Origin of the sequence: Pseudomonas sp. UBA5706 (assembly GCF_002419965.1) — a bacterium.
In the GTDB taxonomy this organism is placed as follows: Bacteria; Pseudomonadota; Gammaproteobacteria; order Pseudomonadales; family Pseudomonadaceae; genus Aquipseudomonas.
The window spans coordinates 1-115,343 of the sequence record NZ_DIHC01000043.1; the positions used below are offsets into that span (position 1 = coordinate 1).

At 58.4% G+C, this 115,343-nt stretch carries 101 protein-coding genes and 4 pseudogenes (1 of these 105 running past the window's edge); 59 read left to right on the forward strand and 46 right to left on the reverse strand.

The genetic code is table 11. From position 1 onward, the window contains the following. Positions 1-127: 127 nt before the first annotated feature. Together B3I26_RS20810 and B3I26_RS20815 are read right to left on the reverse strand one after the other, a co-directional pair. Complete coding sequence (locus B3I26_RS20810) at positions 128-1,348, reverse strand: CaiB/BaiF CoA transferase family protein (protein WP_296260409.1); 1,221 nt, start codon at positions 1,346-1,348, stop codon at positions 128-130. 10 nt (positions 1,349-1,358) lie between these two features. Continuing rightward, on the reverse strand, positions 1,359-2,540 hold the full coding sequence (locus B3I26_RS20815) for an acyl-CoA dehydrogenase (protein ID WP_296260410.1): 1,182 nt from the start codon (positions 2,538-2,540) through the stop codon (positions 1,359-1,361). A gap of 172 nt (positions 2,541-2,712) precedes the next feature. Here B3I26_RS20815 and B3I26_RS20820 point away from each other — a divergent pair, with 172 nt between their 5' ends. The 10 genes from B3I26_RS20820 (at position 2,713) to B3I26_RS20865 (ending at position 12,621) form a co-directional block, all read left to right on the forward strand. After that, positions 2,713-3,609 (forward strand): LysR family transcriptional regulator, encoded by an 897-nt coding sequence (locus B3I26_RS20820; RefSeq protein ID WP_296260411.1) that lies wholly within the window; start codon positions 2,713-2,715, stop codon positions 3,607-3,609. A gap of 437 nt (positions 3,610-4,046) precedes the next feature. Continuing rightward, positions 4,047-5,168 carry a Re/Si-specific NAD(P)(+) transhydrogenase subunit alpha gene (locus B3I26_RS20825; protein WP_296260413.1) on the forward strand — a complete coding sequence of 374 codons (1,122 nt, stop codon included), beginning with the start codon at positions 4,047-4,049 and terminating at the stop codon, positions 5,166-5,168. A gap of 10 nt (positions 5,169-5,178) precedes the next feature. Then, complete coding sequence (locus B3I26_RS20830; protein ID WP_120128378.1) at positions 5,179-5,502, forward strand: NAD(P) transhydrogenase subunit alpha; 324 nt, start codon at positions 5,179-5,181, stop codon at positions 5,500-5,502. Next, positions 5,502-6,947: an NAD(P)(+) transhydrogenase (Re/Si-specific) subunit beta gene (locus B3I26_RS20835; RefSeq protein ID WP_296260418.1), complete on the forward strand. Its 1,446-nt coding sequence runs from the start codon at positions 5,502-5,504 to the stop codon at positions 6,945-6,947. Before B3I26_RS20830 ends, B3I26_RS20835 begins: the two co-directional genes overlap by 1 nt. Before the next feature lie 187 nt (positions 6,948-7,134). Continuing rightward, positions 7,135-8,628 carry an acetyl-CoA hydrolase/transferase family protein gene (locus B3I26_RS20840; RefSeq protein WP_296260420.1) on the forward strand — a complete coding sequence of 498 codons (1,494 nt, stop codon included), beginning with the start codon at positions 7,135-7,137 and terminating at the stop codon, positions 8,626-8,628. A 319-nt stretch (positions 8,629-8,947) separates the two neighbouring features. Continuing rightward, positions 8,948-9,163, forward strand: coding sequence for a DUF1127 domain-containing protein (locus tag B3I26_RS20845; protein WP_110951788.1), 216 nt, complete (start codon positions 8,948-8,950; stop codon positions 9,161-9,163). Between the two features lie 413 nt (positions 9,164-9,576). Continuing rightward, complete coding sequence (locus tag B3I26_RS20850; RefSeq protein ID WP_296260424.1) at positions 9,577-9,894, forward strand: DUF2388 domain-containing protein; 318 nt, start codon at positions 9,577-9,579, stop codon at positions 9,892-9,894. Positions 9,895-9,999: 105 nt separating this feature from the next. After that, the gene (locus tag B3I26_RS20855; RefSeq protein WP_296260425.1) at positions 10,000-10,305 is read left to right on the forward strand and encodes a DUF2388 domain-containing protein; all 306 of its coding nucleotides are present in this window, start codon (positions 10,000-10,002) and stop codon (positions 10,303-10,305) included. Between the two features lie 37 nt (positions 10,306-10,342). Continuing rightward, complete coding sequence (locus B3I26_RS20860) at positions 10,343-10,663, forward strand: DUF2388 domain-containing protein (RefSeq protein WP_296260426.1); 321 nt, start codon at positions 10,343-10,345, stop codon at positions 10,661-10,663. Next, the gene (locus tag B3I26_RS20865; RefSeq protein ID WP_296260427.1) at positions 10,660-12,621 is read left to right on the forward strand and encodes a DUF4105 domain-containing protein; all 1,962 of its coding nucleotides are present in this window, start codon (positions 10,660-10,662) and stop codon (positions 12,619-12,621) included. Before B3I26_RS20860 ends, B3I26_RS20865 begins: the two co-directional genes overlap by 4 nt. Positions 12,622-12,881: 260 nt before the next feature. Here B3I26_RS20865 and B3I26_RS20870 read toward each other — a convergent pair whose 3' ends face one another. Further along, complete coding sequence (locus B3I26_RS20870) at positions 12,882-13,283, reverse strand: GFA family protein (protein WP_296260428.1); 402 nt, start codon at positions 13,281-13,283, stop codon at positions 12,882-12,884. A 322-nt stretch (positions 13,284-13,605) separates the two neighbouring features. On the opposite strand from B3I26_RS20870, the gene B3I26_RS20875 reads away from it, so the two are divergent. From B3I26_RS20875 to B3I26_RS20915, 9 genes are all read left to right on the forward strand, one after another. Then, positions 13,606-14,913 (forward strand): CitMHS family transporter, encoded by a 1,308-nt coding sequence (locus B3I26_RS20875; protein WP_296260429.1) that lies wholly within the window; start codon positions 13,606-13,608, stop codon positions 14,911-14,913. 66 nt (positions 14,914-14,979) lie between these two features. Then, positions 14,980-15,747 carry a TerC family protein gene (locus B3I26_RS20880; protein WP_296260430.1) on the forward strand — a complete coding sequence of 256 codons (768 nt, stop codon included), beginning with the start codon at positions 14,980-14,982 and terminating at the stop codon, positions 15,745-15,747. 317 nt (positions 15,748-16,064) lie between these two features. Then, the gene (locus B3I26_RS20885) at positions 16,065-17,708 is read left to right on the forward strand and encodes a Na/Pi cotransporter family protein (RefSeq protein ID WP_296260431.1); all 1,644 of its coding nucleotides are present in this window, start codon (positions 16,065-16,067) and stop codon (positions 17,706-17,708) included. Positions 17,709-17,774: 66 nt separating this feature from the next. Then, the gene (locus B3I26_RS20890) at positions 17,775-19,157 is read left to right on the forward strand and encodes a M16 family metallopeptidase (RefSeq protein ID WP_296260433.1); all 1,383 of its coding nucleotides are present in this window, start codon (positions 17,775-17,777) and stop codon (positions 19,155-19,157) included. Positions 19,158-19,457: 300 nt separating this feature from the next. Beyond that, complete coding sequence (locus tag B3I26_RS20895) at positions 19,458-20,633, forward strand: DUF5924 family protein (protein ID WP_296260434.1); 1,176 nt, start codon at positions 19,458-19,460, stop codon at positions 20,631-20,633. Positions 20,634-20,643: 10 nt separating this feature from the next. Then, positions 20,644-21,813, forward strand: coding sequence for an ABC transporter permease (locus B3I26_RS20900; protein ID WP_296260435.1), 1,170 nt, complete (start codon positions 20,644-20,646; stop codon positions 21,811-21,813). Next, on the forward strand, positions 21,810-22,616 hold the full coding sequence (locus B3I26_RS20905; RefSeq protein WP_296260436.1) for an ABC transporter ATP-binding protein: 807 nt from the start codon (positions 21,810-21,812) through the stop codon (positions 22,614-22,616). The genes B3I26_RS20900 and B3I26_RS20905 overlap by 4 nt, the downstream gene beginning before the upstream one ends. Continuing rightward, a complete protein-coding gene (locus B3I26_RS20910) occupies positions 22,616-23,554 on the forward strand; it encodes an MlaD family protein (protein ID WP_296260939.1) in 939 nt (312 codons plus the stop codon). The genes B3I26_RS20905 and B3I26_RS20910 overlap by 1 nt, the downstream gene beginning before the upstream one ends. Beyond that, positions 23,551-24,189 (forward strand): ABC-type transport auxiliary lipoprotein family protein, encoded by a 639-nt coding sequence (locus tag B3I26_RS20915; RefSeq protein ID WP_296260438.1) that lies wholly within the window; start codon positions 23,551-23,553, stop codon positions 24,187-24,189. Before B3I26_RS20910 ends, B3I26_RS20915 begins: the two co-directional genes overlap by 4 nt. On the opposite strand, the gene B3I26_RS20920 is transcribed toward B3I26_RS20915, so the two are convergent. The 6 genes from B3I26_RS20920 to B3I26_RS20945 form a co-directional block, all read right to left on the reverse strand. After that, complete coding sequence (locus B3I26_RS20920) at positions 24,162-25,400, reverse strand: nucleoside recognition domain-containing protein (RefSeq protein ID WP_296260440.1); 1,239 nt, start codon at positions 25,398-25,400, stop codon at positions 24,162-24,164. The two genes, B3I26_RS20915 and B3I26_RS20920, sit on opposite strands and share 28 nt — an antisense overlap. A 289-nt stretch (positions 25,401-25,689) precedes the next feature. After that, positions 25,690-27,021, reverse strand: a complete 1,332-nt coding sequence (gltP, locus tag B3I26_RS20925; protein ID WP_296260442.1) for a glutamate/aspartate:proton symporter GltP — start codon at positions 27,019-27,021, stop codon at positions 25,690-25,692. Positions 27,022-27,701: 680 nt separating this feature from the next. After that, positions 27,702-28,169, reverse strand: coding sequence for an inhibitor of vertebrate lysozyme family protein (locus B3I26_RS20930; protein ID WP_296260443.1), 468 nt, complete (start codon positions 28,167-28,169; stop codon positions 27,702-27,704). 5 nt (positions 28,170-28,174) lie between these two features. Beyond that, on the reverse strand, positions 28,175-28,339 hold the full coding sequence (locus tag B3I26_RS20935) for a DUF1328 domain-containing protein (RefSeq protein ID WP_002555679.1): 165 nt from the start codon (positions 28,337-28,339) through the stop codon (positions 28,175-28,177). Between the two features lie 94 nt (positions 28,340-28,433). Then, on the reverse strand, positions 28,434-28,721 hold the full coding sequence (locus B3I26_RS20940) for a hypothetical protein (protein ID WP_296260489.1): 288 nt from the start codon (positions 28,719-28,721) through the stop codon (positions 28,434-28,436). A 310-nt stretch (positions 28,722-29,031) separates the two neighbouring features. Then, a complete protein-coding gene (locus B3I26_RS20945) occupies positions 29,032-29,886 on the reverse strand; it encodes a BON domain-containing protein (protein ID WP_296260490.1) in 855 nt (284 codons plus the stop codon). 259 nt (positions 29,887-30,145) lie between these two features. Here B3I26_RS20945 and algB point away from each other — a divergent pair, with 259 nt between their 5' ends. From algB to B3I26_RS20955, 3 genes and pseudogenes are all read left to right on the forward strand, one after another. Continuing rightward, the gene (algB, locus tag B3I26_RS20950; protein WP_296260492.1) at positions 30,146-31,492 is read left to right on the forward strand and encodes a sigma-54-dependent response regulator transcription factor AlgB; all 1,347 of its coding nucleotides are present in this window, start codon (positions 30,146-30,148) and stop codon (positions 31,490-31,492) included. Positions 31,493-31,607: 115 nt separating this feature from the next. After that, a pseudogene (locus tag B3I26_RS28960) lies at positions 31,608-31,922 on the forward strand (KinB sensor domain-containing domain); the annotation flags it as partial. Then, positions 31,914-33,290, forward strand: a pseudogene (locus tag B3I26_RS20955) (sensor histidine kinase); the annotation flags it as partial. The pseudogenes B3I26_RS28960 and B3I26_RS20955, both read left to right, overlap by 9 nt. Before the next feature lie 115 nt (positions 33,291-33,405). On the opposite strand, the gene B3I26_RS20960 reads toward B3I26_RS20955, so the two are convergent. From B3I26_RS20960 to B3I26_RS20980, 5 genes are all read right to left on the reverse strand, one after another. Then, the gene (locus B3I26_RS20960) at positions 33,406-35,031 is read right to left on the reverse strand and encodes an EAL domain-containing protein (RefSeq protein WP_296260496.1); all 1,626 of its coding nucleotides are present in this window, start codon (positions 35,029-35,031) and stop codon (positions 33,406-33,408) included. 82 nt (positions 35,032-35,113) lie between these two features. Beyond that, a complete protein-coding gene (locus B3I26_RS20965) occupies positions 35,114-35,890 on the reverse strand; it encodes an N-acetylmuramoyl-L-alanine amidase (protein WP_296260497.1) in 777 nt (258 codons plus the stop codon). Positions 35,891-35,989: 99 nt separating this feature from the next. Beyond that, positions 35,990-38,140: a GGDEF domain-containing protein gene (locus B3I26_RS20970; protein WP_296260498.1), complete on the reverse strand. Its 2,151-nt coding sequence runs from the start codon at positions 38,138-38,140 to the stop codon at positions 35,990-35,992. Continuing rightward, positions 38,137-39,018, reverse strand: coding sequence for an endonuclease/exonuclease/phosphatase family protein (locus B3I26_RS20975; protein ID WP_409521946.1), 882 nt, complete (start codon positions 39,016-39,018; stop codon positions 38,137-38,139). Before B3I26_RS20975 ends, B3I26_RS20970 begins: the two co-directional genes overlap by 4 nt. A 6-nt stretch (positions 39,019-39,024) precedes the next feature. Continuing rightward, entirely contained in the window at positions 39,025-39,666 is a 642-nt protein-coding gene (locus tag B3I26_RS20980; protein ID WP_296260501.1) for a thiol:disulfide interchange protein DsbA/DsbL, read from the reverse strand. A gap of 422 nt (positions 39,667-40,088) precedes the next feature. Between B3I26_RS20980 and yihA the strand changes: the two genes are divergently transcribed. After that, a complete protein-coding gene (gene yihA / locus B3I26_RS20985) occupies positions 40,089-40,724 on the forward strand; it encodes a ribosome biogenesis GTP-binding protein YihA/YsxC (protein ID WP_296260503.1) in 636 nt (211 codons plus the stop codon). A 395-nt stretch (positions 40,725-41,119) separates the two neighbouring features. Here yihA and polA read toward each other — a convergent pair whose 3' ends face one another. After that, positions 41,120-43,885, reverse strand: a complete 2,766-nt coding sequence (polA, locus tag B3I26_RS20990; protein WP_296260505.1) for a DNA polymerase I — start codon at positions 43,883-43,885, stop codon at positions 41,120-41,122. Between the two features lie 74 nt (positions 43,886-43,959). Between polA and B3I26_RS20995 the strand changes: the two genes are divergently transcribed. After that, the gene (locus B3I26_RS20995; RefSeq protein ID WP_296260506.1) at positions 43,960-44,250 is read left to right on the forward strand and encodes a DUF2782 domain-containing protein; all 291 of its coding nucleotides are present in this window, start codon (positions 43,960-43,962) and stop codon (positions 44,248-44,250) included. A 34-nt stretch (positions 44,251-44,284) separates the two neighbouring features. Further along, positions 44,285-45,235, forward strand: a complete 951-nt coding sequence (locus B3I26_RS21000; protein ID WP_296260507.1) for a homoserine kinase — start codon at positions 44,285-44,287, stop codon at positions 45,233-45,235. A 105-nt stretch (positions 45,236-45,340) separates the two neighbouring features. On the opposite strand, the gene B3I26_RS21005 is transcribed toward B3I26_RS21000, so the two are convergent. Beyond that, positions 45,341-46,264: a zinc ABC transporter substrate-binding protein gene (locus B3I26_RS21005; RefSeq protein ID WP_296260509.1), complete on the reverse strand. Its 924-nt coding sequence runs from the start codon at positions 46,262-46,264 to the stop codon at positions 45,341-45,343. 66 nt (positions 46,265-46,330) lie between these two features. On the opposite strand from B3I26_RS21005, the gene B3I26_RS21010 reads away from it, so the two are divergent. The 4 genes from B3I26_RS21010 (at position 46,331) to B3I26_RS21025 (ending at position 49,268) form a co-directional block, all read left to right on the forward strand. After that, a complete protein-coding gene (locus tag B3I26_RS21010) occupies positions 46,331-46,813 on the forward strand; it encodes a Fur family transcriptional regulator (RefSeq protein ID WP_296260511.1) in 483 nt (160 codons plus the stop codon). After that, on the forward strand, positions 46,813-47,622 hold the full coding sequence (gene znuC, locus B3I26_RS21015; protein ID WP_296260513.1) for a zinc ABC transporter ATP-binding protein ZnuC: 810 nt from the start codon (positions 46,813-46,815) through the stop codon (positions 47,620-47,622). The genes B3I26_RS21010 and znuC overlap by 1 nt, the downstream gene beginning before the upstream one ends. Then, positions 47,615-48,397 (forward strand): zinc ABC transporter permease subunit ZnuB, encoded by a 783-nt coding sequence (gene znuB / locus B3I26_RS21020; protein WP_296260514.1) that lies wholly within the window; start codon positions 47,615-47,617, stop codon positions 48,395-48,397. Before znuC ends, znuB begins: the two co-directional genes overlap by 8 nt. A 157-nt stretch (positions 48,398-48,554) precedes the next feature. After that, entirely contained in the window at positions 48,555-49,268 is a 714-nt protein-coding gene (locus B3I26_RS21025) for a PA5502 family lipoprotein (RefSeq protein WP_296260515.1), read from the forward strand. 170 nt (positions 49,269-49,438) lie between these two features. Here the strand turns inward: B3I26_RS21025 and katE are convergent, their stop codons facing one another. Then, positions 49,439-51,760, reverse strand: a complete 2,322-nt coding sequence (gene katE, locus B3I26_RS21030; protein ID WP_313482093.1) for a catalase HPII — start codon at positions 51,758-51,760, stop codon at positions 49,439-49,441. Positions 51,761-52,003: 243 nt separating this feature from the next. Here katE and B3I26_RS21035 point away from each other — a divergent pair, with 243 nt between their 5' ends. From B3I26_RS21035 to B3I26_RS21045, 3 genes are all read left to right on the forward strand, one after another. Then, a complete protein-coding gene (locus B3I26_RS21035; RefSeq protein WP_296260517.1) occupies positions 52,004-53,011 on the forward strand; it encodes a methionine ABC transporter ATP-binding protein in 1,008 nt (335 codons plus the stop codon). Beyond that, entirely contained in the window at positions 53,011-53,685 is a 675-nt protein-coding gene (locus tag B3I26_RS21040; RefSeq protein WP_296260519.1) for a methionine ABC transporter permease, read from the forward strand. Before B3I26_RS21035 ends, B3I26_RS21040 begins: the two co-directional genes overlap by 1 nt. A 79-nt stretch (positions 53,686-53,764) precedes the next feature. After that, a complete protein-coding gene (locus B3I26_RS21045; RefSeq protein ID WP_296260522.1) occupies positions 53,765-54,538 on the forward strand; it encodes a MetQ/NlpA family ABC transporter substrate-binding protein in 774 nt (257 codons plus the stop codon). Between the two features lie 55 nt (positions 54,539-54,593). On the opposite strand, the gene B3I26_RS21050 is transcribed toward B3I26_RS21045, so the two are convergent. Then, positions 54,594-55,226 carry an SCO family protein gene (locus tag B3I26_RS21050; RefSeq protein ID WP_296260942.1) on the reverse strand — a complete coding sequence of 211 codons (633 nt, stop codon included), beginning with the start codon at positions 55,224-55,226 and terminating at the stop codon, positions 54,594-54,596. A gap of 290 nt (positions 55,227-55,516) precedes the next feature. Here B3I26_RS21050 and B3I26_RS21055 point away from each other — a divergent pair, with 290 nt between their 5' ends. Continuing rightward, the gene (locus B3I26_RS21055) at positions 55,517-56,167 is read left to right on the forward strand and encodes a hypothetical protein (protein WP_296260524.1); all 651 of its coding nucleotides are present in this window, start codon (positions 55,517-55,519) and stop codon (positions 56,165-56,167) included. Positions 56,168-56,268: 101 nt separating this feature from the next. Here the strand turns inward: B3I26_RS21055 and B3I26_RS21060 are convergent, their stop codons facing one another. The 5 genes and pseudogenes from B3I26_RS21060 to B3I26_RS21080 form a co-directional block, all read right to left on the reverse strand. After that, positions 56,269-58,569, reverse strand: a complete 2,301-nt coding sequence (locus B3I26_RS21060) for a hypothetical protein (RefSeq protein WP_296260525.1) — start codon at positions 58,567-58,569, stop codon at positions 56,269-56,271. Between the two features lie 34 nt (positions 58,570-58,603). After that, complete coding sequence (locus B3I26_RS21065) at positions 58,604-60,445, reverse strand: ATP-binding protein (RefSeq protein ID WP_296260526.1); 1,842 nt, start codon at positions 60,443-60,445, stop codon at positions 58,604-58,606. A 530-nt stretch (positions 60,446-60,975) separates the two neighbouring features. Next, a complete protein-coding gene (locus B3I26_RS21070; protein WP_296260527.1) occupies positions 60,976-62,505 on the reverse strand; it encodes a SulP family inorganic anion transporter in 1,530 nt (509 codons plus the stop codon). 138 nt (positions 62,506-62,643) lie between these two features. Beyond that, positions 62,644-63,378 carry a carbonic anhydrase gene (locus B3I26_RS21075; protein WP_296260530.1) on the reverse strand — a complete coding sequence of 245 codons (735 nt, stop codon included), beginning with the start codon at positions 63,376-63,378 and terminating at the stop codon, positions 62,644-62,646. Positions 63,379-63,706: 328 nt separating this feature from the next. Continuing rightward, positions 63,707-64,765: pseudogene (locus B3I26_RS21080) on the reverse strand (PA0069 family radical SAM protein). Between the two features lie 193 nt (positions 64,766-64,958). Between B3I26_RS21080 and B3I26_RS21085 the strand changes: the two are divergent. Beyond that, positions 64,959-65,633: a dual specificity protein phosphatase family protein gene (locus tag B3I26_RS21085; RefSeq protein ID WP_296260532.1), complete on the forward strand. Its 675-nt coding sequence runs from the start codon at positions 64,959-64,961 to the stop codon at positions 65,631-65,633. Positions 65,634-65,770: 137 nt separating this feature from the next. Here B3I26_RS21085 and B3I26_RS21090 read toward each other — a convergent pair whose 3' ends face one another. Both B3I26_RS21090 and prlC read right to left on the reverse strand, forming a co-directional pair. Continuing rightward, positions 65,771-66,058, reverse strand: coding sequence for a YheV family putative zinc ribbon protein (locus B3I26_RS21090; protein WP_296260534.1), 288 nt, complete (start codon positions 66,056-66,058; stop codon positions 65,771-65,773). Next, on the reverse strand, positions 66,055-68,106 hold the full coding sequence (gene prlC / locus B3I26_RS21095) for an oligopeptidase A (protein WP_296260535.1): 2,052 nt from the start codon (positions 68,104-68,106) through the stop codon (positions 66,055-66,057). The genes B3I26_RS21090 and prlC overlap by 4 nt, the downstream gene beginning before the upstream one ends. Before the next feature lie 90 nt (positions 68,107-68,196). On the opposite strand from prlC, the gene B3I26_RS21100 reads away from it, so the two are divergent. After that, on the forward strand, positions 68,197-68,745 hold the full coding sequence (locus B3I26_RS21100) for a gamma carbonic anhydrase family protein (protein WP_296260537.1): 549 nt from the start codon (positions 68,197-68,199) through the stop codon (positions 68,743-68,745). Between the two features lie 33 nt (positions 68,746-68,778). Next, positions 68,779-69,429 (forward strand): HAD family hydrolase, encoded by a 651-nt coding sequence (locus B3I26_RS21105; protein WP_296260539.1) that lies wholly within the window; start codon positions 68,779-68,781, stop codon positions 69,427-69,429. 103 nt (positions 69,430-69,532) lie between these two features. On the opposite strand, the gene B3I26_RS21110 is transcribed toward B3I26_RS21105, so the two are convergent. Further along, complete coding sequence (locus B3I26_RS21110) at positions 69,533-70,597, reverse strand: aminopeptidase (RefSeq protein ID WP_296260540.1); 1,065 nt, start codon at positions 70,595-70,597, stop codon at positions 69,533-69,535. Between the two features lie 106 nt (positions 70,598-70,703). Here B3I26_RS21110 and B3I26_RS21115 point away from each other — a divergent pair, with 106 nt between their 5' ends. Further along, entirely contained in the window at positions 70,704-71,120 is a 417-nt protein-coding gene (locus tag B3I26_RS21115) for a hypothetical protein (RefSeq protein WP_296260541.1), read from the forward strand. 204 nt (positions 71,121-71,324) lie between these two features. Here B3I26_RS21115 and B3I26_RS21120 read toward each other — a convergent pair whose 3' ends face one another. Next, entirely contained in the window at positions 71,325-71,558 is a 234-nt protein-coding gene (locus B3I26_RS21120) for a DUF1161 domain-containing protein (RefSeq protein ID WP_296260542.1), read from the reverse strand. Between the two features lie 134 nt (positions 71,559-71,692). Continuing rightward, the gene (locus B3I26_RS21125; protein WP_296260543.1) at positions 71,693-72,124 is read right to left on the reverse strand and encodes an OsmC family protein; all 432 of its coding nucleotides are present in this window, start codon (positions 72,122-72,124) and stop codon (positions 71,693-71,695) included. 289 nt (positions 72,125-72,413) lie between these two features. Here B3I26_RS21125 and B3I26_RS21130 point away from each other — a divergent pair, with 289 nt between their 5' ends. Next, positions 72,414-73,415: an LLM class flavin-dependent oxidoreductase gene (locus tag B3I26_RS21130; protein ID WP_296260545.1), complete on the forward strand. Its 1,002-nt coding sequence runs from the start codon at positions 72,414-72,416 to the stop codon at positions 73,413-73,415. Positions 73,416-73,619: 204 nt separating this feature from the next. On the opposite strand, the gene B3I26_RS21135 is transcribed toward B3I26_RS21130, so the two are convergent. Both B3I26_RS21135 and B3I26_RS21140 read right to left on the reverse strand, forming a co-directional pair. Then, positions 73,620-73,844, reverse strand: coding sequence for a DUF1161 domain-containing protein (locus B3I26_RS21135; protein WP_296260546.1), 225 nt, complete (start codon positions 73,842-73,844; stop codon positions 73,620-73,622). A 142-nt stretch (positions 73,845-73,986) separates the two neighbouring features. Continuing rightward, the gene (locus B3I26_RS21140; protein WP_296260549.1) at positions 73,987-74,202 is read right to left on the reverse strand and encodes a dodecin; all 216 of its coding nucleotides are present in this window, start codon (positions 74,200-74,202) and stop codon (positions 73,987-73,989) included. 178 nt (positions 74,203-74,380) lie between these two features. Between B3I26_RS21140 and B3I26_RS21145 the strand changes: the two genes are divergently transcribed. Next, on the forward strand, positions 74,381-74,707 hold the full coding sequence (locus B3I26_RS21145; RefSeq protein WP_296260551.1) for a DUF883 family protein: 327 nt from the start codon (positions 74,381-74,383) through the stop codon (positions 74,705-74,707). Here the strand turns inward: B3I26_RS21145 and B3I26_RS21150 are convergent, their stop codons facing one another. Continuing rightward, positions 74,708-75,607, reverse strand: coding sequence for a LysR family transcriptional regulator (locus B3I26_RS21150; RefSeq protein ID WP_296260553.1), 900 nt, complete (start codon positions 75,605-75,607; stop codon positions 74,708-74,710). Between the two features lie 125 nt (positions 75,608-75,732). Between B3I26_RS21150 and trpB the strand changes: the two genes are divergently transcribed. The 3 genes from trpB (at position 75,733) to B3I26_RS21165 (ending at position 78,401) form a co-directional block, all read left to right on the forward strand. Continuing rightward, positions 75,733-76,953, forward strand: a complete 1,221-nt coding sequence (gene trpB, locus B3I26_RS21155; protein ID WP_296260555.1) for a tryptophan synthase subunit beta — start codon at positions 75,733-75,735, stop codon at positions 76,951-76,953. Beyond that, on the forward strand, positions 76,953-77,765 hold the full coding sequence (gene trpA / locus B3I26_RS21160; protein ID WP_296260557.1) for a tryptophan synthase subunit alpha: 813 nt from the start codon (positions 76,953-76,955) through the stop codon (positions 77,763-77,765). Before trpB ends, trpA begins: the two co-directional genes overlap by 1 nt. A gap of 126 nt (positions 77,766-77,891) precedes the next feature. Further along, positions 77,892-78,401: an anti-virulence regulator CigR family protein gene (locus B3I26_RS21165; RefSeq protein ID WP_296260558.1), complete on the forward strand. Its 510-nt coding sequence runs from the start codon at positions 77,892-77,894 to the stop codon at positions 78,399-78,401. Positions 78,402-79,890: 1,489 nt separating this feature from the next. On the opposite strand, the gene B3I26_RS21170 is transcribed toward B3I26_RS21165, so the two are convergent. Further along, on the reverse strand, positions 79,891-80,841 hold the full coding sequence (locus B3I26_RS21170) for a choline sulfate utilization transcriptional regulator (RefSeq protein ID WP_296260560.1): 951 nt from the start codon (positions 80,839-80,841) through the stop codon (positions 79,891-79,893). 114 nt (positions 80,842-80,955) lie between these two features. Here B3I26_RS21170 and betC point away from each other — a divergent pair, with 114 nt between their 5' ends. Together betC and choX are read left to right on the forward strand one after the other, a co-directional pair. Beyond that, on the forward strand, positions 80,956-82,461 hold the full coding sequence (gene betC / locus B3I26_RS21175; RefSeq protein ID WP_296260561.1) for a choline-sulfatase: 1,506 nt from the start codon (positions 80,956-80,958) through the stop codon (positions 82,459-82,461). 37 nt (positions 82,462-82,498) lie between these two features. Beyond that, complete coding sequence (gene choX, locus B3I26_RS21180; RefSeq protein ID WP_296260563.1) at positions 82,499-83,425, forward strand: choline ABC transporter substrate-binding protein; 927 nt, start codon at positions 82,499-82,501, stop codon at positions 83,423-83,425. Between the two features lie 66 nt (positions 83,426-83,491). On the opposite strand, the gene aroE is transcribed toward choX, so the two are convergent. Both aroE and hemF read right to left on the reverse strand, forming a co-directional pair. Then, the gene (gene aroE / locus B3I26_RS21185; protein WP_296260564.1) at positions 83,492-84,319 is read right to left on the reverse strand and encodes a shikimate dehydrogenase; all 828 of its coding nucleotides are present in this window, start codon (positions 84,317-84,319) and stop codon (positions 83,492-83,494) included. Further along, positions 84,319-85,239, reverse strand: coding sequence for an oxygen-dependent coproporphyrinogen oxidase (gene hemF / locus B3I26_RS21190; protein ID WP_296260565.1), 921 nt, complete (start codon positions 85,237-85,239; stop codon positions 84,319-84,321). The genes aroE and hemF overlap by 1 nt, the downstream gene beginning before the upstream one ends. Positions 85,240-85,465: 226 nt before the next feature. Between hemF and B3I26_RS21195 the strand changes: the two genes are divergently transcribed. Further along, positions 85,466-86,443 carry an NADPH:quinone reductase gene (locus B3I26_RS21195; protein WP_296260566.1) on the forward strand — a complete coding sequence of 326 codons (978 nt, stop codon included), beginning with the start codon at positions 85,466-85,468 and terminating at the stop codon, positions 86,441-86,443. Positions 86,444-86,723: 280 nt separating this feature from the next. Here the strand turns inward: B3I26_RS21195 and B3I26_RS21200 are convergent. The 4 genes and pseudogenes from B3I26_RS21200 to B3I26_RS21215 form a co-directional block, all read right to left on the reverse strand. After that, positions 86,724-86,807 (reverse strand): annotated as a pseudogene (locus B3I26_RS21200) (tRNA threonylcarbamoyladenosine biosynthesis protein RimN); the annotation flags it as partial. Positions 86,808-87,149: 342 nt separating this feature from the next. Continuing rightward, on the reverse strand, positions 87,150-87,707 hold the full coding sequence (locus tag B3I26_RS21205; RefSeq protein WP_296260567.1) for an L-threonylcarbamoyladenylate synthase: 558 nt from the start codon (positions 87,705-87,707) through the stop codon (positions 87,150-87,152). A gap of 39 nt (positions 87,708-87,746) precedes the next feature. Further along, positions 87,747-88,859, reverse strand: coding sequence for a DNA-processing protein DprA (dprA, locus tag B3I26_RS21210; protein ID WP_296260569.1), 1,113 nt, complete (start codon positions 88,857-88,859; stop codon positions 87,747-87,749). A gap of 124 nt (positions 88,860-88,983) precedes the next feature. Continuing rightward, on the reverse strand, positions 88,984-90,009 hold the full coding sequence (locus tag B3I26_RS21215; protein WP_296260570.1) for a LysM peptidoglycan-binding domain-containing protein: 1,026 nt from the start codon (positions 90,007-90,009) through the stop codon (positions 88,984-88,986). A gap of 296 nt (positions 90,010-90,305) precedes the next feature. On the opposite strand from B3I26_RS21215, the gene def reads away from it, so the two are divergent. The 5 genes from def (at position 90,306) to B3I26_RS21240 (ending at position 94,986) form a co-directional block, all read left to right on the forward strand. Beyond that, positions 90,306-90,812: a peptide deformylase gene (gene def, locus B3I26_RS21220; RefSeq protein WP_296260571.1), complete on the forward strand. Its 507-nt coding sequence runs from the start codon at positions 90,306-90,308 to the stop codon at positions 90,810-90,812. 59 nt (positions 90,813-90,871) lie between these two features. Then, the gene (fmt, locus tag B3I26_RS21225) at positions 90,872-91,831 is read left to right on the forward strand and encodes a methionyl-tRNA formyltransferase (protein ID WP_296260573.1); all 960 of its coding nucleotides are present in this window, start codon (positions 90,872-90,874) and stop codon (positions 91,829-91,831) included. Then, complete coding sequence (gene rsmB, locus B3I26_RS21230) at positions 91,828-93,147, forward strand: 16S rRNA (cytosine(967)-C(5))-methyltransferase RsmB (protein ID WP_296260575.1); 1,320 nt, start codon at positions 91,828-91,830, stop codon at positions 93,145-93,147. The genes fmt and rsmB overlap by 4 nt, the downstream gene beginning before the upstream one ends. Positions 93,148-93,279: 132 nt before the next feature. Further along, entirely contained in the window at positions 93,280-94,653 is a 1,374-nt protein-coding gene (trkA, locus tag B3I26_RS21235) for a Trk system potassium transporter TrkA (RefSeq protein WP_296260577.1), read from the forward strand. A 33-nt stretch (positions 94,654-94,686) separates the two neighbouring features. Continuing rightward, a complete protein-coding gene (locus B3I26_RS21240; protein WP_296260943.1) occupies positions 94,687-94,986 on the forward strand; it encodes a tetratricopeptide repeat protein in 300 nt (99 codons plus the stop codon). Positions 94,987-95,026: 40 nt separating this feature from the next. Here the strand turns inward: B3I26_RS21240 and B3I26_RS21245 are convergent, their stop codons facing one another. Next, the gene (locus B3I26_RS21245) at positions 95,027-95,914 is read right to left on the reverse strand and encodes a lysophospholipid acyltransferase (protein ID WP_296260579.1); all 888 of its coding nucleotides are present in this window, start codon (positions 95,912-95,914) and stop codon (positions 95,027-95,029) included. 78 nt (positions 95,915-95,992) lie between these two features. Continuing rightward, positions 95,993-96,544 (reverse strand): DNA-3-methyladenine glycosylase I, encoded by a 552-nt coding sequence (locus tag B3I26_RS21250; protein ID WP_296260580.1) that lies wholly within the window; start codon positions 96,542-96,544, stop codon positions 95,993-95,995. Positions 96,545-96,625: 81 nt separating this feature from the next. On the opposite strand from B3I26_RS21250, the gene glyQ reads away from it, so the two are divergent. Genes glyQ through B3I26_RS21270 form a run of 4 tightly spaced genes read left to right on the forward strand, consistent with a single transcriptional unit; the run spans position 96,626 to position 101,020 of the window. After that, positions 96,626-97,573 carry a glycine--tRNA ligase subunit alpha gene (glyQ, locus tag B3I26_RS21255; protein ID WP_296260582.1) on the forward strand — a complete coding sequence of 316 codons (948 nt, stop codon included), beginning with the start codon at positions 96,626-96,628 and terminating at the stop codon, positions 97,571-97,573. Then, the gene (glyS, locus tag B3I26_RS21260; protein ID WP_296260583.1) at positions 97,570-99,624 is read left to right on the forward strand and encodes a glycine--tRNA ligase subunit beta; all 2,055 of its coding nucleotides are present in this window, start codon (positions 97,570-97,572) and stop codon (positions 99,622-99,624) included. The genes glyQ and glyS overlap by 4 nt, the downstream gene beginning before the upstream one ends. Positions 99,625-99,640: 16 nt before the next feature. Continuing rightward, positions 99,641-100,192, forward strand: a complete 552-nt coding sequence (gene gmhB, locus B3I26_RS21265; RefSeq protein ID WP_296260585.1) for a D-glycero-beta-D-manno-heptose 1,7-bisphosphate 7-phosphatase — start codon at positions 99,641-99,643, stop codon at positions 100,190-100,192. Between the two features lie 57 nt (positions 100,193-100,249). Beyond that, positions 100,250-101,020 (forward strand): lysophospholipid acyltransferase family protein, encoded by a 771-nt coding sequence (locus B3I26_RS21270; RefSeq protein ID WP_296260588.1) that lies wholly within the window; start codon positions 100,250-100,252, stop codon positions 101,018-101,020. A gap of 185 nt (positions 101,021-101,205) precedes the next feature. Here the strand turns inward: B3I26_RS21270 and B3I26_RS21275 are convergent, their stop codons facing one another. Next, a complete protein-coding gene (locus tag B3I26_RS21275; RefSeq protein WP_296260590.1) occupies positions 101,206-102,393 on the reverse strand; it encodes an MFS transporter in 1,188 nt (395 codons plus the stop codon). Between the two features lie 71 nt (positions 102,394-102,464). Then, on the reverse strand, positions 102,465-105,107 hold the full coding sequence (locus tag B3I26_RS21280) for an MGH1-like glycoside hydrolase domain-containing protein (RefSeq protein ID WP_296260592.1): 2,643 nt from the start codon (positions 105,105-105,107) through the stop codon (positions 102,465-102,467). A gap of 267 nt (positions 105,108-105,374) precedes the next feature. Between B3I26_RS21280 and B3I26_RS21285 the strand changes: the two genes are divergently transcribed. After that, positions 105,375-106,490 (forward strand): acyltransferase family protein, encoded by a 1,116-nt coding sequence (locus B3I26_RS21285; RefSeq protein ID WP_296260593.1) that lies wholly within the window; start codon positions 105,375-105,377, stop codon positions 106,488-106,490. A gap of 262 nt (positions 106,491-106,752) precedes the next feature. Here B3I26_RS21285 and gyrB read toward each other — a convergent pair whose 3' ends face one another. From gyrB to dnaA, 4 genes are read right to left on the reverse strand one after another with little or no spacing between them, the layout of a single operon-like run. After that, complete coding sequence (gyrB, locus tag B3I26_RS21290; RefSeq protein WP_296260594.1) at positions 106,753-109,170, reverse strand: DNA topoisomerase (ATP-hydrolyzing) subunit B; 2,418 nt, start codon at positions 109,168-109,170, stop codon at positions 106,753-106,755. Positions 109,171-109,174: 4 nt separating this feature from the next. Beyond that, positions 109,175-110,278, reverse strand: coding sequence for a DNA replication/repair protein RecF (gene recF / locus B3I26_RS21295; RefSeq protein ID WP_296260595.1), 1,104 nt, complete (start codon positions 110,276-110,278; stop codon positions 109,175-109,177). A gap of 14 nt (positions 110,279-110,292) precedes the next feature. Next, positions 110,293-111,396: a DNA polymerase III subunit beta gene (gene dnaN / locus B3I26_RS21300; RefSeq protein ID WP_296260596.1), complete on the reverse strand. Its 1,104-nt coding sequence runs from the start codon at positions 111,394-111,396 to the stop codon at positions 110,293-110,295. A 35-nt stretch (positions 111,397-111,431) separates the two neighbouring features. Then, a complete protein-coding gene (gene dnaA, locus B3I26_RS21305) occupies positions 111,432-112,967 on the reverse strand; it encodes a chromosomal replication initiator protein DnaA (RefSeq protein WP_296260597.1) in 1,536 nt (511 codons plus the stop codon). A gap of 587 nt (positions 112,968-113,554) precedes the next feature. Here dnaA and rpmH point away from each other — a divergent pair. The 4 genes in view from rpmH to yidC are tightly spaced (at most 16 nt apart) and all read left to right on the forward strand, a layout consistent with a single transcriptional unit that may run on beyond the window. Beyond that, positions 113,555-113,689 (forward strand): 50S ribosomal protein L34, encoded by a 135-nt coding sequence (gene rpmH, locus B3I26_RS21310; protein ID WP_002551315.1) that lies wholly within the window; start codon positions 113,555-113,557, stop codon positions 113,687-113,689. 16 nt (positions 113,690-113,705) lie between these two features. Beyond that, positions 113,706-114,107 (forward strand): ribonuclease P protein component, encoded by a 402-nt coding sequence (rnpA, locus tag B3I26_RS21315; protein ID WP_296260600.1) that lies wholly within the window; start codon positions 113,706-113,708, stop codon positions 114,105-114,107. Then, a complete protein-coding gene (yidD, locus tag B3I26_RS21320; protein WP_296260602.1) occupies positions 114,100-114,345 on the forward strand; it encodes a membrane protein insertion efficiency factor YidD in 246 nt (81 codons plus the stop codon). The genes rnpA and yidD overlap by 8 nt, the downstream gene beginning before the upstream one ends. A 2-nt stretch (positions 114,346-114,347) precedes the next feature. Then, a protein-coding gene (gene yidC / locus B3I26_RS21325) for a membrane protein insertase YidC (protein ID WP_296260603.1) crosses the window boundary here: on the forward strand, positions 114,348-115,343 show its 5' portion. Its footprint extends 684 nt past the window's final position; 996 of the gene's 1,680 nt are visible here — the first part of the coding sequence; it begins with the start codon at positions 114,348-114,350; the stop codon falls past the right edge of the window.

Here is a 115,343-nt window from a genome sequence, read left to right on the forward strand (position 1 = left end):
ACACATCCAGAGGGGCGTCAACACCTAATTTTAATTTTCGATGGAAAACTTAAAACTTCAGGGAATTCAAACGGTTCCTTCTGTTTATATAGACAGTCGACAAGCACCTTCCATATAGCGAAGGCGGCTATATCACCCCGGTCTCGCGAAGCGTCATGACGGCCTGTTCAGACAGCCCCAAGACACCCGACAACACCTCCAACGTATGCTCACCCAGCAGAGGGGGTGCTCGTCGATATTCAACGGGCGTCTCTGACAACCGTATCGGGCTTGCAACCTGCGGCACCGTCCCTCCCAACGCGTGCGGCAAATCGAGCCTGAGCCCACGCGCCTGCACCTGAGGATCTGCAAACACCTGCGCCACATCATTGATCGGGCCGCAGGGAACGCCAGCACGCTCCAACGCTGAAACCCATTCGGCTGTGGTTTTAAACACAGTGGCCTGCCGGATGAGCGGGATCAGCTCCACCCGATATGCTACACGTTGCTTATTGGTAGCAAAACGCGGGTCGTCCGCCCACTGAGGTTGTCCCGCAACTTCCGCGAACTTGCGGAACTGACTGTCATTGCCCACGGTGAGGATGAAGTCACCGTCGGCTGTAGGAAAGTCCTGGTACGGCACGATGTTGGGATGAGCGTTACCCAATCGCCGCGGCGGCGTTCCGGTCGTCAGATAGTTCATCGCCTGGTTTGCCAGGCAGGCAACCTGCACGTCGAGCAACGCCATATCGATGTGCTGGCCATCACCCCCCTGATCACGATGGGCCAGGGCCGCCAAAATTGCAGACGTCGAGTACAGTCCGGTCAGAATGTCGGTCAGCGCTACACCTACCTTCACCGGTCCGGCACCGTCCTCACCTTCAGGGCGCCCGGTCAGGCTCATTAGCCCGCCAAGTGCTTGAATCATGAAGTCATAACCCGCGCGCCTCGCATAGGGGCCGGTTTGACCGAAGCCGGTGATAGAGCAGTAGATCAGTCTCGGATTCTCGGCATGCAACGACTCGTAATCCAGACCATAGGCTTTAAGCCCACCGACCTTGAAGTTTTCGATCACGATATCGGACTTCGCTGCCAGCTCGCGCACCAGCTTCTGACCTTCGGCACGCGTAAAGTCGATGGTGACCGACTGCTTGTTGCGATTCGCAGACAGGTAATAGGCGGCTTCAGAGGTATTCTCGCCGCGAGGGTCCCTCAGGAAAGGAGGCCCCCAAGCACGGGTGTCGTCGCCATTGCCTGGGCGCTCAATCTTGATCACGTCGGCACCAAGGTCCGCGAGAATCTGCCCGGCCCATGGCCCGGCCAGCACTCGAGAGAGGTCCAGCACACGCAAATGCGATAACGCGCCCATGACCAGCTCCTTAATAGAAAGCCTGGATGCCGGTCTGCGCACGCCCGAGGATCAATGCATGTACGTCGTGGGTCCCTTCATAGGTATTCACCACTTCCAGGTTGACCAGATGACGGGCAATTCCGAACTCGTCGGAGATGCCGTTGCCGCCGAGCATGTCCCGGGCCATCCGCGCAATGTCCAGGGACTTGCCGCAGGAATTGCGCTTCATAATCGAAGTGATTTCCACGGCGGCCGTGCCTTCATCCTTCATGCGCCCAAGACGCAAGCAGCCTTGCAGCGCGAGCGTGATTTCAGCTTGCATGTCGGCAAGCTTCTTCTGAATCAGCTGATTGGCTGCTAACGGACGACCGAACTGCTGACGATCCAGCGTGTACTGACGCGCGGTGTGCCAGCAGAACTCCGCAGCACCCAGCGCTCCCCAGGAGATGCCGTAGCGTGCGGAGTTCAGGCAGGTAAAGGGGCCTTTAAGACCGCGCACATCGGGGAAGATGTTCTCTTCAGGCACGAATACGTTGTCCATCACGATCTCACCGGTTATCGACGCACGCAAACCAACCTTGCCGTGAATCGCAGGAGCACTCAGACCCTGCCAGCCTTTCTCCAGCACGAAGCCGCGGATATCACCTGCATCGTCTTTACCCCAGACGACGAATACGTCAGCAATAGGACTGTTGGTGATCCACATTTTGCTTCCGGTCAGGCGATACCCGCCGTCGACTTTCCTGGCGCGGGTGATCATGGCGCCCGGATCGGAGCCGTGGTTAGGCTCGGTAAGACCGAAGCAGCCGATCCATTCGCCAGATGCCAGCTTGGGCAGATACTTCTGTTTCTGCGCCTCGGTACCAAATTCGTTGATCGGCACCATCACCAGCGAAGACTGCACACTCATCATCGAGCGGTAGCCAGAGTCGATACGCTCGACTTCACGGGCGATCAGGCCGTAACACACGTAGTTCAGGCCGCTGCCGCCGTATTGCTCCGGGATGGTCGCGCCCAGCAGGCCGACTTCACCCATCTCACGGAAAATCGCCGGATCGGTGTGCTCATGACGGAACGCTTCCAGGACGCGGGGCGCGAGTTTGTCCTGGGCGAACTGCTCGGCGCTATCACGAACCATGCGCTCCTCTTCGGTGAGCTGCTGATCCAGTAGCAGTGGATCGATCCAGTTAAAGCTTGCCTTGGGACCCATGATCTTCTCCTCGCGAAATGGTATCCCGGACCAAGCCAGGAAAGTCGTGGACTGATCCTAGGCGTGGCTGGGCAACAGGACAAACGAGGATTTCGCATAGCATTGTGCTAATTTCTCACTCCGAAACAGGAGACTGGCCCGTATTAATGGCTGACGAGTGAGGTTCATGTACATGCGCCGCAAGATTCCGAGCACCGCCGCATTGGTTAGCTTCGAGGCGGCTGCCCGTCACGAAAGTTTTACCAAGGCTGCCGAAGAACTCTCGCTCACCCAGAGCGCAATCTGCCGACAGATTGGCAGCCTTGAGGAGTTCCTCAACGTCGAACTTTTCCGACGCTCGCGCCGGGGAGTGAAATTGACCGAGGCCGGGCTTTCCTACAGTCGCCGCGTTGCCACACAGCTCGACGCTGTGGAGCGGGACACACTGTCGGTGATGGGCCATCAGGGCGCAAACGTGATTGAGCTCGCCGTGGTTCCAACCTTTGGCACCCAGTGGCTATTGCCTCGCTTGAAAGACTTTCAGCAGCTAAACCCTGGCGTGACCATCAACCTGACTAACCGCACGCGGCCTTTCCTGTTTGCAGATACCGAGTTCGACGCCGCCATCTACTTTGGAGATGCCGATTGGTCAGGTACGCAGTCCCATCGATTGATGAGCGAAAACCCCATGCCGGTTTGCAGTCCCGTTTTGCTGGGCGATAAGGACCATTTGAGCGCTCGCGAATTGTCCGAAATGCCCTTGTTGCAGCAAACGACAAGACCCTACGCATGGCGTCAATGGTTCAGCGCAATGGACATGAGCGTTGCGCGCGACATGACTGGTCCGCGATATGAATTATTTTCCATGCTCTCCCAAGCGGCCATGCACGACATGGGCGTAGCGTTGATCCCGCCCTTTTTGATACAGCGCGAACTCGCCGAAAGGCGTCTGATCGTGGCTAATTCCCAGGCGCTATCGAGCGTGAAAGCCTACTACCTGATGATTCCTGAACGAAAAGTAGAGTCGGCGTCCTTGAAAGCCTTTCGAGACTGGCTTGTACAGCAGGCTGAGAGCTATGCCCTGCCGTGATCTACGGAATGTCAGTGCAACACCCGATCGTGTAGTTATATATTTATTTTGACTACATATATCCAGATATGTCGCATTTAAGCAACACACCTGTTGTTAATCAAAAACAGGCTAAAGGCTGCGCGCACCGTGGCTTTCAGCATGATTGACCTCTGGACTTACGCTGAACAGCAAAAAAACTGAAAACTTATAAAATATCGATGAACGCCTTTAACCATAAGGCTCTCAGCGAATTGTTGCGTCAAACGGTCACAGGGTGACTTGTAGTTAATTACACGTCGCGTTACAGAATTCCTTGAAGCCCCCCTATTCCGCCTGCAAAATGCCGCGCCCCTGCCTTTTCTGGTGGGGACGTGGTGATCGCTGCCCCAGACGTACCATCCGCAGTGCGCTGGCCTACTTTTTAAAGATAAGAAGATCACGCAGGAGATTTTGACGTGCACATTGGTGTCCCTCTAGAAACCCAGTCCGGTGAAACTCGGGTTGCTGCAACTCCGGAAACCATCAAGAAACTCATTGGCCAAGGTCATAAGGTCACCGTCCAGACAGGCGCCGGCATTAGCGCGAGTGTCACGGACAGTGCCTATGAAGCAGCAGGTGCTTCGATCGGCAGCGCCGCCGACGCCTTCAGCGCCGAGCTGATCCTAAAGGTCGTCGCACCCAGTGACAGCGAGTTGGCTCTGCTCAAGAGCGGGACCGTTGTCATCGGGATGCTCAACCCGTTCAACAACGAGATCATCGCCAAGATGGCCGAGCGGGGCATCACCGCGTTCGCCCTCGAAGCAGCTCCGCGGACTTCCCGCGCGCAAAGTCTCGATGTGCTTTCTTCGCAAGCCAACATTGCCGGTTACAAATCGGTATTGCTGGCCGCGCATCACTATCCGCGCTTCATGCCGATGCTGATGACCGCCGCCGGTACGGTGAAGGCTGCACGGGTGCTGATCCTCGGGGCGGGCGTTGCCGGCCTGCAGGCCATCGCCACGGCCAAGCGCCTTGGTGCAGTGATCGAGGCGTCCGATGTACGCCCTGCAGTGAAGGAACAGATCGAGTCGCTGGGCGCCAAGTTCGTCGACGTGCCTTACGAGACTGACGAAGAGCGCGAAGCAGCTGTCGGCGTCGGCGGTTATGCGCGCCCGATGCCCGCCAGCTGGATGCAGCGTCAGGCGGTCGCGGTCCACGAGCGTGCCAAACAAGCTGACATCGTAATCACCACCGCGTTGATTCCCGGCCGTAAAGCGCCCGTGCTATTGAGCGCTGAAACCGTCTCGCAAATGAAACCGGGCTCGGTGGTCATCGACCTCGCGGCGGCACAGGGCGGCAACTGCCCGCTGACCGTGGCCGATCAAGTGGTTATCGAGCATGGCGTGACCATTGTCGGCCATACCAACCTACCCGCTATGGTGGCTGCCGACGCATCGGCGCTGTATGCACGCAACCTGCTGGACTTCATGAAGCTGATCTTCACCAAGGAAGGCCAGTTCGAGATCAACCTCGAAGACGACATCGTCGCCGCGTGCCTGATGTGCCGCGACGGCCAGACAGTCCGCAAGAACGGCTGAGGATAAAACAATGGAAGACATGCTGATTTCTCACGGCGTCTACAACCTGATCATCTTCGTGCTGGCGATTTACGTCGGCTACCACGTGGTCTGGAACGTTACTCCTGCGCTGCACACACCGCTGATGGCCGTGACCAACGCCATCTCGGCCATCGTTATTGTCGGCGCCATGCTAGCTGCCGCACTGACCGTGACTCCACTGGGCAAAACCATGGGCACCCTGGCCGTGGCACTGGCGGCAGTCAACGTGTTCGGGGGCTTCCTTGTCACCCGTCGCATGTTGGAAATGTTCAAGAAAAAGGCTCCGAAAGCCAAAGCTGAGGATGCCAAGTAATGAGCATGAATCTCGTCACTCTGTTGTACCTCGTCTCGGCGATCTGCTTCATCCAGGCACTCAAAGGCCTGTCGCATCCGACAACGTCCCGTCGAGGCAACCTGTTCGGTATGCTCGGCATGGGCCTGGCTGTGCTGACCACCATCGGCCTGGTGTTCAAGCTGGCGGCGCTATCCACCGACGGCGCCAGCGCGGGCATCGGCTACATCATCGTGGGCCTGCTGGTCGGCGGCACAGCCGGTTCGATCATGGCCAAGCGCGTGGAAATGACCAAGATGCCGGAACTGGTCGCATTTATGCATAGCATGATCGGTCTGGCCGCAGTGTTCATCGCCATTGCCGCAGTGGTCGAGCCTCAGTCACTGGGCATCGTTCAGCACCTGGGCGATTCGATCCCGACCGGTAACCGTCTGGAGCTGTTTCTGGGTGCTGCGATCGGCGCGATCACCTTCTCAGGCTCGGTCATCGCTTTCGGCAAACTGTCTGGAAAGTACAAATTCCGTCTGTTTCAGGGCGCTCCCGTACAGTTCGCCGGACAGCACAAGCTCAACCTGATCCTGGGTCTGGCGACGCTGTTCTTCGGCGCAACTTTCATGCTCACCGGCAGCCTGTTCGCGTTCAGCGTCATGCTGATCCTGGCGTTCGTCATCGGCGTACTGCTGATCATCCCTATTGGCGGCGCTGATATGCCGGTCGTGGTATCGATGCTCAACAGTTATTCGGGGTGGGCGGCAGCCGGTATCGGCTTTTCGCTCAACAACTCGATGCTGATCATCGCAGGCTCCCTGGTGGGTTCGTCTGGTGCGATCCTCTCCTACATCATGTGCAAGGCCATGAACCGCTCGTTCTTCAACGTGATCGGCGGCGGTTTCGGCAGCGCGCCAGATGTGGACGCAACCGGCGGCGCTAAAGAAGCTCGTCCCGTGAAGTCCGGCTCGGCCGATGATGCGACCTTCCTCTTGACCAACGCCGACACCGTGATCATCGTTCCGGGCTACGGCCTTGCAGTCGCGCGGGCGCAGCATGCGCTTAAAGAGTTGACCGAGAAGCTGACCCACGCCGGTGTGACCGTGAAGTATGCGATCCATCCGGTTGCCGGCCGGATGCCTGGCCATATGAACGTTCTACTGGCCGAGGCGGAGGTGCCTTACGACCAGGTGTTCGAGATGGAAGACATCAACTCCGAGTTCGGCCAGGCCGATGTAGTGCTGGTGCTCGGCGCCAATGACGTGGTCAACCCGGCGGCGAAGAACGATCCGAAGTCGCCCATCGCTGGCATGCCGATCCTCGAGGCCTTCAAGGCCAAGACTATCATCGTCAACAAGCGCTCAATGGCCAGTGGTTACGCTGGCCTGGACAACGAGTTGTTCTACCTGGACAAGACCATGATGGTGTTCGGCGACGCCAAGAAAGTCATCGAAGACATGGTTAAAGCGGTGGACTGAAGACTTTCGTCAGCAGATTAAAAAACCCTCGGCGCGTGTATCGGTCGGGGGTTTTTACTTTTGGGGTAAAAGTGATTTGCCGTGAAACCGTCTAATTAGCGCTCGCGAATGCGACCTTGGTCGCGGGACGAAAAAAATTCAAGCCTCTAAACTTGGGCGCTTGCATCTTCGTCTCGAGATAAAAAACATGCACCGTGAACGTATTCGCCTGCCTTCTTTAATGAGCAAGGTAATGAGCGCGGCCGATGCCGCTACGCTGATCAAGAACGGCATGACCGTCGGTATGAGCGGGTTCACCCGCGCCGGCGAGGCGAAGGCCGTACCGAGGGCATTGGCAGAGCTTGCGAAGGTCACTCCATTGAAGATAAGCCTGATGACCGGCGCCAGCCTGGGCAACGACCTCGACAAGCAGTTGACGGAAGCCGGTGTGTTATCCCGCCGTATGCCGTTTCAGGTCGACAGCACCCTGCGCAAGGCCATCAATGACGGGTCTGTGATGTTCATCGATCAGCATCTGTCCGATACCGTAGAGCAGTTGCGTAACCATCAGATCAAGTCGGTAGACATCGCGGTAATCGAATGCGTGGCGATTACTGAAGAAGGGCACCTGGTGCTGAGCACTTCGGTTGGTAACTCGGCGAGCTTTGCGATCCTTGCCGAAAAAGTGATCGTCGAGATCAACACAGCGCAGTCCCTTGAGCTTGAGGGGTTGCACGACATCTATATTCCAACCTACCGCCCTACGCGTATGCCCATACCGGTGCTCAGGGCAGACAGCCGAATCGGCGGCCACGCGGTTAAAATCGATCCTGCGAAAATCGTCGGCATCGTATTCAGCGATCAGACCGACTCACCTTCAACTGTACTGCCCGCTGATACCGACACACAGGCGATCGCCGGGCATCTGGTGGAGTTTTTCAAAAGCGAGGTGCGCCAGAACCGCCTTACCAACCACCTGATGCCCCTGCAGGCAGGCGTCGGTACCATCGCCAATGCAGTAATGATGGGCCTTATCGATTCGCCATTCCATGGCATGGCCATGTATTCCGAAGTGCTGCAGGATTCCACTTTCGACCTGTTCGAAGCCGGCAAGCTGGATTTTGCCTCGGGTAGCTCGATCACCCTGTCCGAACGCAAGCACGCCGCGGTCTTCAACAACCTGGAGCAATACAAACCCAGACTGCTACTGCGCCCTCAAGAGATATCCAATCATCCTGAGGTGGTAAGACGCCTGGGCATCATCGGGATCAACACAGCGTTGGAATTTGACCTTTATGGCAACGTCAACTCCACCCACGTTTGCGGAACCCGGATGATGAACGGGATTGGAGGCTCTGGAGATTTCGCCAGGAACGCGCACCTCGCGATTTTCGTCACCAAATCGATTGCCAAAGGAGGCGCCATCTCCAGCGTCGTGCCCATGGTCAGTCACGTGGATCACACCGAGCACGATGTCGATATCCTCGTGACCGAACAGGGACTGGCCGATCTGCGCGGCCTGGCACCCCGCGAGCGCGCCCGCGTGATCATCGACAACTGTGTTCATCCGGCTTATCGCGAGGCGTTGAACGACTATTTCAGAAGGGCCTGTGCCTTGGGTGGTCATACGCCTCACGTGCTGCGGGACGCGCTGAGTTGGCACCTTAATCTGGAGGAAACTGGGCGTATGCTGGCAGTGTGACAAAACAGTTCGCCGCTGGGGACGGACTTGCGGCTGCACTTTTCAATCGCTGCCGTCATTACCGACGAAAACTGTGCTGCTGTACCGGTTAAATCAGGCCATGAAAATGCTCTTTTCACCATTTCACCACACAAAACGCACTGAATTGGTGCTTACCGGTACAGTTGCCCTATTTGGGAACAAAACAGTGGGCGCTTACAATTAACTGGAGCAGCGCAATACAAGTGAACTGTGTCTGGAGCGACGCGGGGAACGAGAGGAAGATTGGCACCAATCAAGTCACTCTCTAATCCCGCCACAAGCGGAAGGAAGAAGCATCATGGAACGCACAGTCAGTTCCGAACTGTTCTACGAAGAAACCGCAAAATCCGCTAAAGCCTCGTTGCCGCTGCGTATGTTCGCCAATCTGATGCTGTGGCAGCGTCGTCTGTCCAGTCGCCATCAGCTGGCCCGTCTGGATGCTCGTCTGCTGGCTGATGCCGGTATCAGCGAATCCCAGCGTTACGAAGAGCTGAGCAAGCCGTTCTGGCGCTAAATTAGCGTCTGCTGGTTCAGGCCACGCGCCGCTCGCCAGCAACCCGAATTGTTCAACCAAAACCCGTCGCAGGCAACTGTGGACGGGTTTTGCCGTTTTAGCAGTTGTGAATTCTTATCGAGCGATAGCACAAGAAGCAGTCAGGCCGGCCCCGACACGTCCTCACATTCAGAGCGTGACCCAAGAGATAACCCACGCGCTATCGGCACAGTTTGCTTATATTAAATCAACACCAGTACAGTCAGACCGCCCAGGCTGATAGTCGCTAAAACAAGCTTAATGGCAATCCTCACTGCTAGTCCGTAGCAGGTGGTTGCGTTAGTCTTGCCACTATCTTTGTTCACCGCTTGCGAGAAAGCTCAGCAACTCGCCAGTTTGCGCATGCAGTTTCAGTTTCCCTGTGGAGTTCATACATGTCTCGTCTTAGCCTATTGGGCGTAGCCGCTCTTCTGATTGCAGCCACTGGTGCCCAAGCTTCCAGCTTCGTTGTCACCACCGATACCGTGGTTCGCGCATTGGACGCTTCGTCCAACGCCACGTCGAAAATCTCCTCCTCCTTCCATGATGACAAGATCGTACTGGCCGCCCGCGACGACGCTGCCAGCTTTGTCGCCAGCCAGGGCGATATTCGAGGCTCCCGTCTGGAAGGCGCCTTCCAGCACATTCGCGAAATCAGTCCAGGCCTAAGCGCTACGGATGCCCAGTTGGCTCAGGCGATTCTGGCGATCTGATTCAGCAGCGCTGACAGGTTTGATCGCTTGCCCCCGACACCTTCACTGGTTCTGGTCGGGGCATTGCGCTAGCCTTGGGATTCGTTTCGCTGATACCGAAGACTCATGCGTTCATCGTCTCGCCTGTTGATTGCAGCGATTGCCAGCCTGGCAAGCCTCATCCAGGCTCAAGCATCCGACACAACCACACAAAGCCTGATCAAAAGCGGGTACGCCACCAGTCAGGTGACGACCGGGCCTTTCGACAACAAACTGATACTTGCCGCCCAGGATGATGCTGCAGCGTTCATTGCCACTGATGGCCAACTGCGAGGAGCACAGCTGGAGTCGGCCTTGATATACCTACGTCAAACCTCTCCAAAACTTCATGCAAGCGACCTTGAACTGGCGCAAGCAATCCTCGTCCAATAAGCACTTTTTTTGCATCCCTGTATTTTGGAGACGTTACATGCGTACCCCGCTGATCGCTGCCGCCCTCGGCCTGCTGTTGCTGACCGATGTCGCGCACGCGCAAACCCTCAAAGCCACCAGTAACATCGTTGTCCGTGCGCTGGGCCGCAGCGTCGATTTCACCTCTGACACGACGTCTTCGGTCCGTAACTGGAAGATGGTTGTCGAAGCTCAGGATGACGCCGCTAGTTACGTCGCCAGCAATGGCAATATTCACGGTGCGCGTCTGGACGCCGCCTTCGTTACCTTGCGCGAGCGACTGCCCGAAGCCCGCGACGCCACTGATCAGGATCTGGCCGAAGCCATTCTCGCTCTGTGAGACGTCTGGCCGCCTGGCTGCTGGCGTCGGCGCTTTCGCTGATCTGCTCAAGCGCCTTCGCCGATCTGAGCCTGTCGCTGTACACCGACGGGCTCAACCCTGCGCAGCGGCAGGCCAGCCAGACCTTGCTTGACGAGGCCATGGCGCACTTGCCGCCCATGTTCGTTAGCAAGCTCGACCGCAACGTTGAAGTCCACTGGACCGACGATATGCCCTCCAACGCCTACGGGCGTGCGGATGGGCCTTATCGTCTAGACCTGAATCAACGCCTGTTGGCGGGTCTGACCGACGGCAGTGCAGCCACCACTCGAACCAATCGCCCCCATGGCACTGTGCGCGAGGAGATGATCGCCACTGTCCTGCACGAACTCACGCACATTTATGATCACGCGCAGTTGTGGTCGCCGGAAGATCGCAAGCTGATCATTGCTTGTGCGCGTCAGGGCAAAAGCGTAGGCAAGATCGGGCTGCGCGACAGCTGTCGGGGTCAGACGCAGCGGCGTTTCACCTTGAGCGATGATCCGCGACTGCTGGATCTCGCAGGCTGGCCGCAATACGTTGGTCGGCGAGGGGAGCGCGAGGAGCGTAACGGCCAGGTTGCACGCAGCCCGGATATGTACGAAATCAGCACTCCGCTGGAATTCGTTGCCGTGAACATGGAGTATTTCCTACTCGATCCGGCTTACGCCTGTCGCCGTCCTGCGCTGTATGACTACTACAAAAAGCTGTTTGACTGGGCGCCTGCCGACAAAACTGAATGCCCGACTTTCTACCCCTACCTCAATGCCGGCAACGATTTCGCCCGCGAGCCGTTGGGCAAACTCGACCCGGAGCGCGTGTATGAAGTCGATTATCTGCTGGCCGAAGCCAATCAGAATCTGGTGAGTCGTTGGGGCCACAGCATGCTGCGGCTGGTGATCTGCAAACCGGGAAGGCCGCGGGGGCCGGACTGTCGTCTGGATCTGGATCAGCACCTCGTGCTGTCCTATCGCGCCTTCGTCAACGATTTGCAACTGTCCAGCTGGGCCGGTTTGACCGGGGGCTATCCGTCCCGTCTGTTCGTGCTGCCTTTGGGTCAGGTCATCGACGAGTACACCAAGACCGAACTGCGCAGCCTGGCGTCTGTGCCGCTGAAGCTGTCGCGCGAGCAGATTGACGGACTGGTCCGGCATGCCGCCGAAATGCACTGGGCGTACGACGGCGACTACTGGTTCCTGTCCAATAACTGCGCAGTGGAAAATCTGAAACTGCTGCGCAGCGGCACCAACGATCCGCGCCTTGTCGGTCTGGACAGCATCATGCCCAACGGCTTGCTGGAGGTGCTAAAGGGCAGGGGACTGGCGGACACCAGCGTGCTGGAAGACCCGAAGAAAGCCTTACGGTTGGGCTATCGCTTTGACTCATATCGTGATCGCTATCAGGCAATGTTCGAAGTGCTGCGCAAGACTACCGATGTGAAGCAGACGACGGTGGAAGACTGGCTGTCGTTGCCTGCAAAGGATCGGCAACCGTATTTTGCCGAAGCGGATCTGCGTACCAGCGCAGCGATGTTGCTGCTGGAACAGGCAGGGCTGCGCCGTCAGTTGCTGCTGGCGCAGGATGAGGTCAAGCAGCGCTATCTCAGCGCGGTGGAGAAAAAGGACAACCGCGTGTCCCAGGCCACCGGCACGCTGCAGGACATTCTGGCGAACAGCGGCTTCCTCAGTCGCCCGGCGGAATTGTTAGGCAGCGGGGGATATGGCCTGCCGCAGGAGGGCGAGTGGGAACGCCTGGAAGCCGAGAGCAGCCAGCGGCAGAAACAGCTGCAACGGCTCAGCGGTGCTCTGGACACTGAGGTGAGGGCTCTGCTGGACCCTGACCGCGCTGCAGAAATTGCCGCCACCGAAGACAACCTCAAGCAGGTCGGAGAGCATTTACGCGCGCTGCACAAGGCAGCAGGTGGGCTTGAGTTGCCTTGACGATTGCCGGAAGGGGTTACTCGAAAGGCGACGAAGGTAAAGTGCATGCCAGCCTCTTCGCGACCGTCGTAACCTGCGGTGGCTCCCACAGGGTCGGTGGGGTTGTCGCAACTCCTGCTCGCACGAGTGACTTGCTGTCCTGCATGAGCCGAAAGCCAGCGTCCGGCAAGGGTATGTGGGAGCGAGCTAGCTCGCGAAGGCAGCGGGCGGGGCGACAGAGATGTAGTGCATATGCAGTCCCTGGCGCGTCCCGCTCAAGCTTAAGTGGCCTCGCCCGGCTCGGCGGGCAAATGCTCGTCCAGGTGCAGCCATGGCAAACGGCTGGCGGTCCAGACGTGTCGCTCTGCCGGGGCCTGTTCGGGATGGTCAAGGGTGGCAATGGTGACGTCCATCGTTTCCGGGCTGTTGCGAGTGAACAAGGCAACCTGCGCCCCACAGTTGTTGCAGAAATAGCGCACGCACGTGGGGCTGGAGTCGTACGCCGCAGGACTGCCCGCGGTCCATTGGAAAACGTCTATCGGCACAGTAATCCAGGTCACGGCGATCCCACCTGAAGTGCGCCGGCAGATTGAGCAATGGCAATGAGCGACGTCATGCAAGGGCGCATCGAGCTGGTAACGCAGGTTGCCGCAATGGCAGCCGCCGGTGTGCATCTCACTCATGGTCATTCTCCGGTTCGTGTTTAACGTCTGACTGTCTCATCGCGCTTTTACTTCATCTTTCCCACATCGATCATCGGGCAGAAACGAAAGCTGGCTGAAAGCTAAGACCTTTAGCATCCCTCCACCGCCGGCGACAGACCGGCCAAGCCAGGACAAAACTTTTCGAAGTTCCGGCCCATCTACAACAACAATTCGGTGATTCTGATGCGCACTTTTGCTTTGCTGCACCCCTCGTTCGCCCCCCGACTCCATGCGCGGCTCTCCTCGAGCTGATTGCTTCGCATCGTTCGTTCTCACGTCGCGTTACGCCTGGAGTATTTCTATGTTGACCTTCCTCGGCTTCGCCATGGTCGTCGCCTTCATGTACCTGATCATGAGCAAACGCCTCTCGGCCCTGATTGCCTTGATCATCGTGCCGATCGTCTTTGCCCTGTTCGGTGGTTTCGCTTCAGCCATCGGCCCCATGATGCTCGCCGGCATCACCAAGCTCGCGCCCACCGGCGTGATGCTGATGTTCGCCATTCTCTATTTCGCGCTGATGATCGACTCCGGCCTGTTCGACCCGGCTGTGCGCAAGATCCTCAAGCTGGTCAAAGGCGATCCGGTGAAAGTATCGGTCGGCACCGCTGTGCTGGCGCTGGTGGTCTCGCTGGACGGCGACGGCGCCACGACCTACATGATCTGCGTCGCCGCCATGCTGCCGCTGTACAGCCGCTTGGGCATGAGCCCGCGCATCATGGCCGGCTTGATCATTCTGGCCGGCGGGGTGATGAACATGACCCCGTGGGGCGGCCCGACGGCTCGCGCCGCTAGCGCATTGCACGTCGATCCGTCGGACATCTTCGTGCCTATGATTCCGGCAATGCTCGCCGGTGTAATCGCGATAATGGTGATCGCCTACTGCTATGGCAAACGCGAACGGGCGCGCCTGGGCGAGCTTCACCTGCCGGGTGACGAGCTCGATCACAGCGAGATCAGCGTTTCGCAATTCCCCGAAGCGCGCCGTCCCAGGCTGATCTGGTTCAACGCTGTACTAACGCTGGCGCTGATGGTTGCGCTGATCATGGGCCTGCTGCCGCTACCCGTGCTGTTCATGATCGCCTTCAGTATCGCCATGATCGTCAACTATCCGTGCCTGCAAGCGCAGAAGGATCGGGTCGCCGCGCATGCCGGCAGCGTGCTGGCCGTAGTCGGCCTGATCTTCGCCGCAGGCATTTTCACCGGTATCCTGTCTGGCACCGGCATGGTCGACGCGATGTCCAAGAGCCTGCTGGCGGTGATTCCTGATGCGATGGGGCCCTATCTTGCGGTCATTACCGCGCTTGTCAGCATGCCGTTTACGTTCTTCATGTCCAACGACGCGTTCTACTATGGCGTCCTGCCGGTGCTGTCCGAAGCTGCCTCGCATTACGGCATCAGCCCGGTGGAAATGGCACGTGCCTCGATCGTTGGCCAGCCCGTCCACTTGCTCAGCCCGCTGGTTCCATCGACCTATCTGTTGGTAGCCCTGGCGGGTATCGAATTCGGCGATCATCAGCGTTTTACCCTCAAGTGGGCCGTGCTGGTCTGCGTATGCATCCTGATCGCCGCACTGCTGATGGGGATATTCCCCGCGTACAGCAGTCTATAAGGCACATAATTTCCTCGCCGCCGTGCAATCGGCAGCGAGGATCAGACAAGCTCAAAGGAAAACCTAATGGAATGGCTGACTAACCCCGAGATCTGGGTTGCTTTCTTCACCCTGACCGCACTTGAAATCGTCCTGGGCATCGACAACATCATCATGATCTCGATCCTGGTCAGCCGCATGCCCAAGGCGATGCAGCCGCGCACGCGGATTTTCGGTCTGGCACTGGCGATGGTTACGCGTATCCTGCTTCTGCTGTCGATCACCTGGGTCATGCGCCTGACCGACGACCTCTTCGTCGTGTTGGGGCAAGGCATTTCCGGTCGCGACCTTATCCTGCTCTTCGGTGGCCTGTTCCTGCTGTGGAAAAGCTCCCAGGAGATCTATCACGGCATGGAAGGCGAAGAGGAGCAGATCGACGAGCCCAAGGGCAAGGGCGGCCTGTTCCTGTACACCATCATTCAGATCGCCATCATCGACATCGTATTCTCGCTGGATTCGGTGATCACAGCGGTCGGCATGGTCTCCCACGTGCCGGTGATGGTAGCCGCGATCATCGTGGCGGTGCTGATCATGATGCTCTGCTCCGGCGTGATCAGCGATTTCATCGACAAACACCCTTCGTTGAAAATGCTGGCGTTATCCTTCCTGATCGTCGTTGGCACGGTGCTGATCGCCGAATCCTTCGACGTGCATGTGCCCAAGGGCTACGTATACTTCGCCATGGCGTTCTCGCTGGCGGTCGAGGCGATCAATATCAAGATGCGCACAGCGATAGCCAAGAAGAAGGCCGCGAAAGCCCCTGTGAAACTTCGCGAGGACGTTGCGGGTCAATAACCACCGATGCGTAGCGCAGCTAAGAGGGGGGCCTTGTGGATGCCCCGTTTTTATTTGCCGACCAACGCAGGCTGATAGCGCGTAGTACAGGCACCGCCATGACAGGTCAAACGCTTGATTCATGACAGATTTGTTTCAAGAAATAATCGTCTGTGCCATGCTGGCCATACGGCTTCAAGCCGACTAAAAGCTTTAGCTGAGTGTGCTTGCTGCAACGCTGCCAGGCACCTTCACTCACTACATGCTGCACTTTCAATTTTTGCCCAATGGGCGTTGGCCACTCTGGCCCGCCAGGCAATTAACAGGGGGCTTTCCGTATGCTGACCCTGCTCGATTTGCTTTCCGCCGTCGCGCTGTTGATCTGGGGTACGCACATCGTTCGGACGGGCATTCTGCGTGTCTACGGCTCGCAATTGCGGCGCGTACTCAGTCAAAACATGTCCAAACGTCCTCTGGCCTTTGTCGCCGGAATTCTCGTCACCGCCGTGGTGCAAAGCAGTAATGCAACCGCAATGCTGGTGACTTCCTTCGTGGGTCAGAGCCTGATGGGGCTGACGCCTGCCCTGGCGATCATGCTCGGTGCCGACGTCGGTACCGCAGTGATGTCGCGCATCCTGACGTTCGACCTGTCGTGGCTCTCGCCGCTGCTGATCTTCCTGGGCGTGATTTTCTTTCTCTCGCGCAAACAGACGCGCATCGGCCAGCTTGGCCGCGTCGGAATCGGCCTGGGGTTGATCATTCTGGCGCTGCAACTGATCGTCACTGCAGCAGCCCCAATCACCCAGGCGGCGGGGGTGAAGGTGCTGTTCGCTTCGCTGACCGGCGACATCTTGCTCGACGCCTTGGTCGGGGCCATGTTCGCGCTGATCTCCTACTCAAGTCTTGCTGCCGTCCTGCTGACCGCGACCCTTGCGGGAGCGGAAATCATCAGCTTGCCAGTGGCGATCGGTCTGGTGATCGGCGCCAACATCGGCAGTGGCCTGCTGGCGTTCCTCAGCACCAGCATGCAGAACGTCGCAGGCCGCCAGGTGGCCCTCGGCAGCCTGCTGTACAAACTGATCGGCCTGTTGCTGATCATCCCGGTGCTCACGCCGTTGGTGCATTGGATGGAAACCCTGGAAGTCAGCCCGTCGAGTCTGGTGATCAGCTTCCACGTGATCTACAACTCCTTGCGCTGCCTGATCATGCTGCCCACCGTTGGGCCGATGGGTCGGCTATGCGCATCGCTACTGCCACAAGCCGCCGAGATCAACGGCCAGACCAAACCCCGCCATCTGGACCTGACGGCGCTGGCCACGCCCAGTCTTGCACTGGCCAATGCCGTGCGCGAAACCCTGCGCATGGGGGATCTGATCGATAGCATGCTCAATGCGATGCAGGAAGTGCTGCGCGGCAATCAGACTGCCGTGACGCAGGAAGTCCGCCGCCTGAACGATGACGTCGAGGTGCTGTACAACGCCATTAAGCTTTATCTGGCGCAGATGCCACGTGAAGATCTCAGCGATCAAGACAACCGTCGCTGGGCCGAAATCATTGAGCTGGCGATCAACCTGGAACTGGCCAGCGGGCTGATCGAGCGCATGCTGCGCAAGGTCCAGCAACAGAAGACTTCGCAGCGCCGGTCTTTTTCCGATGTCGGTCTGGAAGAACTCTCCGGGCTGCACACGCAACTGATGGCCAACCTGCGCCTGGGCCTGTCGGTGTTCCTCAGTGGCGACCCGGAAAGCGCGCGGCAACTGCTGCGTGAGAAGCGTCGTTTCCGGGCGCAGGAGCGACGCCTGGCACACGCCCATGTCAGCAGGCTGCAACGTAAAATCGTGCAGAGTATCGAGACCAGTTCCCTGCACCTTGAGTTGATTGCGGACATGAAGCGACTCAATTCGCTGTTTTGCAGCAGTGCCTACGCCGTGCTTGAAACCACCGACACCGGCGCATTGTCCAGCGAAAGCCAAGCGGAATAATCGGGGGAACGCCAAGGCCCGGTGGCAGTCTGTTACACATACCGGCCCGCAAGGAAGCCCGTTTTTATGCGTTGCCTGCTGTTCGCTTTTCTATTCCTCACGTCCCTTTCATCCATGGCTATCGACCGTTTTCAGGTAGAAGGCTATGTCTTGCCTAACGGTTTGCAGCTATTGCTAAAACCGGCTGAAAAGGGCCATGTGTCGATTCGCCTGATAGTGGGTATCGGTTTCGACGACTTCCCGTGCGCCGACAAAGAACTGCCGCACCTGTTGGAGCATCTGTTGTTCAGTGGCATCGACGATTCCGGCGAAGGTGGGCTGGAGCAGCAGATGCAGGTACTGGGTGGGGAATGGAACGCCTTCACCAGCAACGCTGACACCACATTCGTGATCGAGGCACCGGCGCAGAACCAGCGCAAGGTGCTGGACCTGCTGCGCAGTATGCTTACTCATACCCAGATCACTCAGGCCAGTCTGGATACCGTGAAACGTATTGTGGAGCGCGAAGACGGCGGCCATTATTCACACCTGCAGCGCTGGATGGACAAGCGCGACCTGGGGCATAGCGCCAGCAACCAATTGGCGATCGAGCTGGGACTTAAATGTACGGAGCGCCCGGAAGTCGAGCACCTGACGCTGGCACAGATCGAGAACATCCATGACAACTGGTACGCGTCCAACAACATGACGCTGATCATCGTCGGCGACCTGGACAAGCTGCTCCCAGCCTATCTTGAGCGTACGTTTGGCCAGCTCAACGCCGTCGAGCCGACCGAGCACCCGCCGCTGGCCTCCATGACTCAAAAAGCCGACCCCGAGCGCACGCTGATTCGCGGCGCACTGGGTGATGGAGCGAAGCTGCACTTGTTGTTTCCCGAGCCGGACATGGGCGAGCAGCATGACGAGACGTGGGATCTGGTGAAGGCATACCTTGACTGGGCGTTGTACAGCGAACTGCGTCTGGACAAAGGTTATTCCTATGGCCCGTGGGCCGACCGCGAAGCTTTCGGTGATACCGGCTTTCTCAGTTTGAATGCCGATCTGGATCGCGATCAGGTCGATGCAGCAGTGACATCGGTACGTTCAATGCTGGATCGATTGCGCAAGCAAGGCATGGACCCGGCAACCTTCGCCCGGCTGCAACAAGCTACGGTCGCCAAACAGGCATGGGCGACGCAAGGCAACAGCGCGCTGGCCGATTACTACTGGGGGGCCTTGAACGATTACGAAGACGGCCGTTTCGAAGACCCTGCCAAGCGCACACGTGCTGTGAGCCTGGACTTGGCTAACCGCGCCATGCGGCAGATGCTGGCCCAGCCCGGGTATCTACGGGTTGAAGAGCCGTTGCTCAGCTATGACGAGTTGTATGAGATCGGTTTGGCGTTGGCCGCGCTGGTGATATTGCTGATCGTCTGGCGCTGGCGAGTGCACAAAAAAAGATCAATCTGATGACGGGCGTTTTTGATGGCTGCCCGGAGGGCGTAGGCGCCTTGTTTGCAAGCGATCCGCTGCGTAGCAGCGGGAGCATACGATCGTATGTGATCAGATACACCGCCTGTGTAGGGTTTACTGCCGGTTCCCGGCAAATCGTCAGCAAGCCGAGCGCCTACACCTTCGGCAGAATCAAAAAGACCTTTATTACAAGGGCGCCCATCCCGGCGACCTTTGGCAAAATCAAGAGCAAGCCGCATCTCTCGAGCATTGGTATGCTCCCAAGGATTTTCCACCTCAGTCGAAGTGAACGCCGAAATGCCGGACCTTAACGCCATCATGCACAGCTCCCTGGTACAGCGCGTACTGGAGTTCATCAAGCGTTACCCGGGGCTGATTGCGTTCTTCGGTTTTTGCTCCGGCATCGGCAGCTTCATTCTGGTGGACCGCCAGGCCAAGCTCGCGACCTGGATCGCGGTGATCATGCTGATCAGCTGGGTCTGGCTGATGGTGGAAAACAGCGCCGTCGCGCTCTTCGCCAGGGTGTTCAAACGCGAGATTCCTCAACCCCTGCTGCGTTACGCCACGCAGATGATCCATCAGGAAAGTCTGTTCTTCGTGCTGCCGTTCTTTTTCGTCACCACCACCTGGAACAGTGGACAGCTTGCGTTTACCGGCTTATTGGGCGCGGCGGGGCTGGTATCGATCACCGATCCTCTGTACTACAAATGGCTGGCACCGCGCCGCTGGCTGTTCCTGGCGCTGCACACCCTGACCCTGTTCGCGGCATTGCTCACCGCGTTGCCGATCATCCTGCACCTCACCACCGCCGAAAGTTACAAGCTGGCGCTGATTACCGCGATGGTGCTGTCCATTCCGAGCATGGCCTCAAGCTTCCCCGTCAACAACTGGAAACGCGGCCTGGGACTGATGGTTCTAACCCTGGCCATCGGCGGCGCCGGCTGGCAGCTGCGCTCCTGGGTGCCGCCGGCGACGCTGTGGCTAACGGAAGTGGCAGTCAGCACGCGCTTCGACAATCAGAACCGAACCCCCGGCGAAAGCATTCAGGAGGTCGGCGTCAATCAACTGCGCAGCAGTGGCCTGTACGCCTACACCTCGATCAATGCCCCTCGGGGTCTGGATGAACGGATCTACCATGTTTGGCGCCATAACGGCCAAGAGGTCGACCGAATCGCGCTGGACATCCACGGTGGGCGCAAGGAAGGCTATAGGGCGTGGACCCATAAGCAGAATTTTCCGCCGGATGTGTTGGGTAAGTGGCAGGTGAGGGTGCTGACGGAGGATGGCCAGATGATTGGCGTATTGCGCTTCCGGGTGACCGACACCGACCAACCCGCAGTGACGCGCAAAAAAATCACTCCGACTGGGCTCAAGCCCGGTGCGGACGCGCTGGCGCCAGAGGGTTCCGGCGCAGACAAGGCTGATGACAATGCGCCTGCGGCCAGTGCGGCCGATCCAGCCAAAACCCACTAAGCCCGCCGCCATGACCCCATCGACTCCACTAGCTACTCCTACTGCCAAGGCACCCGGCAGCGTTTCGCTGGACACTTCGACCACCCCCACACAGCTGTGGATTGCCGGAGACTGGACACTGGCGCACTACCATGACCTCAAGCGCCAGACCGATGAACTGAGCGATGGCTTCGGCTTAGCAACGCAGGTCGACATGAGTCAGTTAGGCGCACTGGATACAGCCGGTGCGTCACTGCTGGTAGAGCTGCTTGGTGTACAGCGCCTGCGCCTGCTTGCCGTGCAGGCGCCCAATCTTCCCGAGTCCAGCCGTGCGCTGATGCAGACCATTCAGAGCGCGCTGATCGATTACTGCCAACCGCTGAAAGATCCGGAAGTCGCCGTTGGCACTCAGTTGCTGGCTCGCATCGGTTGTGCAGTGGAAGTGATCTGGAACGACACCCTGCAATTGTTGGGCTTTATCGGGTTGATCCTGCAGACTTTTGTCACCACGATGCTGCGCCCCAAGCGCTGGCGGACCACCTCGGTCATTGCGCACATCGAGCAGATAGGCCTGGATGCTGCGCCCATCGTCGCGCTGCTGACATTCATGGTGGGTGCGGTCGTAGCCTTTCTCGGGGCCACGGTGCTCAAGGCGTTTGGCGCGACAATCTTCACGGTTGATTTGATTGGCTTTGCCTTTTTGCGCGAATTCGCCGTGCTGCTCACTTCGATTCTTCTGGCAGGCCGCACCGCCAGCGCATTCACCGCACAGATCGGCTCGATGAAGGCCAATGAAGAGCTCGATGCCCTGCGCACCTTGGGGCTTAGTCCTACAGAGATGTTGGTTTTGCCTCGCGTGCTGGCGTTGCTCATCTCCCTGCCAATGCTGACCTTCCTGGCGATGATCTGCGGCATCGTTGGCGGCGGCATGGTATGCGCGCTGTCCTTGGGCATCTCACCTGCTATGTTCCTTTCTCTGATGCAGGCCGACATCGGCGTGCAGCATTTTCTGGTGGGGATCGTCAAAGCACCGATCTTCGCTTTCTTTATCGCGGCGATTGGTTGCCTGGAAGGCTTCAAGGTGCAGGGCAGCGCCGAATCGGTGGGTGCTCACACGACGTCGAGCGTGGTGCAGTCGATTTTCGTGGTCATCGTGCTGGATGCGCTGGCGGCGCTGTTTTTCATGGAGATGGGCTGGTGACCCGACGTTACGTTCAACCCAGCGAGACGGTGATCCAAGTGCGCGGCCTGTGCAATCGCTTTGGCGCGCAAGTGGTCCACGACAACCTCGATGTGGATCTGTATCGCGGGGAAATCCTCGCGGTGGTGGGCGGCTCGGGCAGCGGCAAGTCGGTGTTATTGCGCAGCATCGTCGGCCTGCAGCGTCCCAAGCAAGGCACTGTTCAGGTCCTGGGGCAGGATTTGCTGAATCTCTCGGATGAAAAGCGCTCACAGGTTGAACGTCGTTTCGGTGTGCTGTTTCAGAAAGGCGCCTTGTTTTCATCGCTGACCATCACTGAAAACGTCGCGTTACCGCTGATCGAGCATGCAGGTCTTAGTCGACAAGACGCTGAGCATCTGGCCGGAATAAAAATGGCCCTGGCGGGCTTGCCGCTGTCGGCAGCGCATAAATATCCGTCGGAGCTGTCCGGCGGGATGATCAAGCGCGCCGCGCTGGCCCGGGCCTTGGCGCTGGATCCGGATATTCTGTTCCTCGACGAGCCCACTGCCGGGCTCGATCCAATTGGCGCGGGCGCCTTCGACCAATTGATCCTGACCTTGCGCGACGCGCTCGGCCTGAGCGTATTTATGGTCACCCACGACCTGGACACGCTGTATACCATCACCGACCGAGTCGCGGTGCTGGCTCAGAAACGTGTGCTGGTGGCTGACAGCATCGACAAGGTGGCCGCTTACAAGGACCCCTGGATCCACGAGTATTTTCATGGCCCGCGCGGTCGCTCGGCCTACGCAGCGGCCACCCACCCACACGAGGTCTCATGATGGAAACCCGCGCCCACCACGTTTTGATCGGCCTGTTCACGGTGATCGTGGTCGCCTCCGCGCTGCTGTTCGGCCTGTGGCTGGCCAAATCCAGCGTCGATACCGCCTTCAAGGATTACCAGGTGGTGTTCAACGAAGCGGTGACCGGCCTGTCCCGTGGCAGCCCGGTGCAATACAGCGGGATCAAGGTCGGCGATGTAGTCAACCTGCGCCTCGACCCGCAAGACCCTCGCCGCGTGCTGGCACAAATCCGGGTTGCCGGAGAAACCCCGATCAAACGCGACACCTTCGCCAAGCTGGCCCTGGCGGGCATCACCGGCACATCGATCATTCAGCTCAGCGGCGGCACGCCGCAAAGCGAAGCGCTGAAGACCCAGGATGGCAGCCTGCCAGTCATCATCGCCTCACCCTCGCCGATCTCGCGCTTGCTCAACGACAGCAACGACTTGCTGACCGGGATCAACAGCCTGCTGCACAACACCAATGAGCTGTTTTCCTCAGGCAATGTGAAGGCCCTCACCGAAATCCTTGATCACCTTGAGCAAACCACAGGGGCGATTGCCGATCAGCGCGACGACATCCGTCAGGCGTTGAAACAGATGACAGTATTGAGCAAACAGGCAGGCGCCACCCTTGAACAGACCTCGGCGCTGATGCGCAACGCTAACCAACTTCTGACCACTGACGGCAGGCAGACCATCGCCAGTGCGCAACAGGCCATGAAGTCCCTGGAGCAGAGCAGCATGACCATTAATACGCTGCTCAAGGACAATCGCGATTCGGTAAACGGTGGGCTTCAGGGCCTGGGTGAATTAGGTCCGGCCATTCGCGAGCTGCGCGAAACCCTGGCCTCGCTCAAGAACATCTCGCGTAGTCTGAACGCTAACCCCAGCGGCTACCTGCTTGGTAGCGAGAAGCACAAGGAATTCGAGCCATGAGGCTTGCCAATCACTCTCTTATCCGGCTGTTAACGGCAAGCGCGCTGCTGTCGCTGGGCGCCTGTTCGATTCTGCCGAAGCAGGCGCCATCGGATGTCTATCGCCTGCCGACTGCGGCAAGCAGTAGCCAGGCCGCACCACCGGTCTGCTGGTCATTGCGTGTAACGAGGCCCAAGTCCAGCGAAGCCCTGGACAGTCCGCGCATCGCGGTGATCCCTCAGGGCGATGCGATCAGCAGCTATAAAGGCGCGCGCTGGAGCGATCCGGCGCCAGCCCTGTTACGTAATCGCCTGACCGACGCGTTTTATCGCGACGGTCGGGTGCAGTCGATCAGCACTGACGACAGCAACCTGCAAGCGGACTTCGAACTGGGAGGAGAGCTGCAGGCGTTCCAGAGTGAATATCGCGGCCAGACCATCGAGGTGGTGATTCGACTGGATGCACGGCTGGCCGATCATCGTCAGCGCATCGTCGCCAGCCACCGTTTTGAAATACACCAGCCAGTGGTCGATAAGCAGGTATCAGCGGTGGTGGCGGGCTTCGGACAGGCCAGCGATACGCTGACCGCCCAAGTGCTGCAATGGACCGTCGACCAAGGCCAGAGGCATTACGCCGCCGAGCCGAAGAACCAATAGCAGACCGCGATCGCCGCGATCACCCCGCAAAACTCTGCCAGCAGCGCACAGCCCACCGCATGGCGCGCGCGCTGGATGCCAACAGCGCCAAAGTACACCGCCAGCACATAAAAGGTGGTCTCGGTGCTGCCTTGTACGGTTGCGGCTACCAATGCCGGGAAACTGTCCACGCCCTGGGTTTTCATGGTTTCAATCAGCATCGCCCGCGCCGCACTGCCGGAGAACGGTTTGACCAGCGCCGTAGGTAGTGCATCGACGAAACGGGTGTCCAGCCCCATCCATTGGACAGCGTGACGGATGCCTTCCAGGATCAGATCCAACGCCCCGGACGCCCGCAACACGCCTACCGCACAGAGCATCGCCACCAGATATGGCAGCAGATTCTTCGCTACGTCGAAGCCCTCTTTGGCGCCTTCGACGAAGGTTTCATACACCTTTACCTTACGCAGCGCGCCGATCACCAGAAACAGGATGATGATGCCGAACAGCGTCACGTTGCCGAGGATCGATGACAGGCTGGACAGGGCAGCAGCGGAAAGGCCGGCCAGGATCGCCATGAAGCCGCCCAGCACTAGCGCGCCGGGAATTAGATAAGCCAGTACCACCGGGTCCCACAGGCGCAGCCGCTGCATGAATGCCACTGACAACAGGCCAACCAGGGTCGAGGCACTGGTCGCCAGCAGGATGGGCAGGAACACCAGGGTCGGGTCCACCGCGCCTTGCTGTGCGCGGTACATGAAGATGGTGACCGGCAGCAGGGTCAGCGAGGAGGCGTTGAGCACCAGGAAAAGGATTTGCGCATTGCTGGCTATTGTCTTGCTGGGGTTGAGTTCCTGCAGCGAGCGCATGGCCTTCAGGCCAATGGGGGTTGCGGCGTTGTCCAGGCCCAGTGCGTTGGCCGCAAAGTTGAGAGTAATCAGGCCTAGCGCAGGATGGCCGCGCGGCACCTCTGGCATGAGGCGGTGGAACAGCGGGGCGAGGACTTTGCCGAGCCAGTCGACGATCCCGGCTTTTTCGGCGATGTTGAGAAAGCCCAGCCACAGCGTCAGCGTGCCGAACAGCAGCACCATGACCTCAACCGAGAGCTTGGCCATCGCAAAGATGCTTTCGACCATCGCGGCGAAGATGCCCGCGTTGCCGCCAATCAGCCACTGCGATAGCGCTGAAACCGCCGCGACCACAAAAAAACCAAGCCATAGGCCGTTGAGCATCAGTAAATCCCCTCGCAAGATGCGGCGATGATAGCGGTGGGGACGTAAACAACAAACCCTCTGTCACGTTGCGATGAGCCCTGTGGAAGCTTTGGACGTTAGGAAGGGGGCGAACACGGTGTGTCAGCAAGTCCGTCTTCGCCACCGCCGTAACCTCCGGATGCTCCAACAGGGTCTGCACTTTTGCCATTACCATGATCTGTGCAAGCCCACAGGGGATCAGTGGTGTTGCATCTCCAAAACAACAAACCCCGGCCAGGCGGGGTTTGTGTTTAATGCCGATAAGCAATCAGTCGACAGTCGACTGCGCAGCAGGCAGGGGCTCCTTGCTACGCCAGTGCGGCAGCGAGTTCCAGTAGCGCTCGCCCTTGGCGTCGTCGTACATGCCTTCCCAACGCGAGATGACCAATACCGCCAAGGCATTGCCGATCACGTTCAGGGCGGTGCGCGCCATGTCCATGATGCGGTCGACGCCAGCGATGAATGCCAGGCCTTCCAGCGGAATACCCACGCTGCCCAGGGTCGCCAGCAACACCACGAAAGACACCCCCGGAACGCCCGCGATGCCCTTGGAGGTCACCATCAGGGTCAGCACCAGCATGATCTGCTGGCCGATCGACAGGTCGATGCCGTACAGCTGCGCGATAAACAGCGCCGCAATGCTCTGATACAGCGTGGAGCCGTCAAGGTTGAAAGAATACCCGGTCGGCACCACGAAGCTGCTGATGGCCTTTGGCGCGCCGTAAGCTTCCATTTTCTCGATCACGCGGGGCAGCACGGTCTCGGAGCTTGCGGTGGAATAAGCCAGCACAAGCTCATCCTTGAAGATACGCATCAGCTTGGTCACCGAGAAACCAAACAGGCGGGCGATCAAACCCATCACTACGAAAGCAAAGAAGGCGATGGCGACGTAAACCAGAATGACCAGCTTGGCCAGCGGTAGCAGTGAGGCGAAACCGAAGTTGGCCACGGTCACGGCGATCAGTGCGAAAACACCAATTGGCGCGTAGTTCATGATCATGTGAGTGACCTTGAACATGGTTTCTGAGACGCCCTGAAACACCTTGACCAGCGGCTCGCGCACTTCTGCGTTGAGGCTGGACAGTCCCAAACCGAAGAACACCGAGAAGAAAATGATCGGCAGCATGTCGCCACGCGCGACTGCAGCGAAGATGTTCGACGGGATCAGGTTAAGGATGGTGGCGATGAAAGCGTGATCGTGTTGCACCTCGGCGGTGGTTTTCTGGTATTGCGAGATGTCCACGGTGCCCAGCGTGCTCATGTCGATGCCGGTGCCAGGGTGGAACAGGTTAGCCAGCAGCAGGCCGACGACAATGGCGATGGTAGTGACAACTTCGAAGTACAAAATGGTCTTCAGACCGATACGTCCGAGTTTTTTCGCGTCGCCTACACCTGCAATCCCAACGACAAGAGAAGAAATCACGATCGGAATAACGATCATTTTGATCAGGCGAATGAAGATGTCGCCCGCAGGCTGGAGGAGATTACTAATCCACCAAGTCTTTTCAGCGCTGAAGTGATTGAGCACCGCTCCCAGCACGATCCCCAGGACCAGACCGATGAGGATCTGCCAAGCCAGGCTGAGTTTTGCCTTCTTCATGTCATGAACCTTGTTGTAGTTAGCGTGGACATTTCTCACCGACGGCTCGAGATGCTCTTTTAAGCAGGATCGAGGCGTGGATGCCTTGGATCTGTCCAGAAGTTCACTGCAAATGAGCATCCGAGCTCGCGGCAGGCGGAAAAAGGCCGCAACTATTCCTATCCAGAGGTTCAACGTCTAATGCCGTAAGTGCCTACCTCATGCCGAATCGGTATGAAGAAAATCAACAACTTAGGTGAATTTGAGTAAAAGAAGGGATTTGGAGCGGGCAGATCCGCCTTGAAAAGTGGCTAAAACGCCGTCTGCAGCGCTGAGACGGACAATGCGCAGCATGCAATTAACTAGATGTTCATGAACGACCGAGCGGTCGTAGGAAAATCAAGGTTTCTCGATATACGGTCACATGGAGCCGTGAGTACGCTACCCGCATTTGCGCGTCGAAAGCTCACAATCAACCCGTACCCTATGAGGCGGTGTGACGATGAGCTTGCGAAGCGGCTTCCTGACCCGACCCAACATGAGAGCACTCCCTGTGCTCCTGGTGCGCTGCAATCACTCCATTGATCAGAACGCACCGGCCCCTTGGTCACGAGCAGCCCCTCCTCGGGGTGCGCGACTAATGAAAGACATAAGTGTGGTCATGTCTTCCGTTATCTAAATCTATAACGGGTATCAGTGAATCAATACCAGTTTGGATCTTTCTTCAGCTGTTCCATCAGAAGGCCTTTCATACCTTCGTCTGGCTTGCCGAGGAAGCGGTAGTCAGCATGACGTGTTGGTGATTTATCCGCTGGCAAACCGGCGGGTACTTCAACCAGCATGGCGTAGGCATGCGCTTTGTTCATGCTGAATGCCACGATGAGCCGTTTGTTGGTGCACGTGTCCTGGGTTTCGCAGAGAGGCCCTACCAGGTATTTGTCACCCTCCTCGGTCACCGCGTTCATCTGTTCTGAAGAACCGGAAAGATTGATCACCCAGTCGGGTAAACGTTCTTCTTTCTTGACCACGCCCGACCAGGTTTGCCGATATTCAGGATCGGAGCTCAACAGCTCGTTAACCCGCGACTGCCCGTCGTTCGCTGCCATGGCCATGGCACTGGCGCTCGTCAGGAGCGCCAGAGTCATGGCCTGGAAGTGCTTGCGAACCATTATTGTCAGCCTCGACCGCGACGACCGAAGAAGAACGACACAACGAACATCACCAGGAACACAACGAAGAGAATCTTGGCGATACCCGTAGCGGTGCCTGCGATACCACCGAAGCCCAGTACTGCTGCAACGATAGCGATGATCAGAAATGTGATAGCCCAACTCAACATGGTGATTCTCCTTACGGTTTTTTTAATTTCTAACTACAGCCAGGTATCGGTTTCGATCCTCGACGTAGATCGCGTCTCTGCCATCACCCGATGATCAGAAGACCCAACTCTCTTGACGCGGCGCTTGCTCGATGGCTGCGGCGGCGTCATCAACCGGTTGCAAACTCAAACCTACATCAGTGGCCTTCAACGCGGTCGCTTTAGCGAAAGGTGCGGTGTGGCTGTAGGAATGCTGGATGTGGACCACTGGCTGATTTTTTTCATTCCAATGGGCAAATTGCTGAACGATGATCAAAGTGATCATCAGCGCCAGACTGGCGAATAAACCTTGCTGCAAATGCAGTGGGGAAATACGCAGTGCAGCAAGACGTTGGGTGTTCATTCAGCTAGCTCCAGGCAATCTTGTCGGTCGACGGTTCAGACCTTTCTCATCTGGATATTGCAGCCTGTGTGCCAGCTTTTTTATCCTAATAAACTTCTTATAAATCAATATCTTATAAGCCTTATGCGGGTGGGTCTTACGCGCAAGCTGCACGATTGAACATTTGGCATCGTGCGTAATGCACGAAGAGGCATAGGCGCTGTGCCACTAACTTGCAGAATTCGACAGCCTCGACCTGCAGAAACAAGGCCTGCTGGGGTTGGCGATTTAAAGCGAACCACCCCCGCCAAATAGAGTGCTACGCGAGCATTCACCCCGCACTGCGCGTCATGACCCGCAAGGTATCGGCGTCTACACCTTTCACACCTCGAATGTTGCGGGCTATTTCAACTGCCAACTCCTTCTCGGCGTAATTGGCCACCACGCCGTCCAGACTCACAACGCCGCTTTTGGTATCCACCTTTATATTCAGCCCATCGAGGTTGCGACTATAGATAAGGCTGGACTTCACCTTGCTGGTGATCCAGGCATCACTGAATTCTTCGCGCACGCTATTGGCCTGCGCTTCGTTCTGATCCTTGATGGCTTGGGTATCTCGGGCGCTCAAGCTGATCAGGTTGTTGACCTCAGTCACACCGTCGGTGTTGCTCGCCAAGCTACCCGCCAGTTGCTTGGCGTCTGCGTCCTTGGCCTGACCTTTAAGTGTCACCACACCCTGAGCCGACGTCACGTCGATGTTCAGACCTTCGGTCACGCTGTTCCACAGAAGCTTGGATTTGATCGTGGCTGTGAGCGTCGCATCGTCAAAGCGCTGGGCCATATTAGCTTTAGTACCCGGTTCGGCCGCGACCTGCGGATCGATCAGCAGCTGGTTTTCGACCTTGTTAATGCCTTGCGTGTCGCCGGCGATTTGCGTCGCCAAGTCCCGATCGACCTCATTTTCCACCTTGCCGGTGAGAGTGGCCGTACCTTCCTCGACCTTTACGCCGATGTTGAACGGACTCAAATGGCGGTTAAGGGCGAAGGCTGTCCAAATCGAACCTTCCTGACGCGCTTGCGCCAACTGTGTCTGCAGATCGCCTTGGGCGGCCTGAGCGCAGACGGGCGTCATGCCGAGCAAGCCTGTGGCGGCCATCGCCAGCGCGATTGTCTTGAGAGGGTGCATGGCAGTTCTCCAGAGTTACAAAAGTACTAGTGGACAGACTTTTCATTCCTCCAGACGTTCGCCGCGCAGGTCTACGTCCCGGTTTTTCGGGTCGGCGCCAGTCACAATTTCCAGCTGTTAAAGCCTTGGATCAATGGGTTCTCTGTATTTTTGCCAGATAGCTACCATGCACGCCGCCGAATCAATCAGAATGAACCATGCAACTTGCCCGATTTTTCCGGGACTAACCTCAGACCATTTATTTAGGAGCGTAGGAAAAATGGAAGCAGCCACTGAGAATCAGGGCCGTATTCTGCTCGTGGATGATGAATCCGCCATCCTTCGCACCTTCCGCTATTGCCTGGAAGATGAAGGCTACAGCGTCGCCACCGCCAACAGCGCGGCACAGGCCGAAGCGCTGCTGCAACGTCAGGTGTTCGACGTGTGTTTTCTGGATCTGCGTCTTGGGGAAGACAACGGTCTGGACGTACTGGCGCAGATGCGCATTCAAGCACCATGGATGCGCGTGGTCATCGTCACCGCGCATTCGGCTGTGGATACTGCTGTGGACGCCATCCAGGCAGGTGCGGCTGACTATCTGGTAAAACCGTGCAGCCCCGACCAACTGCGTCTGGCAACCACCAAACAGCTGGAAGTCCGGCAACTTTCAGCGCGCCTTGAAGCGCTCGAAGGCGAGGTGCGCAAGCCCAAGGACGGCCTGGATTCCCACAGCCCATCGATGATGGCGATTCTGGAGACAGCTCGTCAGGTGGCCAATACCGATGCCAACATTCTGATACTCGGCGAGTCGGGGACCGGTAAAGGCGAGCTGGCGCGGGCCATTCACGGCTGGAGCAAGCGAGCGAAAAAGGCCTGTGTCACTATCAATTGCCCGTCGCTGACTGCCGAGCTGATGGAAAGCGAACTGTTCGGTCACAGCCGCGGTGCGTTTACCGGTGCCAGTGAGAGCACCCTTGGCCGGGTCAATCAGGCCGACGGCGGTACATTGTTTCTCGATGAAATCGGCGATTTCCCACTGACTTTGCAGCCCAAGTTATTGCGCTTCATCCAGGACAAGGAGTACGAGCGCGTGGGCGACCCGGTAACGCGTCGCGCTGACGTGCGCATCCTGGCGGCGACCAACCTGAATCTGGAAGACATGGTCCGCGAAGGGCGTTTCCGCGAAGACCTGCTGTACCGCCTGAACGTGATTACTTTGCATTTGCCGCCGTTGCGCGAGCGTGGCGAGGACATTCTGACCCTGGCGGATCGTTTCCTGGCTCGCTTCGTCAAGGAGTACGGCCGTCCGGCGCGCGGCTTCAGCGAGGAGGCCCGTAGCGCACTGATCAATTACCGCTGGCCGGGCAACATTCGCGAACTGCGTAACGTCGTAGAACGGGCGAGCATTATCTGTCCGCAGGAAAAAGTCGAAGTCAGTCACTTGGGCATGGGCGAGCAGCCAACCAATAATGCGCCGCGTGTAGGCGCAGCGTTGAGCCTGGACGAACTGGAAAAAGCTCACATCGGCGCAGTGCTGGCCACCAGCGACACCCTGGATCAGGCTGCCCGTACGTTGGGCATCGACGCCTCGACGTTGTACCGCAAACGCAAGCAGTACAACCTGTGACGGGGCGCCCATGAAGCTCGCGATGAAGTTGCGCACCCGACTGTTCCTCAGCATTTCGGCGCTGATCACGGTCGCGCTGCTAGGCCTGTTGCTGGGATTGGTCAGCGTCATGCAGATGGCCCAGTCCCAGGAAGACCTGATCCGTCACAACTTCATCACGCTCGACATCGGCCTCAAGCTGCGACAAAACCTGGGCGACCAATTGGTCATGCTGCTCAGGCAAAAGCCCGACGAAGGGGCGTTTAAGCAAAGTCAGGAGCAATTCCAGGGTTTGCTCGAACAGGGGATCGACCACGATCAACAGACCAATATTCACAGCGGCTTCGATAAGGCGCGTGTCGATTACGAGGTGTTTCTCAAATCGCTGGAGGAATCCGGGGATCCGAGCGAGGCGCTAAATAGCGATAAGACCGTCACCTCTTCTTTCAATGTACTGCGCAACGGCCTACTGGACGCACACCGGCAGGCTTTGCAAAACATCAGCCAGGCTGAAAGCGCGTCACGCAGCCGTGCGCTTTGGGTCGCCGCGCTGCTGGGGTTCGTCGGCATCGCTGTGCTGGCGATCGGCTTCGTCACCGCCCACGGCATCGCGCGGCGCTTCGGCGCACCGATCGAAGCGTTGGCCAAGGCCGCTGACAAAATCGGTCAGGGCAATTTCGAGGTAACCCTGCCGATTTCCTCGGCCACCGAAATGAATCAACTGACCCGGCGCTTCGGCATCATGGCCGAGGCGCTGCGCCAGCATCAGGTCACCAACGTCGATGAGCTCCTGGCAGGCCAGCAACGGCTGCAAGCGGTGCTCGACAGCATCGACGACGGCCTGCTGATGATCGATCGCCAGGGCCGCCTTGAACACTTTAACCCCGTTGCCCAGCGGCAACTGGGTTGGGAAGAAGGACAGTTAGGACAGGGATTGGGCGAGGCGTTGGGGCGTCCGGAGCTCGACGAGCAGCTCTATCTGGTCTTGCGCGGCGGGACGCTGGAGCGGGCGCCCGAGGACCTGTCCATCGAAATCGAAGGTGAAACGCGCTTGCTGACGTACAGCCTGACGCCTGTCAGTCACACCAAGGGCCACATCCTCGGCGCAGTGATGGTGCTGCATGACGTGACCGAGCAAAGGGCCTTCGAGCGCGTGCGCAGTGAGTTTGTCCTGCGCGCTTCCCACGAGTTGCGCACGCCGGTGACGGGGATGCACATGGCATTCGGCCTGCTGCAGGAGAGAGTGCATTTTCCGCCAGAATCTCGAGAAACAGACCTGCTGAAAACCGTCAACGAAGAAATGCAGCGTCTGATGCAACTGATCAACGACCTGCTGAATTTTTCCCGCTATCAGAATGGGCTGCAGAAGCTGGCCTTGGCGCCCTGTGATGTGGGCGAGTTGCTCACCGAAGCACGCCAGCGCTTCGCCGATGCGGCACTCAAACAGGATGTGGAAGTGCTGCTGGAAACGCAGGAGCCGCTGCCACGTCTGCAAGCTGACAAGGCCCAGCTCGATCGCGTACTCGATAATCTGCTCGACAATGCATTGCGTCACACCCCGCAGTCCGGGCTCATCCGGCTGCAGGCGCGTCGGCATGGCGAGCGGGTGATCATAAGTGTCGAGGATAACGGCGAGGGTATTGCCTACGGCCAGCAAGCGCGGATCTTTGAGCCGTTTGTTCAGGTCGGTCGCAAGAAAGGCGGCGCAGGTCTGGGGCTGGCGTTGTGCAAGGAGATCGTGCAATTGCACGGGGGTCGGATGGGTGTGTATTCCCGGCCAGGGCAAGGGACGCAGTTCTATATGGCATTGCCGCTGTAGTGACGCCTGTTTCAACAGGGGCGCTTACTTCACGGACTCTCGGCTCTGCCCGCAAGCCTGGCGCGCTAGCCAGAATCGAAGGCTGCCCGGGGTCATTTCTCGACTTTCTGAGTCTTCAAGCCACATCATCCGCCCGACGCCCCACACTGCGTCGGCCTCCGGTGACCAGCTCGGTGAATTTGGCCGCTGTGAGCGGGCGGGCGAAGAGCCAGCCCTGACCATAGATCACGCCCTCACTTTTGAGCAGCAAGGCCTGGGACTCGAATTCGATACCCTCGGCAATGACCCGCAACTGGAGGGCGTGGGCCATACGGATAATGTGCGGCGCTACCCCGCTGCTGGCGGCGTCATGCCCCAGAGCATCGATGAACGCCTTGTCGATTTTCAGGCAGTCCACCGGCAGGGTTTGCAAATACGCCAGGCTGCAATATCCCGTGCCGAAATCGTCGATCAGCACTTGATGCCCCCGATCCCGCAAGGCCTGTAAATGATTGCGCGCGACCACGACGTCCACCAGTCCGCGCTCAGTGACTTCAAAGGCTATCTGCCGTGGCGCGACGCGATGCAAGGCAAGCAGCCTGGCGGTCACCCGGCCAATGCGTGGAGCCATCACATCACAGGCGGCCAGGTTCACCGATACGTACAGATGGGGGTTAGCACGTAGCAAGTGCCCAAGTTGTTCAAGCAATTGTTGCAGGACAAAGTCGGTGATCTGACGAATCTGGCCGGTGTTCTCGGCAAGAGGGATGAACAAGTCGGGGCTGGTTAGCGTCCCGTCGGGTCGGCGCCAGCGCACCAGCGCCTCTGCGCCTACGCATAAGCGGGTATTGAGGTCGAAAATAGGTTGGTAAAGCACTTTCAATTCACCGCGACGCAGCGCGCCGTGCAACTCACCGCCGAGCGACTGACGCTGGCGAACCAGTTGCAATACCAGAATCCCGATGCATAGCGACACCAGAAGGCTGGCCGGAACCAGCAACCACCAGGCACCAGTGATTTTTTGTTGCAGGCCACTGCGTGGGGTAATCAGCACCAACTGATATTCGGGGCTTTGCGTTGGCATCCGATAAACCAGTTTCTCCTGCGTGGTGATCAGCGCCTGCATGGATGTCGGCGTCCAGTCGGGCGTGGGCGGCCAGGTTTGCGCAGGACCCAGGACCGGCACGGCCTTTTTGCCTTGATCCAGCACTACCACCAGGCTCCCGCCTGCTGGCAGGTCAACGACATCGGTAAGGTGGCCGCGGGAGGTGGACACGCGAAAATCGCCGCGCCCGAGCATCAGCGACGCGAGATTATCGTCAGGCTGAGTCGAGGTGTTGAGCCAGTAATCGTACGTAGGGCCGCGGATATCCGGGGCCCGGGGCTTGCCAATCTGGCTCTGTCGCTGACGGGTCCAGCTGGAACAGACTTGAGTATCGTCGACGTACGCGACTTCATAAATGAAGCGGTAGCGTGAATTGACCTGACGCAGTTGCTCGATCATCTCCGGGCTGCAACCGCGCAATGGCTGCGCTTCAAGCTGATCCAGACCTACGCGCAATTGATCGAACAGTTGCTCCAGACGCACCAGAAACCGCTCACCCTGAGCGTTCATCTGGGCACTTTCCTCCTGACGGGCTTGATGCATCGCCAACCCGAAACTGCCCGCCAGCAACACGACAGCACTCAACAACGCCGCAAGCAATGCCAGGAGCGAAGGGCGATAGAGAATGGAGCGTAGCTGCGGTGAAGCGGTGAACATCGGGCCAAATATCCAGGTGAATGCCACTGAGGTAGAGCAACAAGCGCGGAAATAGCCCGTCAAAAACGTGGTCGGGGATAGTTTAGTGTTTCAGGTTAAGTACCTGAAGGATAGCTGCACTTTGTATATCCGGCTCGCCGTCAAATTTCTGCGCACGATAGTGCATCTGGAATGCCGCCAGGACATGCCGCGTAGCGACGTCCCACTCGCCCGTCTGCGGCGTCGGATAACCCAGCAGTGCCAGTTGCTGCTGGAACCACGTAGCACTGGGCACGACCCCCAACATCTGCGACTGCTGCCGCGCGACTTGCTGTTCGTCGGGCCAGATTCCCAGGCCCTCCTGCGCCAACCGCTTCCAGGGAAACAGTGGTCCGGGATCAAGTTTACGCAGCGGCGCGATATCGCTATGACCAATCACGTGGCGCGGTTCGATTTTGTTGCGTTTGACGATGTCTTTGAGCAGCACGATCAGCGCCTTTATCTGCGCCTCGCTGTAGGGATACCACAGGCGCCCGCTCGGAGTGTCGCGATAGCCCGGGTTGACGATCTCAATGCCAATGCTGCTGGAGTTAATCCAGGTGCGGCCTTCCCATTCGCTTTCCCCGGCGTGCCAGGCTCGCTGGCTTTCATCCACCAGCTTGTAGGTCGCCGCCGGGCCATCACCGATCAAATAATGCGCACTCACTTCGCCGTGGGTGAGTAATGACAACGAGCGCTCAAGGGAAGCCGAGGTGTAATGCACCACCACGAATTGCGCACGGCTGTCGAAGTTAACCGAGGGATGGCTGGTATCCAGGGTCGGTCCGCTGGAGCAGGCGGTCAGCAACAGGGCAAGAAGGAGAGCGCAATAAGACTTCATAAAGGCAGAACACAAAGACAAGTAATGCAACAGTGTAACGTACTGCCGCAGCGGCGCTCAAAAAATACGAACAGAACGAGTGATGCAGGGCCACCGTTCCTAGCCTTGCACAATGCGGTTGCGACCTTCGTTCTTAGCTCGGTACAGCGCTTGATCCGCGCGTTTGAGCACCGGGTCGCTGCGCTCACCCGGTCTGAACGTGGTGATGCCCATCGATACCGTGACCGTCACCGGCTCCCCCTTGAAGTGGAAGGGGCACTGCGCAATGGTCTCGCGCAGGCGCTCCAGCAGAACCAGGCCATCGGCCAACTGTGTGTCCGGTAGCAGCACAACAAACTCTTCGCCGCCGAAACGCGCAATAAAGTCAGAAGTGCGAAGACGTTTCTGCAACTGCGCGGCGACGATTTTCAACACCTTGTCGCCTGCAAAGTGGCCATAGCCGTCGTTGATGCGCTTGAAATAGTCCAGGTCAAGAATCCCAACCAGCAGGCTGGAGCGACGCTGCTGCAGCTGGTCGACTTCGTGTTCAAGCCGTTCATTCCAGGCAGCGCGGTTCGGCAACCCGGTGAGGGTGTCGACCAAGGCTTTTTGTCGCTGCTCTTCAAGGTGCGCACGGAAACCTGTCGCTTCTTGCTCCATGGTCGCTACGCGGCTGACCAGCGACTGCAGGCGAGAGGCGACATCCTGCTCTCGCTCGTCACGCTGCTTCTGGTATTCGTCAATGGTGCCGAGCAATCCTTCAAGTCGGGTTTCCAGCACCGCTTTCAGACTGGTGAGATCAGCGGCATCCTGCACGCTGCTCTGCAAATCACCTACACGCTCGCGCAACTGGTCGTTCAATTGCCGCGAGGCCGTCTGCTGACCCGCGTGATCGTCGCTGGCAGCTTGCAGGTGCGCCTGAAAGGACTCTAACCGCTCGTTCAACTGCTTGAGATACAACTCGAACTCATGCTGACCACTGTCGGTAACGGCCAGCATGAGCACCGCAAGATCGTCGAGGATCGGCAGCAGCTCATACCAGTTCAGTCCATGCTCCAACCTGAGGCGCATGGCTTCGGCTTGAGGACGATGATGCTCCGGCAGGGTCAGGTCGTCGAGCAGGCCCAATAACGTGTGTTCGATGTGCACGGCAACCGAGCTGTAACTCGGTTCAGGAGAAGAGGGCAGAGCGTAAGTACCAGCCTGCGCACTGTCCTCGTCGACAGTTTCATCGACGATGCTGTCTTTACTCGTCTCCTGCGCGGCCTCGTGCGCTACTGCCTGAGCCTCGAGGCTGTCGATAGTCAACTCTTCGTCGGGCAGGACAGGCTCGCCGGGCGGAGCGTCAGGCGCCGTTTCAGGCACCGTCTGCGGCTCTGAGGATTCTGCGTCTTTCGAAGGTGCGCCTTCGGCTTGGGCCGCGGCAGGCTCGCCGCTCTCGACCGGGCTGGTTTGTATGGCGGGTAACGCCTCGCCTGCTTCTTGTTTGGTGACGTGTACGGGCGGCTCAGCTACCGACGTCGTGTGGACAGCCGCCGTCGTTTCGTCGACTGGCGCAGGGGCCGAACGGGCGTCAGGATTCTCGGCAATGCTCAGCGTTTCAGAAAGCGGCGCCTCCTGGGTCCATTGCGCGACGGGTGGCGCTGGCTGTGGCTCATCATCCGCGGGCGTGTTCGCCGGCAGGACTGCCTCCGGCGGCTCCGGATCAAGATGAGCAGGCGCGCCATTGATTGGATCTTCAACGGCATCCCGGCTGCCAAACAAACGCTGAAGGAACCCAGAACGAGCCGATCCTTCCGGGTGTTCGAGCTGGGACAGCGCCTGCCCCTGCAGCCCGCTCAGTTCGCTCAGCAACAGCGGCAACTCGCGAGCCTGGTTCACCCGGTCTTCGACGTTTTTGGCGAAACGCTTGAGCGGCTTGGCGACTTCCCGGGGCAATGGCAACGATTGCAACTGCGCAACCAGCGACGTCAGCGCCGTGCCCATTTGCTCGACACGCTGTTCACGACGTTGCTCCGACTCCAGCACCGCTTTTTCCAGCCGCGGAAGCAGCGCCGCCAGCCCGGCGTCCATGTCATCCTTGCGCACGACCTCGCGCATTTCCTTCATGCACTGATCGACCGCCTTATCGGCGCCCTCGGCTGCCAGGCTGCTGCGCACCAGACCACGTCGCAACAAGTCCAGGCGGGCATTCCAGCGCTTTTCGAGCTTGTCTTGCTGCTCGATGCTCTTAAGGTATTTTTCTTTCCAGCGTTCGGCTTCGTCGCTCATTCCAAGGGCTCGCGGGGAGATGTGCTTGTTATCGGCAGCGAGTCACCGATTAATGAGGCTGGCAAGCGAATCTCCACCGCAACCGGTAGATGATCGGAAATGGGAAGCGCCAGCACCTGGACTTTCTCAAGCGTCAGGGTGGGGCTCAGGAGGATATGGTCCAGGCAACGCTGCGGTCGCCAGCTGGGAAATGTCGCTTCGATCTGCGGCGCAAGCAGACCCAGGTCACGCAGGGGCGAGGTATTCAGAAGGTCGGCGGCATGGGTATTCATGTCGCCCATCAGCACCTGATGTTTGTAGCCGCCGATCAGCTCGCGGATGTAGGCCAGCTGGCGGGTGCGGGTGCGCGTACCCAATGCCAGATGCATGACCACCACCACCAGCGCGTCCTCGCCTTCGCCGAAACGAACCAGAATCGCACCGCGACCGGACGGACCTGGCAGCGGGTGATCCTCGATGTCCCACGGGCGCAGGCGACTGAGCACGCCATTGCTGTGCTGGGCGAGCCGTCCGAGGTTGCGATTGAGTTGCTGATACCAGTACGGGAAGGAACCAAGCTGCGCGAGGTGTTCGACCTGATTGATATAGCCCGATCGCAGGCTCCCGCCATCGGCTTCCTGCAGCGCGACCAGATCGTAGTCGTTTAGCAGGTTGCCGATCTTCTGCAGGTTGCCTGCCCGCCCATTGTGGGGCAGCAGATGCTGCCAGCCACGGGTCAGATAATGCCGGTAACGCTCAGTGCTGTTGCCCACCTGAATGTTGAAGCTGAGCAACCGGAGCCGACCATCGGCAGGCAGTCCGGTTTGCTGCAGGTGTCGCTCGTTGACCTTTGGAACATGGCGGGCAACGGTGCGTTCGGTACCCCAGCGCGTCATGATCGGCGCTTACTTGGCAGTCAGGGTGGCGCGTTCTTTGGCGATCAACTGATCGGCCACATCCAGCGCTTGCTCAGGACCACCGGCAGTGCCCAGATCAAAACGATATTTACCGTTGACGATCATGGTCGGAACGCCGGTAATTTCATACTTTTTGGCCAGTTCCTTGTACAGGGCAACCTTGCCCTTGACGGCGAACGAATTGAAGTTTTCGAGAAACTTGGCCCTGTCGACCCCTTGGGTCGCTACGAAATCAGCCATGTCGTTCGGATCGGTCAGGCGTTTGCCGCCTTTCTGAATGGCATCGAACACGGCAGTGTGGACTTTCTTCTCCACGCCCATGATATCGAGGGTGATGAACAACTGGCCGTGGGCATCCCATGGGCCGCCGAACATGGCGGGTACACGGACGAAGTGGACGTCTGCAGGGAGTTTTTCAATCCATGGATTGATGGTCGGCTCGAATGCATAGCAGTGCGGGCAACCGTACCAAAACATTTCGACGACTTCGATCTTGCCTGGCTCGGCGACTGGGACAGCGCTCTTGAGCTCGACATATTGCTTGCCGGCTTCGATAGGTTCCGCAGCCTGGGCGGTCAAACCGAACAAGCTGGTGAACACCAGAGCGGCGCTGAGAATCAGATTACGCATGCTTAACTCCTGGGCATGAAAAGTCACCTCGATGGCCGCAGTTGGACCGGGCGGGGTGATACGAGTTCGCAAGTGTAACGCTTGCGCGCACAAAAAAGGGCAGCCGTTGGCTACCCTTTTTAGCCCGTCGGAGCGAGCTGTCGATTCTCTCTGAATCAACGCCTTGGCTTTAATCCAGGCTTAATGCAGAAGCTGTACCGCGCGCTTGCCGTGCTTGGCTTCATGCCGTTATGCAGACAGATTGCGCGGGCACTTCAGAGGCAGTTTCGGGATAGGCGGTGCCAGGCTGTTACCATCCGCCCCCACCGTGTGGGCGGGACGACGCACACATGAAATCTGCGGCAATATATACTTGCGCCCATCGAACGGAAAACGACACCTCGTTGCCGCATCCAAGCCGCAACGCCCTCACCGGATATCCCATGCAACTCAAGAACCCGATCCTCGGTTTGTGCCAACAAGCCAAGTTCATGCTCAGCGCCGCCAAAGTCGACCAATGCCCGGATGACGAGGGTTTCGAAGTGGCTTTCGCCGGGCGCTCCAACGCCGGTAAATCCAGCGCGCTGAACACCCTGACCCACGCCAGCCTGGCGCGCACGTCGAAAACCCCCGGACGCACCCAGCTGTTGAACTTCTTCAACCTGGACGACGATCGTCGCCTGGTCGACCTACCCGGTTACGGCTACGCGAAGGTGCCAATCCCGCTCAAGCAGCACTGGCAACGCCATCTGGAAGCTTACCTGGGCAGTCGGGAAAGTCTGAAGGGGCTGATTCTGATGATGGACATCCGGCACCCGATGACCGACTTCGACCTGTTGATGCTCGATTGGGCCATTGCCAGCGGCATGCCGATGCACATCTTGCTGACCAAGGCCGACAAGCTGACATTCGGTGCTGCCAAGAACACGCTACTCAAGGTGCAGTCTGAAATCCGCAAGGGTTGGGGCGAAGCCGTGACCATCCAGCTGTTCTCGGCGCCCAAGCGCATGGGCCTGGAAGAAGCGTACACCGTCCTTGCCGATTGGATGGAACTGGAAGACAAGGCGCCCGCAGCCTGAATTCCAGGCAAAAAAAACCCCGGACTTCATATGGGGAGGGGAAGTTCGGGGTCTAAGTCCAGACCTCTTAGGGAGGGGCCCGGATATCTGCCAACACTTAACACAACATAGGAGCATGAATGGCTACGTCAGCCATTCGCAAACTCTGACCGGGCCTCGGCGGCAGAAGTTCAAAATCCGGGGAAATTTTATGTTAGCTGACCACATTGCTGTTGGTTCTGCGCGACGCTCCTAGGCGCCTGGCCAACCAGCGATTTTTCGCGAAGCGGCGGTTAAACCAGGCAACACAGCGCTATCGAGCACACCGCGCTGACCTGATTCACTGCCAGCTCCCGGCAGAGCGCAAGCCAGCTGGCTCTACGCCCTGCGGACAGAATCAAAAACACCCGCGCACATCAATGCGCCTCATCCCAATTATTTCCCACACCCACTTCAACCAGCAACGGGACATCCAGCTCGGCCGCGCCGCTCATGTGTACGCGGATGTCTTTGCTGATCCGTTCAACCAGATCCTCACGTACTTCCAGCACTAGTTCGTCGTGAACCTGAAGGATGACGCGAGCGTCCAGGCCTGACGATTCCAGCCAGTCGTTAACGGCGACCATCGCACGCTTGATGATATCGGCGGCAGTCCCCTGCATCGGCGCATTGATCGCCATGCGCTCGGCACCTTTGCGCAGGGCCTGATTCTTGGCGTTGATGTCCGGCAGGTACAGGCGACGACCGAAGATGGTCTCGACGTAACCCTGCTCGGCAGCCTGGGTGCGGGTGCGCTCCATGTAGTCGAGCACGCCGGGATAGCGGGCAAAATAACGGTCGACATAGGCTTGGGACTGCTTGCGATCAACGCCAATCTGCTTGGCCAGCCCAAAAGCGCTCATGCCGTAGATCAAACCGAAGTTAATGGCCTTGGCGCTGCGACGCATGTCATGGGTAACCTGCGCCAGTTCGACGCCAAACACCTCGCCCGCAGTCGCGCGGTGGACGTCCAGATCATTGCGGAAAGCGTGCAGCAGGCCTTCATCCTTGGCCAGGTGCGCCATGATTCGCAGCTCGATCTGCGAGTAGTCCGCTGCCAGCAGCTTGTAGCCTTTGGGCGCGACGAACGCTTGGCGAATCCGGCGCCCTTCGGCGGTGCGGATCGGGATGTTCTGCAGGTTCGGATCGCTGGAAGACAGCCGGCCGGTCACGGCCACTGCCTGATGGTACGACGTGTGAATCCGCCCGGTACGCGGGTTGATCTGTTCGGGCAGGCGATCGGTGTAGGTGCTTTTCAGCTTGCTCATCGAGCGGTACTGCATCAGCACTTTGGGCAGCGGAAACTCCTGCTCGGCCAGTTCGGCGAGCACCGCTTCAGCCGTGGAAGGCTGGCCGGTCGCGGTTTTGCCGATGATTGGCATACCCAGCTTTTCGTAAAGAATCACCCCCAATTGCTTGGGCGAGCCCAGGTTGAACTCTTCGCCCGCGATGGCAAACGCCTCACGCTCAAGCTCGGTCATCTTGTTACCCAGCTCGACGCTCTGGATACCCAGCAAGTTGGCGTCGACGAAGGCGCCCTGACGCTCGATGCGCGCCAGAACCGGCATCAACGGCATTTCGATGTCATCCAGGACAGGTTGCAGGCTTGGGGTTTTGGCCAGTTTCTCCTGCAAGGTTTCGTGCAGTCGCAGGGTCAGATCAACTTCTTCGGCGGCGTAAATCCCGGCCTGTTCCAGCGCGATCTGGTCGAAGCTCAGCTGCTTGGCGCCTTTGCCCGCGATCTCCTGAAAATTGACCGGTGTATGGTTCAGGTATTTGGCGACCAGGCTATCGCGGTCGTGCCGCGTGGCCGTCGAATCCAGCACATAAGATTCAAGCATGGTGTCGTACTTGACGCCCTGCACGGCGATACCCTGATTCTGCTCTGCGCCAATGGCGCAGTTGGCCAGCAGGTTAATGGCGAACTTGGCGTGCTGGCCGACCTTGATCTTGCTCGCGTCCTCGAGCATCGGCTTGATCGCCTTGAGCACCTCGTCGCGATCCAGCTGCTGCGGCACGCCCATGTAGGAGTGGGTCAGTGGGATGTAACAAGCTTCATGGGTCTTGATAGCGAACGACAGGCCGACGATCTGTGCGCGCTGGGCATCGGTGCCGTTGCTCTGTACCACAAACGCGAACAGCTTGGCGGCCTGGAGTTTTTTCAGCCAATCGTCGAACTGCGTCTGTTCCAGAATGAGCTCGTATTTGGCCTCGATGATCGGAGCAGGTTCTTCGACCATCGCAATCTCGGTGCCTTCCTGCTTGGCCTCACGCTGCAGATCATTGACCCAGCTTTTGAATTCAAGCTCGGTATAGAGGGCCAGCAAGGCTTCACGGTCCGGCTCGCCGCAGTGCAGGGCGTCCAGTTCTATATCCAGCGGCACATCCACCTTGATGGTCGCCAGCTGGTACGACAGGAATGCCATGTCCTTGTGCTCCTCCAGCTTGGCGGGCAGCGATTTGGCGCCACGGATCGCCAGCGTCGGCACTTTGTCGAGGTTGTCGTAAAGCTCCTTCAGGCCGCCATTGATGCCCACCAGCAGGCCGGCGGCAGTCTTTTCCCCAATACCGGGAACACCGGGAATATTGTCGACTTTGTCGCCCATTAGCGCTAAATAATCGATGATCTGCTCAGGGCCTACACCGAATTTTTCCTTCACGCCAGCCACATCGAGCACGCTCCCGGTCATGGTGTTGACTAGGGTGATGTGCCCATCGACCAACTGCGCCATGTCCTTGTCGCCGGTGGAGATAACCACCGGACGATCGGCGGCGGCGCTGCTGCGCGCCAGTGTGCCGATGACGTCATCGGCTTCGACGCCTTCAACGCACAGCAGCGGATAGCCCGAACCGCGCACGCAGTTGTGCAAGAAATCGATCTGTACGCGCATGTCATCGGGCATGCTCGGGCGGTTGGCCTTGTATTCGGCGAACATGTCATCGCGGAAGGTCCCGCCCTTGGCATCGAAGACCACGGCGAACGGGCTGTCCGGATACTGTTTGCGCAAACTCTTGAGCATGTTCAACACACCCTTCACCGCACCGGTAGGCAGGCCTTTGGAGGTGGTGAGCGGCGGCAGCGCGTGGAAGGCGCGGTATAGGTAAGAAGAACCGTCCACCAGGACGAGAGGCGCTTGACTCATGTGAGGGATCAACCTTTTCGGCGGGGTCGGCGCTAGAATGCGCGAACCGTTGACGACAAAGGAACAAGGTTATCATGCGCGCGCTAAATCGCCTGTTACTGGTCAGCTGGATGGTTGCTTGCCCGTTAACGGCGCTGGCGGCAGATGACGACGCGCCATCGCCGGAACCTGACGTCACGATCGGCAACGATGGCGACAATCTTATTCAGGAATACAAAGCAAACGGTTTCGTGTACGCCGTCAAAATCACGCCCAAACACGGCAAACCGTATTACCTGGTGCGCGCCGACGGCACCAGCGGTCAATTCATTCGTTCGGATCAACCGGACATGCTGATTCCCCAATGGGTATTATTCAGCTGGTAACGCCCTACATTCACCTTTTGCTGGCAGTGTTCATATGTCCGTTTTTACTCCCCTGGCTCGGCCCGAGCTGGAAGCTTTTCTCGCCCCCTACGGGCTCGGCCAACTGCGTGATTTCCAAGGCATCGCAGCCGGAAGTGAAAACACCAACTTCTTCATCAGCATGGAACAGGGTGAATACGTGCTCACTTTGGTCGAGCGCGGGCCTGTTCAGGAAATGCCGTTTTTCATCGAGCTGTTGGACGTTTTACACGACGCCGACCTGCCCGTGCCTTATGCGCTGCGCACCACCGACGGCCAGGCGCTGCGCGAGCTCAAAGGCAAGCCGGCGCTGCTGCAACCGCGCCTGCCGGGCAAACACCCTACCGAGCCAAATACCCAGCACTGCGCGCAGATCGGTGAACTGATGGCGCACATGCACTTGGCCACCCGCGAAAAGACTATCGAGCGCAGGACCGACCGCGGGCTGGACTGGATGCTGGAGGAGGGGGGCAACTTCATTTCGCATCTGGACGAGATTGAAGGTGCGCTACTGCGCGCTTCGGTAGAAGAGATCGAGCGCCACAAAGCCGCGATCCTGACGCTTCCACGCGCCAACGTGCACGCCGACCTGTTCCGCGATAATACGCTGTTCGAAGGAACCCACCTGACCGGCGTGATCGACTTCTATAACGCCTGCTCGGGCCCGATGCTGTATGACCTGGCGATCGCCGTAAATGACTGGTGTTCGTTCGAAGACGGCAAAATCGACGCCCCAAGGGCTCGCGCGCTGCTGGGTGCCTACGCGGCGTTGCGTCCATTCACGGCGGCAGAGGCTGAGCTGTGGTCAACAATGCTGCGCGTGGGTTGTGTACGGTTTTGGCTGTCACGCCTGATCGCTGCCGAGACATTTGCCGGACAGGATGTGCTGATCCACGACCCTTCGGAATTCCGCAAACGCCTTGAACAGCGTCAGCAAACCCATATTCCACTGCCGTTTGCGTTGTAACGGTTGGATCAGTCGTAGATCCCTGTAGCAGTCTGGCTTGCCGGCGGCAGCAACTTCGCAACCGCCACCGCCGACAAGCCGCCCTGTTGCAGGGAAACTCTAGAGTTACAAACTCTCCAGACACCCCGCCAGGTCATCTGCCAGCTTGCTCAGCAGCTGCTCATAACCCTGTGCCGTAGCAGGCGTATAGCCCCCCAAGCCGTCCAGTTCGGCCAGCTTCACCGGCAAGCCAGCGCTTAAAGTATCGGCCAGACGCGGGCGCAGGGGAGGTTCGCTAAAGACACAGGTCTTGCCGTACTCCGCCAACCGCGTGCGCATGGCGGCGACGTGTTGCGCGCCCGGTTGCACTTCACTGCTGACCGCGAACACACCGGCGTGCTTCAACCCATAGGCCTCTTCGAAATAATCGAAAGCCTCGTGAAACACGAAATATTTCTTGTCGCTGATGCCCGCTACACGTTGTTTGATTTTCAGATCCAGTGCGTCCATCCGCGCGTCGAATGCGTTGGCATTGCTTTGGTAGCGGGCGGCATTGGCCGGATCGGTCTGGCTCAGGTCGGCCGCCATTTTTGCTGCAATCACCCGCGCGTTGACCGAGGACAACCACAAATGCGCATCGACGCTACCCGGGCGATGATCGTGATCATGCTCGTCTCCATCGCCGTCGTGGTCATGATCGCTGCTGGCGGTGAAATGACGCAGGTGCATGCCGGGAAGCGACTGAACAGGCACCGACTCCTTGGTCCGACCGGCCAGCACGCGAGGCAGGAAGGTTTCCATATCCGGGCCGATCCAGTAGAGCAGATCGACCTCTTGCACGCGCCGTACATCGGAGGGGCGCAACGCATAGTTATGCGGCGAAGCGCCCGGTGGCAGGAGCACTTCGGGCACTGCAATGCCGTCCTGCACAGCCGCAGCGATCAACTGCAGCGGCTTGATGCTGGTCAGTACGCGAACATCAGCCTGAGCGGGGGTGATGGCGGAGAATACGGAGAGAAATACGACAAAAAGTAAAAAAAGTCGGGACACGATGACCACTCATGGGGGCAGGAACGGGTAACATAATAACGTCTCTCACAAAAGCCGTCGCCGCCCATGTCTAAAACACCGCTGGCCAGTCGCCCCCACGATCACTCTCATTGCGTGCACAGCGCGCTCGCTGAAGCCGATGCGCTGTGCGCCGGTAAAGGCCTGCGCCTGACCGCTTTGCGACGCCGTGTGCTGGAATTGGTCTGGCAGAGTCACAAGCCGCTGGGCGCGTACGACATCCTGGCGGTACTGAGTGAAGAGGACGGCCGCCGGGCCGCGCCGCCTACCGTTTACCGTGCCCTGGATTTTCTCCTGGAAAACGGTCTGGTGCACCGCATCGCTTCACTCAATGCCTTTGCAGGCTGCAATCACCCCACTCATGCGCATCAGGGCCAGTTCCTGATCTGCCGTGAATGCCACGCCGCCATCGAGTTGCAGCATGGGGCGATCAGCGCCTCAATCGTCAGCGCGGCCAATGAAGTCGGCTTCGCTGTAGAAACACAGACCGTGGAAATCGTTGGGGTATGTGCCGGCTGCAAGGCCGCGTGATGAGCGACGCCCTGATCCGCCTGAAGAACGTCAGCGTCACCCGTACTGGCCAGAGTGTGCTGGAGAACATTCAGCTGAGTGTCAGCTGCGGCGAGATCGTTACCTTGATCGGCCCTAACGGCGCGGGCAAAACGACTCTGGTGCGCGCCGTACTGGGCCTGCTTAAGCCTGACTCCGGCGATATCTGGCGCAGGCCAAAACTGCGCGTGGGTTACATGCCGCAAAAACTGCAGGTGGATGTGACGCTGCCCCTGTCCGTGCTGCGTTTTCTGCGCTTGGTGCCGGGCGTCGATCGCGCGACAGCGCTGGCGGCCCTGGCAGAAGTCGGTGCCGAAAAGGTTATCGATAGCCCGTTACAGGGCATTTCAGGAGGCGAGATGCAGCGGGTGTTGCTGGCACGCGCGCTGCTGCGCAGACCTGAATTGCTGGTACTCGACGAGCCCGTGCAAGGCGTGGACGTGGCCGGACAGGCCGAGCTTTATGCGCTGATTACCCAGCTACGCGACCGCCACCAGTGCGGCGTACTGATGGTCTCCCATGACCTGCACCTGGTCATGAGCACCACCGATCAGGTGGTCTGCCTGAATCGCCACGTCTGCTGTTCCGGGCATCCCGAACAAGTCAGCACCGATCCGGCGTTCGTCGAGCTGTTCGGCCAAAACGCTGCGAGTCTGGCGATCTACCATCATCGTCACGACCACGCCCATGATTTGCATGGCCAGGTTTGCCAGCCCGCCCTGACTGCTCACGATCACTCAATGCCTCATACTCATCATCAGGACCACGGAGACGGCTGCAAGCATGGCTGATTTTCTACTCTACGCCTTGCTCGCAGGCCTTGCCCTGGCAGTTGTGGCCGGCCCCTTGGGTTCATTCGTGGTCTGGCGGCGGATGGCCTACTTTGGTGACACGCTGTCTCACGCGGCGTTGCTCGGCGTCGCACTGGGCTTCTTGCTGGACATCAGCCCGGCCGTCGCCGTGACCGTCGGCTGCCTGTTGCTCGCGATCCTGTTGGTGACCTTGCAGCAACGCCAGCCGCTGGCCTCGGACACGCTGCTGGGGATCCTAGCGCCGAGCACACTGTCCCTCGGGTTGGTGGTGTTGAGTTTCATGCGCGAAGTACGCATTGACCTGATGGGCTACTTGTTTGGCGACCTGCTGGCGATCAGCCCCGCCGATCTGGCGTGGATTCTCGGCGGCAGCGCGGCAGTCCTGGTGCTTATCTGCGCACTCTGGCGCCCGCTATTGGCGATCACCGTCCACGAAGAACTGGCGACCGTCGAAGGGTTGCCGGTCGCGACGCTGCGCATGACGCTGATGCTGCTGATCGCGGTGGTGATTGCGGTGGCCATGAAAATCGTCGGTGTGCTGCTGATCACCTCCTTGCTGATCATCCCCGCCGCTGCGGCACAGCGTCACGCCCGTTCGCCGGAGCAAATGGCGCTTGGCGCCAGTGTGATCGGCATTCTCGCGGTCTGCGGCGGGCTGGCGTTGTCGTGGTTCAAGGACACGCCAGCCGGTCCATCGATCGTGGTCTGTGCCGCTGCGCTGTTTCTCCTGAGTTTCCTTTTGCCCAAGCGGTAGAACCTTGGAAAGGAAGTAGAGTCATACTCCGCAATAATCCAATGGCGGCAATGTGCAATGATTCCATCCAGCACCGCCGATCGTGATCTGTTATTTTCGGTGCAAGGCACTTATGTGTACACTTGCTCGCTTTTTGCGCAAATAGAGAATCGCAGGAATGAAGCCGTTCGCATCCCGTTATCTGCTGCTTGCTGCATTTTCCGTCCTGTTGGGCGCTTGCCAAAGCAAGCCCGTCGAGCAGCCCGCTTCAGTTGCGGCACCCGACGCTTACCAGCAGTTGGAACAGAATATCGCCAGCAGCGAATTGGCCACCGCTGAAGACCAGCTCGCCGCTTTGCAGAGCAAGAACCCCACTGACCCGCGCCTGGAGCAGTACCAACGTCAGTTGGCCGAGGCGTATTTGAGCCGTAGCCAGATCGTGCTGCAAAAAGGCGACGTCAATGCGGCTGCCACCGCGCTGAGCCGCGCCCGTGTGCTCATGCCCAAGGCACCTGCCCTGACGAGCGGCGTCAATGGTGCCATCGCTAACGCGCGCAAGGCTGAACTCGATAAGGCCGAAGCGGAACTGCGTGCTGCCGAGGCAAAACGCGTGGCAAAAATCGTCGATCCGAGCGTTGAGAGCACAACCGTTGCGTTGAAAATCACCGATTCCAAGCAACTGCGTCGCCAACTGAACGACATTGCGGCCGACGTGACAGCCTTCAATTGCGACGTGACGGTCCAAGTGCCCCGCACCGAGGACTACCCTTGGCTGGCAACCTTGCTGACCAAGCGCGTGGCGAAGATAAATCCGGACTTCGAATTGCAGATTCAGCGAGATATCGCGAAGACCGAACCTGCCCAGGTGATTTTAAAACCCGCCAAGCCCTGATCGTAGTTAATCAAAAAAGGCGTTGCCCTCGCGGGTAACGCCTTTTTTGTGGGTACGTTTTCGTCTAGCAAGCTGGTTTGCCGACGGCGGCGTGTTCAGGAACGCTACCGGCGGCAAGCTGGCCTGTTGCAGGGGTCAGCAGTATCTGCAGGCCCCACACGAAGGACGCTTTAAGCCGGAATTGCTTTAGCCTTCGGCTCACGCGCCCAAACGCGGTGCTGCTTGATCGCATCGAAGAAAGCCGCGACCGACTTGCTGTCAGACACTGCGAGCAAGCCCGCGTCGGCATCCAGACGAAGCAAGTCGATCAACTCCTTAGCGTCTGCTGCGTAGGCGATGGCCTTGAGGTGTTTGTAGGCCTCAAGTACATAGTGCAAAGCCACACCGTTGCCGCTCAGTGCCTTCACCGATGCTGCACCGCCCGGAATGAACACCGCATCGAATGCAATCGAAGGCAAGCCTTCAATGGACGCATCCACGGCAAGCGTTTGCCCGCCAGCGGTTTTCACTGGAGCGGAGGTTGGGCCCAGCACCTTGGCGTGAGCCGCTTCAGCTCCCAGCGCAGCCTTCATTGCCGCAACGGCTTTGTCATCGACACCGTCAGCCACCAGAATCGCTACTTTGCGAGACGCGATGTCACCCGACAGCAGATTGACCTGGCTCAACAATGGCGACTTGTCGACGGTTGGGGTGGGCGATTTGTCGACAGTTGACTTGGTACTCTGGGCCGTGACGGTCGGACCTTTCGGCGCAGGCAAGCCCAGGTTTGCAGCAACGCGAGATGCCAATGTTATGTCGATGTTGGCCAGGATCTCGTTCACCTGACGCGCACGGATGTGTTCACGTTCCACTTTGCCCAACTCGAAGCTATATGCCGCGATGATGTGCTCTTTCTCGTGCTCGCTCATGCTGTTGAAAAACAGCGTGGCCTGCGAGAAGTGGTCAGCGAATGACGGGCTGCGTTCACGAACCTTGCTTGCTTCAACACGCTCGTGATAGGTCTCAAAGCCGCCATCTTCCGGCGCTGCAGGGGTCTCTTTCGGCCAACCGCCATCGATGGAGTTGGGTTCGTAGGACGCACGACCCTTATCGATGGTTATACGGTGTTGGGCATCACGCTGGCTGCTGTGATTCGGTGCAATCGGACGGTTGATCGGGATTTCGTGGAAGTTTGGCCCGCCCAGACGACTGATCTGCGTATCGGTGTAGGAAAACAGACGACCTTGCAGCAACGGGTCGTTGGAGAAGTCGATACCTGGCACGATATGACCTGGGCAGAACGCAACCTGCTCGGTTTCAGCGAAGTAGTTATCCGGGTTGCGGTTTAGCACCATTTTGCCCAAAGGTGTGACCGGGACCATCTCTTCGGGGATGATCTTGGTCGGGTCGAGCAAGTCGAAATCGAAATTGTGCTCGTCTTCTTCCGCCACGATCTGCACACCCAGTTCCCACTCTGGGTAATCACCCATTTCAATCGACTCGGACAGGTCGCGACGATGGAAGTCTGTGTCCTTACCCGCCAGTTTCTGGGCTTCGTCCCACAGCAGGGAGCAAGTACCGTACTTAGGCTTCCAGTGGAACTTGACGAACGATGATTTGCCCTCGGTGTTGATCAGGCGGAAGGTATGGATCCCGAAACCCTGCATGGTGCGCAGGCTTTTGGGCAGGGCACGGTCGGACATAGTCCAAAGCACCATGTGCGCGGATTCCGGCACCAGGGAAACGAAGTCCCAGAACGTGTCATGCGCCGAGCCGCCGGTAGGAATTTCATTGTGTGGCTCTGGTTTTACAGCGTGCACGAAGTCCGGAAACTTGATGGCATCCTGAATGAAGAAGACCGGCATGTTGTTGCCGACCAGGTCGAAGTTGCCTTCGCCGGTGTAAAACTTGACCGAGAAACCGCGCACGTCACGTACGGTGTCACCGGAACCACGCGGGCCTTGGACGGTAGAAAAACGCGCGAAGACCGGGGTTTTCTTGCCTGGGTCACGCAGGAACTCCGCCTTGCTCAAGGCCGAGTGATTTTCATAAGCCTGGAAGTAACCATGAGCTGCTGTACCACGGGCGTGGACAATACGCTCGGGGATACGCTCATGGTCAAAATGCGTGATCTTTTCACGCATGATGAAGTCTTCGAGCAGCGACGGGCCGCGGTTTCCGACTTTAAGGGTGTTTTGGTTGTCGGAGACTTTCACGCCCTGGTTGGTGCGAAGCGCCTGACCGGTAGCGTCGGAGCGGAACTGCTCCAGACTGTCGAGCTTTTCGTTGGTGTTACCGCGATCCAGCGTATCGGTACCTGCTAGCTCGCTCTTGGGTGTAGCACTGACGGGTGCAGTAGGTTTCTTCGTAGCCATCGGACACAAACTCCTCAGTTCAGGCGGCTCTTTTCTCGAGCTTCCCTGAGGAAGTCGGTACGAGCTCGTTAAGCAGGAATTTCCCGGACAACATGCAGGGGAAATTTCGGCGCTTATGTAGTGACTGAGGATAAAAATGGCCGTTCCGTGTTTTTTTAAATATTCGGCCTAACGTCGCTTGGGCACTGGCGTTATGCCCGTTCGACTGGTGATCCGCTAAATAAATGCTAATAATTGCGGGCTCAACCCAGCCTCGACAGGCTAAAATGCGCGCCCGGTTTATCCAGCCGAGCGATACACGGCTTTTTTCGCTGATCGCCTGCAGCGTTCGAGGCTCGTTCTCGCGCTAAATTTCCATTGCGCCCCCACAAGGTTCGCTTCGTGATCGAGTTTCAAAACGTCCATAAAACCTATCGGGTTGCCGACAGGGAAATTCCCGCACTCCACCCCACCAGCCTGCGGGTCGACAATGGGCAGGTGTTTGGCCTGATCGGCCATTCCGGTGCAGGTAAGAGCACCCTGCTGCGTCTGATCAACCGCCTGGAAGCCCCGAGTGGCGGCAAGATTCTGGTCGATGACGTCGATGTCACCGCGCTGGACGCCGAAGGCCTGCGCGCCTTCCGCCGTCAGGTCGGGATGATCTTCCAGCACTTCAACCTGCTGTCCTCCAAAACCGTAGCCGATAACGTCGCTATGCCGCTGACCCTGGCCGGGGATATGTCCCGCACGCAGATCGATCAGCGAGTGGCTGAGTTGCTGGAGCGGGTTGGCCTGTCCGATCACGCGAGCAAATACCCGGCGCAGTTGTCCGGAGGCCAGAAACAACGCGTCGGCATCGCCCGCGCCCTGGCGACCAAACCGAAGATTCTGTTGTGCGACGAGGCCACCAGCGCACTCGATCCACAGACCACGGCCTCTGTCCTGCAATTGCTTGCCGAAATCAATCGTGAACTGAAACTGACCATCGTGCTGATCACCCACGAAATGGACGTGATTCGTCGCGTTTGTGATCAGGTCGCGGTCATGGATGCAGGCGTGATCGTCGAGCAAGGCGCCGTGGCGGATGTGTTTCTACATCCCACGCACCCAACCACTCGCAGGTTCGTGCAGGAAGACGAGCAAGTCGATGACAATGACCTGAACTCCGACTTCGCGCACGTGCAGGGCCGTATTGTGCGCCTGACGTTTCAGGGGGAAGCCACCTACGCGCCATTGCTGGGTACCGTCGCTCGGGAAACGGGTGTGGACTACAGCATCCTGGCGGGCCGTATCGACCGCATCAAGGACACTCCCTACGGGCAACTGACGCTGGCCATCACCGGCGGCGATATGGACGCCGCGTTCGCCCGCTTTACCGCGGCTGACGTTCACATGGAGATCCTGCGCTAATGGACACCCTGGCCACTCTGTTTTCCAACGTCGACTGGTATGAAATCTGGGTCGCCACTGGCGATACCCTGATTATGCTCGGCATTTCCCTGGCCTTCACCGTGTTGCTGGGCCTGCCACTTGGCGTGTTGATGTTCCTTACCTCACCGCGTCAGCTGCTCGAGAACAAACCGGTCTACGCCACCATTGGCCTGATCGTGAACATGCTGCGGGCGTTGCCGTTCATCATCCTGTTGATCGTGATGATGCCGCTGACCGAGATCATTACCGGCACGTCGCTGGGGATTCTCGGCACGCTGCCGCCATTGATCGCAGGCGCCACGCCATTCTTCGCGCGGCTGGTTGAAACCGCCCTGCGCGAGGTGGATCGCGGGATCATCGAGGCGACTCAAGCAATGGGCGCCTCAACCCGGCAAATCATCGTCAAGGCTCTGCTGCCAGAAGCGCGTCCGGGCATTGTGGCGGCGATTACCGTGACCGCGATCGCGCTGGTGTCGTTTACCGCCATGGCCGGCGCCGTGGGCGCGGGAGGCCTGGGCGACCTGGCGATTCGCTACGGCTATCAGCGCTTCCAGAACGATGTGATGTTCGTCACGGTCGTATTGCTGTTGGTGCTGGTGCAGATCCTGCAAACCGTCGGCGACAGGCTGGTTGCGCACTTTTCACACCGTTAAGCGAGTTATCCGGTCCAGCCTAATGTCATGGGCCGGTGCATGCGTGCCACTGGGCACGCATTTCAAGGAGTAGAGAGATATGAAGAAGCTGTTGGCTATATTCGCTGCAGTGGCTGCGCTGTCCGCCCATGCCGATGAGACCCTGACCGTCGCGGCCAGTGCCGTGCCGCACGCCGAGATCCTGGAATTCGTGAAACCGACGCTGGCTAAAGAAGGCGTGACGCTGAATGTGAAGGTCTTCAACGATTACATCCAGCCGAATGTGCAGGTGGATCAGAAGCGCATGGACGCCAACTTCTTTCAGCATCAGCCGTATCTGGACGAGTTCAACAAGGGCAAGGGCACGCATCTGGTAAGCGTGGCCAAAGTGCACATCGAGCCTTTCGGCGCGTATTCGGACAAGCTCAAGAGCCTGGCCGATCTGCCTGACGGCGCAACGGTGGCGGTGCCGAACGATGCAACCAATGAAGGTCGTGCATTCCTGCTGCTGGTCAAGGCCGGCCTGATCACTCTGAAGGACCCAAACAGCATTACGGCCAAACCAAGCGACGTGCAGCAGAATCCGAAAAACCTGAAGTTTCGCGAGTTGGAAGCAGCGACTCTGCCGCGGGTGCTGACACAAGTGGATCTGGCACTCATCAACACAAACTACGCGCTGACCGCCAAGCTTGATCCGACCAAGGATGCGTTGATCATCGAAGGTCAGGAGTCGCCCTACGCGAACATCCTGGTGACCCGCGAGGACAACAAGGATTCGCCCGCCGTCCTGAAGTTGATCGCCGCGCTGCACAGCCCGGAAACCAGGCAGTTCATCATCGATAAATACAAAGGCGCGGTGGTTCCGGCGTTCTGAACAGCTCGTGTGCCTGCCGCAGATCACGCGGCGGGCGCAAACCCGCCTCCTCGCTTCATTGCTTCCCGACCAACCCTGGCAATTGCGCCACTAGCTTCAGGTTGTTCAACGGCGCGCGGATAAAACCGCGCTGCGTGCCGTCCGGGCCGAGGAGGGCGAGGTTGCCGCTGTGGTCGACGGTGTAGTTCGGCTTGCCGGTGTCTGCCGGAATGAATGGAATGCTCAGCGCATTGGCGAGCTTTTGAATGGTCTCTACCGGTGCGGTCAGGCCCACGAACTGTTTGTCGAAGTACCCCAGGTAGGTCTTCAGCTGCTGCGGCGTGTCCCTGTTCGGGTCAACACTGACCAGCACCACACGTAGTTTTTCTGCAGCATCCTTGGGCAGCTCACTCTTGATCTGCCGGAGCTGGGCCAGCGTGGTTGGACAGATGTCAGGGCAGAACGTGTAGCCAAAAAACAGAAGCGCCCATTTGCCTTTGAACGCATCGAGCGAGACCGTTTGGCCCTCTTGATTCGTCAATTCAAGGCCAGGAACCTGCCGGCTTTGCGGCAGCAGTATCACTCCGGCGTCAATCAGCGCGGCTTGATCCCCTTGGCCGTTGCCGGAAAGTACACGGCTGACGGTCAGCCCCAGGACGAGTGCAACGACGGCCACGAGTATGAAAATGGCTTTCTGGGTTCGGGTCATAAACTTGATATCGGATAATGATCTACGAGCAGCGCGGTTTTGATTCACCGCGGCATGCAGCCGACCGCCACGGTACAACAACCGGCCCTTGGCACAAAGGGAATCCCGGTGCTGGTGCGTCTGCTTCCACTTGGCCCTGTCCGACGAGCAACCGCGGGAGCGGTCTGTAAATAGCTGATGTACATAACGCCCGAGCGGTTATGACAATTACGTCTTAGGGTAAGTAATAAGCAAGCTAACGTATCCCTTCCTATAATGACGCCCTCGTTTCACTGCCTTATGGAGCACTCATGAACACCGCCGCATTGCGCGAGCAGATCACACGAGCACAGGAACACGAAACCAAGACCGGTCAGCTGTTGCGCCAACTCGAGTTACAACTGCCTCATCTGCACCCTGCTATCCATCTTCCTGACGTTGATGCCCAGGGGGTGCTGTCGCGTTTTGTCGTCGCTTACATCGAGCAGGTACCTGACTTACTGGACGCAGCCCATGACGTCGCTTTGCAGGCCGGCATTGAAGGTCAGATCAAACCGGTACTGAAAATCGCCGAGCAATTCTTCAGCGCACCGCCCGCGATCATGGAGGGGCATGAAGGCCTCGACAGCCTGCTCGATGAAGCCTACCTGGCCCATCGGCTCGTGGAAGAAGTGAATGACCTGTACATCGTGCATTTTGGTCGGCCGCTTATTCCGGTGAACACCACGGTTGCCAGTGTCATTGCCCACCAGTTGATCGGTGAGGTATTCGCCAATCAACTGGACGAAGTGGTACACCACGCCATTGACGAAATGCTGGATGACCAGAGCTTCTCGCTGGAGTCGGTCGAAGCTTATCGCGAGCAACTCGCCAGCCCGGACACCGAGACTGCCTGGAAACGCTGGCCGAGCCTGTCCCGACAACTGGGCGTAGGACTTGAGATGGAACGCGCGAAGGATTGACGCCCCTCGCGCATTCCAAATCGCACTGGGTTGCTACGCAAAGCACGCGCAAACGCGCGTCTGTGCCTTATTTTGGCCATTCGACGCACGTATTGCCTCGGTTACAGACCGTAGCGCTCAATGACCGCGTGATGAGGCTGGACATCAGCCTGGCAATGGTCCGCCAAGCGTAACCAGCACATTGGGTGAGGCCAGTGTCTGGTGACTTCTAGCAAGACCTTGTGCAAATCGGCAGGCGAGCGGGTGGATTGAATGGCGATGGTAAACAGCACGCCCGGTAGTGCCTCCTGTTCGGGATGTTCGGCGTCGCTGAGCAGATAGGTGTCGCTGCTGTGTACCCAAAGCTGCCAGCCTTCAGCTTCCGTGACCTCGCGCAACGCTGCGAACGCCTCGTCACCGGGATAGATCCCATCGACCAGCCAACTGGGGCCAAAGACGCCTTTTTCCAACACGTGGACGACTGGATAGGTCGGTACGAACCGCTCGCGCTCCTGCTCATCCTCGGGGGCCGGGTAAAGCATCCCGGCGTCGAATACCACCCAGTCGCCGACGTGCTGAGTATGCTGCGGGCTGGCATTCTCTACCACCCGAGCAGTGACCGGCCCAGTCCGGCGCGCATAGTACTCGACGGCTTCGCCGTTCTCGATGAAGCGCACAATGGCCCATCCTCCATCCTCTTCGATCACGCCTTCCTGGCTGGAGAGTTCGATACTCAGCTGTGCCGCGGCCTGGCGCACGCTGGCCCAATCCCCGGCACAGCTGGCAGCGGTCATCTGGTCCCAGAGGCTCGAGCGAGGCTGCTCAAGACGGCTGGCAAGCGCTTGGTAGCAAGCGGCGGCTTCGTCGAAACGTTGCTGTTGCATCAAGGCGCGCGCCAGCAGTTCCCGGGCGCCATGCCGCTCGGCGTCAAGCGCCAGCAGATCACGGCAGGTAAGCTCCAGTTGCGGCCAGTCCCCCAGCCGCTCGGCCATTCGCGCTTCACACCACAGCGCAACCAACGGGATTGCCGGACGGTACAAATCGGCCAGGCGTCTGACCTGGTCATGCTCTCCCTCGTCGAGCAGCAGGTTAAGCAACTGGTAAGCCATCGGGTTTTCTTCGGCGGCATGCTCGCGCACATAGGTCCAGAGCAGCGCCATGCCCTGACTTTCGGCGGAACACGCCTGCAGCGCGCCCACAGTGGTTTCCAGCAGTTGCATGTCCTCAGGTCGTTCTTGCTGCGCGCGTAACAGCCATTGCACTTCAACCTCAGGGTCTCGCGCCGGGCGTTCGGGGTCTTCGCGGTCCAGCCAGTCAATCAAATCAGCGGCAGGGACAGGCAAAGCATCCTGCTCGGGCAGGGCACGGATCAATGCCTCCAACTCGTTCAAGAGCTCGTTGGCACCGCAATCGGCCTTGAGTTTGGGAACGTGCGACCGGGCCAGCGCCAGGTGACGACGGGCGCTCCAGACTGAGCCACGCTGTATGGCCATGCGCACGGCCAGATCAGTCAGTTCGATGACCAAACGATGAGTGCCTTGCCGGGAGTATTCGGCCAACATGCGGTAAACCGTGCTGCCCAGGCTCCAGGTATTACGTTCGGGGGCACGCTTCAGCAGGCAATACACCGTACGCAACCAATCTTTGCGATAGCGAGGCGCCAAGTCGTTATAGGCTGGCAATGCTTCAAGAGCTTCCTCATCGCGACTCAGTTCGGCCAAGGCCAGAGACTTGGCCAGGGCTCTGGGTTGTGAGGTGTTCTTCCACTCGCCGCCCTGGATCTTGGCTTCTGCCGCTTCGATCAGCGTCAACGCTTCTGCGGGGCGGCCCATCGCCAGCAGCGCACGCACGCGCATCTCGCCCAGCCCGCCGTAATCCTCTTCTCCGGCTGCATTGATTTTGCGCTCTTGCTCATCGACGTAGGCCATCACGTCGTCGTAGCGCCTGGCATCGAGCAGCGCCTCGCTTTTTTCCACCGTCAGGCATTGGAAACAGCTCCAGCTGGGGTCGATACGGGCCATGGTTTCATCGCACACCTCGATGCGCTCGGGCACCCACCCCGGGCCGTCCATGTTGGCGTAGCAGGTCGCCAGGTCCTGGGTGACACACACTGACTGCGGGCAATCGATGGTGTCTTCACGATGGGCGGCTTCGAACAACGAGACGGCGTCGGCCAGCGCGGTCTCACCCTCCATTGAGTTTCCCAGGCGGTTGCGCATTTCCCAGTGGCGGGTGAACACGTCCAGCCACGGATTGTGCAGGGTTTTGTTGATAGCCTTGACCTCGGGCAACAGGGCCGCGGCCCGTTCGATCTCGAGATCGGCGACATGATCACTCAGACGATTGATGCTGATAGCGCTTTGCGTCTGGCCGGCTTCGCGCAGGTCGTCCTGAAGTTTGTCCACCCAGGCCCAGATGTTCATGATGGTTGTCCTTGTTCAGCTAATGACGGTTTTTTTACTTATCCAGCAATCGTTGCACCGCGCCCGCAAGGTCTATCAGTGCCTGGTTTAATGAAGGGGCGGCGGGAGCATTACCCTGACCGGCGATGATCACCTTGAAGGCTTTGAGCAACCGGGCGGCGTCAACGGACTGTGGATTACCGACGCCCACAGCCTGAATAAGGGCCTGGATCGCCGGGTTGTCGAGGTTCAGGTACAGACGGGTGAGGTAGGTGCTGTCGACGGTCTGGGTGAATTGTCGAGCCAGGCGCAGCGCTGAAGTAGAGACGCGCTTGTCGTTTTGGTCCTGCTCCAGCCGCTGTTTGAGCTGCGCCTCGTGGTCGGGCACCACCACCAAGGGCAGTTCGGCAGGGCTGAAACGCGCTGCCACCAGACGCTCCTCGTGCGCCAGATGTTCATGCAGCCACTGCCGGGACTGTTCATCCAGGTCAGCCAACTGGAACAGCTGGCGATTGCCCTGCTCGGTCCCCAGCTCAATCAAGCGAACCTTGCGCGCTTCGGCCCAACGGCGCAGAAACGGCACCACGGCATAGCGGTTACCCAATGCCACCGGCGCACCCATTGCGCGAAAGAGCATTTCTTCAAACCCGCTTTCATTGTCCAGAATCACGTAAAGCGCGCCCTTGAACAGCAACTCACGGGTCGGCAGATCGCCCTGCGAGGTAGGCACCTTGACGCTGTCCATGAGCAGGGCGAAGAGACGCTCATCACACAGGCACGCCCCCAATAACGCTTCGTTGTGGCGCGCCAGTACCCGGCGCCACGCCTGCGGCTGACTCTTGCTCAAGGCCAGCAGGCCGGCGACCAGAGCTTCACCAAGGGCATGCTGGATAGCGTTGTAGTGGCTGTCACGCTGCAGGTCTTCGCGGCTTGCAGTGGGCGTGAGCCGACTGGATTCGATGACTCCGCCAATGAACCCGGCCCAGGGTGGCAGCAAGTCGCGTGCGTCATCGTCCAGCAGCATGCCGCGCAGGAAAACCGACAGGTTACGGTTGTCGGTGGTGCCATACGTCCCGCCGTCCTGCACCCACAGCAAACCTATGGCGTCACTTGCGCCTTCGGGCTGCACCGGCATGCAACAGATGGGCTCGAAGTTGTGCTCGAAACGTGCTGCAAACTCAAGATTGCGCCGCTGCTGCAACGGGGGCGGCAACGCCAATGCACTTTGGTCGCGCCAAGGTGGCGGGGCAGGGTTGATCGGCTGCGCCTCCTCGCCTACATAGATGGGTTCACGCAGCAGCACGCAATAGCGACCCAGGATTTCACGCAAGTGAGCGGTGCGGGTCAGTGGGCCGAAATCATCTTGCAACTCCAGAAGGATTTCCGTGCCTACCGGTCTTGCAGGCATGGGACTGACGCTGTATTGCTCGGCATTGCTCGATACATAGACAAAACCCAATTCGGGTGTCTGGTAAGAGGTAGTGCGTACCGTCACCCGTTTGGCCAGCACGAAGGCCGACAAAAAGCCCAGCCCGAACATGCCGATCAGGCCGCTATCGTCCGGGTTTTCCTGGCGCAGGCCGCGGGTGTAGCTGACACCCACAGTGGCCAGAAATTCGTGAATCTCCGACTCGGTAAGCCCGGCCCCGGTATCGATGATGCGCACGGTATTTTGGGCGCTGTTCCCAATCACTTCGATACGGCTGGGACCCTGCCAATCCGGCTGCTCCTGGCGTCGACGCAGGATCGAATCGTGGGCGTTCTGCACCAACTCTCGCAGGGCCACCATGGGCGTGGAATAGAGGTGCTTGCTTAGCACCGACATGACCCCGGAGAGGTCGACGCCGGCACGGCGTATTTGCGCGGGTTCTGAGACAGCTGGGTCAAACGTGGTCATGGCTAACCTGCCTTGGTGACGAATTCACGCTGCCCGGCGCGAGCCGTGCCGGGCAACGCAGGAAGAGATAGTTGCATGGCGTGGCCGCCGATTTGCCTCGCGCATGCATCGTTTGCCCGACGGCATGCGTCAACGCAATACAGGGGTTTGGCCTGCAATGTGCGCGGCATGAAAGATGAGGGGGAGGGCAGCGCCTGGCAAGGCGATGTGCGCGCTGCACGGGCTGAGGCAGTTGTGGGATGGTTCGCTGCCGGGCTACTCGGCATCGCCAGAATAGCCCGGCGCGGTCGACATTAAACACTGCCATCAGCGCACTCGTCCCAGTGGCGGCCGTCAGCATGAAGTAGGTTCATGTGCGAAAAAATCCTGATTCGCTAAACACGGAACGCTCGATTATGCCGCAACATGAACCGGTCGGCACCCTGTGCCGGAGAACGCATAATCTGGACTTGGCCTCAAGCGAGCGTTCCCACGCCATTTGAAGCAAACGATGTGCATAGGGACCCGCTTCACAGGCTTGAACGCCATCGCTAATGCAAGGCCGGCCCACCGATCGAGGTCCGGATTCGACCCTCGACCCGCCGCTTGAGCAGGCGTTGTTCCAGCAATAATCTGGAACCCTGCGCAGCGTTTGCGCGGTCCCATTCTTCCAGCAGCTCAAGGCAAGAGTGGTCGATATAGCTAAGGTTGCCCAACGGCACATGCAGCGTAGTGCCAGCCGGAACACTGTTCAGGACGTTGGTCAACGCAGGCACCTTGAGGAAAGTCGCTGCACCGTTCAGACGCAACTCCATCTGGCCCTCAGCGTTAAGGTCCACCAGATTGATCTTCAGACGCGATGCGTTGAACGCCAGCTTCAGCAGCGTCAGGGCAAAGCCAAGCAGGACCCCGGTCAACAGGTCCGTCAGGATGATTGCAATCGCCGTAGTACCGTAGATGAACATCGGCATTCGCCCATAACGCCCCAGACCCCGCAACGCCTTGAGGTCCACCAGCTTGAACCCGGTGTAGACCAGCACGCCCGCCAGACTCGCCACCGGAATGCTCTGTAGCACGCTGGACAGCAGCAGCACGAACGCAAGCAACCACAGCCCATGGAACATCGCCGACAGACGCGTCTTCGCCCCGGCTTGCACGTTGGCAGAACTGCGCACGATCACGCCGGTCATCGGCAGCGCACCGACCAGGCCACAGAGCATATTGCCTACACCTTGAGCACTGAGTTCCTTGTCGAAGTCCGAACGCTGGCCGTCATGCATGCGGTCGACCGCAGCTGCCGACAACAGCGTCTCGGCACTGGCGATAAAAGCCACGGCAAGGGCCGCGATCAGGATCGATGGATCGGCCAGATTCAACAGGTCAGCCGGGCGCAACCAATCTATGGCTTCAGCAAGGTTGGCTGGCACTTCGACCCGTTTGACTTCAAGGCGCATCGCCAGGCTTGCCACGGTGGCAACGCCCACGCCAAGCAAGGCCCCCGGCACGAAGCGCAAGGCGCGAGGGCGACGCTTTTCCCACAACCACATGATCGAGATGGTGCCCAAGCCCAACACGCCGGCTTGCAGACCGCTGCCCGGACCGATGGCGCCGAACAGCGTCTGCGGCAAAGCAATCAGGTTATCCAGCCCAGAAGGTTTGGGGCCGCTGTCGAACATTACGTGAGCCTGGGATAACACGATCAGCACGCCTATACCTGCCAGCATGCCGTAGACCACCGCGGGCGCCGTCACCCTGAACCAGCAGCCGAGTTTGAAACGCCCGGCCAGCCATTGCAGCAAACCGGCCAGCAGCAGAATCGGCCCGAGCATGGCCATGCCGTGCTCGCGCACCAGTTCGAAGACTAGCACCGCAAGCCCTGCTGCCGGGCCGCTGACCTGCAACGGTGAACCGGCCAGCCAGCCGACCACAATGCCACCAATGATGCCGGTGATCAGCCCTTTCGCCGGCGGCATCCCGGACGCGATCGCGATCCCCATGCACAGCGGCAGGGCCACCAGAAACACCACCACGGAAGCCAGCAGCTCCCGCGGTAACAAGGACTTGAGACCTGTAGTAGCCATGACGACTCTCCGGAGAATTCTTCACACGTGACAACGCCCAACGACACGCGCAATGCGCGGCCGCTGTGAGCTGGAATGAGGGTGGAACCGTCAGGGGTGCCGCAGCTTCACGAGCGTGTTGCTGGGCTCAGTCGGCGATCAATAACGTCCGCGAGGTACGGTGGCCACTGGAGTCTTGTGATCGCCGTCCAGAGGCAGGAAGCAGTCCTCCTCGGCGTCGTACGCGCGAATTTCACTGGTCTCGATGTCATAGACCCAGCCGTGAATGAACAGCTGACCGCTGGCCATTTTTGACGCGACCGAAGGGTGGGTGCGCAAATGCTGCAACTGGGCAATGACGTTTTCTTCGGTCAGCACGTGCATGGTTTCGTGCTCATCGGAACAGCTGCAGTTGTCCTGGACCACGGTTTTGGCGACCTCGGCATGGCGCAGCCAGGCTTTGACGGTCGGCATTTTTTCCAGGGTGTCGGGGTTAAGCACTGCACGCATGGCGCCGCAATCGGAGTGTCCGCAGACGATGATGTGTTGCACGCCCAGCGCCAACACCGCGTACTCGATTGCAGTGGAAACGCCGCCGTTCATGGGACCGTAGGGAGGCACAACGTTGCCGACGTTGCGCGTGACGAACAGGTCGCCCGGGGAGCTTTGCGTGATGAGTTCGGGAACGATGCGCGAGTCGGCGCAGGTAATGAACATGGCGCGAGGGTGTTGTGCCGTGGCGAGCTTCTTGAACAGTTCTTCCTGCTGCGGGAACACGTCATGGCGAAAGTGTTTGAAGCCATCGACGATGTGCTGCAACGCCTCTTCGGCGGATTCGGCTTTTGCTGCGGCTTGAATCGCCAGCGGCTGCGGTTGTTTATCCCTGCTGCTCATGTCTCATCCTCTCAGTCGGGTTGAAGTGGAGTTTCCAGTGATTGCGGTGGATGTCCACTTTTCTTGGCAACGGACAAATGCCATCGGTGCGTGACAAACGGGTCACTTGCGAAACACCTTAGCGATACAAACTTAATTGAAACTGAATGCACCGCTCTAGGCCGGGGGTCTGGCGTTAGACATTCTAAAGCCCGAACGCAGGCCGACGCTTGGCGCCTGCTCTGATAGCACAACTTGCCGGTGGCACCTGCGAAATCGCCACCGTCAACCAGCGATGCTGCAAAGACCCGCGGCACTGCGTGGGTTTCGATTCAAGACGCCTCGGGAGTCACAGCAGCGACATCTGCCCGCCCGGCGGACAGAACGCCTGGCAATCGAGTTTAAAACGCTCGCGATGGTTAAGGCCCAATCTTTTCACCGCAATACTGTAGCGCTGCGCCAGCAGCTCGGCGAATACACCTTCGCCGCGCATTCGTGAGCCGAAGCGGCTGTCATACACCTGCCCGCCACGGCTCTGCCGAACCAGGCTCATCACGTGCTCGGCCCGTTGCGGGTAATGCGCCTGCAGCCATTGTTCGAAAAGCGGCGCGACCTCAAGCGGCAATCGCAGCATCACATAGCTCGCACTCAAAGCGCCGGCCGCCTTGGCTTCAGCCATGAGCTTCTCCAGTTCCATGTCATTGATCATCGGAATCATTGGCGCCAGCAAGACGCCCACTGGCACACCGGCATCGCGCAGCACCCGAATGGCCCGCAGTCGCGCCTTGGGCGCGGCGGCGCGTGGTTCGAGGATACGTTTAAGCTCATCGTCCAGCGACGTCAGGCTGATGAACACCGAGACCAGATTGAGCTTCGCCAACTCAGCCAACAGGTCCAGGTCGCGCAGAATCAACGAACCCTTGGTGATGATCGTGACCGGATGCCGATAGCGCAGCAGCACTTGCAGCGTGGCACGGGTCAGTGTGTATTCGCGCTCTATCGGCTGATACGGATCGGTGTTGGCGCCGAGGGTAATCGGCGCCACGCTGTAGCCAGGTTTGGACAGCTGTTGTTCTAGCAGCGCCGCGGCGTTGGTCTTGGCAATCAGCCTGGTTTCGAAATCCAGCCCCGGTGACATATCCCAATAGGCATGGCTGGGTCATGCGTAGCAGTAGATGCAGCCGTGCTCGCAGCCGCGATAAGGATTGATCGAACGGTCGAACGGAATGTCGGGGGAAGTGTTGCGCGCAATGATGCTCTTGGCTGTCTCCAGCGTCACGGTGGTGCCTTGGGTCACCGGCACTTCCTGATACCAACCGTCGTCTTCGGCCACCGAGCGGTTCGGGGCGAAACGGTTGTGCGGGTTGGTCGCGGTGCCGCGGCCGCGCGGTGGCAATGGAATGGACATGCGCGCCTCTCGATAGCTGTTTATATATACAGTATCGCGAAAATCCAGGCTCCTCCACGCTCTTGCGCGAGAAATGCCACGAGGCCGATCAATGGCGCTCAACGAAGTTTTGACATTTGCCTGACATCGCCTTGACCTCGGCGCGTAGAGACTTGCCGCATCCTCCACCGCTCGTCCCCCACGGTAAGACTCGATGCGCCTTCGATTGATCGCTTCGCTGGCCGCTACACTCATGGCGTTCTCTGCCTGCGCGGTGGCTCAGGCCGATAATTCGCCCCCTGCCGGATCGCGCCCGAGCGAGTGGGCTCAGCCGATCGACCCTCATTACAACCTGTACCAGATGACTCCGACGCTCTACCGCAGCCGCCAACCCGATGCTGACGCTCAGCCATTGCTGAAAAAACTCGGCGTGGTGACCGTGGTGGACTTCCTCAAGGAGAGCGACAGTCAATGGCTGTCGGACCCAACGGTGACGCAGATCCAGATTCCATTGCAAACCGTGCACGTGGATGACGCGGACATCATTCAAAGCCTGCGCACGATTCAGACGGCTCAGGAAAAAGGCCCGGTGCTGATGCATTGCAAGCATGGGTTGGACCGCACAGGGCTGGTGGCGGCGATGTACCGAATCGTGGTGCAAGGCTGGAGCAAACAGGCGGCGCTGGATGAGATGGAACATGGGGGTTATGGCGATGAGGACAGCCTCAAGCACGGCATCGATTACATCAACAATGTCGACGTAGACGCGTTGAAAGCTGCCCTCAACAGTGGTGCATGCAGCACCAGCGCATTGGCCGGTTGCTCGATCAAAGGTTGGTTTCAAAAGACCGACGTGATGGGCGTGCAGACCATTCTGTGGCGGTTATAGCCCAAAACCTCCAGCAATGCGGGCTTGCGGCGGCAGCGTTGTATCAGCCACGAAAAACATGGCATTGAGACGTCGCCACCACCGGCAAACCCGATTGCAAGGGCCTTCAGCCAAAGCCAATCGGTCACCCAAGCGCTTCAGCTGGGATCAACCGGCTTTTTCAGCTTCGGATTCGGGAAGAACTGCACGCCCTGCACCTTTGGACCGGCCGGCTTTACCGGCGCCTTGTTAACGCGTGTGCCCAGCTCTTTCGGAATAGATTGACCCTGGGCGTTGAGCGTATCGGAATACCCGCACTGCACGCACTCGCGATGCGGCACGTCATCCTCGCTCCACATCATCAACTTGTCAGGCTCGCTGCACGCCGGGCAGACAGCCCCGGCGATGAAGCGCTTCTTGGTAATCACGTGCGGTGTATCGGTCATGCTGCCGCGTCCTCACTCAGGCCGGAATGGCGCAAGAGTGCGTCAATCGAAGGCTCGCGTCCGCGGAAGTCGACGAACAGCACCATCGGCGCTTGCGATCCCCCACGAGCCAGAATCGCTTCACGGAACGCGCGACCGGTTTCGGCATTGAGCACGCCGTCTTCTTCGAACCGGGAGAAGGCATCGGCGGAGAGCACTTCAGCCCACTTATAGCTGTAATAGCCCGCTGCGTAACCGCCCGCGAAGATGTGCGCGAAGCTGTTGGGGAAGCGGTTGTAGGCCGGCGGACGCATCACCGAGACCTCGTCGCGCACGCCTTCGAGCACTTGCAGCGTGGTACGGCCATCGCCATGGGTGGCATGCAGTTCGAAGTCAAAGAGCGAGAATTCCAGCTGACGCACCATCATCAGGCCGGACTGGAAGTTCTTCGCCGCGAGCATTTTTTCCAGCAGGTCCTGAGGCAGCGGCTCGCCGGTTTCGTAATGACCGGAAATCAGCGCCAGACCTTCCGGTTCCCAGCACCAGTTCTCCATGAACTGGCTCGGCAGCTCGACCGCGTCCCAGGCCACGCCGTTGATGCCGGAGGCACCTGCATGTTCGACCCGGGTCAGCAGGTGGTGCAGCCCATGGCCGAATTCGTGGAACAGGGTAGTGACTTCATCGTGGGTCAGCAGGGCAGGTTTGCCGGGTGACGCAGGGGTGAAGTTACACACCAGATTGGCTACAGGGCTTTGCAGCGTACCGCCGGCGGTACGGCGACGGTCGCGGGCGCCGTCCATCCAGGCGCCGCCACGCTTGTTGGCGCGGGCATAAAGGTCGAAGAAGAAACGGCCCACGTGCTGGCCGTTTTCCTTGATTTCGAACAGGCGAACGTCGGGGTGCCAGGTGTCGAAGCCCTTGTGCTCGGCGATTTCGATGCCGTACAGCTTTTGTACGATGGCGAACAGGCCGCTCAAGACTTTGTCGATCGGGAAATAGGCGCGTAGAGTTTCCTGCGAGACGCTGTAGCGCTGTTCGCGCAATTTCTCGCCATAGAAACCCGTGTCCCAGCTCTGCAGATCCGCGCAGCCCTGCTCAGCGGCGTAAGCCTTGAGCTCTTGCAGATCCTGGGCAGCGAACGGTTTGCTGCGCTTGGCCAAGTCGCGCAGGAAACTCAGTACGTGATCGCTGGATTCCGCCATCTTGGTTGCCAGACTCAGCTCCGAGAAGCTCGCAAAACCCAAAAGCCTGGCCAGCTCCTGGCGCAGATCGAGGATCTGCTCCATCACCGGGCCATTGTCGTTCTTGCCCGCGTTGGGGCCCTGATCAGAAGCACGAGTGCAGTAGGCCGCGTAGACCTCTTCACGCAGCGCACGGTCCTGGGCGTAGGTCATCACCGCGTAGTAGCTCGGAAACTCCAGGGTAATCAAATAGCCGTCGAGGCCCTTGGCCTGAGCGGCTGCCGCCATTTGCCCCTTGGCCGAATCGGTCAGACCAGCGAGAGCGGCTTCATCGGTGACGTGTTTGGTCCACGCCTGTGTGGCATCGAGCAACTGATTGGAGAACTGGCTGCCCAGCTCGGACAATTTGCTCTGCACCTCGGCGTAGCGCTTCTGCTGCTCGGGCGGCAGGTCGATACCCGACAGTCGGAAATCACGCAGCGAGTGTTCCAGAATGGTTTTTTGCGCCACATCGTAGCCAGCGGCTTGCGGGCTGTTGGCCAAGGCTTCGAAAGCCTGGAACAACTCGCGATTCTGGCCCATCTCGGTCGAATAGGCGCTCAGCGCAGGTAGGCAAGACTCATAGGCCTCGCGCAATTCAGCGCTGTTGCATACAGCGTTCAGGTGGCTGACCGGGCTCCAGGCAGCGCCCAGCCGGTCGTTCAGCTCGTCCATGGCCAGCACCAGGCCAGCCCATGTAGGCTGCTTGCCTTGCTTGGCCAGGAGGTCGGCGATCGCTGCGCGGTTGTCGGCCAGAATCTGGTCGATGGCAGGTTTTACGTGCTCGGCGCGGATCGCCGAGAAAGGTGGCAGGTCGTAGGATTGCAAAAGAGGGTTGTTCGCGCTCACGGTTTGGCACCTTGGCAGAAAGAAACACTTGAGCATCTTAATTACAATCGGCGCTGACCGCAGCTATCAGCGCCAGAGAAGGAGCCTATCGTGGCTATTCGCAAGTTCCAGCATCACACGCCAGCCCTTGGGGAACGGGCGTTTGTCGATCATTCGGCGATTGTCATCGGCGATGTCGAAATCGGCGCCGACAGTTCGGTCTGGCCACTAACGGTGATCCGCGGCGACATGCATCGTATCCGGATCGGCGCCCGCACCAGTGTGCAGGACGGCAGTGTGCTGCATATCACCCACGCCGGTCCCTTCAACCCGGACGGTTTCCCGCTGTTGATCGGCGATGAAGTGACCATTGGCCATAAGGTGATGCTGCACGGCTGCACGATTGGCAGCCGAATCCTGATCGGCATGGGCAGCACGATCATGGACGGGGCGGTGGTTGAGAATGAGGTGATCATCGGCGCAGGTAGCCTCGTTCCACCGGGCAAGCGTCTTGAGAGCGGCTTTCTTTACGTTGGCCGTCCTGTGAAACAGGTGCGCCCGCTGACGGAAAAGGAAATCGCGTTTTTCCCATACAGCGCGAGCAACTACGCCAAACTCAAGGATCAGCATCTGGCCGAAGGTTTCGATAAACCCTGCTGAGCCGCTTATCCACAGCCGCCCATGAGAGACGACATGCATTACCAGAATATTCTGTTCGACCTGGACGGCACGCTGACCGATCCTCGCGAAGGCATTACGCGGTCGATCCAGTTCGCATTGAGCAAACTAGGCATAGAGGAGCCCGACATCACTCGACTCGAACACTTTATCGGCCCGCCGCTGTTGCAGCAGTTCATGCATGCCTATGCGTTTGACGAGGCCAAGGCCTGGGAAGCGGTGGGCTTCTATCGCGAGCGCTTCAAGGTCACCGGGCTGTACGAAAACAGGGTGTTCGATGGCGTGTTAGAGCTGCTCGACCTGCTGTCGGATCAGGGCCGCACGCTGTTCATCGCTACGTCCAAGCCTTGGGTATTCGCCCACGAGATCGCCCGGCATTTCGACTTCGCCCGGCATTTCAAGCTGATTTATGGCAGTGAACTGGACGGCACTCGGACCGACAAGGTCGAGCTGATTCGGCATTTGCTGGATGAGCAAAAGCTCGATCCTAAGCAGACGTTAATGATCGGTGATCGCAAGCACGATTTGATTGGCGGCAAGCGTAACGGGCTGGACGTGGCGGCCGTGGGGTATGGATTTGGCAGTCGTGAAGAACTGCAGGCCGAAGCACCAACCTATCATTTCGAGTCATTGAAAGAGCTGCATCTAGCATTCTTGAAGGCTTGAGGCGAGCCAATGGCGGGCGCATCCTGTAGCGGTCCAGCTTGCCGGCGGTGAGGCCCTGGATCGTTACCGTCGGCAAGCCGGCCTGCTGCAGGATGCGTTGCGATCAGGAAGATTTCATCAACCGCTCCAACGCTGCCTTGCGCTGATTCTGCGGCAGCTTACCCACATTTTCGACGGCATCGAAGAACGCAGGCCAGTCACCGTTGACCTGCTTGAACAGCTTCTCGAACGCAGGCACCCATTGGTCATATAGCCCGATGGGCAGCAGCCGGGCGTTGTTCATCGGCGCGTAAACCCAGCTGTCGAAGCGCTTGTCGCCATTCCACTGGCTGTCACGCAGTTGCCGGTACTCATCGCGCAAGCGCTCAAACTCGCCGGCTTTGCGCTGGCGCATAAGCTCTGGGGCCAGAGGCTCGGCGTATAAGGCTTTCAGGCGCTCGCGAGTGCCCAGCACCAATTGCGTCAGTTGATCGCGACGCAGGGCTTCGCTGGACGCTGTATCGGCAGGCAGCCCACGCGCGATGCGCCATTGCCGCGTGCCTTCTTCTTCCACGAATGTGGCGTAAGACTCATTGAACTCGCTGTCGTCCTTGACGTAGAACCGCTGGTGCGCCAACTCATGGAAGATCAGCGTCGCCAGACGCTCATCGCCCCACTTCATCATCGAACTGATGATCGGATCATTAAACCAGCCAAGGGTCGAGTACGCCTCGACACCACCGACATACACGTCCTTGCCATCGAGCTTTTGCAGCGCCGCCTCACCCCGCGCCGCACCCTGGTCGTAATAGCCGCGGTAAGCCACGCAGCCCGCAATCGGGAAGCAGTGGGTGACCGGGTCAAGGGAAAACTCTCCCGTCGCGAATACATTCCAGACCACGTAAGGCCGTTGGATATCGGCGTACAGGCGATAGCTTTTGTTATCCGGCAGGTGCAGGTGCTGAGTGGCAAACTTTCTTGCTTGTTGCGACTTGATCAGGTGATCACGCAATTCAGGGTCGCGCTGCGGATCAGCAATCACCTGCGTTACCGGCTCGCGGGCGCGCAACAGGGCCAACTGGCCGCCGGCCAATTGCGTGTAATAGGAAAGACTGGAGCAACCGCTGAGGAGTAAAATCGTCAGCGCCGGTAAGGCGCGCCCCAGACACAAGAGGTTCAATCGATTCATGCAGCGCCTTAACGTCTAATACAAGAATTGCCCACCACCAGCGTTATGCCGCAGAGCCGGTCCATCGCGCAACCCACAATGTCATCGCCTGAACGCGGAGTCCGTCATGCGCCTGCACCTCTCGATCATTGCCCTGAGCCTGCTGGCCGGTTGCGCAGGCCCGCTGCCTGCGGTCGACCCGCAACAGGCCTGGGTTGATCTGCATACCTTCACCGGCAAGACGCTGATGGCCGACAAACTCGATGGCGTGCGCACTGAAGACGGTCGCTATTTTCAGGTAAGCCCGGGCAAGCACAGGCTTGAAGTACGTTACGACTACGAATACGCGCCAGGCGGGCTGGGACTGTCGATGGACATCTACAACGAGCTGACTTGCTACGTCACCATCGACTATGACCACTTCGAGGCCGGGCACCGTTATCGCCTGGATGTGCGCCATATTGCCAACAGCATCGATGCGCAGCTGCGCGATGAGCAGCGTAAGGTGCTAGCGGAGGAGGGTCAGATCTTTTGTAATCCTTGAAACGCTGACTACCACTTCAATGTTCAATGGCGTTTGGCTCTGACCGGAAGGCATAAAAGCGCAACCTGCTCGCGATCGGCTGGGTATCGGCAGTAAACCCTGCCAACTGGGTGTAGCTGACACGACGACTACGCCCGCTTTTGCTGCCGCTTCACCACGTCGCGAGCCAGCTATGCTCCTGCGTCTTCGGCAGAATCTTGAAAGTCACCGATCATTGTTCTGATAGATGATCTTCTTCGTGCCGTTTTCGCAGGAACCTTTCACCATATTGGGGTCCTTGGCTTCGTCGTTGCTCACGATCTCCAGCGTATAAGAGCTGACGTTCTGCGCCTGGATCTTGGCTTCGATCTCGGCCTTGAGTTCTTCACAAGGCTTGGGGGCGGCGAACGCACTGGGGATCAGTGCACCGAGGATCAGGGTTACGGCTAGACGCTTCATGTTCGACTCCTGCGAGGCCGCGCGATACGCAACGGCCTTTCATGTGACATTGCTCGCCGCCGCCGGTTCGCTGGCCTCAGAAACGCAGATGACCCGCATAGGCGGGCCATCGGAGTCATGCGGTTGCGAACGGATCAGCTGACCAGGGTGGCGTTCAGTGTGATCTTGGCATTCAGCACTTTCGATACCGGGCAGCCTTCTTTGGCTTTGGCGGTCAGTTCATCGAACTGCGCTTGGGTAGCGCCTGGAATCTTGGCCTTGAGAGTCAGGTGCACAGCAGTAATAGAGAAACCACCATCCACCTGATCCAGTTTCACTTCAGCTTGCGTATCAATGGCGTCGGCTTTCAAACCGGCGTCGCCGAGAATCATCGACAGGGCCATCGAGAAGCAACCCGCGTGGGCTGCGCCGATCAGTTCTTCCGGGTTGGTGCCCTTGCCGCCTTCGAAGCGCGCTTTGAAACCGTAGGGCGCTTCACGCAGCACGCCGGTTTCAGTGGAGATGCTACCGGTACCAGACTTCAGGTCACCTTCCCAATGTGCGGATGCTTTCTTGACGATGCTCATGGTGTCTCCTCGTGAAAATAAGTGCGATTGGCTCGCACTGGACTAAAAGTGTGAGGAGTGTAGGCGGAACTTAGTTCCGCGGTTCTCACAGGCCGGCGTTATTTGCTGATTTCTCACCGCGGCAAATCCGACCAAATTAGTAGGAAATTGCTACTTACCCATTGCAACCTGAAAATACGGCTTTATCCTAAAGCCTTAACGCAAATATTTAGGCTTAACGCAGGTACAGCTCTCGCTTTAGGAAGCGTCCGGCGCCCAACCAAGCCCTCAAGAGGATCCACCACGGCCTATGAAACGCTTAGCTGATGTGAAGATTTCCACCCTCGACCTGGTGCCGGTTCGCGAAGATAAGGGTACGGCGCAGTCGCTGCGTAACTCGCTGGACCTGGCTCAGCATGTCGAAAAATGGGGATACAACCGATTCTGGGTGGCCGAGCACCACAACATGGACGGCATCGCCAGTTCCGCGACGTCGGTGCTGCTGGCCTACCTGGCAGGTGGCACCTCGACCATTCGCGTAGGTTCGGGAGGCGTCATGCTACCCAACCATGCACCGCTGGTGATCGCCGAGCAGTTCGGCACCCTGGCCAGCCTCTATCCCGGCCGTATCGATCTCGGGCTGGGCCGCGCACCCGGCTCCGATCAGATGACCGCGCGTGCCTTGCGTCGCGAACGCTCCGGCAGCGCCGACGATTTCCCCGATGACGTCGCTGAACTCATGAGCTATCTCGGCCCGCGCCAACCGCACCAACGGGTGATCGCCGTACCAGGCACCAACACTAACGTGCCGATCTGGCTGCTGGGCTCGAGTCTGTTCAGCGCGCAACTGGCGGGGCAACGTGGTTTGCCGTACGCCTTCGCTTCGCACTTTGCGCCACGCTTCATGCATGAGGCGATTCGCGTCTACCGCAGTCACTTCCAGCCCTCAGCCGTGCTCGACAAGCCTTATGTGATGCTCGGTGTGCCGTTGGCCGCCGCCGATACCGACGAGCGCGCCGAATACCTGGCGACCTCGGTGTATCAACGAATCCTGAGCTTGATCCGCGGACAAAGCCTGATGCAGAAGCCACCGGTTGAGAGCATGAACGGCCTATGGCTGCCCCATGAGCGCGATGCGGTCATGGATTTCTTTGGTATTGCCATGGTCGGCAGTCCTCAAAAGATTCGCGCCAAGCTGGATGTGCTGCTGGAGCAAACCGACGCCGATGAACTGATTTTTACCTGTGACATGTATGAACATGCAGATCGGCTGCGCTCGTATGAGATTCTGGCGCAGGTGGCCCGCAGCTGAGTCAAACGCAGACGCGAGCAAGTCCCTGAGCCTGGGCAACCTTCCATGTCGGCAGTGGCACGCATGTGCACGCTACCCTCGGCAAACCGTATGTGACAGCGGTAGGCGCGCACGGCTGGCGGCTCGCGGTCGCTTTAGGCCGCAGCCAAACCACCTCCAAAAAAAACCGACGCCTATGCGTCGGTTTTTTATCACGGGGCCGAATCAGCCGCGTTTGTAAACCAGTTCCTTGGTACCACCTTCACACGTACCGACGACTTTGCCATCGGCAGCGCTGCCCTTATCCACAGCTTCCAGTGTGTAGGAAGAGGCACCGTTGGCCTTGATCTTCGCATCGATATCCGCCTTCACGTCATCGCACGATTTCCCGGCTGCCATGGTAGTGCCCGCAATGCTCAACAACCCTACAGCCAAAAGAATCTTCTTCATCGGTCACACTCCCTCGTCAGGCGCTTTTCAGGCGTATAAGGCCGCTTGAAAGAAGCGGCCTGGCACATGATCCTCGTGTCGCGTTTACGACAGCGCGGTATGTATAGCGAAGGTTGTGGCATTCAGCCAGCTTAAAAGTTCATCAGCTGTCTTCGAGACGGAAACCTACTTTGAGGGTGACCTGAAAATGCTCGACCTTGCCGTCCTTGATATGGCCTCGCGTTTCGAGCACTTCGAACCACTCCATCAGCTTCACGGTTTCAGCCGCTCGGGCAATTGCATTCTGGATCGCGTCGTCAATGCTGGTGGTCGACGAGCCGACCAGTTCAAGCAGCTTGTAGGTGTGATGGTCAGACATGGCAGTTCTCCAAGTGGTCTCAATAGGCGTAGCAGCAAATTTGCTCTCTACGTCTGTCGTGGAAAGCGCCCGAAAAGTTCACAAAGAAAAACGGGGTCTGCGAATCCACACTGCACTTTCTCAAAACCCTGTAGTCGGAACCAACACACGCCACTCATCACTGCAGGAGAGTCACACCATGGCATTCACGTCATCCCGTAAAGCGTCTTTGCAAAGTATGGAAGCTGAGATCGAAAGTCTGCTCAAGTCGTTGGAGAGCTTGAAGTCGGACGCTTCGGACGAGTCGCGCAAGACCCTGAAGACCCTCAAAGCCAATGCCGAAAGCGCGCTGAGCCATTCGCGCAGCCTGTTGAGCGATGTCTATGAAGACGTCAAGGATAAGACTCGCGAAACCAGCCTGGCTACACGTGATTATGCACAGGAACACCCTTGGACCACGGCCGGGGTCGCCGTCGGTGCGGTCGGTCTGCTGGCCGCTTATCTGCTGTGCAAACGCAGCAACTGATCAGGCCTGACCTGAACGTCCAAGCTCTTGCCTGAGCCATTGAGCCAGTTGCAGGGCACGTCCGTCAGCGGCACGTTTAGGAACCCATAACGCCAGTTGCGCCGGGGTTTTAGTAAACCCCCATGGCGCAGCGAGGCGTCCTGCCTTCAGGTCGTCGGCCACCAGTTGTTCAGGTGCGATGGCAATTCCCAACCCCGCAACAGCGGCCTCCAGCAAGTAATACAGATGCTCGAATCCTTGACCATAACTCAATGCGTCGGGCTCGATGCCGTTCTGTTTCGCCCAACTCGGCCAGGCCTGCAAGCGCGACAGGGTTTGCAGCAACGGCTCATTTAACAGCGCCTGTAACGGCGCGTGGCTCAATGCCTCGAACCGCGCAAACCGTGGACTTAGCACAGGCCCTATGCGCTCGCTCGCCAACTCGAAGACCTGCATGTCAGCAGGCCAGGGCGGTTCGGCGAACACTAACAACGCATCCAGGCCAGGACGTCGAGGGTCGAGATCGCCTTCACCGGCCGACAGATGCAAGCGCAAATCCGGCAAATCGGCGTTCAGCCGTCCCAATCGCGGGATGAACCAGCGCGCCAGCAAACTGCCTGAGCAGCCCAGTACGAAAGGCGCATCGGCGCCGCCTCGGCTCAACTCTGCACATACGCTACGTAGTCGGTCGAAGGCCTCGCCAGTCGCATCACGCAGCCTGACACCGGCATCTGTGAGTTTAAGGCCTCGACCTTCCTTAGCGAAAAGTGGCACGCCCACGTGCTCTTCCAGTACTTTAAGCTGACGACTCACGGCGCCATGGGTAACGTGCAACTGCGCGGCCGCAAGGCTGACGCTATTCAGGCGGGCAGCGGCTTCGAAAGCCCGCAAGGCGTTCAACGGAGGAAGGTCCCGGCTCATGGCATCTGTGAGTTTTTATGACAGGTTGCGGCGATCTTATCGGTTTTCATAGGCCTTTGCGCTGGTTAAAGTGGGTTCACTGCCTCAACGGCTTACCCTATTTCGTCACTTCGGAGGTCTTCAGCATGACCCAGACCCAATATCGCAACGGCCCGGACGCCCGCGGCATGTTCGGCGCGTTCGGCGGCCGCTATGTCGCCGAAACCTTGATGCCACTGATCCTTGACCTGAGCCGTGAGTACGAAGCGGCGAAAGAAGACCCTGCGTTTCTCAAGGAACTGGCCTATTTCCAGCGCGACTACGTTGGGCGTCCGAGCCCGCTGTATTTTGCCGAGCGTCTGACCGAGCATTGCGGCGGTGCCAAGATCTACCTCAAGCGCGAAGAGCTGAACCACACCGGCGCCCACAAGATCAACAACTGCATCGGGCAGATTCTGCTGGCACGGCGCATGGGCAAGAAACGCATCATTGCCGAAACCGGCGCTGGCATGCACGGCGTGGCCACCGCCACCGTGGCCGCGCGTTTTGGTCTGGAATGCGTGATCTACATGGGCACCACCGATATCGAGCGCCAGCAGGCGAACGTGTTTCGCATGAAGCTGCTGGGCGCCACCGTGATCCCGGTCGTTGCCGGCACCGGCACCCTGAAAGACGCAATGAACGAAGCGCTGCGTGACTGGGTGACCAACGTCGACAGCACTTTTTACCTGATCGGTACCGTGGCCGGGCCACACCCTTATCCGGCGATGGTTCGTGACTTCCAGGCCGTCATCGGCAAGGAAACCCGCCAGCAACTGCAAGAGCAGGAGGGCCGCCTGCCCGACAGCCTGGTGGCGTGCATCGGCGGCGGTTCGAATGCGATGGGCCTGTTCCACCCGTTCCTGGACGACACCAGCGTGCGCATCATTGGTGTCGAAGCGGCTGGCCACGGCATTGAAACCGGCAAACACGCAGCGAGCCTAAACGGCGGCGTACCGGGCGTGCTGCATGGCAACCGCACCTTCCTGCTGCAGGATGACGACGGCCAGATCATCGATGCCCACTCGATTTCTGCCGGTCTGGACTATCCAGGTATCGGACCGGAGCATGCCTGGTTGCACGATATCGGTCGTGTCGAATACACCTCGGTCACCGATAACGAAGCCTTGGCCGCTTTCCACCAGTGCTGCCGTCTGGAGGGCATCATCCCGGCGCTGGAAAGTGCCCATGCCCTGGCTGAAGTGCTCAAACGCGCCCCGACATTGCCCAAGGATCACCTGATGGTGGTCAACCTGTCCGGTCGCGGCGACAAGGACATGCAAACCGTCATGCATCATCTGGATCTGTCCAAGCAGGAGAAACACTGATGAGCCGCCTGCAAACCCGTTTTGCCGAGTTGAAAGAGCAGGACCGTGCAGCCCTGGTGACATTTATCACCGCTGGCGACCCGTCTTACACCACCTCTCTGGCGATCCTTAAGGGTCTGCCCAAAGCCGGTGCTGATGTGATCGAGCTGGGCATGCCGTTCACTGATCCGATGGCCGATGGGCCAGCGATCCAGCTGGCGAACATTCGCGCACTGGACGCCAAGCAGAATCTGGCGAAAACCCTGCAAATGGTGCGCGAGTTCCGCGCTGAGGACAGCAGCACACCTTTGGTGCTGATGGGCTACTACAACCCGATTCACAACTACGGCGTCGAGCGCTTCATCTCTGAAGCTCATGAGTCGGGCGTCGATGGCCTGATCGTGGTCGATCTGCCGCCCGAGCATAACGGCGAGTTGTGCGACCCTGCTCAGAGCGCTGGGCTGGACTTCATCCGCCTGACCACGCCAACTACCGATGACATTCGTCTGCCGACCGTGCTCAATGGCAGTTCAGGCTTCATCTACTACGTGTCGGTCGCCGGTGTGACCGGTGCGGGCTCGGCCACCATCGATCACGTCAAGGAAGCGGTGGCACGGCTGCGTCGTCACTCTGATTTGCCGATCAGCGTCGGTTTCGGGATTCGCACGCCGGAGCAGGCGGCGGCCATCGCCAGGGTTGCCGATGGTGTGGTCGTCGGCTCTGCGCTGATCGATCACATCGCCAACGCGCAGTCCGCTGATGAGGCTGTCAGCAACGTGCTGCAACTGTGTTCGCAACTGTCCGAAGGTGTTCGTAAGGCACGTGTGTCCTGAAGGTAAAGTTCCTGATACAGAGGAATCTAAGTCTTCGTTAGCAGACTAATCAGTACAGCCAAGGGGTTCAGGACCTGAGTTCTGAACCCCTTTTTGCTAACTCGAATTCGCTCAGGAGCGCGCTACATGAAAGTCTCGAATCGTTTGATCGCCGGGTTGGGCGTGTTGATGCTCAGCGCCAGCGCGCTGGTTCAGGCCGCACCACCGGATCAACGCGGCGGCGATGACAATGGCCCGGGCCAGCATCAGGACAACGGCCAGCAAGGCGGTCCGCAGGGCGATCGCGGCAATGGCAATAACAACGGCAACGGCAACGAACATCGCAACGAACCGCGTGCCGATAACCGTGACAACAATCAGCGTGGCGGCCGTCCTCCTGCTGACTTCGGCGACGTGCGCCGGACCATCACCGAACACCGTGAAGTCATCGGTCGCGGTCAGCCGCTGCCCCCTGGCGTCCACATCTCGAAAGGCCACCCGCTGCCACGCGGTTACGGTCGTCGCCTGGACCAACGCTCACTGCAATACCTGCCTCAATACGATGGCTACGAATGGCGCCGCCTGGGCCCGGACGTTGTGCTGATCGCAATCGGCAGCGGCATCGTTTATGAAATCCTGGATGGCGTGCTGAATTAAGAGCCCCTCTGGATCGCGTCCGCCCTGCACGTGAGATGGGCGCAAAATCTGCAGGAGCGCGCTTGCCCGCGAACGCGTTGTTTCAGTCAGTGCAAATCGCGATGACTCACCACCTTTCGTGATCAAGCGCGCTTCAAATAAGGATCAGTAGTTAGTCACATCACTCTAGCCAGAAAACTGGCCCACGCCCCCCTCCACCGCTTTGTTCATATCCACTTCCGGGATGACCCCTATGGGTCGTCGGCGGGGGAAGGCGTGGCCTCTTGCGAGGTTTACGTACAGGGTGGACTGGTAATCGCGGCGGCGCGGGTATTGGAGGCGGTGGCGTAGTAGCGGCATTTGGCACTGGCAGCAGAGTTGCTGCGGGTGCGGGCCCTAGGACGGTGTTGGTAATATCTTTAAAAAGATTATCGACTCGATCAACGATCATTCCAGTGGCACTGCTCCCAACTGCCGTAAATGTTGATGGTGTGTCTACTCGTGAACGCCAGCTATGAGTAACAGCTTTCACATCCGCGTTACCCATCACTGAAGCAGTTGCCATAAAAGTCTCTGTCTTTATGAAGATCAAAACTTCTGCGACAGGATCACCTGCGGATTCAAGAATTTCAGTCCAATATCGCTCCCTTATTTCATCATTTGCCATGACGTTGAAAACTGAATTCAGCGTCCAAGCGTCCGGGACAAACCCGAGACTTGGGAAAACATTGTTGTGCACATCCCATGCCTCACGATGATTTATATCTCTGTTGACTACGCCTTGACTGTTGTACTGGGCGTAAAGCTTATCGAGGTAACCCTGAGCCATGCGATCATAAACCCAGCGGATTGTATGATCTGAAAATGGGCGGCCGTCACGCTGCGCTGTAAGCTCAGGAAGTTCACTGCCGCGGAGCCTGAGAGCGAATTGGCATCCATGATCCCTCCAGCGAGTACTGCCTACTTATACCCGTATGTTTGCAGGACGTTATGCATAGCACCTGGCGAGTCATATACCCGCAAGATGTTCAACATATCAAGATCGATTTATTTAGATAGTTAGGCGTCAGTATTCCAACTTTCAAAAAGATGATAGTTATATAAACCAAAAGGCACTGTAGCACCCAAAAAAGATGAGCAATATGTAAGCAACCAAAACCAACCTGCAGACATTAAGAAAGAGAATAATGATTCTCCTGCTTACCCGCTCTGCCAGCCATCGCCAAGTCGTCGTTAAATACACTCTTATATTTAAGAGCGCCGTTGTTAGAAAATTACGCATAGTGAAGTTCCGACAAAAAATACCGACTTAGACAAAAGAGCATAGACTCGATCTAATTCTTCTACACAAACTACAGAAGTGAATTAACCGTAAACCGATGGCCAAGTAAACTGCAATACATCTGATAAAGTTGTAGGAACCTTCTGGACTGCTAAGATGCTAACGAGACAGCACAGCATTTGATTGATTGGGCATACATCAAACGTTGGCGCATTTTTAATAGCTTACTTAAACCGCAATCGACGGCAGCGCCTTGCCTTTCAACAAATCTCCGCTCAATGCCTGTTCACTTCTTAACCAGTCCACGAACCGCTGCACGATCTGCACGCGCCGCTTGCGCTGCGGCAGGACGATGTAATACCCGTATCCGGAGACGGCGCTGGCCTCGATCGGGCGGCACAGCAAACCCTGCTCCAACAAATCATCCACCAGATGTAGCCAGCCAATGGCCACGCCCTGGCCACCGATTGCGGCTTGAATCAGCAGCGTGTAGTTATCGAATCTCAGCTGCCCCGGCGCGGGTTCCTGCGGGATATTCAAAGCGCGGAATACGCCGCTCCAGTCAAACCAGTTGTTGCCGCCTTCGCCGCGAAGGTGCAGCAGCGCGAGGTCTTTCAGCGCCTCGGTGGGCAAGGGCAGGTCGCGACCCTTCAACAACTGCGGGCTGCAGACTGGGAACACTTCTTCGCTGAACAACCAGTGGCTTTCTCCCTGCTTGAATCGCCCGTCGCCGAACAACACCGCCACATCAATATCCGCACGCAGCATGCTGTGGCTGCGCTCGCTGGTCACCAGGCTGACGTCGACGTCGGGGTTGTCCTTGTGAAAGCGATGCAGACGCGGCATCAGCCAATACGCAGCGAAGGCGAAATCCGTCGCCACCTGCAGCACCTCATGCTGATGCTGCTCGGTAATGAGGCTCAGCCCGGCGTCCATTGACTGCAACCCGGCCTGCACATGATTGAACAGAATCTCCCCGGCGTCGGTGAGTTCGATGCCGCGATAGATACGGTTGAACAGGCGCGTTGCGAGTTGCTCTTCAAGTCTTTTCATTTGCTGGCTGATAGCCGGCTGGGTAGTACCCAGTTCAATGGCGGCGGCCGTGAAGCTGCGCAGGCGGGCAGCCGCCTCAAAGCCTCGAAGCAAATCCAGCGACAGGTCACCAAGAGAAATAAACATAAGCGTGGCTTATCCTACACATTGTGTTTAACGGGCTTTACCGCTGATGTCATGGGTCGCATCCTCTCGCACAGCAATTTCGCATAAATTTTCACTATGGAATGCCGCGATTACATGAAGCGCAAGAACATTCTTTTCATCATGGCCGATCAAATGGCCGCGCCAATGTTGCCGATTTACGCTTCGTCGCCTATCAAGATGCCGAATTTAAGCCGCCTCGCCGCTGATGGCGTGGTGTTCGATGCTGCCTATTGCAATAGCCCGCTATGCGCTCCCTCACGGTTTACGCTGGTCAGCGGCCAGCTGCCGAGCAAGATAGGTGCCTACGATAACGCTGCCGACTTCCCCGCCGATGTGCCGACTTACGCTCACTATCTGCGCCGTTTGGGCTATCGCACAGCGCTGTCGGGCAAGATGCATTTCTGTGGCCCTGATCAGTTGCACGGTTACGAAGAACGCCTGACCAGCGACATCTATCCGGCCGATTATGGCTGGGCAGTCAACTGGGATGAGCCGGATGTGCGACCAAGCTGGTACCACAACATGGCGTCAGTGCTGCAGGCAGGCCCCTGCGTGCGTACCAACCAGCTGGACTTCGACGAAGAGGTGGTGTTCAAGGCGCAGCAGTATCTGTTCGACCATGTGCGCGAAGACGGCGACCAACCGTTCTGCCTGACCGTATCGATGACCCATCCGCACGACCCGTACACCATTCCCAAGGAATACTGGAATCTCTACAACGACGAGGAGATTCCGCTGCCGCCAGCCCCCCCGGCCCAGGCGGCCCAGGACCCACACTCCCAGCGTCTGCTCAAGGTCTACGACCTGTGGGACAAACCGTTGCCGACGAACAAGATCCGTGACGCCCGTCGTGCCTATTTCGGCGCCTGCAGCTATATCGACGACAACATCGGCAAATTGCTGAAGACCCTGGAAGATACAGGCCTGGCGGAAGACACCATCATCGTCTTCTCAGGCGATCACGGCGACATGCTGGGCGAGCGTGGTCTCTGGTACAAAATGCACTGGTTTGAAATGTCCGCGCGGGTGCCGTTGCTGGTGTACGCTCCGGGCCAGTTCAAGGCGAGTCGCGTGAAGGCCGCTGTGTCGACCGCCGACCTGCTGCCGACATTTGTCGCGCTGGCCGAAGGCGATCTGGAGGATGGTCTGCCGCTGGATGGCCGCTCGTTGCTGCCGCACCTGCAAGGCGAGGGCGGCCATGACGAAGTGTTCGGCGAGTACATGGCCGAAGGCACCGACAGCCCGTTGATGATGATTCGTCGCGGCGCCTATAAATTCATCTATTCGGAAAAGGACCCATGTCTGCTGTATGACGTGGCCAATGATCCGAAGGAACAGGAAGAGCTGAGCCAGTCTGAAGCTCATCGAGACCTGTTCAATGCATTCATGGCCCAAGCAAAGGCCAAGTGGAACATTGCGGCGATACACCACCAGGTGCTCGCCAGCCAGCGGCGTCGGCGTTTCGTTGCCCAGTCGCTGGCCCTCGGCAAGCTGAAGAGTTGGGATTACCAGCCGCTGGTAGACGCCAGTCAGCAATACATGCGCAACCATATCGATCTAGACGATCTGGAGCGCAAGGCCCGTTATCCACAACCTTGACCCTGCCAACACCTAGAAAACCAAAAAGGGGCACACCATGAAGAGATTGTTCACGACGCTGGCGGTTGCGGTGATGAGCTTGAGCGGCGCTGTTGCATACGCCGCAGACGAAAGCTGCAGTACGGTCAGGATGGCCGACCCGGGTTGGAGTGACATTGCTGCAACCAACGCCACGGCAGGGTTTCTGCTCGAGGGCATGGGTTACAAAACCAAGGTCGAAACGCTGGCAGTGCCGATTGCCTATGGGGGCCTCAAGGACGGCAAAATAGACGTTTTCCTGGGCAACTGGATGCCCGCGCAGCAGGGCTTCCATGACAAGTTCGTTGCCAGCGGAGACGTGACTCAGTACACAAAAAACCTCGAAGGTACCGAATTCACCTTGGCTGTCCCGGATTACGTCTACGACGCAGGCGTGCATGATTTCGCCGACCTGAACAAATTCGCCGATAAATTCCATAAGAAGATTTATGGCATCGGCTCGGGGGCTCCGGCAAACGCGTCGATTCAGGAAATCATCAAGAAAAATGAGTTCGATCTGAAAGACTGGAAGCTGATCGAGTCCAGCGAACAGGCGATGCTGGCCGAAGTGAAGCGTAACGTGAAGAAAAACGAGTTCGTGGTCTTCCTCGGCTGGACCCCGCATCCGATGAATGTGCAGATCAAGGGCATGCACTATCTCAAAGGCGGGGAGAAATACTTCGGCGATACAGGCAGCGTTTACACCGTCACCCGCAAGGGCTATGCCGACGCCTGCCCGAACGTGGCCAAACTGTTCTCCAACCTGACGTTCACCCAAGACATGGAGAACAGCATCATGCAGGAAGTCGACAGCAAGAAGATCAGCAACACCGACGCAGTGAAAGCCTGGATCAAAGCCAACCCGGCGGTGCTGGACAAGTGGCTCGACGGTGTGAAAACCATCGACGACAAGGATGCGCTAACAGCAGTGAGAGCCAAGTTGTAAGCATTGCGCTCATAACTGGAATCACACCCTCTGTAGCAGCACGCTGCGACAGAGGGTTGTTATCGATCACGCCTCTGCCATCAGCTTGCGCAATTGCACCAGCACCGGGGCTGAATCCGGGCGCACACCGCGCCAAAGGTAAAACGCCTCAGCGGCCTGCTCCACTAGCATCCCCAGACCATCCACGGCCTGCCCGGCCTGATGCTCCGTAGCCCAGCGGCAGAACGGGGTCGGCTCTTTGGCATACATCATGTCGTAGCAAATGGTCTCGCCCGCCTGGAGAAGGCGGGGTGAAATCGGCGGCAGCTCACCCGACAAACTCGCCGAGGTCGCATTGATGATGATGTCCACCGGTTCCTCCAGCCAGTCGTACCCCGCAGGCAGCACTGGGCCCAGCTCAGCGAATTCCTGCGCCAACTGCTCAGCCTTCTCCACTGTGCGATTGGCGATGACAAGCACGTGCGGCAGTTCGGCCAGCAACGGCGCCAGTGCACCGCGAACCGCACCACCGGCACCCAACAGCAGGATGCGCTTGTCCTTGAGGGGGACTGCGTGATTAACCATCAGGTCCCGAACCAGACCAGCGCCATCAGTGTTATCGCCCAGCAGGCTGCCATCCGCCTGAAGGGCGAGGGTATTCACAGCGCCGGCACGGCGAGCGCGCTCGGTCAGTTGGTCCGCCATTCGATAGGCCTGTTCCTTGAACGGCACCGTTACGTTGGCGCCACGACCGGTCTCAAAGAATTGCCTGGCAAACGCAGTGAAGCACTCCAGCGGCGCTAAAGCAGTCTGGTAATCCAGCGCCTGCCCGGTTTGTTCGGCAAACAGCCGATGAATCAACGGCGATTTGCTGTGGGCGATCGGGTTGCCAAACACCACGTATTGGTCAGCCATCACCGGGTTTCCTCGGCCAGCCAGTCGCGGTCCTGCAGGAAATAGTCAGTCAAGCGCGCCTCTTCACTGCCCGGCGCGGCTTTCCAGTCATAACCCCAACGCACCTGGGGCGGCAGCGACATCAGAATCGATTCGGTGCGGCCCCCCGATTGCAGGCCGAACAATGTACCGCGGTCATAGACCAGATTGAATTCCACATAACGACCCCGGCGAAATTCCTGGAATTCGCGCTGTCGCGGTGTGTAGGGCGTGGCCTTGCGACGTTGAACGATGGGCAGGTAGGCATCGACGAACGCATCACCAATGGCACGCAGAAACGCAAAACTGGTGTCGAAATCCCACTCGTTCAGGTCGTCGAAAAACAACCCGCCCACACCACGCGGTTCGTTGCGGTGCTTAATGTGGAAATAACGGTCGCACCAGGCTTTGTAACGCGGATAAACGTCCGCACCGAATGGCGCACAGGCCTGCTCGGCCACGCGGTGCCAATGAATGCAGTCTTCTTCGACGCCGTAGTAGGGCGTCAGATCGAAGCCGCCGCCGAACCACCAGACGGGTTCTTCGCCTTCTTTTTCAGCGATGAAGAAACGCACGTTGGCGTGGGAGGTCGGAACATGTGGGTTGTGCGGATGCATGACCAGCGAGACGCCCAAAGCCTCGAAACCACGGCCGGCAAGCTCCGGACGATGGGCGCTGGCGGAGGGCGGCAGACCGGCACCAAAAACGTGGGAAAAGTTGACCCCGCCTTTTTCCATGACAGCGCCGTTCTCGATCACCCGAGTGCGACCGCCGCCACCGGCCGGCCGCTCCCAGGCGTCCTCGACGAAGCGGGCGCTGCCGTCTTCTTGCTCCAGAGCGGTGCAGATCCGGTCTTGCAGATCCAGCAGGTAGGCTTTGACGGCATCGGTGCGAAAGGACATGGCGGTACCTTGAAATAACGTGAAACCGGTATTTTCGAGCGTCGTTACGTGCGCTGCTTGCGGTCACTGAACCGCCGCGTGCTCGAACGAGGCCCTGAAAGTGGCGCGTAGCATACACCGGCTTGACCGGCGCCGCAGTTGACGAAGACCAAACGAAGGAGTCCGATAGAAGCCTTTCGCACTCCCGGTTTTGTCCCAAAGTTTCGATTCATGATGGAGAAAGCACATGGCAAAGCGTATCCAGTTCCGCGCCCACGGCGGCCCTGAAGTTCTCGAGTACGTCGACTTCGAACCGGCCAAACCGGGCCCGAAAGAAGTGCTCGTGCGCAACAAAGCGATTGGCGTCAACTTTATCGAGACCTATTTTCGCACCGGGCTGTACCCGGTTGCCTCACTGCCATCGAGCCTGGGCAACGAAGGGTCGGGAGTGGTAGAAGCCGTCGGCGCAGAGGTTACTCACGTTAAGGTCGGCGATCGCGTGGCATACGGCACCGGACCGCTGGGCAGCTATGCAGAGCTGCACCTGGCGCCAGCCGCGCATGTGGTCAAACTGCCAGACGACATCAGCTTCGAACAGGCCGCAGCTATCATGCTCAAGGGGCTGACGGTGCAATACCTGTTCCGGCAGACCTACGAGATTCGTCCTGAGGAAACCATTCTGTTCCACGCCGCGGCAGGTGGCGTGGGCTCCATCGCCTGCCAGTGGGCCAATGCCTTGGGCGTGAAGCTTATCGGTACCGTGAGCTCGCCGGAAAAGGCCGCACATGCCAAGGCCCATGGCGCGTGGGAAGTGATCGACTACAGCAAGGAAGATGTCGCCAAGCGCGTGTTGGAGCTCACTGACGGTAAAAAGGTGTCGGTGGTGTACGACGGCGTCGGCAAGGACACGTGGGAAACGTCGCTGGATTGTCTGGAGGTGCGCGGTTTGCTGGTGAGCTTCGGTAACGCCTCTGGCGCGGTGTCAGGCGTGAACCTGGGCATCCTGGCACAGAAAGGCTCGCTCTACGTCACACGCCCCACCTTGGGCTCCTACGCCCACACCCCGGAAACGCTGCAGGCAATGGCTGACGAAGTGTTCGCAATGGTCAGCAGCGGCAAGGTCAAGGTCGACGACATCAAAAAGTTCGCCCTGAAGGATGCTGCGCAGGCGCACACCGAACTGTCCGCCCGGCGCACGACAGGGTCGATCATTTTGGTGCCCTGAGCTTGTAACGCCGAAATGAGATGCACCAAGGTCCTGCTTCTGCCCGGCGGGCGTACGAGCTTGGCTTGCCAGCGATCTGCCGCCAAGCGGCAGCAGGCTCTGCAATCGCGGTTTGTCTGACACACCGAGGTATCCGGTTTTGCTGCCGGTGCCCGGCAGAATCGCGAGCAAGCTTGCTCCTACGGCCTTCGGCCAGAATCAAAGCGGATCTGCACCGGTCAGTCGGTCAGTCGGTCAGTCGGTCAGTCGGTCAGCGATCGGAGCAAATTGGCAGCAAATCTCAACCCGCCCGTACCACCTCAGCTGTCACCAGATCCCGAATCACGCTGGGGTTGCGTCGGCCGCCGGGTGGGCCGTTCAGGACAAGGATGCGCAGGCGCACGACAGGGTCGATCATTTTGGTGCCCTGAGCTTGTAACGCCGAAATGAGATGCACCAAGGTCCCGCTTCTGCCCAGCGGGCGTAGGAGCTTGGCTTGCCAGCGATCTGCCGCCAAGCGGCAGCAGGCTCTGCAGTCGCGGTTTGTCTGACACACCGAGGTATCCGGTTTTGCTGCCGGTGCCCGGCAGAATCGCGAGCAAGCTTGCTCCTGCGGCCTTCGGCCAGAATCAAAGCGGATCTGCACCGGTCAGTCGGTCAGTCGGTCAGTCGGTTAGTCGGTTAGTCGGTCAGTCGGTCAGAGATTGGAGCAAATTAACAGCAAATCTCAACCCGCCCGTACCACCTCAGCTGTCACCAGATCCCGAATCACGCTGGGGTTGCGTCGGCCGCCGAGTGGGCCGTTCAGGACCATGTCCAGTTGCCCATGGAAATACTGTTCGATACGCAACCGGGAGCGCGCGGCAGGGCGGCCGGTGGGATTGGCGGAGGTGGAGACCAGCGGCCCGGTCAAGGCGCACAGCTCGCGAACTTGCGGGTGATCGCTGACGCGCAGGGCCACCGTGTCGCGACCGCCAGTAATCCAGTCCGGCAGCAGGCCCTGATGCGGTACCAGCCAGGTATTCGGCCCAGGCCAGGTACTGGCCATGCGATCGATCCATAACTGCGGGAAATCTTCGAACAAGAAGTCGAACTGACGAATATTGTCGGCAATCAGGATCAACCCCTTTTCGACCGGCCGCTGCTTGATCGCCAGCAACCGATAAACCGCCTCGAAGTCCCACGGATCACAGCCCAGCCCCCAGACTGCCTCGGTTGGATAGGCAATTACCGCTCCGGCCCGGATCTCTTGTGCGGCTTTTTGCACACGCCAACTGCTGACCATCGTTCGCTCTCCGATTTAACGCTGGCGGGCAGTTTAACCTTAGCGTGCCCGGGCAAACCATCGTCCGGCCTCACACGCCACGTTGCTGTCCAGTTCGAGTTCGGTCAATGCCGCCAACACCTTGGGCAACGGCCAACCGCTGCTGGCTGCCAGCGCTTCGCTGGTCTGTGGCGCGGCGTGCAGCAAGGCCAGTAGCGGGTGATCGGATCTGGTAGCACTTGGCACAGGATCATTGCAGGGCGGCAGGTTTTTCCAGCCTTGCAGGGCTTCAAGAATGTGATCGACCGTCTCGACCAACACCGCACCTTCACGAATCAACTGATGACACCCCCGCGCGCCAGGGTGGTGGATCGACCCTGGAATGGCATACACCTCCCGACCTTGCTCTGCCGCGAGCCTGGCGGTAATCAGCGATCCGCTGGCGACGCTGGCTTCCACCACCAGCACGCCGAGGGACAAGCCGCTGATGATTCGATTACGTCGCGGGAAGTTGCTGGCATGGGGATCGGCATCCAGCGGCAGTTCGGAAATGATGGCGCCGCCTTGAGCGATCATGTTCGCCGCAAGCAGGCGGTGCCGCTGTGGATAAAGTTTTTCGAGCCCCGTTCCAAGCACCCCTACCGTGGCCCCTTTTACATCAAGCGCACCCTGATGCGCCGCGCCGTCGATGCCCAGCGCCAAGCCACTGGTGACCACGAAACCTGCGCCAGCCAGGCTGCGGGCGAAAGCGGTGGCAGTATCCAGCCCTGGCTTGGAAGCCCGTCGGCTGCCGACCATCCCAAGTTGCGGACGGTCGAGCAGAGACCGATTGCCAGCAATGAATAACAAGGGCGGCGGGTCGGGAATTTCGGCGAGCAGCGCCGGATAATCAGGGTCATCCCACATCAGCAAATGCTGGTCCGGACGCTCTAGCCAGGCCATTGCAGCGCTGGCACCATCGCGCACGTCCGGGTTGCGTCGGGCATCGGCGCTGGCTGCTGGCAGGCGCAATGAACGCCAGGCAGAGGCTGGCGCGCTGAGGGCAGCAGAGGCGCTGCCGAATGCGTCGATGAGCGTCTGGAAGCGCTTTGGACCGATCTCGGGCAATCGATGGAGACGCAGGCGTGCCTCCAGCTCGGCAGGTGATCGCCCGGCTTTTTCGAACAACGGCATAAGATCTTCCTTGATCTGGCGCCCCCTTCAAAAAGACCGGCACCTTGTGGATAACTCTGTTAACAACGTTTAGATAAGTGAAGCATGCCGGTGGGAAAAAGCGTTCTGGAGCTGATACATAGCATTACGGATTGCGCACCTTATCGCTGACCGCCAAAGATCGGGTCGCGTGCAGAACCATTGCATAGCTCAGGTGGTTGTAAGTGCGGAACACCATCAGCAAACCGGCGCGCTCGTCGGGAATCTTCACCTGGTCGCCAGTGATCCGATCACGCACCGTTTCGCCCGCCTTATAGATCGCCAGGACGTTGCCTTCGGCCAATCCCTCCAACTTGCCGCGGTCCAGCGTTACCACGTCGAACTCGCCAATCTGCGTGACGCCACGGGGTACGTCGATGATCGTGCCGCGTATTTCCTGCTTCGGCTCACTGGGGACAAACGTGGAGTTGATCGCACGCTCTTCGCTGACGAACAGCCGATCGCCCAGGCGTACTTCCTGAGTCGAGCGCTGCATTCGCAAGGTCGCGATGTCGCCTTCAGTGGCCGTCACTTCGCCGCTGCCGATGTCGTCGGCGTTAATCCCCAGCGGCACGGCGGATTCAGGGTCGAAGTAAGTCTTGCCCTTGCGGAAGATGCCATACGACACGTGGTCCGGGTTGAAGACGCCGCGTGCATAGATGCGGTCGCCTGCGCCGCTGAGTACCCGTTCGCCGTTGCCGGCCACGACGTAAGGCGCATTCTCGAACTGCTCGTTCGTGTCCATGATCCGGTTGTTCAGCAAAAACGCATTGATCGCCCCCAGCGGTATGGTCGGGATAGCGTCGGCAATCGGCGTGCTGCGTACGCGCGGTGACAATTTGATGGTGCCCCGCGACTCGCCGCGGGTGGCGACGATGCGTGGCTGGCCGTCCACATAAATCAAATTCAGGGTATCGCCCGGGTAGATCAAATCGGGATCATGCACCTGCGGATTGGCTCTCCAGAGCTGCGGCCATTTCCACGGCTGATTGAGAAACTTCCCGGAAATATCCCAAAGCGTGTCACCGGCGACAACGGTGTAGCGCTCTGGATGGCCTTCCCTGAGTTGTACTTGCGCCTGAACAAGGCCTGTCGCGGCCAACAGCAGCAGGGCGAGTAGTGATTTCCTCATGCGGTGAATCCCTTTATCATGTTGGCTTCGCGTGAAACATCGAGTCTTGCAAGACTCCGAATACTGGTTGATACGAAAAGTCGGCGATATGCAAGCCAGGCAAGGCAAAAACAGGCGAGGAACGGTCGGAGTCGCGTTCGACTCTAGGTGCTGTAAATGAACATCCCGAACCTGTTTCCAACGCAGCATGGCTGAGCGCAGCCACTTTCCGTAAAACCTACAGGGCTGCCCGCTTGCGACGTCCCAAGCCTAGCAGCCGATTTTGACTTTACCCTACAAGTGCAGCTCTTACGTATATGGCCATTTTAAACATTCTCGAATTTCCCGATTCGCGCCTGCGCACCATCGCCAAGCCGGTGGCTGCTGTGGACGACGGCATTCGCCAGTTGGTCGACGACATGTTTGAAACCATGTACGAAGCGCCTGGCATCGGTCTGGCTGCGACGCAGGTTAACGTACACAAGCGCGTCGTTGTAATGGATCTCTCGGAAGATCGCAGCGAGCCACGGGTTTTCATCAACCCCGAGCTTGAGCCGCTGACCGACGAGATGGATCAGTACCAGGAAGGTTGCCTCTCGGTGCCAGGTTTCTACGAAAACGTCGACCGTCCGCAAAGGGTCAAGGTCAAGGCGCTGGACCGTGAAGGTCAACCGTACGAACTGATCGCCGAAGGCCTGCTCGCCGTGTGTGTCCAACACGAATGCGATCACCTCAACGGCAAGCTGTTCGTCGATTACCTGTCCAATCTCAAGCGTGACCGGATCAAGAAAAAGCTGGAAAAGCTGCATAAGCAAAACGCTTGATCCCTTCGCCCCTAAAGGCCTCCTGGAGGCCTTTTCTTTTTTTGAAAAACGAGAAGCCCATGACTGAGCCACTGCGCATCGTCTTCGCCGGCACCCCGGAATTCGCCGCCGAACACCTCAAAGCCCTGCTCGACAGCCCCTATGAAGTGATCGCGGTCTACACCCAGCCCGATCGCCCGGCGGGCCGTGGCCAAAAGCTGATGCCAAGCCCGGTCAAGCAACTCGCGCAGCAACATGACATCCCGGTGCTGCAACCGCCGACCCTGCGCGCCCCCGAGGCCCAGGTCGAACTCGCGGCGTTAAAGCCCGACTTGCTGGTGGTGGTTGCCTACGGTTTGATCCTGCCGCAAAGAGTGCTGGATATTCCACGCCTGGGTTGCATCAACAGTCATGCCTCGCTGCTGCCTCGCTGGCGGGGCGCCGCGCCTATCCAGCGTGCGGTGCAGGCTGGCGATGCCGAAAGCGGCGTGACGGTGATGCGCATGGAAGCGGGGCTGGACACAGGTCCGATGCTGCTTAAGGTCACCACCCCGATCACCGGCGAAGACACTGGTGGCACGCTGCATGATCGTCTGGCCGAGTTGGGCCCGGTTGCAGTGGTGCAAGCCATTGCCGGTCTGGTGCAGGGTACGCTGGTCGCTCAAGTGCAGGACGACAGTCTGGCCACTTATGCCCACAAGCTTAATAAAGAGGAAGCGCGGATCGACTGGGGGCGCCCGGCCGATGAACTGGAGCGTCTGGTGCGGGCTTTCAACCCGTGGCCGATCTGCCACAGCACTCTAAATGGCGAAGCGCTGAAAGTGCTAGCGGCGCAGGTCGCCGAAGGGCAGGGCGAGCCGGGCACGATCCTCAGCGCCAGTAAAGAAGGTCTGGTCGTGGCCTGTGGACAAGGCGCGCTGAGCCTCACCCGGCTGCAACTTCCCGGCGGCAAGCCGCTGAATTTCGCCGACCTGTTCAACAGCCGTCGTGAAAAATTTGCCAACGCAATGGTTTTGGGGCAAACGGTGGACCCACAATGAATCCACGTCTTGCCGCCGCCAAGGCTCTGGCTGCCGTACTCGGCGGCAAAGCCTCGCTGAACAGTTCGCTGCCCACACAACTGGACAAGGTCGACGATCGCGATCGCGGGCTGACTCAGGACCTGGCATTCGGCACTGCGCGCTGGGAGCCTCGGCTGTCGGCGCTGGCAGCGAAGCTGCTGCAAAAACCGTTCAAGACTGCTGACAACGATGTTCAGGCGCTATTGTTGGTGGGGCTGTATCAACTGTTTTATTCGCGCATCCCTGCACACGCCGCCATAGGCGAAACCGTCGGTTGCGCAGACAAGCTGAAGAAGCCATGGGCCAAAGCTCTGCTCAACGCGGTTTTGCGTCGCGCGCAACGTGAAGGCCAAGCGCTGCTGAGCGAGCTCGAACACGACCCGGTCGTGCGCACCGCCCACCCGCGCTGGCTGCAAAAGGCGCTGAAGGCTGCCTGGCCCGAGCAGTGGGAAGCCATCTGCGCGGCGAACAATGCACATCCGCCAATGATTCTGCGGGTCAATCGCCGATGCAAAACTCGCGACCAGTACCTTCAATTACTGCAAGACGCAGGCATTGCCGCCGCGGCGAGCAGCTTTAGTCAAGACGGCATCGTCTTGACCGAGCCGGGCGATGTTCGCGCGCTCCCTGGTTTTGCCGAGGGCTGGATCAGCGTGCAGGACGAAGCTGCGCAACTGGCTGCCGATCTGCTGGAACTGGCGCCAGGCCAACGAGTGCTGGACGCGTGCTGCGCACCGGGCGGCAAGACCTGTCACCTGTTGGAAGTGCAGCCAGGATTAGCGGCAGTGGTGGCGGTGGACCTGGAAGCCAAACGCATGGTGCGGGTCAAGGAAAACCTGGACCGCCTGGGCCTGAGCGCTGAACTGATCGCCGCCGACGCTCGCGCTGTCGATCAGTGGTGGGACGGCCAGCCATTCCAGCGCATCCTGCTTGATGCACCATGCTCGGCAACCGGGGTTATTCGCCGTCATCCTGATATCAAACTCACTCGTCAGGCCGACGATATCCCGGCCCTGGCAACGCTTCAGGGTGAACTGCTCGATGCGCTGTGGCCCACACTACAGGTGGGCGGGATGCTGCTGTACGCCACCTGCTCGACCTTGCCGACCGAGAACACTGAGGTGATCGAAGCCTTCCTTGCCCGCACATCAGGGGCGCGGGAACTGGACATCGCGGGTCAGAATGGTAACGCGCCACCGGGCCTGAAACAGCCGCATGGCCGGCAGTTGCTGGCACAGGAAGGCGGGCATGACGGATTTTATTACGCAAAGCTGATCAAGATTGCGGCAGGGTGAATACCCGCCGCAGAAGTGCGCCTGCGCGCATTGCTGCTGTGCCCGTCAAACGATTCGTCATCGATACAGCGCCATCGCGAGCAGCGCGCTCCTACAGGTTTGCAGATCACTGGATTTCCAAGGAGAGGCTGATTGAAGATCATCATTCTCGGTGCAGGGCAGGTGGGCGGCACGCTGGCTGAGCATCTGGCCAGCGAAGCCAATGACATTACCGTGGTGGACACCGATCCCGACCGACTGCGTGCGCTGGGTGATCGTCTGGATATCCGCACCATTCAGGGTCGGGGGTCGTTCCCCACCGTCCTGCGTCAGGCAGGCGCCGACGACGCCGACATGCTGGTGGCTGTCACCAGCAGCGACGAAACCAACATGGTGGCCTGCCAAGTCGCCTACACCCTGTTTCACACCCCTACCAAGATTGCCCGCGTACGCGAATCCGCGTACCTGACCCGCGCGGGTCTGTTCGACAACGCGGCCATCCCGGTTGACGTACTGATCAGCCCCGAGCAGGTGGTTACCCATTACATCAAGCGCCTGATCGAATACCCAAGCGCGCTGCAGGTTATCGACTTCGCCGAAGGCAAGGTGCAAATGGTCGCGGTCAAGGCCTATTACGGAGGCCCGCTGGTGGGTCAGCAGTTACGCCAGTTGCGTACGCACATGCCCAATGTACAAACACGCGTTGCCGCCATTTTCCGCCGTGATCGTCCGATTAGTCCGCAAGGGGATACGGTCATCGAGGTCGATGACGAAGTGTTCTTCATCGCGGCCAAGGCGGACATTCGTGCGGTCATGGGCGAAATGCGCAAGCTTGACGTCAGCTATAAACGCATCGTCATTGCAGGGGGCGGGCAGATCGGCGAGCGCCTGGCCGAGGCGATCGAAAACCGTTATCAAGTCAAGATCATCGAGATGAATCCGGCGCGCTGCCGCTATCTGTCGGACACACTCGACAACACGGTCGTCCTGCAAGGCAGCTCGTCGGACCGCGACCTGCTAATGGAAGAGAACATCAGCAATACTGACCTGTTCCTGGCCCTGACCAATGACGATGAGGCCAACATCATGTCTTCGCTGTTGGCCAAGCGGTTGGGGGCGAAGAAGGTCATGACCATCATCAACAATCCCGCCTATGTGGATCTGGTACAGGGCGGGGAAATCGACATCGCGGTCAGTCCGCAGCTGGTAACCATTGGCACTTTGCTGGCCCACGTGCGCCGCGGCGACATCGTCAGCGTTCACTCATTGCGCCGGGGCGCGGCGGAAGCCATCGAGATCGTTGCCCACGGCGACGCGAAGTCCAGCAGGGTGATCGGCAAAGCGATCATGCACATCAGCCTGCCACCCGGCACCACCATCGGCGCGATTACCCGAGCCGACCAAGTGCTCATCGCCCGCGACAGCACGGTTATCGAATCCGGCGACCACGTGATCATGTTCCTTGTGGATAAGAAGCATATTCGCGACGTGGAGCGGCTGTTCCAGGTGGGGTTGAGCTTTTTCTAACGGAGAACACGCGTGCTGGAGTCACTGGAAAAAATGCTCGCCAAAGGCATGGACAATGCTTTGTTGCGCTTCGGCCTGGGCAAGGGCTATCTGGATGCCGGCGATCCTGCCCGCGCAGCTGAGCACCTTCAGCGATGTGTCGAAATCGATCAGAAGTATTCGGCGGCGTGGAAGTTGTTGGGCAAAGCGTGGTTGGCGGCAGGGGATTCTTCGCAGGCTCGTCGGGCCTGGGAGCAGGGCCTTGAAGCGGCGGCCGCCCATGGCGATAAACAGGCCGAAAAAGAGATGACCGTGTTTCTGAAAAAACTCGATCGCCGGGCTGAGTATCTGTAGGAGCGCGCTCCTACAGGTTCGTGAATGGCGACCGGGAAACTCAGTACCAGCGCTTCTCCCCCTCGGGCCGCTTCTTGAAGCGCTTCATGGTCCACATGTACTGGCTTGGATAAGCCCGTACATATTTCTCTACCACTTTGCTCATCGCCGCCGCCGAGGTTTCGGTGTCGGTGCTGTACATGTCTTCGGGCGCGGCCTCAAGGACCACCTTGTAGCCAGAGCCATCTTCCAGGCGCATCGCGTGAAGGAAAACCCCAATCGCCTTGCCACCTGCCAGCATGTTCGGTACGAATTTGCTGGTCAGCGCCACAGTCCCGCAAAACGGCACGAAAACCCCGGCCGATTCCGCAGGCTCCGGGTCGGCTGGAATACCCACCGAACCGCCTTTGCGCACTTCCTTTATGACGCTCAGAATGCCTTCCTTGGTCGATGCTGCCACGCGGTTACCTAACTGCACGCGCTGTTTGCGCAGCAATTCATCCACCGCCTTGAGCTTGGGCGGACGGTAAAAAATGATCGGCTTGCACTGGCTGCAATAGAAGTGGTTGAGCACTTCCCAATTACCCAGGTGGCTGGTGATCCCGACCACGCCTTTGCCGGACGCCAGCGCATCTTTCAATACCTGAAGCCCTTCGACTTCGCGCACCAGATTGATCGATTTCTGAGCAGGCCAGATCCATGCGCACGCGCTTTCGGTCAATGTCTTGCCGATGTCCATCAGGCTGCGGCCGACCAATGCCTCAAGCTCGGAAGGGCTCAGCTCAGGGAAACACTTGGACAGGTTAATCCGCGCGACTTCGCGAGAACGATTGGGCAGCTTCCACATCAACCAGCCAATGCCGGTGCCGGCCCATTGCACGGCGCGCCACGGCAACAGGGCGAACAGCCGCAATGCCCCGACCATCAAGGCGCCTTTGAACTTATCCACAGATCACTCCTGAATCAATGAGGCGGACATTGTAACCATTCGGCCATGAGGCAGGCTGCAACAAACACCGATCTGCCGTCACCCCACAAGCTCGGCATACCGATCACAATCGACGGTATGGTCCATCACCATCCCGGTCGCTTGCATGTAGGCGTAGCAGATAGTCGGGCCGACGAAGGTGAACCCGGCTTTTTTCAGGGCCTTGCTCATCGCCTCGGCTTCAGGAGTGATGGCAGGGACTTCACTGCGATCCTTGAAATGGTTCACTTTTGGCGAGCCTGCGACGAAAGACCAGACAAACGCGACAGGGTCTTTCAGCCGCAGCCAGGCCTGGGCGTTCTTGCGCGCGGCGTTGAGTTTGAGGCGATTGCGAACGATGCCGGGTTCAAGCATCAGGTGTTCGATCTCAGTGTCAGTCATGGCTGCGATCCGGCGTACGTCGAAGTTGAACATCACTTCACGATAGCGGGCGCGTTTCTTCAGAATGGTGATCCACGACAGGCCGGCCTGGAACCCTTCGAGCAATAGAAACTCGAACAGCATCTGCGCATCGCGCAACGGCACGCCCCACTCTTGATCGTGGTAGTCCATGTAAAGCGGATCATCGTTGCACCAAAAGCAGCGTGGCATAGGGCTCCCAAGGGTGGAGGCGCTGCTGAATCGGGTATACTCCCGCTCTTTAAATCGCAGCCCCCAGTACAGGTGAATTTCGTGAGCCAGCCTACGCCAGCCGTGCGTACCTTCCAAGACTTGATCCTCGCCCTCCAGCAATACTGGGCTGAGCAAGGTTGTGTGGTACTTCAGCCCTACGATATGGAAGTGGGCGCCGGCACTTTCCACACCGCTACGTTTCTGCGTGCCATCGGCCCGGAAACCTGGAACGCCGCCTACGTACAGCCGAGCCGTCGTCCTACCGATGGCCGTTATGGCGAGAACCCTAACCGCCTGCAGCACTACTATCAGTTCCAGGTGGTTCTGAAACCCAACCCTGACAACTTCCAGGAGCTTTACCTGGGCTCGCTGAAGCATGTCGGCCTGGACCCGCTGGTCCACGACGTACGCTTCGTCGAAGACAACTGGGAATCGCCAACCCTGGGCGCCTGGGGCCTGGGCTGGGAGATCTGGCTCAACGGCATGGAAGTTTCGCAATTCACCTATTTCCAGCAAGTGGGCGGCATCGAGTGCTACCCGGTCACCGGCGAAATCACTTACGGTCTTGAGCGCCTGGCGATGTACCTGCAAGGCGTTGAATCGGTTTATGACCTGGTCTGGACAGACGGCCCGTTCGGCAAAGTCACCTACGGCGACGTGTTCCACCAGAACGAAGTGGAGCAATCGACCTACAACTTTGAATATGCCAATGTCGACAAGCTGTTCGAACTGTTCGACTTCTATGAAAGCGAAGCCGTGCGCCTGATCGAAGCCGAGCTGCCATTGCCGAGCTACGAAATGGTTCTCAAGGCCTCTCACACCTTCAACCTGCTCGATGCCCGTCGTGCGATTTCCGTGACGGCGCGCCAGCAATACATCCTGCGCGTCCGTACCCTGGCTCGTTCCGTGGCCCAAGCGTACCTGATGGCCCGAGCCAAGCTTGGCTTCCCGATGGCCGCGCCCGATATTCGCGACGAAGTGTTGGCTAAGCTGGAGGCTGCACAATGAGTGCTCAAGATTTCCTGGTTGAATTGGGCACCGAAGAACTGCCACCCAAAGCACTGAACGCGCTGGCCGATGCATTCCTGGCCGGTATCGAAAAAGGCCTGCAGGCCGCCGGGCTGACCTACAGCGCCAAGCAGGTTTACGCAGCGCCACGTCGCTTGGCGGTGCTGATCACCGAGCTTGCAACTCAACAGCCGGACCGCAGCGTTAATCTGGACGGCCCGCCACGTCAGGCCGCATTCGACGCCGAAGGCAACCCGACCCAGGCCGCACTCGGCTTTGCCAAGAAGTGCGGCGTGGATCTGAGCGAAATCGATCAGAGCGGCCCGAAACTGCGCTATAGCCAAAGCATCGCTGGCAAGCCGACCACAAGCCTGCTGCCCACGATCATCGAAGACTCGCTCAACGACCTGCCGATTCCCAAGCGCATGCGTTGGGGGGCGCGCAAGGAAGAGTTCGTGCGGCCAACCCAATGGCTGGTGATGCTGTTCGGCGATCAAGTGATCGACTGCACCATCCTTGCTCAAAGCGCAGGCCGTGAGTCTCGCGGGCACCGTTTCCACCATCCGGAAAACGTACGTATCTCCTCGCCAGCCAACTACGCCAGCGACCTTCGCGCGGCCCACGTTCTGGCCGATTTCAACGAGCGCCGTCAGCTGATCAGCAAGCGTGTCGAAGAATTGGCCACCCAGCATGAAGGCACCGCGATCGTGCCGCCTGCGCTGCTCGACGAGGTGACAGCGCTGGTCGAATGGCCGGTGCCGTTAGTGTGCTCCTTCGAGGAACGTTTCCTCGAAGTGCCGCAGGAAGCCCTGATCACCACCATGCAGGACAACCAGAAGTATTTTTGCCTGCTGGATGCCGAGGGCAAGTTGCTGCCGCGCTTTATCACCGTGGCCAACGTCGAGAGCAAGGACCCGTCGCAGATCGTGCTGGGTAACGAGAAAGTCGTTCGCCCGCGCTTGACCGATGCCGAGTTCTTCTTCAAGCAAGACAAGAAGCAAAAGCTGGAAACTTTCAACCAGCGTCTGCAGAACGTGGTGTTCCAGGCTCAGTTGGGCACGGTGTTCGACAAGGCCGAGCGCGTTTCCAAACTCGCTGCATTCATCGCGCCGCGCATTGGTGGCGACGCTCAGCGCGCGGGACGTGCCGGCCTGCTGTCCAAGTGCGACCTGGCGACTGAAATGGTCGGTGAATTCCCCGAGATGCAGGGCGTGGCAGGCTACTACTACGCGCTGGCCGACGGCGAACCGCAAGACGTCGCCCTGGCGCTGAACGAGCAGTACATGCCGCGCGGCGCCGGGGCTGAACTGCCGAGCACCCTCACCGGTGCTGCCGTGGCGATCGCCGACAAACTCGACACCCTGGTCGGCATCTTCGGCATCGGCATGCTGCCTACCGGCAGCAAAGACCCCTACGCGCTTCGTCGTGCGGCGCTGGGCATCCTGCGCATTCTGATCGAGAAGAAACTGGACCTGGACCTGATCAAGACCGTGCAATTCGCGGTCGCCCAATTCGGCGTCAAGGTCAAACCTGCCGGTCTGCCAGAGCAAGTGCTGGAGTTCATTTTCGACCGCCTGCGTGCACGTTACGAAGACGAAGGCGTCGACGTTTCGGTTTACCTGTCGGTGCGTGCCTTGCAACCGGCTTCGGCGCTGGATTTCGACCAGCGCGTGCAGGCCGTTCAGGCGTTCCGCAGGTTGCCTGAGGCTGCTGCATTGGCCGCCGTCAATAAGCGCGTCTCGAACCTGCTGGGCAAGGCCGAGGGCAGCATCGCCCAGACCGTCGAGCCCAAGTACTTCGATAACGCCAACGAGTTCTCCCTGTATTCGGCGATTCAACAGGCAGACCAGGCCGTCGCGCCGATGTCTGCAAGCCGTCAATACACCGAAGCGCTGGCCCGCCTGGCAGCGCTGCGCGAGCCGGTGGATGCTTTCTTCGAAGCGGTGATGGTCAATGCCGAAGACGCCAGCGTACGAGCCAACCGTTATGCGTTGCTGGCACGTCTGCGTAATCTGTTCCTCGGCGTTGCTGACATTTCGCTGTTGGGCTGACGCTGGAGCGCTTGATTTGAAGCTGCTGATTCTCGATCGGGACGGGGTGATCAATGAAGACTCCGACGCGTACATTAAGTCGGTACAGGAATGGGTTCCGATCCCGGGCTCGATCGAGGCCATCGCACAACTCAGCAAGGCTGGCTGGACGGTAGCAGTGGCTACCAACCAGTCGGGCATTGCTCGCGGTTATTACGACCTGGCCACTCTGGACGCCATGCACGCACGTCTGCGTGAGTTGGTGGCGGAGCAGGGCGGGAAGGTCGGCCTGATTGTTTACTGCCCCCACGGCCCGGATCAGGGGTGCGATTGTCGCAAGCCCCAACCGGGCATGTTGCGTACCATCGCCAGTCATTACGCCGTGGATTTACGCGGAGTCTGGTTTGTTGGTGACAGCAAGGGTGACCTGGAGGCGGCGGTGGCCGTCGATTCTCAACCTGTCCTGGTCATGACGGGTAAAGGTCACAAGACACGAAGCACGCCATTGCCTGCCGGAACGTTGATTTTTGACGATCTGGCGGCGGTTGCGGCCGAACTTATCCACAACAGCGCCTCGTTGAACGGCTGACCGGTCATTCAACGGCACGCTCAATCCGGGCAATTGCCCGTAACGGTAAAAGCAGCTATGTCGATAGTGCAGGCCATCAGGATCTTCATCTTTTACCTGCTGCTGGGCACCACTGCTCTGCTGTGGTGTTCGCTGAGTTTCTTCATCGCGCCGTTCCTGCCTTTCCGCATTCGTTACCGCTTCATCAACGTCTATTGGTGTCGCTGTGCGGTCTGGCTGACGAAGGTATTTCTCAATATAAAAGTCAATGTGACGGGCCAGGAAAATGTGCCGCAGACGCCCTGCGTGATCGTTTCCAATCACCAGAGCACGTGGGAAACATTCTTTCTTTCGGCACATTTCCAGCCGTTGAGCCAGGTGCTCAAACGTGAATTGCTGTATGTCCCTTTCTTTGGCTGGGCAATGGCGATGCTGCGACCGATCGCCATTGACCGCAACAACCCTAAAGCTGCGCTCAAGGTCGTGGCAAAGAAGGGTGACCAATTGCTCAAAGATGGCGTTTGGGTACTGATCTTTCCTGAAGGCACACGGGTACCGTACGGTCAGATCGGCAAGTTTTCACGCAGCGGATCGGCGATGGCGGTGAACGCAGAACGGCCGGTCCTGCCGATCGCGCACAACGCTGGTCGATATTGGCCAAAAGAAGGCTGGGGCAAGAAGCCTGGCACCATTGAGGTAGTGATTGGCCAGCCAATGTACGCAGAGGGAACAGGCCCTCGCGCGATTGCCGCGCTCAACGATCGCGTGTTTGCCTGGAATGAAGCGACGCAAAAAGCACTGGGCTCTCCAGCTGTACCTTCTCCTACGCCCGAAAAATCACCGGCGTGAAAATGTGGATAACCTGTGCACCAAACGCGTGAGATTTCTGATAATCAGCGCTAACTCTTTAATTTTACTCCTAATTTCTAAGAGCGCTAATAAAGCCAAAAACGTGCATAAGTTTTTAGCGCACTGCCCGTTTTCGTCCTGAACCCATCGGTCTTGAGCCTTCCCGGACAAGACCGATGTCGTTTCTAAGCTGGATGTTTACGTTCTGATATCCACAGGTTGCAAAGCGCTGCCATCGCGATCAGCACCAGTCCCCCGGATGCTGCTGCGACGAAGCCCATTGCTGGGGACAAACTATCGATGGCCAGACCCACCAGTGGCGCTGAGAGCGTTTGGCCAATTCGATAAGCTGAATCATGCAAGCCCATCACCTCGCCGCGCACGCTGGCGGGTGCCAGCTTGGCAACAGCTTCCGAGCCAGCAGCCAGGGTCGGCGTACACAGCAGGTTGGTCGGCAACAACGCCAGCATCAGCCACCACCACACTTGATCGAACAAAGCGACCGGCAATAGCAGCAGGCTCATTGCCAGGGCCAGCCGCGTCTGCGACCAGGAGCGGTGTACGATTCCATGGACAAACCCGCCCACGATCGATGCAACGGACATAGCAGCGATCACATACCCGGTAAACGCAATCTCACCATTGCTACGCAATACCGCGATCAGTGCCAGCTCGGTACCGTAAAGCACAAATAACGCGGCGGCGCTGACAAACATCACACCCAGCAAACGGCCACTCATCCAGGTACGCAATTTCGGCCGCACTCGATTCGGCTCATACGCCGCCTCATCAAGCGAGCGCGTTGGCCAGTTGAGTTTGTAAAGCACGATATACGACAGCGCCCGCCACACGCCGATGCCCACTATGGCCGCTGTCGCAGAATAAGTGGTAATCAGCAGAATGCCGGTCGCGGGGCCGATGACGAAACCGAGCTCCATCAGCATCATGTTCAGCGAATAAGCGGGACGGCGTTTGTCTTCAGGCACCAGGCTGGCAACGAACTGGCGGGAAAGCGAGCCAGTGGGTACCGTGAACACACCGGTGACGAACGCCAGAAAGACATACACCGGGTAACCCACCACGGCCAGAAGCAGCCAGGCTGCCGTAGATAACGCGCCACAAATGGCCACCGCCGGGCGCAGGCCATGGCGATCGATCATTCGTCCCAGCAGCGGTGAGCCGACGGCGAAGCCCAGCGCAGTGGCAGTCCCGACGATGCCTGCATCGAAGTAGCCACGGCCCAGTTCGTTGAGCACATGCAGGCTTAACGTAAGCGTCATTATCGTCAGTGGCAAACCGGCCACGAACATGAATAACGTGGCTGGCAGCACGCGTGGGATAGCCAGCACACTTTGGTACTTGCGAAACGACATCCGGTAACAGCTCCTTAGCTCGTCTTCGTCCTGTTATTGCAAGGCAGGTCCTTATCGAACCAAAGGTAATTTCATTCCCTCGGTTGCAGCAGAAGGGCCACTAATGCACTCCAGCCCGTCTGATGCGAAGCCCCGAGTCCACGCCCATTTTCGCCGTGAAAGTATTCGTGAAACAGCACCAGGTCCTGGCTGTGGGGATCTATTTCAAGCTGTGGATAACCAGCCATGGAAGGCCGATTACCTTCTTCATTGCGTAAGAAAAGTCTGCATATCCGATGGCTAAGTCCGTCAGCCACTTCCTCGAGCGACGCCAGATAGCCTGAGCCGCTGGGGTATTCGACAGAGAAGTTCTCGTCGTAATAGCGATGAAACTCACGCAGTGACTCGATGAGCATGTAATTCAACGGCATCCACACCGGCCCTCGCCAGTTGGAATTGCCTCCGAACAGACGTGATTTTGATTCCGCCGGTTCGTAATCCGCCGACAGCGTATTGCCATTTATGTGCATGCTGAAGGGTGCCTGGCCATAGTAACGCGACAACGAACGTATGCCATATGGTGAAAGAAACTCGCTGTCATCGAGCATGCGCTTGATCAGGTCCTTGGTGCGTTGCCCGCGCAACAGCGCCAGCAGCATTCGATTACCCTTGCCGGGTTCGGTCCAGCGCGAAACCAGAGCCGCTAAGTCAGGCCGATGATGCAGGAAGCCGAGCAACCGCTCGCGCAGATCCCTTAGCCCCTCATGTTCGCGTTGCTCCAGCACGCGTACTGCGAACAGCGGGATCAGTCCCACGAACGAGCGCAGCTTGACCGATTCCCGCTCGCCATCCGGACGATGCAGCACGTCGTAGAAAAATCCATCGACATCGTTCCACAGGCCCTCGACCTCATCTTGATCAATCTCGTTAATGGCGCCAGCGATATATAGGAAGTGCTCGAAGAACTTCACTGCGATATCGACATAAACCTCATTGTGCTGCGCAAGCTCCAAGGCAATTCGCATCAGGTCCAACGCGTAGCCGGCAACCCAAGCGGTACCGTCGGCCTGATCGAGTTGATAACCAGGGGCGAGGGCGGCCGAGCGGTCGAACAGGCCAATGTTGTCCAGGCCCAGGAATCCGCCCTGAAAAATGTTCCGACCCTCGGCATCCTTGCGGTTGACCCACCAGGCGAAGTTCAGCAGAAGCTTGTGGAAAATCCGCTCGAGAAAGACCACGTCTCCCTCGCCCTTTTGTGTTTTTTCCATCTGGTAAACGCGCCAGGAGGCCCAGGCATGCACGGGTGGGTTGGCGTCGTCGAAGCGCCATTCATAGGCTGGCAACTGCCCGTTGGGGTGCATGAAACGATCCTTCACCAGCAACAACAGCTGATCTTTTGCGAACTCGACATCGATCAAGGCGAAGGCGACGGCCTGGAACGCGAGATCCCAGGACGCATACCAGGGGTATTCCCATTTGTCCGGCATCGAAACAATGTCGAAGTTGTACAAATGCCGCCACTGATTGTTGCGAATGTGCGACCGCTCAGCGGGCAATGGCGGCGAGCCGGGATCACCTTCAAGCCAGGCTTTGACGTCGAAGTAATACAGTTGCTTGGACCATAGCAGCCCGGCGAGCGCCTGACGCTGGACGTTACGTGCATCGACGTCCTGGAGGTTGCACTGCAAGGCCTGGAAATACTCATCGGCCTCAGCCCGGCGCTGTTCGAACAGCGCTTTGGCGTTCACATGGCTTGAACCCGCTGGCGCGAAACGCAGATAGACCACCTGCGAAGCATTGCCTTCCAACGTCAGCAAAAAATGCGCAGCTGCCTTGGTGCCGGTGTCGTGACGAACTGCATCGCGTTTGCCAGCCAGAAGCCAGTCGTTAACACCGTCCTTGAAAGGTCCGACGCTGGGCTGCCCGAACAGCCTTGGTGTGTTGGTGTGGTTTTCACAAAATACCCACTCACACGGAGCAGGCCCCCACGCTGTAGCCTCTTTGGCTGGCTGCATCGGATGGACAGCGGTGACGAGGTCATCGACACGCGAGAGGGCAGGGCGCTCGGCGCCAGGGGTCCAGCTCCAAACATCTCTCGCCCACAGCTGCGGCAGCACATGCAGGCGAGCTGAACGGCTCGAACGATTGACCACGGTGACGCGCATGAAAATATCGTCGGGGGTGAGCTTGGCGTATTCGATACTCACGTCGAAATAATGGTTGTCGTTGAAGACGCCGGTATCAAGCACCTCGTACTCGGGGTCGTCCAAACCGCGACGTGCGTTCTCCTCGACCAGATCACTATAGGGAAATGCCACGTGCGGGTACTTGTAGAGCATCCGCATATACGCATGGCTTGGCACCCCATCGACATGGAAATACAGCTCCTTGACGTCTTCGCCATGATTGCCTTCAGCGTTGTTCAAACCGAAAAGTCGCTCCTTGAGAATAGCGTCTCGCTCGTTCCACAACGCTAGCCCCAAACACCAATGCTGGGCTTTATCCGAGAAACCGGCCAGCCCATCTTCACCCCAGCGATATACCCGACTGCGCGCGTGGTCGTGGGGAAAATAATCCCAAGCGTTGCCATCGGCGCTGTAGTCCTCGCGCACGGTACCCCACTGACGATCACTGAGGTAGGGACCCCATTCGCGCCATTGCTCCGCATTATCTTGTTTGAGCCGCAGCCCTTCGGTGGTGTTCAGCAGCGATGCATTGGCAAAATCAGCAGGCATGTTCACTTCCACAAATTACAGTCTGGATCGGCTGGAAACAGGCGCGTTTACAGAAAATCTATCGCACCGCGGCTTGGGTCAATTTCTTGGCAACAAGGTTATTCATGGGCCGATTAGTGATGGCAATTAGACGCGGCATCTAGCCAGTGTATGGTTCCAACGTCGAATAACTAAAGCCTCTTCGTTACTGTGCGTCACATTGGCTGCAAAGCATCACAGCGGGGAACGTATCAAAATGTCGTAGCCCTGATCGTGGGCGGAGGCGGTATGAATACAGTGGGTGATCTGGCGTCCAGACGAAACAATAACTTCAACTTGATTAGAATGCTCGCCGCCATCGCTGTGCTGATATCGCACAGTTACCCACTGTCCCAAGGCAGCGTAGCGGTTGAGCCGCTGGCAGGGTGGCTTGGCCTTTCACTGGGCGAACTCGCGGTCATCACATTTTTTTGCGTTTCGGGTTTCTTCATTTCCCTCAGCCGTGACCGCACGCCAAGCACTATCGATTTCTTCTCGGCGCGCTTTCTGCGTATTTATCCAGGACTTCTTCTAGTGCTGCTGTTGAGCGTCTTGGTCATCGGTCCAATCTTCACGACATTAAGGGCTGAGGAATATTTCCGCTCGGGCGCCATTTACAGTTACCTGCGCAATAACCTAATGCTGTTCAGCATGCAGTTCCAGCTGCCGGGCCTGTTCGAGGATAATCCTTGGCCTGGCATAAACGGCTCATTGTGGACGCTGTTCTATGAAGTGACCTTGTATGTGCTGGTGGGTGGGCTGGGAGCGTTTTCGTGCTATAGCAAAGGCCGCAGATTTGCGGGTTTCTTGGTGGTCTATGCAGTCGCCTATTGCGCGTTCAAGATCGTACTTGCAAACACCACGCTGCTGATCGACATGCACCGCATGCAGTTTTTCTTTACCTGGAGCCTGCCATTCGTCCTCGGCATGTCACTGTACCGGTATCGGCAGAACATCCAGCATCGATTCATCTGGTTCTTACCGCTGGCAGCACTGGCGGTTTGGTCTTATCAGGAGCCATACTTTTTCGAATGTTTCGTAACCGCGTGGACCTATCTGATCTTCTATCTGGGTTTCGCTACCAACGGCCTGTTCGACCGTTACAACCGGTTGGGCGATTACTCATATGGTGTGTACATTTATGCGTTTCCAGTGCAGGAAGTTCTGGCGCATACCTTCAAGGGAATTGGGCCTATGAGCATGACGCTTATGGCGTTTCCGATAGTGATGATCGCAGCGGTGTTCTCTTGGCATTTCATTGAGAAGCCGGCAATGTCGAAACGGCATATGGCTGCGGCGCGGCTTACAAACTCGTTTAATGGCATGAAAGCGTATTGGGTTGCCCAGGGGAGGGATGCAACCTGAAGCAATACCCTTTCAGCTGACTTTTAGGCTTAGGCGACCTTCGGGAATTCGCGTCTCGTCAACTCGCGAACAGGCGCGCTTACGTCGCTCCCTGCGATGTTCCACGTGGAACATCAGCCTACCCGAAGCGCGAAGGACAAAACTGTAAGCTCTTGCTTACCATTGATTGTCCGGTTTCGCTCAATAAAAAACCCGGCACAAAGGCCGGGTTTTCTATTAGCGGGCGTCCATAAACCTGAATCAGCAACGGCATCCGTTGCAGTTAGAAATCAAGATTAGAGACCGCCAGCGCGTTAGCTTCGATAAAGTCACGACGCGGTTCTACGGCGTCGCCCATCAGCGTATTAAAAATCTGATCGGCGGCGATGGCGTCTTCAACAGTCACTTTCAGCATGCGGCGGACCGAAGGGTCCATCGTGGTTTCCCATAGCTGATCCGGGTTCATCTCGCCCAGTCCCTTGTAGCGCTGAATGGTGTGACGCTTGGTACTTTCAGCCATCAGCCACGCAAGGGCTTCCTTGAACTCGGCAACCGGCTTCTTGCGCTCGCCCCTTTGCACGTACGCACCTTCCTCAAGCAGGGTGCTAATCTGCAGACCCAGCGCGGTAACAGTCTTGTAGTCATTACTGCCAAAGAAGTCACGGTTGAACGTCACGTAGTTGGAAAGGCCGTGGGAGATCAATTCGACCTCCGGCAACCAGACATTGCGTTCACGATCTTCCCGAAGGCTGGCCTTGTAAACCAAACCTGATTTCTCGCCCACACGCAGACGTTCGTCAAACTTGGCTAGCCAATCTTGCATGACGCCATGATCTGAAAGTTGTTCCATCGAAACCGGAGGAAGGTAGACGAAATGCTCGGTCAACTCCTGTGGATACAACCGAGAAAGACGCTTGAGGGTCTTCATGACCATGCGGAAATCGTTGACCAGTTTCTCCAGTGCAGCACCTGAAATTCCCGGTGCCGACTCATTCAAATGCAGGCTCGCGTCTTCCAGAGCCGACTGCGTCATGTACTCTTCCATGGCGTCGTCGTCCTTTATGTACTGCTCTTGCTTGCCTTTCTTGACCTTATACAGAGGCGGTTGAGCAATGTAGATATACCCACGCTCGACCAGCTCCGGCAACTGACGGAAGAAGAACGTCAACAACAGGGTCCGGATATGCGACCCGTCGACGTCAGCGTCGGTCATGATGATGATGTTGTGATAGCGTAACTTGTCGATGTTGTACTCTTCGCGACCAATGCCGCAGCCGAGCGCTGTAATCAACGTGCCGACTTCCTGAGAGGAAATCATCTTGTCGAAACGGGCTTTTTCAACGTTAAGGATTTTGCCTTTAAGCGGCAGAATAGCCTGTGTCTTACGGTTGCGACCCTGCTTGGCGGAGCCGCCAGCAGAGTCACCTTCCACTAAATAAAGTTCAGAAAGGGCAGGATCTTTCTCCTGGCAGTCAGCCAGTTTGCCTGGCAGGCCAGCGATGTCCAACGCACCTTTACGACGCGTCATTTCGCGCGCTTTACGGGCCGCTTCACGAGCACGCGCAGCGTCGATCATCTTGCCGACGACGGCCTTGGCCTCGTTTGGGTTTTCCAGTAGGAAATCAGAGAAGTATTTACCCATCTCTTGTTCGACCGCCGTCTTCACTTCTGAAGAAACCAGCTTGTCCTTGGTCTGAGAACTGAACTTCGGATCAGGCACTTTCACCGATATGATCGCGGTCAAGCCTTCACGAGCGTCATCGCCAGTAGTCGCGACCTTGTGCTTCTTTGCCAGACCTTCCTGCTCGATATAGGTGTTCAGGTTACGCGTAAGCGCGGAACGGAAACCCACCAAGTGCGTACCACCGTCGCGCTGAGGAATGTTATTGGTGAAGCACAGGAGGTTCTCGTTGAAGCTGTCGTTCCACTGCAAAGCGATTTCGACACCCACGCCATCATCGCGCTGGATATTAAAGTGGAATACTTGGTTGACCGGAGTCTTGTTGGTGTTGAGATATTCAACGAAAGCACGCAGGCCGCCTTCATATTTGAACAGCTCTTCCTTGCCGCTGCGCTCGTCCTTGAGGACGATGCCAACACCTGAGTTTAGGAAGGACAGCTCCCGAATACGCTTGGCCAGGATATCCCAACTAAAGTGGATGTTCTTGAAAGTGTCGGCCGATGGTTTGAAATGGATTTCAGTACCGGTGCTGTCGCTATCACCGACTATTTTCATCGGCTCTTGAGGGACGCCATGAACGTAAGTCTGCTCCCAGATTTTTCCACTGCGGCGAACGGTGAGATTCAACTCTTCCGAGAGTGCGTTCACTACCGAAACGCCCACACCGTGCAGACCGCCGGATACCTTGTAGGAGTTGTCGTCAAACTTACCGCCGGCGTGCAGCACGGTCATGATGACTTCAGCGGCCGAGACGCCTTCTTCTTTATGCACGTCAACCGGAATGCCGCGACCGTTGTCGCGAACGGTTATGGACTCGTCCGGGTGGATGATGATGCTGATATCGTCGCAGTGACCGGCCAGAGCTTCGTCGATAGAGTTATCCACCACCTCAAACACCATGTGGTGAAGACCACTGCCATCGTCCGTATCACCGATGTACATACCGGGACGCTTGCGTACGGCATCCAGTCCTTTCAACACCTTGATACTGGACGAGTCGTACGTTTGATTTTCGCTCATGCATTCACTCCCGATGGTCGTGGGTCTGGGTGATACTGCCATGTTCCACGTGGAACAAAGCAACTGGCGTTTCCGTGTGCCAGCCTTCCCTCAACAATTCATGATCTACACAGGTAATAAAAACCTGGCAGCGTAATTCTTCCAGCAGGCGACAAAGGGCGCTGCGGTGGTTCTCGTCGAGTTCAGACGGAAGATCGTCGACAAGATAAATACATTGGCCTCGGCGAGCCTGGCTGACTAGATGTCCCTGCGCGATGCGCAGTGCACAGACCACCAGTTTCTGCTGGCCGCGTGAAAGGATATCTGCCGCGTTATGGCCACTGAGTCTTAAACGCAGGTCCGCACGTTGCGGTCCTGATTGGGTGTGGCCCATCTGCTGATCGCGGTACAGGGAAGAGGCGAGCACAGCGCTCAATTCTTTCTCTTTATCCCAGCCGCGGTAGTAACTCAGGGTCAGTCCTTCAAGCCGCACCAGTTCGCTCAAAGTGTGCTCGAAGACAGGCTTCAACGCCTTGATGTAAGCCCGACGATACTCATCGATCTCATCACTGGCTTGGCATAGCTCACGGTCCCAGGCCGCCTGCGACGCCGCGTCCAGTGTACCATGCCGAAGCCATGAGTTCCGCTGCCGCAAAGCCTTCTGCAAGCGCTGCCAAGTGGCCATAAAGCGAGGTTCCACGTGGAACACTCCCCAGTCGAGAAACTGTCGACGGATCTTCGGAGCGCCCTCGAGCAAACGGAAGCTATCGGGATTGATCAACTGCAGCGGCAGGGTTTCTGCCAGCTGAGCAGCGCTTTTAGCATTTTGCCCATCTATTCGGATCTGGAAATCGCCTTGCCGGTCTCGAGAAATCCCGAGGTTGCTATGACCGCCCTCGGCGAGTTCAACCTGTCCAAACACCGTGCAGGCGGGTTGCTCGTATTGGATGACAGGCTGCAGGCGAACGCTTCGGAATGAACGAGCGAGCCCGAGCAGATGTATGGCTTCTAAGACACTGGTTTTCCCACTGCCGTTAGCGCCATAAAGAATATTGATGCGGGGAGAAGGAGAGAAGGTCACCGGATGCAGATTGCGCACCCCGGTGACCGAGACGCGGCTGAGAGACATCTACTGGCTGCTGGTTACAGGCGCATCGGCATTACAACGTATGCCGAATCGTCATTGCCAGACTCCTGAACAAGTGCGCTGCTGTTGGAATCGGAGAGAATCAGACGTACTTGCTCAGTAGTCATAACCCCCAGGACGTCGAGCAAATAGCTCACGTTAAAGCCGATCTCTAGAGAAGCGCCGCTGTAGTCGACGCCGATTTCTTCCTCGGCCTCCTCCTGCTCAGGGTTGTTCGCCTGAATTTTCAGCTGACCGCTGGCCAGTTGCAGGCGAATACCGCGGTACTTTTCATTCGACAAAATAGCTGTGCGGCTAAATGCTTCGCGCAAGGCCTGACGATCACCGACAACCAGTTTGTCGCCCCCCTTTGGCAGCACCCGTTCGTAATCCGGGAATTTGCCATCTACCAGCTTGGAGGTGAAGGTGAACTCACCTGTAGTCGCACGGATGTGGTGCTGACCCAGGACGATGCTGACTACCCCGTCCTGCTCGGTGAGCAGACGTGCGAGCTCGAGGATACCCTTACGAGGAACAATCACTTGATGACGGTCTGGCTGTTCGATTTCCGCATCCATCGAGCACATCGCCAAACGGTGGCCGTCAGTCGCTACCGCACGCAGAACTCCGGACTGAACTTCGATCAGCATACCGTTAAGGTAGTAACGCACATCCTGTTGAGCCATCGCGAAACTGGTGCGCTCTATCAAACGTCGCAGCTTGCTTTGCACCAGGTTGAATGTCAGTGAACCCGGACCTTCTTCGACGGAGGGGAAATCATCTGCCGGCAAGGTCGACAGCGTGAAGCGACTGCGCCCGGCCTTGACCACCAATTTCTGCTCATCGAGTTTGATATCGATGAGTGCGTCGTTCGGCAGGCTTTTGCAGATATCCATCAGCTTACGCGCTGGAACTGTGATTTCGCCTGGCTCTGCCGGCTCTTCCAGCTGCACGCGGCCCACCAGCTCGACTTCCAGGTCGGTACCGGTCAAAGACAGCTGCTGGCCTTGGACGACCAACAGCACGTTAGACAGAACCGGCAAGGTCTGGCGGCGTTCGACAACGCCTGCGACCAGTTGCAGGGGTTTCAACAGGGCTTCGCGTTGAATGGTGAAATGCATGGTCTAGTCCCTTGCCTTGATAAGCTGCGTTGGCATCACGTAGTCAAAGTACGCAGCAGGTTCTTGTAGTCCTCGCGGATATCCGCATCGGATTCTTTAAGTTCATTGATCTTGCGGCAAGCATGAAGCACGGTGGTGTGGTCGCGCCCACCGAACACATCGCCGATCTCCGGCAGGCTGTGATTGGTCAGCTCTTTGGACAACGCCATCGCTACCTGACGCGGGCGCGCAACCGATCTGGAACGACGCTTCGACAGAAGGTCGGAAATCTTGATTTTGTAATACTCAGCGACCGTTCTCTGAATGTTATCCACACTCACCAGTTTGTCCTGCAATGCCAGCAGATCCTTGAGCGACTCACGAATCAGCTCAATGGTGATATCACGCCCCATAAAGTGCGAGTGAGCGATCACACGCTTCAGCGCACCTTCGAGCTCACGCACATTGGAACGGATACGCTGGGCAATGAAGAAGGCAGCGTCATGAGGAAGATCGACCTTAGCCTGATCCGCTTTCTTCATCAGAATTGCAACACGGGTTTCAAGCTCGGGCGGCTCGACCGCAACTGTCAGGCCCCAGCCGAAACGCGATTTCAGACGCTCTTCAAGCCCCTCGATTTCCTTGGGATAGCGGTCACTGGTCAGGATAACCTGCTGGCCGCCCTCGAGCAGGGCGTTGAAGGTATGGAAGAACTCTTCCTGGGAACGCTCCTTGCGCGCAAAGAATTGAATGTCGTCGATCAGCAATGCATCCACCGAGCGATAAAAACGCTTGAACTCGTTGATCGCGTTCAGCTGCAACGCCTTGACCATGTCCGCCACGAAACGCTCGGAGTGCAGGTACACAACCTTCGCATTGGGGTTTTTCTTGAGCAGATGGTTACCCACCGCATGCATCAAGTGAGTTTTACCCAGGCCAACGCCGCCATAGAGGAACAGCGGGTTATAGCCGTGCTTGGGATTGTCCGCTACCTGCCACGCCGCCGCGCGCGCCAACTGGTTGGATTTACCTTCGACGAAATTCTCGAAAGTAAAGGTGCGGTTCAGGTAACTAGTGTGCTTGAGCGCACCCTCTACCTGGACGTTACGTTGCTCAGCGCGCGCCGGAGCCTGCTGCGAACTCGCCCCTGCCATCGGGTCGAAGCTGGCACGCGAAGGCTCATCATCAACATCCAGAGAGGCTTGTATGACCGGAGCCGGAGCCGATTTCGGTTCTGCGGCCGGTACAGACGAGGGCACATTGTGGGTGGCGATGTGCTGGGCTGCCTGAGAAGCAGCAGCGGCGGCAGCCAGCGGTGCATTAGGCGCTGCCCTGGGAGCGGAGCTACGTTTGCTGCCTATTAATAAGGAAAGAGCAGGTGCGACGCCTTGACCCTTCTCACCCAGTAGCTCAAGCAAGCGCCCAAGGTACTTTTCATTAACCCAATCGAGTACGAACCGATTAGGCGCATAGACACGCAACTCGTCGCCCTCGGCTTCGACCTGTAGCGGACGGATCCAGGTGTTGAATTGCTGGGCAGGCAGCTCATCGCGCAAAAGCTCTACGCACTGCTGCCAAAGTTCCACTGACACGGATATCCCCTAAGTTTCGAAAGCCGGTGAGGCAAAACAAGCGGCCATTGTAACCACCCCTTACGGACTTATCCACATGTGCAGCGCCACCAGACGTCTCAAAATCAAGATCTTATGGGAGTAAAAGCCGACCGATGGCATGTGCATAAGCCCTGTGGATAACCGTGGCTGACCTCATTGCATAAGTCTGCTTTGAAATCTGTGGACAACTGACCTGTGGATAAAATCGATTTCTACCCACAGGTTTTCCGAGTACGCGGCACAGGCGGAGCACGGTTTGTCGACAGACTTTCGATTCGCTGTACACCCTGCGGTTAGAGGGTTACAGAGTGTTATCCACAGACAGTGGCCTCCCTAGTTCTTATAAGCTTTACAAAAAAGCTTTAAATACCTTCCTTCTTTATTCTTATGTCTATGCCTCGACCTCCAGCCAGGTCAGAGCCCACGAATGACGAAGAAATACCCATAAGAAGTAAATGCACGAAACCGTGGTTGGAAATTGACCTTCGAGCTTGCTTTCTCTAGAATCCCCGCTCTCTTAAAACGGGGTCATTCCGGCCCGTTGTGGACGAACCAGGTAACACACCATGAAACGTACTTTCCAACCGAGCACCATCAAGCGCGCCCGCACTCACGGCTTCCGTGCTCGTATGGCCACTAAAAACGGCCGTGCAGTTCTGTCGCGTCGTCGTGCCAAAGGCCGTAAGCGTCTGGCAGTTTGATTAATCGGCACAGGTGGTGAGTCAGGACTTCAGTCGGGAAAAGCGTTTGCTGACACCCCGGCATTTCAAGGCAGTCTTTGACTCCCCCGCCGGCAAGGTTCCGGGGAAAAATCTTCTGCTCCTTGTGCGCAACAACGACCTGGATCACGCCCGCTTGGGACTGGTGATCGGTAAGAAGAGCGTCAAGCTCTCCGTCGAGCGCAATCGCTTGAAACGCCTGATGCGCGAATCGTTTCGTCTCCACCAGGACGCCCTGGTTGGATGGGATATCGTGGTTGTCGCGCGAAAAGGCTTGGGTGATATTGAAAACCCCGAATTGATTCAGCATTTCGGCAAGCTCTGGAAACGTCTGGCGCGCAGCCGGCCCACTCCAGAAGTCAAAACCGAAACTGCAGGGGTAGACAGTCCTGATGCGTAAACTGGCGCTCGCTTCGATCCAGTTTTACCGCTACGCCATTAGCCCCCTGATGGCCAGTCACTGTCGTTTCTACCCCAGTTGCTCCTGCTATGCGTACGAAGCCATTGAACATCATGGCCTGGTACGCGGCGGCTGGCTGACCGTACGCCGGTTGGGTCGCTGTCATCCGTGGAACCCCGGTGGTTTCGACCCGGTTCCACCCGCTCCCACCTCCCGTTCCTCTTCGATGGCCGAGTAATCATGGATATCAAACGCACAATCCTGATCGTCGCCCTGGCAATCGTGACCTATGTCGGTGTCCTCAAATGGAACCAGGACTACGGTCAAGCTGCCCTGCCGACTCAGAATGTTGCCGCCAACACCAATACATCCGCTCTTCCTGACACTCCACAAGGTACAACTGCCGCCAATGCAGACGTGCCGAGTGCCACAGGTGAAGTCTCTGCTCCTGCCGAAACCCCGGTGGCTGTCAGCAAAGATCTGATTCAGGTGAAAACTGACGTATTGAACCTGGAAATTGATCCGGTAGGTGGTGATGTGGTGCAGCTTCGTCTGCCGCTGTATCCACGTCGGCAAGATCATCCCGAGATTCCATTCCAGCTGTTCGACAACGGTGGCGAACGTACTTTTCTCGCACAAAGTGGCCTGACGGGCGCAAATGGTCCCGATGCGCGTGCCACTGGCCGGCCGGTGTATGTCTCCACACAGAAAAACTATCAACTGGCCGACGGCCAGAACGACCTGGTCGTGGATCTGAAGTTCAGCGACGCGGGCGTCAACTACATCAAGCGCTTCACCTTCAAGCGCGGACTGTATGACCTGACCGTCAGCTATCTGATCGACAACCAAAGCGCCCAGGCGTGGAACGGCAACCTGTTTGCCCAATTGAAACGCGATGCAAGTGCAGATCCGTCCTCGACCACCGCTACTGGCACCGCGACTTACCTGGGTGCGGCCATGTGGACACCATCGGAACCTTACAAAAAGGTTTCGATGAAGGACATCGACAAGGGTTCGGTCAAAGACACTGTACAAGGCGGCTGGGTGGCCTGGCTGCAGCACTATTTCGTGACCGCATGGATTCCGAACAAGGCTGACAGCAACACTGTGACCACCCGCAAGGACAGTGCCGGTAACTACATCATCGGTTTCACAGGGCCTGCGGTAACCGTCGCACCAGGCGCGAAAGCCGAAACGACCACTACGCTTTATGCAGGTCCGAAAAGCCAGGCTGTG

Excerpts from the sequence above, each read along its gene's own strand:
- B3I26_RS21280 (WP_296260592.1), bottom strand. The coding sequence starts at position 105,107 with ATGCCTGCTGATTTTGCCAATGCATCGCTGCTGAACACCACCGAAGGG.
- B3I26_RS20880 (WP_296260430.1), top strand. The coding sequence starts at position 14,980 with ATGGAATGGCTGACTAACCCCGAGATCTGGGTTGCTTTCTTCACCCTG.
- znuC (WP_296260513.1), top strand. The coding sequence starts at position 46,813 with ATGAGCGACGCCCTGATCCGCCTGAAGAACGTCAGCGTCACCCGTACT.
- B3I26_RS20915 (WP_296260438.1), top strand. The coding sequence starts at position 23,551 with ATGAGGCTTGCCAATCACTCTCTTATCCGGCTGTTAACGGCAAGCGCG.
- B3I26_RS21085 (WP_296260532.1), top strand. The coding sequence starts at position 64,959 with ATGCGCCTTCGATTGATCGCTTCGCTGGCCGCTACACTCATGGCGTTC.
- B3I26_RS20845 (WP_110951788.1), top strand. The coding sequence starts at position 8,948 with ATGGAACGCACAGTCAGTTCCGAACTGTTCTACGAAGAAACCGCAAAA.
- B3I26_RS21115 (WP_296260541.1), top strand. The coding sequence starts at position 70,704 with ATGCGCCTGCACCTCTCGATCATTGCCCTGAGCCTGCTGGCCGGTTGC.
- hemF (WP_296260565.1), bottom strand. The coding sequence starts at position 85,239 with ATGTCCTTTCGCACCGATGCCGTCAAAGCCTACCTGCTGGATCTGCAA.
- betC (WP_296260561.1), top strand. The coding sequence starts at position 80,956 with ATGAAGCGCAAGAACATTCTTTTCATCATGGCCGATCAAATGGCCGCG.
- B3I26_RS21040 (WP_296260519.1), top strand. The coding sequence starts at position 53,011 with ATGGACACCCTGGCCACTCTGTTTTCCAACGTCGACTGGTATGAAATC.
- B3I26_RS21060 (WP_296260525.1), bottom strand. The coding sequence starts at position 58,569 with ATGAACATCTGGGCCTGGGTGGACAAACTTCAGGACGACCTGCGCGAA.
- fmt (WP_296260573.1), top strand. The coding sequence starts at position 90,872 with ATGACTGAGCCACTGCGCATCGTCTTCGCCGGCACCCCGGAATTCGCC.
- B3I26_RS20890 (WP_296260433.1), top strand. The coding sequence starts at position 17,775 with ATGCGTTGCCTGCTGTTCGCTTTTCTATTCCTCACGTCCCTTTCATCC.
- B3I26_RS20885 (WP_296260431.1), top strand. The coding sequence starts at position 16,065 with ATGCTGACCCTGCTCGATTTGCTTTCCGCCGTCGCGCTGTTGATCTGG.
- B3I26_RS21055 (WP_296260524.1), top strand. The coding sequence starts at position 55,517 with ATGAACACCGCCGCATTGCGCGAGCAGATCACACGAGCACAGGAACAC.
- B3I26_RS20850 (WP_296260424.1), top strand. The coding sequence starts at position 9,577 with ATGTCTCGTCTTAGCCTATTGGGCGTAGCCGCTCTTCTGATTGCAGCC.
- B3I26_RS20835 (WP_296260418.1), top strand. The coding sequence starts at position 5,502 with ATGAGCATGAATCTCGTCACTCTGTTGTACCTCGTCTCGGCGATCTGC.
- B3I26_RS21105 (WP_296260539.1), top strand. The coding sequence starts at position 68,779 with ATGCATTACCAGAATATTCTGTTCGACCTGGACGGCACGCTGACCGAT.
- B3I26_RS20860 (WP_296260426.1), top strand. The coding sequence starts at position 10,343 with ATGCGTACCCCGCTGATCGCTGCCGCCCTCGGCCTGCTGTTGCTGACC.
- B3I26_RS20980 (WP_296260501.1), bottom strand. The coding sequence starts at position 39,666 with ATGCGTAATCTGATTCTCAGCGCCGCTCTGGTGTTCACCAGCTTGTTC.
- B3I26_RS21135 (WP_296260546.1), bottom strand. The coding sequence starts at position 73,844 with ATGAAGAAGATTCTTTTGGCTGTAGGGTTGTTGAGCATTGCGGGCACT.
- B3I26_RS21240 (WP_296260943.1), top strand. The coding sequence starts at position 94,687 with ATGCTCGCCAAAGGCATGGACAATGCTTTGTTGCGCTTCGGCCTGGGC.
- glyS (WP_296260583.1), top strand. The coding sequence starts at position 97,570 with ATGAGTGCTCAAGATTTCCTGGTTGAATTGGGCACCGAAGAACTGCCA.
- B3I26_RS21000 (WP_296260507.1), top strand. The coding sequence starts at position 44,285 with ATGTCCGTTTTTACTCCCCTGGCTCGGCCCGAGCTGGAAGCTTTTCTC.
- recF (WP_296260595.1), bottom strand. The coding sequence starts at position 110,278 with ATGTCTCTCAGCCGCGTCTCGGTCACCGGGGTGCGCAATCTGCATCCG.
- trpA (WP_296260557.1), top strand. The coding sequence starts at position 76,953 with ATGAGCCGCCTGCAAACCCGTTTTGCCGAGTTGAAAGAGCAGGACCGT.
- B3I26_RS21025 (WP_296260515.1), top strand. The coding sequence starts at position 48,555 with ATGAAGCCGTTCGCATCCCGTTATCTGCTGCTTGCTGCATTTTCCGTC.
- gyrB (WP_296260594.1), bottom strand. The coding sequence starts at position 109,170 with ATGAGCGAAAATCAAACGTACGACTCGTCCAGTATCAAGGTGTTGAAA.
- B3I26_RS21250 (WP_296260580.1), bottom strand. The coding sequence starts at position 96,544 with ATGCCACGCTGCTTTTGGTGCAACGATGATCCGCTTTACATGGACTAC.
- B3I26_RS21170 (WP_296260560.1), bottom strand. The coding sequence starts at position 80,841 with ATGTTTATTTCTCTTGGTGACCTGTCGCTGGATTTGCTTCGAGGCTTT.
- B3I26_RS21195 (WP_296260566.1), top strand. The coding sequence starts at position 85,466 with ATGGCAAAGCGTATCCAGTTCCGCGCCCACGGCGGCCCTGAAGTTCTC.
- B3I26_RS21150 (WP_296260553.1), bottom strand. The coding sequence starts at position 75,607 with ATGAGCCGGGACCTTCCTCCGTTGAACGCCTTGCGGGCTTTCGAAGCC.
- B3I26_RS20870 (WP_296260428.1), bottom strand. The coding sequence starts at position 13,283 with ATGAGTGAGATGCACACCGGCGGCTGCCATTGCGGCAACCTGCGTTAC.
- B3I26_RS20810 (WP_296260409.1), bottom strand. The coding sequence starts at position 1,348 with ATGGGCGCGTTATCGCATTTGCGTGTGCTGGACCTCTCTCGAGTGCTG.
- B3I26_RS21165 (WP_296260558.1), top strand. The coding sequence starts at position 77,892 with ATGAAAGTCTCGAATCGTTTGATCGCCGGGTTGGGCGTGTTGATGCTC.
- B3I26_RS20960 (WP_296260496.1), bottom strand. The coding sequence starts at position 35,031 with ATGTTCACCGCTTCACCGCAGCTACGCTCCATTCTCTATCGCCCTTCG.
- dprA (WP_296260569.1), bottom strand. The coding sequence starts at position 88,859 with ATGCCGTTGTTCGAAAAAGCCGGGCGATCACCTGCCGAGCTGGAGGCA.
- B3I26_RS21130 (WP_296260545.1), top strand. The coding sequence starts at position 72,414 with ATGAAACGCTTAGCTGATGTGAAGATTTCCACCCTCGACCTGGTGCCG.
- B3I26_RS21070 (WP_296260527.1), bottom strand. The coding sequence starts at position 62,505 with ATGGCTACTACAGGTCTCAAGTCCTTGTTACCGCGGGAGCTGCTGGCT.
- B3I26_RS20840 (WP_296260420.1), top strand. The coding sequence starts at position 7,135 with ATGCACCGTGAACGTATTCGCCTGCCTTCTTTAATGAGCAAGGTAATG.
- B3I26_RS20935 (WP_002555679.1), bottom strand. The coding sequence starts at position 28,339 with ATGTTGAGTTGGGCTATCACATTTCTGATCATCGCTATCGTTGCAGCA.
- B3I26_RS20910 (WP_296260939.1), top strand. The coding sequence starts at position 22,616 with ATGGAAACCCGCGCCCACCACGTTTTGATCGGCCTGTTCACGGTGATC.
- B3I26_RS20970 (WP_296260498.1), bottom strand. The coding sequence starts at position 38,140 with ATGAGCGACGAAGCCGAACGCTGGAAAGAAAAATACCTTAAGAGCATC.
- B3I26_RS21145 (WP_296260551.1), top strand. The coding sequence starts at position 74,381 with ATGGCATTCACGTCATCCCGTAAAGCGTCTTTGCAAAGTATGGAAGCT.
- yihA (WP_296260503.1), top strand. The coding sequence starts at position 40,089 with ATGCAACTCAAGAACCCGATCCTCGGTTTGTGCCAACAAGCCAAGTTC.
- B3I26_RS21050 (WP_296260942.1), bottom strand. The coding sequence starts at position 55,226 with ATGACCCGAACCCAGAAAGCCATTTTCATACTCGTGGCCGTCGTTGCA.
- B3I26_RS20895 (WP_296260434.1), top strand. The coding sequence starts at position 19,458 with ATGCCGGACCTTAACGCCATCATGCACAGCTCCCTGGTACAGCGCGTA.
- B3I26_RS20815 (WP_296260410.1), bottom strand. The coding sequence starts at position 2,540 with ATGGGTCCCAAGGCAAGCTTTAACTGGATCGATCCACTGCTACTGGAT.
- B3I26_RS21065 (WP_296260526.1), bottom strand. The coding sequence starts at position 60,445 with ATGACCACGTTTGACCCAGCTGTCTCAGAACCCGCGCAAATACGCCGT.
- B3I26_RS21205 (WP_296260567.1), bottom strand. The coding sequence starts at position 87,707 with ATGGTCAGCAGTTGGCGTGTGCAAAAAGCCGCACAAGAGATCCGGGCC.
- B3I26_RS20875 (WP_296260429.1), top strand. The coding sequence starts at position 13,606 with ATGTTGACCTTCCTCGGCTTCGCCATGGTCGTCGCCTTCATGTACCTG.
- B3I26_RS20855 (WP_296260425.1), top strand. The coding sequence starts at position 10,000 with ATGCGTTCATCGTCTCGCCTGTTGATTGCAGCGATTGCCAGCCTGGCA.
- znuB (WP_296260514.1), top strand. The coding sequence starts at position 47,615 with ATGGCTGATTTTCTACTCTACGCCTTGCTCGCAGGCCTTGCCCTGGCA.
- B3I26_RS20920 (WP_296260440.1), bottom strand. The coding sequence starts at position 25,400 with ATGCTCAACGGCCTATGGCTTGGTTTTTTTGTGGTCGCGGCGGTTTCA.
- B3I26_RS20820 (WP_296260411.1), top strand. The coding sequence starts at position 2,713 with ATGCGCCGCAAGATTCCGAGCACCGCCGCATTGGTTAGCTTCGAGGCG.
- yidD (WP_296260602.1), top strand. The coding sequence starts at position 114,100 with ATGCGTAAACTGGCGCTCGCTTCGATCCAGTTTTACCGCTACGCCATT.
- B3I26_RS21125 (WP_296260543.1), bottom strand. The coding sequence starts at position 72,124 with ATGAGCATCGTCAAGAAAGCATCCGCACATTGGGAAGGTGACCTGAAG.
- B3I26_RS21215 (WP_296260570.1), bottom strand. The coding sequence starts at position 90,009 with ATGAGGAAATCACTACTCGCCCTGCTGCTGTTGGCCGCGACAGGCCTT.
- B3I26_RS21140 (WP_296260549.1), bottom strand. The coding sequence starts at position 74,202 with ATGTCTGACCATCACACCTACAAGCTGCTTGAACTGGTCGGCTCGTCG.
- B3I26_RS21270 (WP_296260588.1), top strand. The coding sequence starts at position 100,250 with ATGTCGATAGTGCAGGCCATCAGGATCTTCATCTTTTACCTGCTGCTG.
- B3I26_RS20900 (WP_296260435.1), top strand. The coding sequence starts at position 20,644 with ATGACCCCATCGACTCCACTAGCTACTCCTACTGCCAAGGCACCCGGC.
- B3I26_RS20945 (WP_296260490.1), bottom strand. The coding sequence starts at position 29,886 with ATGCACCCTCTCAAGACAATCGCGCTGGCGATGGCCGCCACAGGCTTG.
- algB (WP_296260492.1), top strand. The coding sequence starts at position 30,146 with ATGGAAGCAGCCACTGAGAATCAGGGCCGTATTCTGCTCGTGGATGAT.
- rpmH (WP_002551315.1), top strand. The coding sequence starts at position 113,555 with ATGAAACGTACTTTCCAACCGAGCACCATCAAGCGCGCCCGCACTCAC.
- B3I26_RS21090 (WP_296260534.1), bottom strand. The coding sequence starts at position 66,058 with ATGACCGATACACCGCACGTGATTACCAAGAAGCGCTTCATCGCCGGG.
- B3I26_RS20965 (WP_296260497.1), bottom strand. The coding sequence starts at position 35,890 with ATGAAGTCTTATTGCGCTCTCCTTCTTGCCCTGTTGCTGACCGCCTGC.
- def (WP_296260571.1), top strand. The coding sequence starts at position 90,306 with ATGGCCATTTTAAACATTCTCGAATTTCCCGATTCGCGCCTGCGCACC.
- B3I26_RS20830 (WP_120128378.1), top strand. The coding sequence starts at position 5,179 with ATGGAAGACATGCTGATTTCTCACGGCGTCTACAACCTGATCATCTTC.
- B3I26_RS21275 (WP_296260590.1), bottom strand. The coding sequence starts at position 102,393 with ATGTCGTTTCGCAAGTACCAAAGTGTGCTGGCTATCCCACGCGTGCTG.
- B3I26_RS21075 (WP_296260530.1), bottom strand. The coding sequence starts at position 63,378 with ATGAGCAGCAGGGATAAACAACCGCAGCCGCTGGCGATTCAAGCCGCA.
- choX (WP_296260563.1), top strand. The coding sequence starts at position 82,499 with ATGAAGAGATTGTTCACGACGCTGGCGGTTGCGGTGATGAGCTTGAGC.
- aroE (WP_296260564.1), bottom strand. The coding sequence starts at position 84,319 with ATGGCTGACCAATACGTGGTGTTTGGCAACCCGATCGCCCACAGCAAA.
- B3I26_RS21285 (WP_296260593.1), top strand. The coding sequence starts at position 105,375 with ATGAATACAGTGGGTGATCTGGCGTCCAGACGAAACAATAACTTCAAC.
- B3I26_RS21110 (WP_296260540.1), bottom strand. The coding sequence starts at position 70,597 with ATGAATCGATTGAACCTCTTGTGTCTGGGGCGCGCCTTACCGGCGCTG.
- rsmB (WP_296260575.1), top strand. The coding sequence starts at position 91,828 with ATGAATCCACGTCTTGCCGCCGCCAAGGCTCTGGCTGCCGTACTCGGC.
- B3I26_RS21120 (WP_296260542.1), bottom strand. The coding sequence starts at position 71,558 with ATGAAGCGTCTAGCCGTAACCCTGATCCTCGGTGCACTGATCCCCAGT.
- dnaN (WP_296260596.1), bottom strand. The coding sequence starts at position 111,396 with ATGCATTTCACCATTCAACGCGAAGCCCTGTTGAAACCCCTGCAACTG.
- B3I26_RS20940 (WP_296260489.1), bottom strand. The coding sequence starts at position 28,721 with ATGAACACCCAACGTCTTGCTGCACTGCGTATTTCCCCACTGCATTTG.
- B3I26_RS21045 (WP_296260522.1), top strand. The coding sequence starts at position 53,765 with ATGAAGAAGCTGTTGGCTATATTCGCTGCAGTGGCTGCGCTGTCCGCC.
- trpB (WP_296260555.1), top strand. The coding sequence starts at position 75,733 with ATGACCCAGACCCAATATCGCAACGGCCCGGACGCCCGCGGCATGTTC.
- gltP (WP_296260442.1), bottom strand. The coding sequence starts at position 27,021 with ATGAAGAAGGCAAAACTCAGCCTGGCTTGGCAGATCCTCATCGGTCTG.
- B3I26_RS21010 (WP_296260511.1), top strand. The coding sequence starts at position 46,331 with ATGTCTAAAACACCGCTGGCCAGTCGCCCCCACGATCACTCTCATTGC.
- polA (WP_296260505.1), bottom strand. The coding sequence starts at position 43,885 with ATGAGTCAAGCGCCTCTCGTCCTGGTGGACGGTTCTTCTTACCTATAC.
- B3I26_RS20995 (WP_296260506.1), top strand. The coding sequence starts at position 43,960 with ATGCGCGCGCTAAATCGCCTGTTACTGGTCAGCTGGATGGTTGCTTGC.
- B3I26_RS20930 (WP_296260443.1), bottom strand. The coding sequence starts at position 28,169 with ATGGTTCGCAAGCACTTCCAGGCCATGACTCTGGCGCTCCTGACGAGC.